Here is a 113,992-nt window from a genome sequence, read left to right as displayed (position 1 = left end):
CACCGGTCGAACGGAGCATCGCAAGGCTGAAGTCCTGGCGAATCCTCCGCAGAGCCCGCCGCAGTCCCAACCACATGACCGCCATCGCCGCAGCCGTCCTCACCCTGGAGCGGCAACGCTGACGAAGCTCATTGCCGTTCCAGGGCGAGGACGGCTGCGGCGATGGCCGTCATGCGGTTGAGAACAGTCTTACGACCAGACGAGTCGGCCTTCGGCGACCCCGCAGACCGGGTAGCTTCCATCGGCGATCTTCGTCAGCATCTCCGCTACGGAGTCGAAATACTGGGCCAGCGATTCGTACTCGCCCGTGATCGTGATGTCACCCACGAACCACCTGCCGACACGCCCGTCCCGCACATCGATGAACTTTCCCATCCAGCCGTCCTGGTCCGACAGGAACGGGATCCACTCATTACGCCAGAACGGATTGTCCGGCTGGTCCGGAGGGTCGAATCCACCGGACCTGGAGCGGTTCGCGTAGAGCTTCTCAATCGCACGGATGCCCAGAAAGAAGCTTCCCTCGTCCGGGAACCCGTCGAAGCCGCAACACGCCACTTCGTCGTCGACGTCTTCCTCAGGCAGATCCGGATTGTTCCGCAACAGCCACGTCCGCAGGTCCCCGGGGAGGGTGACACCCATCCGTTCCTCGGCGGCCGCGAGCATCTGCTCCGTAGCGGGCCCTGGCAGATCCGCGTGATCGGCCGGCGCGTGCTGCCGAAGAAGTGTCATCACGTGGGACCAACTCTCAGCCACACTCATTGCATTCCGCCCTCTCCACATGGATGCACATGTCCGACTGCGCCACGACGAAGGTTGCGAAGTGCCGACCGGAGACCTTGCGGGGATGCTACTCCGAGCATGCCTCCTGTCCCCTCCCCTCGCCCTTCCTCCGGCCCGAAGCACAGGGCCGGCTCCGCAGCGAGGTGACCGCCCGCCAACTCACACAGACAACCGCCGTGCCTGACCGGCCCAGCCGAGGAGTCTCCAAGGCGACAGCGAGCGCCATGGCGTCCAACACGAGATACTGCAACGGCCGCATGTCGAGGCCCTCGAATTGAAGCTTCCCCCCTGATGGGACAGTTCGAGCTGATCTCTCCCCTGTGCGTCGTGAGGCCGTGCGGACATAGGGTGAGGCTTTCGACGAGGCGGCAGGGGGAGGCGTCATGGAGGTCACCGTCCAATGGATACGGACGTCCTGGACGAAGCAGTCTCGCGGTGGAGAGGCTGCGGCTCGCAGGAACGCGGCCCCGGTCGGCTTTCGTGTCCCGCATATGTCGCCTTCGGCCGCGCATGTAGTCCGCATGCGTGAACGCGACGGCTTCGACCCCTATGACGGCCAAGAAGACCTGCGCAAGGTCGACGTCCAGCTCCGAAAAGACGACGATCGGTTGCGAGTCCTTCCCCGGGTCCAGCCCTTGTCTGCCCTACCACCTCGGCCGCGACGGCCCCCGGCGGTACGCCTTGCCGCCGGGCAGTGGGTCCGCTGGCAGCTCAACTACCGTTTCAGCAGCGCGGCGGGGGTGCGGGGCTGGTCGTACTGGCTTGACACCTTCAACATCGCATACGGCCCAGCGGGAGCTGATGTGTTCTTGTCGCCGCCCACGGTGCTCGTCGATGAGCGAGGACCGGTCCGGTAGCCCACCGGGGAGGGATCACGCACTGGATTTTTGGGCTTTCTCTTTGGAATGGGCGGGTTGCCCAAGGTCCGCCGGGAGCTTTTCGACGCGGTCTCCGGCGCAGCGGTGTCGTTCGACTTCGGGAGACGTACTCACGGAAGCCGGCTCTCCGAGCGAAGCGCACCGCGCGGCGCCGATACTCGACAAAGCCGAACTTTCGATACAAGTCCAGCGCGGCCGTGTCGGTGTCCTTGATCTCGCGCAGAACGAACTCGTCGTACCTATCCAGCTCGATGACGTGCCGCATCAACGACGTTGCGACACCGCGCCCCTGTTGAGCGGGGGCTGTTGTGACGAATCCGATCTCCGCCAGTCCGTCGCGCGCTTCGGGAGGCGCTCCGAGGAACTGCGAACGGGCCACGAGATAACTGATACGACCGTGTATCGGACCGAAATGTCGAAGAAATTCCGATCGTTGCGGGGCGAAGCGCCGGCGATGACTTCCGCCACCCGGTCAAGGAATCGCAGGGCAGCGAACTAGCCGAACAAACACCACAAGGCGTTGAACAAGGTGATCCGGGGCATCCACGGTGTTGCCGAGCGCGCGAACGCCCTGCTGAAGGTCCCTTCAAGGCCCTGCGCCGCGTCAGCCTCGACCTGGCGGCGATCACCCGGATCGCCCGCGCCGCACTGGTCCCGCTCCGGCTCGAACACGGCCGCACCGCCTGACCATGATCACGAAACGTCAGGAGACGTTACCGGGAAAGGCTGCTCAACCGTGCTTTGAAACGGCATCGCCTCCAAGCTGCCACATTTCATAGTTGCCACATTCTGCTGTGATCTCGGCCATCGCCTGAGCCGCGGTGAAGAAATCATCGACCATCGGCGAGGTGCGCGATGCCGCCACCGCGAGACACACCTGGTCGGGTGCCAGATCCGGGATGGGCACATAGCTGATGTCCGGATGGGAGTAGAACACGGTCGCCGAACGGGCCAGAAACGAGATGCCCCGGCCGGCCGCGACATGCTCGAGCGTCTCGTCCACCCCGCGCACCAGGTACCCGGCGTTAGGGTGCGGGCGCCTGGTGGGCTGCGTGCTCGGGTCGGCATGCCAGACCAGCGGTTCGCCGGCCAGGTCGGCCTCGGTGACCTCCTCCTTGCCGGCCAACCGGTGGCCGGCGGGCAGCACCGCGACCCGCGGCTCGGTGTACAGCGGGGCGACGCGCAGGCCGGCCTCGTCGATGGGCAACCGCACATAGCCGATGTCGATGCGGCCGTCGAGCAGCATCGTGGCCTGGTCGCCCCATTCGATCCGCTGCACGTCCACGACCACGTCCGGGTGGCGGGCCTCGAACGCCCGCGCCGCCGGGATGACCGCAATGCCTGCCCGGAAGCCGACCACCAGCCGCTGGCTGCCGCGCGCGGCCACGGTCACCCGGTGGCGGACCGCATGCGCGGAGGCGAGCAGCGGACCGGCGTCGGCCAGCAGCTGTCGGCCCGCGTCGGTCAGCGCTACGCCGTGGCGATCCCTGGTGAACAGCGAGGCGCCGAGATCCTGCTCGAGCGCGCGGATCTGCCGGCTGAGTGCCGGTTGCGCGATATGTAGCTCATCGGCGGCGCGGCTGAAGTGCAACTGGTCGGCCACGGCGACGAAGTAACGCAATTTGCGCAGGTCCAGATCCATGGCGCCTCCCGGTCCGGTGATGCCTCCAGGGTATCACCGGCGCTTAAAGAAGTCTTGGACACCCAGTCAGGCCAATGGCAGCCTGAAGAGGCACCTGACGAAGCCGAAGTGAATTCGGCATAAGAATTCGGCATCGGGACTTGATAGCAGGGCCCAGGCCCAGAATGAGCACATCGGGAATTGAGGGCCGTTCATCGCATCATTCGACGGAATCGGCGACACGACCGTTAACAACGAGGGGTAGGCGTGGCGTCCTGTCCAGCTCCAGAAAGCAGGCACACCAATGAGCGGCATCAGCATTATCGGCCTGGGGAACATGGCCAGCGCCCTGGCCGACCGGGCGCTCGCCGGCGGCAACGCCGTTGAGATCATCGGCCGTGACCCGGCCAAGGCCAGGGAATTGGCCGCCGCGCTCGGCGGCGCCACTGTCGGGACGGCCGGCGCGGCCCCGGCCGGGAACATCGTCATCCTCGCCGTGCCGTACGCCGGCGCGGCGGCGGTGGTGAGCGAGTACGGGGACGCACTGCACGGCAAGGTGATCATCGACGTCACCAACCCCGTCTCCCCCGATTCCCAGGGCCTTGTCACCCCCGACGGCAGTTCCGGCGCGCAGGAGATCGCCAAGGTCGCCCCCGCCGGCGCGCATGTGGTGAAGGCGTTCAACACCGTCTTCGGTCACATGCTGGCGCAGGGCAACCCGCTGGACGTGCTCATCGCCGGCGACGACGCCGAGGCCAAGGCGGCTGTGTCGGCGTTCATCAAGAGCCTCGGGCTGCGGCCGATGGACACCGGCCCCCTGGGAATGGCGCGCTGGCTGGAGGGGACGGGCCTGGTGATGATCGGCCTGGGCCGCTATGGCGTGGGGAGCTTCAACTTCACCCTCGGCGTCCACGCTTCTGCCTGAGCGCGCCCGTACCACCACTTCTCGGGCCATATCTATCAAAAGGATCAGTAGCATGCGCGTTTTCGTCACTGGCGGGACCGGCCATTCCGGTTCGTACATCGTCCCCGAGCTCATCGCCGCCGGGCACGAGGTCACCGGCCTGGCCCGATCGGACACGGCCGCGGCGGCGCTGTCCGCGCTCGGCGCGAAGGTGCGACGCGGCGACCTCCAGGATCTCGACGGGCTCAAGGAGGCGGCCGCGGACTCCGACGGCGTCATCCACGTCGCGCACAGGCAGGACCTGCTTCCGTCCGGCGGGATCGACGCCGTGGCCGCCGCGGAGCTCCCGATCATGCTCGCGTACGGCGAGGCACTGGCGGGAACCGGAAAGCCGCTGGTCGCAGCGGGGAGCATTGGCTCGCCCGGGCAGCACCTGGGCCGGCCGGCCACCGAGGAGGACCCGGCCCTTCCCGGCGGCGATGAGTACAAGGGCACCCTGCGGGTTCGTAACCTCGTGGAAACCGCCGTAGTCGGCCTCGCTGAGCGGGGAGTGCGGTCTTCGGTCGTGCGGATTGCCAACATCGCGCACAGCACGACCGACCGTGCCGGCTTCCTCCCGACGCTGATCGCGGTCGCGAAGGAGAAGGGCGTCGTCGGCTACCCCGGAGACGGCGCGAACCAGTGGAACGCCGTGCACATCCGTGATGTCGCCTCCTTGTTCCGCTTGGCGCTGGAGAAGGGGCCGGCTGGCAAATACTGGCACGCGGTCGGAGACGGGGCCATCCCGTTCCGTGAAATCGCCGAGGCCATTGGCAGCCGTCTGGGCCTGCCCGTCGTGAGCATTCCCGCGGACGTACTGATGGTGCCGGGATACTTTGGGTTCCTCGCGAACATAGTCACGCAGAACTACCCGGCGTCCAACCTCATCACCCGCCGGACCCTCGGCTGGGAACCCGCTCAGCCCAGCCTGCTCGCCGATTTGGACAACGGCCATTACTTCTCCGCCAGCTGACGGCAGGGACCCGAATCGCAACGACCCCGGCAAATGACAAGAGTTCGGCTCTTCTGGAGGGATGCTGAGAATATGACGACTGTGGGATTCATCGGAAGCGGATACATCGGCAGTACCATCGCGCGGCTCGCCGTCGAGGCCGGGCACCAGGTCGTGCTCAGCAACTCGCGCGGTCCCGAAACGCTCGCGGACACGGCCGCGGACCTGGGGCCGCGGGCGTCCGCGGCGACGAGCGGGGAGGCCGCGGCGGCCGGTGACATCGTCGTGGTCACGGTGCCGGTCAAGGCATTCCCCAACTTGCCCGCCGCGCCACTGGCCGGGAAGACGGTCATCGACACGTGCAACTACGGCCCCGAGCGTGACGGGCACATCCCCGAGCTCGACAGCCGGTCGCTCACCTCGAGCGAGTTGCTTCTGCGGTACATCCCGGACGCCATGCTCGTGAAAGCGTTCAACAACATCTTCTTCAAGCACCTGTTGTCACTCGCCCGCCCGGCGGGGGCGGCCGACCGTTCCTACCTGCCGATCGCCGGGGACTCCGCGTCGGCGAAGGCGGCGGTGACCGAATTCATCGAATCCATCGGGTACAGCGTGGTGGACGCGGGACCGCTGGCCGATAGTTGGCGGCAGGCGACGGACACGCCGGTGTGGGGGACCCCGTACGGGCCGACCTCGAACGAGCAGGGCCGGCCGGTCGGCGAGGACGCCATCCGCGCGGCACTGGCCAGCGCAACGCGGTAACCGTAAGTCGGCGCGGGCCCCGGTAGAGTCCGGCCGTGCCATGGCCCCGTCCGGCAGACGTCGGGCGGGGCCATAACGCGGAACTCGTTGCCGTCCGGATCCGCCAGGATGTGCTGTGTCCTGCCGTTCTCGCGGACCGGACGCCCGTGAGCACGGCCGCTCCCACGTCGGTGCCCCGGCGCACCTCGGCGGTTAGGTCCCGGGTACGCAAGTGCAGGTGAAGACGGTCTCCGCGACCCTTCATGTCAGCCGTGAGCGGCAGGAGGATCTCGATGCCCTGCCCGTCATGCGGGCGCAGCCTCCGGCGCGTGCCGCAGCTCGTCTTCCCCGCGGCCTCGCCTTTCACGGCCTCGCCCTCGGCGACGGAGCCGAGCGCGGCGGTCCAGAACCGTGCGGGACGGTCCAGGTCACGCGCGCACCTCACCAGCCCGCAGGTCGACCTGCCCGCGCACGTGACGGACGCCGCCAACACGTTCCTGTACGCGGACCTCAGCGACATCGTCCCGCTCGGCTACTCCTACGGCGGCATGGTGGTCACGGAGGCACTCGGGCACGTCGCGGACCACGTGACGCTCCTGGTGTACCTGGACGCATTCCTTCCTCGCGACGGAGACTCGCTGAACGACCTCGCCGGGGCCGGCTACTGCGGGGCCCGGCCGGCCCCGGCGCGGAGTGGCTCGCCCCGCCTCCGGGCCCGGCGCCACTCGATGCTTGATGGAGGCCGGTGCCGGTGATGTTGTGGCTTCATTCCGCGTAGTCGAGATCACCGCTGTCAGCCCCGTCTGCCACCATGCCCCGTATGACGCACAACGAGCCCCACCGCTCCATCGGCAAGGCCACCGCCACTGACCACGCCAGGCAGAACATGCGGGCCTTGGCCGCTGAACTCACCGCACGCGGCTGCGAGGTCCTGCTCTTCAACAAGGACGGCAGAGCGGGTTCGGAGGAGGGAAGCCTGGAGTTCGACATCGAGGCCCCCGACTCCTACGGCGACACGCTGGTGGTGCCGGGCATCCCCACCCCGACCCTGAAGTCCGCCACGGCGGAGGACGGTTGGAACCTGCGCTGGGGCCGTAAGTCCTACACCTGGAGCGCGTTCGTGGACGAACGGTCCTCCCTCGCCCAGGGATTGCACACCATCCACAGCAACGCCGACCTCCTTGTCGCGGAACTACGCGAGCGCGGACTCCCGTTGAATGCCGATGAGGTGGGGCCCGACTGGGACGCCGCGTCGGACACGTGGATCACCTACGATCTGCCGATCGGCGACGAGGTCGTGTACGTGTCCTTCCCGGACCAGCCCATCGGACCGGGACTCGACCAAGTCCTGTACGTCCAGGGCGAGGAGTACACCTGGGAGGCGGCCGTTACGGCGGTCTTCACCGAGGCGGGTGTTCCGATGCCGGACCGACCGTCATGAGACGGCCCTGTGCGCTTGACCACCTTGACCGGCAAGGCACCCCCACGCGGGCTGCTCTCGCTCCGGACGACCTGCGGAAGCCGTGTGATCCCGCTGACGCACTTCAGGCTGTCTCGTCGCAGGGCGGCGACCCCAGGAGGCATCCATCCCCCCCGGCCGGCTCGGCCGGGGGCCAGTGCCGACGAGGCCAGGAGCATCAGTTTGTCGGCGTCCACGGAGCCGGACCGGGCGTGAAGGACGACGAGATGAGGGCCGTCCGCCCCGCTGATTGCGAGCATCTCGCGGTTGAGCCACACTTCGTCGACTTTCGGGTGGTCGAATCGGATGGACGCACCGCGCTGCGCGCCCACGTCGTGGCGGTTCCACAGGGCGCGGAAGCGAGGGCTCGCCAGGGACAGCTCGCCGATCCCGGCTGCCCGGACCCAGTTTCGCAGCGTCTCCGGATTGATCCCCAGATCGGCGGCGACCGACCTGATCGTCGCGTCGGGCCGCGACTCTTACAGCGCGAACGCGTCCGCCTTGAACTCCGGCGGGTAGTTCTTCACGACCACGGGATGTCCGTCCTCAGATCCTCAGGATCCAGTGTCTCGTGTGTCCAACATCAGGGATCAAGGCCCGACCTCGCCCTGCCGGACAGGGTGGCTGGCCGCCTCGTCGTGCTCTACGGCCAGCCGGTGTCCCGCGTCGCCCAGCTCACTGAGACAAGATCCTGGCTGAAGCCGATGGCGTTCAGCTCCAGCTGGGATCCCGACCAGTAGAGATACCCGAGCCGCTGGGACCAGTGCTCCTCGAACCCGTCCGTAGCCGACAGGCTTTCGCTGTCCTGGGACAGAACGGCCAAGGCCCGTGGCTCTTCCCAGGCGGCCGCGCCGGACAAGCCATGACTCCAAGCCACCTGACGGTACGGCTCAACAGGCTCGGCATCCGTGCTCGCGCCAGCCGCAACACAGCCCCGCTGGACCTTGCAGCGCAGATTCCGGCGTCGGTATTGAGCGAGGTTTTGGGCCTCTCAATCACCTCCGCGGTGGCCTGGTCCCACGACGCCGGTAACACGAGGCTCGGCTACGCGGCAGACATAGCACGCAGGGGGTGCAAATGATCCCGCCCCGTTGAACAGTCTCGATGACGAAACGGTTGCGTATCTGAGTGCCACTGGGCCAAGGGCGGGGGCGCCGCGCTGCTGGCCCAGTGGCGCGGGGACGTTAAGCCGCGCAGCGTTACGTGTTCCCCGACGGGTAACCAGGCGACGAAGTCCTTGGCATACTGCTCCTAGGTGGTCACAACCGACCGGTGCGCGCGATCACCTGGCTGGCGAAGTCAAGCATCTGCTCAAGGTCGGAGAACAGTGCGAAGGCGTCCACGAACGCCTCGTCCGCACCGGACTCGGCCAAGCGCTTGAGCTTGTCGGCCAGCGAACCAACGGACGTGCCCGGTTCGAGGTTGATACGGATGGCCTTCTTCAGCGCGTCGGGATCGCGGCCGGCCCCCTGCGCCGCCTGGCGCGCGAGCAACCACAATTGGTCGGCGACCTCGTCCGGGAGGAAATCGATCCCGAGCCAGCCGGTGGCGCTGCGGCCGACCCGGCGCATCGCGGCCTCGCTGGTGCCGCCAATCCAGATGGGCGGCCCGCCTGTTTGCACCGGTCGCAGGTCGGCGTGGACCGGCGGCAGCGAGAAGAACTCGCTTTCCCAGGCAACCGGGTTGGCCGTCCACCACTCGTGCAGGAACGCCAGCAGGTCATCGAGCATCCGACCGCGCCGGTGCCAGTCCGCGCTGCGGGAGATGTCGTGCTCGTCTTTCATCCACCCGAGTCCCACGCCGACTTCGAGACGTCCGTTGCTGAGCACGTCGAGTGTGGTCAGCATCCGGGCCAGGTGCGGCGGCTCCCAGTAGAAGGTGCTGAGCGTGCTTGCATTCAGCCGCACCCGGCTGGTCGCCGTCGCGGCGACGGTCCACAGCAGCACCGGGTCAAGGTATCGCTTCATCTGCGGCGGGTACGGCTGCTCTCTGCCCGGATAGGTGCTGTGCATCTCGACCGGCTGGACCAGGCGATCGCCGACCCACAGCGTGTCGTAGCCAAGGTCCTCGATTCCGCGGCAGAACGCGCTCAGGCCAGCGGCGCTGCGGATAGCGGGCCCGATGATGGGAAGTGTGAAACCAAGCTTCATGACGAGCCCCTTCGGTATTCCGTCAACCGTCCCGTCAGACGGGAAGCTCGGTGATGCCGAGGGCGAAGTCCAGGTTCCCCACCCCGTGGTTGGCGAGGCCCACCGTGACCACGCCCGCTCCTTCCAGCCAGTGCGCCATTGTCAGGCCGCCGACGTCCAGCGGGCGCAGCCCGAGGCTCTCGATGAACGCCTCCACATGTGCCTTGGCCTGCGCATTGTCGCCGGCGAGGAAGACGTCGGGCCGGCCCTTTTCCAGGACATGGCGGAAGACGGTGTTGAACGCCTTCACCACGCTGGCGCTTGCGGGTGCCGTCCTGGCGACTTCCTGCGCGATCGAGGTCTGCTCGCGGTGGGCCAGCCCGTCGAACGTGGAGTTGAAGGGGTTGCTGATGTCGACGATGACCTTGCCCGCGAGAGCTTCCCCGTACTGGGCGACGGCCGGTACGACGCCGTCGTGCAGCAGGGCGACGATGACGATGTCCCCGGCCGGGGCGGTGCCCCATTCTCCCGTCGTGGCGGCGCCGCCGAGAGTCTTGGCGAGGTCGGTGGCCTTGGACTGATCGCGGCCCATGATCTCGACGGTGTTGCCGCCCGCTACCGCTCGCGCGCCGATGGTGCGGGCCATGTTCCCGGTGCCGATGATGCTGATGGTGCTCATGAGGTGTCCTGTCCTGGTGCGTGTCGTTGGGTTCAGATGGCGGTGGTGCCGCCGTCGGCGACGAGTTCCATACCGTTGACGTAGCTGGAGTCGTCGGAGGCGAGGAAGAGGGCGGCGGTGGCGATTTCGTCGGGGCGGCCCATCTGGCCGCGGGGGATGAGGGACTCGAACTGGCGCTTGGTGGCCTCGTCGAAGAGCTCTGCCTGCTTGGCGGTGGCGACCTGGCCGGGGGTCAGGACGTTGACGCGGATGCGGCGGTCCTTGAGCTCGTTGAGCCAGATTCGGGCCCATGCCTGCTGGACGGCCTTGCTGCCGGCGTAGACGCTCCAGCCGGGGAAGGCGCCGAGGGAGGCGTTGGAGCCGGTCATGAGGATGGAGCCGCCGTCGTTGAAGAGCGGGAGGGCCTTTTGGACGGTGAACAGGGTGCCGCGGGCGTTGAGCCCGAACCAGGTGTCGAACTGGGCCTCGGTGATCTCGCCGAGCGGAGCGGGCTCGCCCCCTCCGGCGCTGGCCCACAGCACGTCGAGGCTTCCCTTCTCCCGCTTGACGGTGTCGTACAGGCGGTCCAGGTCGTCCAGATTGGCGGCATCGCCCTGGATGCCGGTGACGTTGCGGCCGATCTGCGTCACGGCCTCGTCCAGGGCGTCCTGGCGGCGGCCGGTGATGAAGACGTGCGCTCCCTCGTCGACGAACAGCTTCGCGCCGGCCAGCGCCATGCCGGTCGTACCGCCGGTGATGACCGCGACCTTGCCATCGAGCTTTCCCATAGTCATTCCCTTGGATCGGTGGTGCCGTGCGCACCTGGGGTGACGGCGTTAAGTACACCGTCCTGTGTGCTTACGGTACGGGGCGGGTGGCCGGGACGCAAATTATGTACACCGGTCGTTACCTGGCTGCGGTACGCTGGACCCATGACGGAGTTGGAGAAGGGCCCCAAGGGCAGCCGCCGCGGCCGGGGCGCCCGCGAGCGCATCATCAGCGCGGCCCAGCAGCTGTTCCGCGAGCGGGGCATCAACCGCACCGGCATGAACGAGCTCTGCGCGGCGGCCGAGGTGTCCAAGCGCACGGCCTACCAGCACTTCACCGGCAAGGACGAACTCGTCGCCGAGTACCTGCGCCGGTTCGACCCCGCCGTTCTGTCCGGCGTGTTCGACCGCACCGACCTCACGCCCCGCGAACGGCTTCTCGCCGCCTTCGACATTCCCCCGGGCACGCCCCTGTGCCCGTACATCGCTGCCGCCGTGGAGCTCCACGACTCCCAGCACCCCGCATCCCAGTACGCACGCGACTACAAGAAGGCCGTTGCCGCGCGGCTCGCCGACACCGCCCGTGAAGCCGGCGCCGCCGACCCTGAACAGCTCGGCGAGCAGCTCGCGCTGCTCATCGACGGCGCCGCTGCCCGGACCCGGGTCCTCGACGCCGAGGCCTTCCCCACCGCCGCCGCGATCGCCGCCGTCCTCATCGACAACGCCATCCCCGCCACCGCCGGCGATGACCGGCGACGGGAGGAAGTGTCAAGTTGACTTGACACTCCGCGGCCGGGCTGGACGCGCTGTCGGCCGCCCGGCACCTGGCCCGGACCTGCCGGCTTTTACGGAACTGGACGCCGCCCGCCTGCTGAAGGCCGCAGCAGCGGCCGCCGGGGAGACCGGCGCCCCCCCAGGACCCGCCGACGTGGTCGGTGTCGGCCTGGCAGCTGTCGGCGCCGCACGCTGCCGTAGTGCTGAACAGCCTCAGCGCTCTGCCGGACAGCTCAACGGCACGGGAGCCCTGTCCGTTTACGTCCTCGGATCAGGCCGCGCCAGTGCGGTAGCCGGCCGGGAGCCCCGTGAGGGCGGCTACTGTACGGCGGCCCGGCGGCCCGGCGGGTCCGCTCGACCGCCGTGGCAGCGGTATCCCGCTGACGGCGATCGTTGCGGGCCACCTCGTCGAGCTTCCTGGCCGGTGCGCGGTCAGGCACCTATCGGCAACGGCTACAGCAGGCCGGCGGTCGGATCCTCCGGTTCAGAGGTGCAGCGCCCCGTCCTTGTGCGGCAGGGCTTCACCGCGTCGCCCGACGCGCGGTCCAGGCCGTCGTCGGCCGGCGGCGCCCCGAGCGCCGTCACCACGTCGCGCCCGTACTCCAGGAACTGACGTTCAGTCAGGCTACGGTGAAGTCCCATGTGGCCGGGATCGTCGCCAAGTTGACCCTGATATCGGGACGGTCGGCCATCCGCTCCCGGCCCGTACGCCGGCGGAATCTGAGCGCCCTGTCACCTTGACGGTGAAAATCGACCACCCTAACGGGCTAATGCCCGACAGATCACCGGACAGTACATTAGGAAGGGCAACGAAGAAGACAAGTGACTCAGCTTCAGGTATTCCCATGCCCGAGCGCCCAACGCGGTCTGCCCATTACCAGTAGCAGAACCGCGAAGAGGGGCCGACATGGCCGCTTCTGTTTCCCACTCCAAGGACATGACCGGCTGCGGGAACACGCAGCTGGATGACGATCGACGTCATGGCAGCCACGGCCCGGTGAGCGGCCCGCCAGACGGTCTTCTTCCGCTCCCCGATTGCGAGGCCGACTTCAGGTCCGCCGGACTTCCACAACGTGCCTGCCCAGCTCGATTTTCACCCGTTTCGGCCGACGAGCCGGCGCACCAACCCCTCGTGCCTCAACCGCGCCAACGTGGCACGGGGCACACCGTCACTGCCACCACCCCACCTCGCAAAAGGAGTTGACCCATGAGTGGATGCGGCTGCGGGCAGTCCCCCATCGCCATCGGCGGCTGTCAGCCCTCCAAGCCGGCCTGCCCCCCAGTTGCTTGTCCCGGCTCCAGGCCGTGCGAGCACTGCGAGACGACCCCACTGCGCGACTCCGCGCCGTACCGGGTCGCAGCGACCGCGAGCAGCACCGACCCGACGCCGTACTACACCATCGCCAACACCCATGCCGCACTGGACCCTGTCGTCGCCCAGACCATCCTGAACAGCGGCACGGGCACGTTCCCGGCCGACGACGGGACGCACAACGGCCAGCACACCTGGCTCGCCGGCGTCGTGCACATCGACTCCACGTCACTGCGCGGCAACCCCACCAGCGTCACGATCAGCGCCTCGGTCCATGTCCACAACGACGGCGGGAACACCGCCTGTCAGCTCTACGGCCGCTTCGCCCTGTGGAACGGCACGACCCCGATCCGCACCGATCTCCTGGGCCCGCCCGATCTGCCGGCGGGTGGTGACGACAACGGCGTCATCCCACCGACCACCGTGTCCCTCGCGGACGTCCTCGCGGGAAAGATCGTCGTCGAGCTCAACCTGGAAACAGGCAACGACGAGACCTGCCGGGTCGGCCCCAAGCAGTGGACCGTCGACAGCTTCGTCCTCACCGTCCAGGCGTCCGCCCCGGGCTGCGGGAGGCCGTTCCTCCGTACGACCTGCCGTAACTGTGACGGCACGGTCACCTGCACGACCGACACCCTCGACGGCTCGACTCCCTACGCCGCGGTCCCGCCGGTCATCCCGGTCGCCTCCTGCCAGGACGGATGTGCCACAGCCCGCCCTCCGTGCATCTCCACCGACCGGGGCAACGCCATCACTCGGGGCAGCGACGGGTGTCTGTACGCGCCCGACACACCTGCTCTGGACCCGTCCCCGTGCAATGCCGCACGGAACACGACCGGTGGGCTGCTCGTGCCGCGGATCGGCCTGACGGGTATCGCTCCTGGCGGCAACAGCAGCAACGAACGGTCGGTGGACATCGACGTCACCGGGACGCCCGGCTGCCCCGAAAGGTGGGAGATCGGCGCCCGCCTCACGCCGGTGAGCGCGTTCCGCAACGCCGAGAGGCAGCACGCCAACCTCCTGACCCAGGCCGGTACCGACGTGCCGATCCCCGAGTCCGACATCGTGCTCCCGGAAGCCGGGGTGTACCACATCGACAGCGATGTGCGGTACGCGCTCGGCTCCGCCACCGGCGGCAGCGGCTACATCATCGGCTGGCTCAGGGACGAGACCACGGACACCCTCCTGACGAGTTTCACCCAGATCGCGGCGATCAACGCGGCGAGGCAGGAGCAGCAAGGCGGAACCACACACATCATGACCGAGTACACGGTCGCCTCCGGCCCCCGGACGATCCGCCTGCACCTGATGTTCGTCCTCACCGGCGGCAAGATCTCCGACGCCGAGGCCGGCGGCACCGACAGCAATGGCGCAACCCGGATGCGCTTTCTCAAGGTCAGGGATTAGGACGTCGCTTCGTCCGGTGAGCGGGCGTCAGCCGAGTGACGGTGTCGCGCTCGTAGACGCAGTCGAGCGCGACGATGCCCCCGTGGCCGTCGCGGCGGTCCAGGCGGTAGAGGACGCACGCGTTCGTCACCACCTGCTCGCGCAGGGCTTGCGCCTGGGTGGCGAGGACGCGGCCCACTTTGTGACGAGCGGCCGGGCGGCGGTTCTGCGATCCTGGTGGTCTGCCGGGCCCGGGACGTGTTGGTCGCAGTGCACCAGCGGGAGAACCGGTTCTCGTGCGCATGCTCCCGAATCCCCTGCGAACCCGGGTGGGTGACGGGGACCGCCCGTCGGGGCTCGGCCCTCGACGTACACCCTGCGCGCGCCCCGGTCCTTGTCGAAGGCGAAGGCGAAGGCGAAGGCGTGGCCATGAGCTCACCCGTGCGGGCGATCTTGGATGTGATGCCTCGGGCACGCAGGAGGCGGCGGTGCTTGTCGTCGTCGTAGCCGCGGTCGGCGAAGACGCGCGAAAAGAGGGAGGGACGGATGGGGAGGCCGCTGAGCGGAGGGCGTGAGGCAGGCAGCCGCGGCCCCGGCTGCGGCTGCTCTACGGTGCGATAGGTCTGGGAGCCTCGTCTGGTGGGGGAGAGGCGGGTGAAGGTGACGTTCTGTTGCTCGGGCTAGCGGGTGGGGGAGTGTCGGCGGGGACTGATGGGTCGCCCTGAGAGAGGAGCCGGGGCAGCACGAGGAGGACCGCTGCCAAGGCTGCGACCAGAAGGACTGCCGCAGCCTTGCGCAGTCGGGGGCGGATGACAGTCCGTGCGCGGGGCGATGGTGGGAAAGCCGGTCGGAGGGCGGTGACTTGGTTGGCTCGGGCGTGCAGTGTGGCGCGAAGGCGGTCCTCGACGGCTGTCATGGCGTCTCCTTCAGTCTTCTGGCCAGAGCCGTGAGTGCTCGACTCGCTGTGGACTTCACTGCACCCCGAGACAGGTCCAAGGCTGCTGCGATGTCCGCTTCGGACATGTTCGACCAGTACCTGAGGACGAGGACCTCCCGCTGGCGCAGGGTGAGCAGTCTCAGCGCCCGCAGCACTTCCTGGTGTTCTTCCTTGAGAAGGATCTCTTCTTCCGGTGGTGGAGCGGGGAGGATGCGCGGGGGGATGTAGGCGCGCACGGTGCGCCTCCTGCGCAGCACGTCCCTGGAGGTGTTGACCACGCTGCGCCGTATGTACGCTTCGGGGTTGGCGATGTTGTCGAGGGTGTTGCCGTGTCGTCGGTAGAGGGCCGCGAAGGCTTCCTGGACGACGTCCTCGGCTGTGGGGATGTCGTCGACCAGGAGGACGGCCAGGCGCACGAGGTCGAGCCTGCGGTGGCGGTACAGTCTGTCGATTTCCTCCGACGCTGTGCCGGACAGCCGGCCTTCGAGGTCCGATCTGTTTCGGTCGTGGGAGAGGCGGGCCAGTAGCCATCGCCACCGGCTGCGCGGGAAAGCACCTTCACAGGCGGAAACGGCAGCCATCAGCGTCTTTTCCTCGCGGGCGGGGTGGTGACGTCCTGACGCTGTGTGTGTCGGCCGTCATCCGGTCTGGGGCGCCGTGGGGACGTCGGGCGGATGCTGCCACGGATGGTTTCCCGGCGGGATATTTCTGGCATATGCGTCAACCTAGTGCGTGAATCGAGCGGTTCAGGGATTTCAAGGGGGGCGCCCTCTACTGGGAAGGACGTGTGGGGCGCCGACAGGTTGCAGTTCACCGCGCGGTGCGGGCGTGCGGCCGTGGCGTGGCCTGTCCGTCTCCCGCTTCCGGAACATTGATCGTCGCGGCCTGCAACCTCGGGCAGGTCCGCACGTCTGTCAAGGCGTAAGGGATGTTCCGATCCGGTGCGGATGTGCGTGTCCGGCATGCGCGGGACACGTCGCCGTCGGATGCGAGACCTGAGGAAGACTGTGCTGAGAGTCAGAGCTGCTGCCGTCGCCGTGCTGGTGTGCCTGGGCCTGGTGTCGGGCTGTGCGAGCCCGGCCGGCGGGTCCGGGCGTGACCCGGAAGCGGAAGCTGCGACGTCCGCCGCTCCGGTGCCCTCCGGGGCACGGAGCAGTGCTCCCGCCGCACCGCCGGATCATGAGCCGGCCTCGTACGAGCCGAGCTCTCCCGACCGCACGGTGCGCACGGCGCGGGGGTATCTCGTCAACACGTGCGTGCCCGAGGACCTGAGGAGCAAAGCCACGACGCTGACGACCAGCGATGGGGTGCGTCTGTCGGCGCTGGTCCTGGGGGAGGGGCCCGACGGTGTTCTTCTGGATCACGAGCAGGGCTACAACGTCTGTTCGTTCGTCGACATCGGGCGGCAGTTGGCGAAGCGTGGCTATCACGTGGTGATCCCCGAGTACCGCAATCACGGTGCGTCCCAGAAAACGGCCGTCAACGAGCACATTGACCGAGATGCCCGTGCCGGACTGGCGGAACTGCGGCGCGTCGGCGCGAAGAGGGTGTTCCTGGCGGGAGCGTCGTGCGGGGGGACGACGGCAGCGGTCGCCGGGGTTGACACGCCCTTGCGGGTGGTGGGCCTGTTGATGATGTCCTCGCCTGCCCGTTGCCTCGGGGCGGACGGCGTGGCGGCGGTGAGGAAGCTGAGCGTTCCGACGCTTCTTGTGGTGTCGCCCGGTGACATGGAGGGGGCGGTGGAGAAGCAGGTCCGTGAGGTCTACGCGGCCTCCGTTGCCCGCAAGAAGGAACTGGTCATCGACAAGAGCGGATTCCACGGAACGGACATGATCGGGCGGGCAGGTGCTTCAGGAGCCGCGTTGCGGGACCGGGTCATCCAGTTCGTGACGGATTCCTACGCCGCCGCCCGCTGAGGACGGCCTTCACCTTCACCCCGGGCAACGGCCACGAGCGGGACCGGACGCTCCGGGCCGTCCCTGTACTCACCGAGGGAGACACGATGAGGCGACACAAACGCACGAGGGCTTCGGCTCGTCTGCTGGCCCTGTCGGCGGCGGTGCTGTCCGCCGCAGCAGCGGCCTTCACGTATACGGATGCAACCGGTGCCGCGGCACCGAACGAGGCGACGGGACGGAGCACGGTGCCTTCGTCCGTCTCCACCAGGACGGTCCGCTACGACTTGGGCAATGATGCCTGGCGCCTGCCACAGACCGGTCAACCGGTCGAGCTGACCGGGGTGGTGCACTATCCCGCCGACCTGGGCACGGGGCGGCATCCACTGATTGTGATGCTGCACGGCTTGCACGACACCTGCGCCGACCGGACGGCAGACACAGCGCGCACAGCTGCCGAGCACAATGGTGACGACGCCGGGTATGAAGCTGCCAATGCCAAGCTGTCCGCCTGGCCGTGTGCGTCGGGAACACCCGCCCTGCCCAGCGAGCGCGGATACGACTACCTGGGCCGCAGGTTGGCCGATCAGGGGTTTGTCGTCGTCTCGGTCGGCGCCAACGGCATCAACGCCTCCTCCGTGTGGGGGGATGACAACGCTGCCACGCGGGCGGATCTCATCAACCAGCATCTGCGCATGTGGCAGGAGCTCAGCTCCACGGGCAAGGGTGAGCTCGCCGGGAAGTTCGCCGACCCGGCGACCGGAGCGGCGCGACGCGTCGGCTTCGCCCACCACGTGGACATGGGCAACGTGGGGATCATGGGGCATTCCAGGGCGGGGGCCGGGGCCACCTGGCAGGCGGCTGACAGCCATCGAAGGCAGTGGCCCGAAGGCGTCGAGGTCAAGGCGGTGGCGGCTGTGGCGCCCGCCTACAACGTGATGACGGAGAACATGTCCGACTACACGATCACCAAGACCCCCTTCGCCACCTTTCGGGGAACATGCGACGGACAGGTCGGCGGTGAGGCACTCTGGTTCGCGGCCGACGCGGCCAAGGGGAACCGGAGCGGCTTCTACCGGTTCGCGATCCACGGGGCGAACCACAACTACTTCAACACGCAGTGGTCGCCTCAGAGCCGTCAGATCGCGGCCTCCGACGACGCCACACCGGTGGAAGGACACCCCGGGCAGTGCACTGACCGTGAGGGTGCGGCGCCCGCCAGGCAGCTGACCGAGCCGCAGCAGCGACATGTCGCCACCACGTACCTCGGTGTCTTCTTCCGCCGCTACCTCCTCGGCGACACCGGGCAGGACCAGGTACTGACGGGGGTGCGGCATCCCGACGCGGCCATCACCGATGTGGACGTCACCACCGCTGCTCCCTGAACGGCAGCCGTCCGCGTAAAGGGTTCTCCGTCGCGCATCGCCGGTCCACAGGACATTTCCTCGCCTCGTGTACGGGGGCAGCGACCACCTACGTGTGGGCCCCGGGTATCCGGCTCAGGCCGGGTCTTCCAGGGCTTGGATGAGGAGATGAGACAGCCGGCGGAACTCCTCGGTGTTGGCCCTGTCGAACTTCTCCAGTGCCGGAGCCAGCCGGGCCTCGATCTGGATGAAGGTCTCATCCATCACCTTGTGTCCCTTGGCCGTGAGATGGTTGTCCACCACCCGGCCCCGGGCCGGGGAGCGCTCCACCAGTCCCTCCTCCTGCAGGGTCCGGACGAGACGGCTGACGGCCTGCGGCGTGTGGACCGCGGCGCGCGCGAGCTCTGAAGCGGAGGCGCCGGGTGTCCGCTTCAGCTCCCGCAGCACCGTCCACTGCCCGAGGGTGAGCCCCAGAGGGTGGATGACCTGCTCGATCCGGTCGGCGAAGTGGTGCCGAATGATCCTGGACAGTGCACCGATTTCGATCCCCTGAGGCAGCGGGTCGCCCGAGTTCTTCATGGTTGACATGATACTCGTCGCGTTCTATATTGAACCAAAGTTCAATACGGTCCTGATTCCAGACCGGTCGGCTGCTCGCTCCAGCGATCGGGGTGTCAGTTTCAGGCCAGGGCACAGGTCCTGGGCCGGGCCGATCTGTGAAGTCGACTCGGCTTCCGCCTCTCCCCACGTCCGTATCCGGAGACAGAGCATGCCCGTGCCCGCAGCCGCCCGTGCCACACCGGAGTCAAACGCGCGACAGGAAGCCCTGCCCGGCTGGCTGGTCGTACTCCTGGCCACATCCTGCGGGCTGACCGTGGCCAACCTCTACTACGCCCAGCCGCTCCTGGAGATGCTGCGCCGGACCTTCCAGCTCCAGGACTCGACCGCCGGCCTGCTGATCACCCTGACCCAGCTCGGCTACGCCGCCGGTATGGCGTTTCTGGTCCCCCTCGGCGACCGCATCGAGAACTCCCGTCTGGTCTCCGTCCTGCTCACCGTCACGGCCCTGGCCATGGCCACCGGCGGCCTCGCCCCCACCTTCACCGTCCTGCTCATCGCCGCGCTCGTCGCGGGCGCCACCTCCGTCGTCGCACAGGTCCTCGTCCCCTACGCCGCCGGCCTCGCCCCCGCTCACCTGCGCGGCGCCGTGGTGGGCAAGGTCATGAGCGGACTGCTCGCCGGGATCCTGCTCTCCCGCACCGTCGGCAGCCTGCTCGCGGACGTCGCGGGCTGGCGCACCGTCTACCTGGTCTCCGCCGCCCTGATGGCGATCCTGGCCCTTGTCCTGCGCCGCGCGCTGCCCCACCGGGCCCCCACCAGCACCGATTCCTACACCGCGCTGCTGCGTTCCATGGCCCGCCTGATACGCGTGCACCCGCGGCTGCGCCGCCGGTCCTTCTATCACGCCTGCATGTTCGCCGCCTTCAGCGCGTTCTGGACGACCATCTCCTACGTCCTGACCGCCGCGCCGTACAACTACTCCCAGCTCCAGGTCGGCCTGTTCGCTTTCGTCGGCGCAGCCGGCGCGCTCGTCGCCCCTCTCGCGGGCCGCCTCGCCGACCGAGGGCTCGCCCACCGGCTCACCCCCGTGACCTGCCTGCTCGCCTTCGCCACCCTCATCTGGGCCGGCCTGGCCGCCCACCAGATCCTCGTCCTCGCCGCCGCCGCAGTCCTCCTGGACTGCGCCGTGCAGTGCTCCCTGATCTTCGGACAGCACACCATCTACCAACTCGACGCAGACGCCCGCGCCCGGATCACCAGCGTCTACATCGCCACCTTCTTCATCGGCGGCGCCATCGGCTCCCAACTCAGCACCCTTGCTTACCACTTGGGCAACTGGCATGCGGTCACCCTCACCGCGGCGGCCTTCCCCGTCATCGCCGCGCTCGCCTGGACCACCGACCGCACCCACACCAGCAGGAAGCGCCGGGCAGCAGGCACCACATGAAGCCTGCTCCGCCTGCCCTCGCCATCTTCGAGGCAAACTGCGCAGCCAGCAATCTCCCGGTCGACAGCCACCGTCAGCATCAACATGCTCACGAGAAGCCCATGACAGCTCCGACCCGGCCCAAGCTGGACGGCGTTGGTACGAGACCTGGCCCCATCTGGGTGTCTCTGCCTGTTCCTGGCCGCTACTGGTCACGCGCTGGTCACGTGTTGGCCGATGCGCTTCAACTCGTCAGGTCGGCCCCTGCGGGCTGCTGTGCCAGAGCTGATAGCTCACCGGTTTGGGCGGCTCGCGTGGAGGTCCATGAGTCCGTGACGCAGGGCGGTGGAGTTCCGCTTCAATGTCTAGCCCGCCCCCTCGTCACCCGGGCGGACAGGCGATGGCCCGGCAGCCGGCCATGCGCAACGGTGCCGTTCACGAGGTCCACTCACTGAAGCGACGGACGGCCAGGGCGACGAGACCCGTGCCCGTCCCGCCTGTGCTGGTGCGCATAGCGCGCGAGCACATAGAGAGTTTCGGTGTCGCACCCGATGGGCGCCTGTTCCGCAATGGTGCCGGAACTGCGTCGATCCTTCCGCGCACAACAACATCACATGGGGGTGTGCGTGCGAGGCGACATCGACTCTCGATGAACTCGCCCTTGGTCAGGGGTGGGGTAGCGGTGGGCCATGGCGGGAGTCACTGCGCACTCCACCCCGTGGCTCAAGATGCGCTCCAGAGAGGGCGCCTGAACAGGTGAAACACCTGTTCAGGCGCCCTTTCTCAGGCCCCTAGAAGAAGCCCAGCTTCTTCGGCGAGTACGACACCAGCAGATTCTTCGTCTGCTGGTAGTGATCCAGCATCATCCGGTGGTTCTCCCGCCCGATCCCCGACTGCTTGTAGCCCCCGAACGCCGCGTGGGCCGGGTAGGCGTGGTAGCAGTTGGTCCAGACGCGCCCCGCCCGGATGGCGCGGCCCGCGCGGTAGGCGGTGTTGGTGTCGCGGGTCCAGACGCCGGCGCCCAGGCCGTACGGGGTGTCGTTGGCCGTCTTGATGGCGTCGTCGAAGTCGTTGAAGGAGGTGACGGCGAGGACGGGGCCGAAGATCTCCTCCTGGAAGATGCGCATCCGGTTGTTGCCCTCGAAGATGGTCGGCTGGACGTAGTAGCCGCCCGCCAGTTCGCCGTCGTACTCGATGCGCTGACCGCCCGTCAGCAACTTGGCGCCTTCCTGCCGGCCGATGTCCAGATACGAGAGGATCTTCCGGAGCTGGTCGTCGGACGCCTGCGCGCCGATCATGGTGTCCGTGTCCAGCGGGTTGCCGGGGACGATGGCCTCCGTACGGGCCACGGCGGCCTTCAGGAAATCGCCGTAGTTGCCGCTCTGGACGAGGGCGCGCGAGGGACAGGTGCAGACCTCGCCCTGGTTGAGGGCGAACATGGTGAAGCCTTCGAGCGCCTTGTCACGGAAGTCGTCGTCGGCGGCCCATACGTCGTCGAAGAAGAGGTTCGGGCTCTTGCCGCCCAGCTCCAGGGTGACCGGTTTGAGGTTCTGCGAGGCGTACTGCATGATCAGCCGCCCCGTCGCCGTCTCCCCGGTGAAGGAGACCTTCGCCACGCGCGGGCTGGACGCCAGCGGCTTGCCCGCCTCGGGGCCGAAGCCGTTGATGATGTTGACGACGCCGGGCGGCAGCAGATCGGCGACCAGGCTCATCCAGATGTGGATCGACGCCGGGGTCTGCTCGGCCGGTTTGATGACGACGGCGTTGCCCGCCGCCAGGGCCGGCGCCAGCTTCCAGGCCGCCATCAGGATCGGGAAGTTCCACGGGATGATCTGCGCCACCACACCCAGCGGTTCGTGGAAGTGGTACGCGACGGTGTCGTCGTCGATCTCGCTGAGCGTCCCCTCCTGCGCCCGCAGCGCGCCGGCGAAGTAGCGGAAGTGGTCGATGGCCAGCGGGATGTCGGCGGCCAGGGTCTCCCGTACCGGCTTGCCGTTCTCCCAGCTCTCCGCGACCGCCAGTTCCTCCAGGTGCGCCTCCATCCGGTCGGCGATCCGGTTCAGCACCCCGGCCCGGTCCGTCGCGGACGTCCTCGCCCAGCCGGGGGCAGCGCCGTGCGCCGCGTCCAGGGCCCGTTCCACGTCCTCGGCGGTGCCGCGGGCGATCTCGGTGAAGGGGCGGCCGTGGACCGGGCTGGGGTTCTCGAAGTACTGGCCGCGGGCCGGCGGAACGTACTCCCCGCCGATCCAGTGGTCGTAGCGGGACTCGTACGAGACGATGGCGCCCTCGCTGCCGGGCGCTGTGTACCGGGTCATCTCCGTGGCCTCCCGAATTCCGCGCCGCCCGCCGTCGGACGACGCCCGCCCCGCACGCTAGGCACCCGTACGTTGCGAGCGGGTTGCCCGAGCGGCGGCGGGCCGGATCAGGCGGGGCCGTGCTTGATCAGATCGGCGCACTTCTCACCGATCATCATCGTGGTGATGCACGGATTGACCGCGGGCAGAAACGGCATCACCGACGCGTCCGCCACCCGCAGTCCGCCGACCCCCTTGACCCGCAGCGACGGATCCAGCGGTGAGTCCGGATCGCCCGGGGCCCCCATCCGCACCGTGCCCGCCGGGTGGTAGACCGTGTTGTGCGTGGCGCGGATGTACGAGAACAACTCCTCGTCGGAGCGCGCCGCCGGTCCCGGCGCCAGCTCCGCACCGGTCCACTCCGCCATCTCCTCCTGACCGGCGATCTCCCGGGCCAGCCGCAGCCCGTACGTCATCACCCGGATGTCGTGCTCGTGCGTGAAGTAGCGCGGATCGACCTCCGGCTTGTCCCGGAAGTCGCGGCTGCGCAGCCGTACCGTCCCCCTCGACCTGGCCCGGGTGACGTTCGGGGTGAGACAGAACGCGTTGTCGGTGGTCGGATAGCCGCGCCGGTAGGTGTTGAGGTCGAAGGGGACCGAACCGTAGTGGAACATCAAGTCCGGCCGGTCCAGGCCCGGTTCGGTACGGGCGAAGATCCCGATCTCCCACCACTGCGTGGAGGTGGTGACCATGGGCCGCTTCGCCTCCCACATGATCACGCCCTCCGGATGGTCCTGGAGGTGCGAGCCGACCCCGGGGGAGTCCACCCGTACGTCGATCCCGCTGTCGCGCAGATGCTCGCCGGGGCCGATGCCCGACAGCATCAACAGCTTCGGCGAGTCGATGGCCCCGCAGCAGACGATCACCTCGCGCCGCGCCGTGAGCGCGCCCGTGTGGATGGTGTCCGGCTCCAGATACTCGACACCCGTACACCGCCCGCCCGCACCGAACGTCAGCCGTTGGGCCTGGAGCCCGGTACGGATCTCCAGATTCGGCCGACTGCCCAGGACCGGGTGCAGATACGACACCGAAGCGGACGAACGGGTGCCGTCCTCCCGGGCGTTGATCTGGAACCAGTGCGCACCGCGCACCACCGTCGTACCGGTGTTGAACGGGGTGACGGGGATCCCCGTCGCGGCGCACGCGGCCAGCAGCGCCCGGCCGCACGGATCGTTCGGCGGTACGGTCCTGATGGTGACCGGTCCCGAGCGGCCGTGGTGGTCCCCGGGCGCGTCGTTGCTCTCCAGCCGCCGGTAGAGCGGGAAGCAGTCCGCCGCGCTCCAGCCCGTACAGCCCAGCGCGCCCCACTCGTCGAGGTCCTCGGCCGGTGCCCAGAAGGCGATGCAGGAGTTGTGCGACGAGCAGCCGCCGAGCACCTTCGCGCGGGCGTGCCGCAGGAAGCTGTTGCCGTTGACCTGCGGTTCCACGGGGTAGTCCCAGTCGTAGCCGGACTCCAGCAGGGCCATCCACCGGTCCAGCCGCAGAATGCTCTCGTCACCCACGTCCGAGGGCCCGGCCTCCAGCACGCACACACTGACGTCCGGGTCCTCGCTCAGCCGCGCCGCGACGACCGACCCGGCCGTACCGCCCCCGACCACCACATAGTCGAACGTGTCGAACGTGTGGACTGTGCTGTCCGTGTTGTCCGCCGGTGTCGGTGACATCGCCGCTCCAGTTCAGTGGGACCGAAGTTCAGTGGGACCGAAGTTCATCGGGGCCCGAAGTTCCTTGGGAACGGTGGGCTTCGAGCGTTCCGGTGCGCCCGCGCTGGACGAACCAGTAGTAGGCGAAGCCGCCGACCGCGACGATGCCCACGAAGAGGAACGCGCCCCAGCGCAGATACCAGTGGTGCGGACCGGTCGCGTTGTAGACCTCGGGGCGTGGCCAGGCGAGGTTGATCGACATGGCGAGCCCCCACAGCACGGCCAGGATATTGACGGGAAGGCCGAACCGGCCGAGCGAGAAGTGCCCCTCGGCCGGCTTCCAGTCGCCGCGCAGCCGGCGGATCAGCATGGGCGTCGTGACCAGCAGATAGGCCACATAGATCATGATGATCGCGATGCTGGTGATCACCGAGAAGATCTGCGGCTGATTGATGTTGATCACCAGAATGCAGATCCCCACGATCCCGATGAAGATCGCCGGCACCACCGGCGTACCGAAGCGCGGGCTGACCCTGGCGATCAGCGAGGACGCGGGCAGGCAGTTGTCCCTGGCCATCGCGAACGCCAGCCGGATGCCGGCCGCGTGCACCGCCAGCGCGCACACGGTGATGGCGACGACCACACACCACAGCACGATCTGGCCGATGGTCGATCCGAGGGTGGAGAGCACCACGTACTGGAGCCCGTCCGCCGACAGGCTCTTGGAGTGCAGATCCGGTACGGACAGCAGCGCGAAGAGCAGGATGAGCCCACCGATCAGGAACGACGCGATGAGCGCCCGCAGGATCGCGCGCGGCGCGTTGCGGCTCGGGTTGTGCGACTCCTCGCCGAGCGAGGACGCCGTGTCGAACCCGTACATCACATACGCGGAGGCGAGCGAAGCGGTCAGGAACGCCCCGAAGTAGCCTAGCGATTCGCCGGATCCGAATCCGTTCGTGCTGACGACCGCGGCCGGGCCCCGGGTGATGTGCGCGGCCAGCAGGCCGATCAGCACGACGGCGGCGATCAGCTCGATCATCACACCCGCGGAGTTGATCCGGGCCATCAGCTTCACCCCGAAGGCGTTGACCAGGGTGGTGAAGAGGATCAGGACGGTGCCCAGCAGTACGGCGTTCTTCGCCGCGTCCGTCGCTCCGCGTCCGTCGCCGACGAACTGGAAGGCGCTGGAGATCTGCGGCAGCGTGATCTGGTAGGCGAGGGCGACCGCGGCGAGGGAGACCATGGTCGCCGTCACCATCATCCAGCCGCCGAGCCAGCCCACATGCGGTCCGCCGAGCTTCTTGGACCAGTTGTAGATCGAACCGGCGACGGGATAGCGGGCGGCCAGCTCGCAGAAGCACAGGGCCACCATCAGCTGCCCCAGGAACACCATCGGCCACGACCACCAGTAGCCGGGCCCGGCGAACTTGACGCCGAAGTAGAACAGCTGGAACGTGCCGGTCAGGATCGAGATGTAGCTGATCCCGGCCGCGAAGGTGTGGAAGTTGCCGAGGGTGCGCTTCAGTTCGGGCTTGTAGCCGAACTCCTTGAGACCCTGGTCGTCGTCCTGGCTCTGGATCTCCTCGGCGGTACGGCGACCGGCCGCGGCATCACCGGCATCCCCGGCATCCGGCGGATCCGGCGGATCCGGCGGATCCGGCGGATCCGGGGGATCCGGGGGATCCGGAGAATCGGGCGGATCCGAGGGGCCGTCGCGGGCGCCGCTCACTCGAACCACCTCAACGGCTTCGGGGCGAGGTTGCGCCACACGTGTTTGGTCTCCTGGTACTCGGCCAGCCCCGCCGGGCCCAGCTCGCGCCCGAAGCCGGACTGCTTCATCCCGCCCCACTCCGCCTGCGGTACGTACGGCTGGAAGTCGTTGATCCATACGGTTCCGGCGCGCAGCCGCGAGGCCACCCGGTGCGCCCGGCCGACATCCCCCGACCAGACCGCGCCGGCCAGTCCGTACACGGTGTCGTTGGCCAGCGCGAGCGCCTCGCGCTCGTCGCGGAACCGTTCGACGGTGAGCACCGGGCCGAAGGACTCGTCGCGTACGACGGACATCCCGGGCGTGCACTCGTCCAGCACCGTCGGCAGGTAGTAGAAGCCGTCCCGCAGCGCCGGGTCCTTCGGCCGGGCGCCGCCGCACCGCAGCACCGCGCCCTCCGCGACCCCGGCCGCGACATACGCCTCGACCTTGGCGCGGTGCTCGGCGGAGATCAGCGGCCCGGTGCGGGCGTGCTCGTCGAACGGGCCGCCCAGCGGGATCGCCCGGGCCCGGGAGACCACGTCCTCGACGAACGCGTCGTGCAGATCGTCCTGGACCAGCAGCCGCGCCCCGGCCGAACAGACCTGTCCCGAGTGGAGGAAGACCGCCGTCAGGGCGTAGTCGACCGCGGCCTCGTAGTCGGCGTCGGCGAAGACGATGTTGGGATTCTTGCCGCCCAGCTCCAGTGCGATCCGCTTCACGGTCGGGGCGGCGGCGGCCATGATGCGCCGCCCGGTGACCAGACCGCCGGTGAACGACACCAGGTCGACCCGGGGATCCTCGGTGAGCGGCGCGCCCACGGCCGGGCCCGCGCCCAGGACGAGATTCGCGGCCCCGGCCGGCAGCCCGGCCTCGCTCAGCAGCCGCATCAGCAGGACGGCGGTGTGCGGGGTCAGCTCACTGGGCTTGAGGACGAAGGTGTTGCCCGCGCCGAGCGCGGGGGCGACCTTCCACGCGGTCTGAAGCAGCGGATAGTTCCACGGGGTGATCAGCGCGCACACACCGACCGGCTCGTGGACCACCCTGCTGTCCACCCCGGGATCTCCGGTGTCGACGACCCGGTCCGTGCCGCCCGCGGCCGTCAGGGCGCCGAAGTAGCGGAAGCAGTTCGCGATGTCGTCCATGTCGTACTCGCTCTCCACGAGCCGCTTCCCGGTGTCCAGGGACTCGGCTCTGGCGAGTGCCGCCTTGTCGCGTTCCAGCAGGTCGGCGACGCGCAGCAGCAGCCTGCCGCGCTCCGAAGCCGGGGTCGACGGCCAGGGGCCGTCGTCGTACGCCTCCCTGGCCGCGCCGATCGCCGCCGCCGCGTCCTCGGGCCCCGCCTCGTCCACGGTCGCGACCAGGGTGCCGTCGGCGGGGCAGCGGATCTCCCGGGTCCGCCCGCCCGCGGCCGAGGTCCAGGTGCCACCGATGAACAGCTCCGGCATGACGGCTCCTCCGGGTCGGCCACGGAATCGGGCGGAGCGTGCCGGGACGGCCCCGCGGGTATCCGGGCCGCGCCGCGATGCTCCATGCACCGACAGTAAGGAGATAAGTCCGGATCCGCCTGTGGGGCGGGGCCGGTGCGCCGGCCCGCCGGGACGTCGGAGGGCCACGCCGGCAGGGCCTCAGTGGCGCTGCCAGGCGTCCAGTTCGCGTACCCGCGCGAGCGCCGCGGGACGCTGCGGTACGGGGAGAGCCGAGGCGAGCGCCCGCCACACCGGCAGATCGTCCTCGCCCCACGGGCTGTACGCCCAGTCGGCCAGCAGCCCCGGGTCGCCCCGGGCGATCAGCGCCGCCCGCAACTGGTCCGCCAGGCGCCGTCGCAGCCGTACCACCGTCGGCGCCTGCGAGCCGGGCAGCAGCGGACCCGCGTACGCGCTCATCGCCGAGGTCAGCGCCCCGGACGCCAGATTGCGGGCCACGGCGGCGAAGTCCGCCTCGACCGGCCCGGCCAGCCGGTAGGGGCGCGAACGCAGCAGCCCGGGACCGAGCAGCGCGCGCAGCCGGGAGAGTTCGGCGCGCGGGGTGACGGGGGTGACCGATCCCTCCTCGTACAGCTCCATCAGCAGTTCGTCCCCGGTGATCCCCTCCGGGCGGTGCGCCAGCAGGGTGAGGATCTCGCTGTGCCGGGGGCTCAGCCCGATCTTCCGGCCGTCCGCCACGAGCAGCGCCTCGGGCCGGCCCAGCGCCGACAGCCGTACGGTTCCGGTCGCCGGCGCCGGGGCGGCCAGGGCGAGCTGTGACTCGGCGGCCCGCGCCACCGCGCCGACGAAGGCGAGGCTGTGCGGATGGGCGAGCCGGTCGCCGCCCGTGATATCGACCGCGCCCAGCAGCCGGCCGGTGCACGGATCGTGGACGGGTGCCGCCGCGCAGGTCCAGGGATGCGCCGGCCGCTGGAAGTGCTCGGCGGCGAAGACCTGTACGGGCCGGTCGACGGCGATCGCCGTGCCGGGCGCGTTCGTACCGGTCGCCGCCTCCGCCCAGCGCGCACCCGGCACGAAGTTCATCCGGCAGGCCAGCAGCCGGGTCGCCCGGTGCCCCTCGACCCAGAGCAGCCGGCCGTGCGCGTCGCACACCGCCATCAGATGCTCGCCGTCCATGGCGTAGCCGCCCATCAGCTCACGGAAGAGCGGCATCACCCGGGACAGCGGATGGGCGTCGCGGTACGCGGCGAGTTCGTCGTCCGGCAGCTCCACGTGCGCGGTGCCCTCGGGGCGCACCCGGGCCCGCGCCGAGCGTCGCCAGGAGTCCGCGACCACCGGCCGCACGGGCCGCTCGACCCGCCCCGCGCTCGCGTACGACTCGTAGGCCCGGCGCAGCGCACCCCGGCGCCGCGCCGGATCGGCGCCCGCCTCCAGTGCCACCCAGGTGTCCGTCAACGACGCCTCCCCGGTCGGACCTCGCGGGACGGGAACATCGTCGCCCGGCCGGCCGGGCGGGGCAAGCGTTCCGCACACCCCGGCGGACCCGGGCGGCCGGGGTGTGCCGGTGACAGAGGCCCGACGGACGCACGGGTCACTCGGCGGCCGGAGCCGCCAATACCGCCAGAGCCGCCGAAGGATCGTGGTCGCCCGGTCCCGCCGGGGACCACCGGCCGCCCTCCTCGCGGTAGGGCCACCAGCGCCCGTCGGGCCCGTAGCGCAGCTCCGCCGGAGCTTCGCGCTCCGCCTTTGTGCCGGTCACGCTCCAGCGGCTCGCGCCCGCGCCCGCGTGGCGCGGTGCCGGCCCGTCGCCGTCCTCCCGGGCCGCGTCGAGGGCGGCCTGCGCCCGGACGAGCGCCGCCGGGTCCGGAGTCCACTCCTCGTCCAGTACGGCCAGACCCTCGGCGCCGCCGTACCGCCACGCGCGCACCGCGAGGTCCAGCTCCTGCGGTGGCCGGCCCCCACCCGCCGCGAGCCGTCCCGCGACGGACGTACCGGTGTGCCCGGTGGGCCGCCCGGTGGGCGGGGGAGCGGTCGCGGCCAGCCGTATGCAGTCCTGACGGATCGTCAATTCAGTTTCGAGCGGCTGCTGTTCATGGTCCGGACGGAGTGCGTCGGAGAGCATCCGCAGAGCGCGTGCCGCCGTGGCCGAGGCCAGGAACTCCAGCGCCCCCGCGTCGACACCGGCCGGCGGCGCGCCCTCCGTGTCCAGGGACGGCGGCTGTCCCGGCTCCGGCGGCAAGGGCGCGGGAGCCGGCAGCGGCGGCACCACGTCCCGCGCGGCGAAGGCCGTCACGGCGTCCACCCCGGCCGGAGCCCCGCTGCCCGCCCCTGCCCCGCCGTCCGCCGGAGTTCCGTCCGCCGCCGGTGCGCCGCTCTCCGCCAGTGTGCCGCGCCGCTGGAGCGCGTCGAGAAACGCGCTCTCGCTCCGGCCGCGCAACAGCAGCAGCACGAACGGATCCTGGTCCAGCAGCCGCGCCAACTGGTAGCAGAGCGCGGCCGAATGCGGACAGTGGTCCCACGCCCCGCAACCGCACTCCGGCTCCAGATCGCCCATGCCCGGCAGCAGTTCCACCCCCGCGCCCGCCGCGTCCTCCACCAGGTGCGGCGGCATGTCCCGGTCGAGCAGCGCCGCGACATGGCCGGCCCGGTCCGCCGCCAGTGTCACGAACCGGTCCCACTCCTCGTCGGTCAGCCGCCGCAGCAGTACGTCGCTGCGGTGCGCCGAGCCGTCCCTGTCCCGTACGACGGCGGTGATCCGGCCCGGCCGTACCGAGACGGCGCCGACCGCCCCCTCCCTGGCCCGCGCACGTCCCTTCCGCAGCTGCGCGCCGTCCATCGCGGCGTCCTCCAGCGCCTTCAGCCATGCCCGGCCCCACCAGGTGACCGCGAAACCCCGGCCGGGGGCGGGCGGTGGCGCGGCGAAGGTGCGCGCCTCGTCGTCGGCCGTACGATCCGCAGCGTTCATCGCGCACTCCCTCGCAGCTCCACCAGATCCGCCAGCTCGGCGTCGGTCAGTTCGGTCAGGGCGGCCTCGCCGGAGCCCAGCACGGCGTCGGCCAGCCGCTGTTTGCGCGCCAGCATGTCGGCGATCCGGTCCTCGATCGTGCCCTCGGTGATCATCCGGTGCACCTGTACGGGCCGGTCCTGGCCGATCCGGTACGCGCGGTCCGTCGCCTGTGCCTCGACGGCGGGGTTCCACCAGCGGTCGAAGTGCACGACATGCTCGGCGCGGGTGAGGTTGAGCCCCGTGCCCGCCGCCTTCAACGACAGCAGGAAGACGGGGATCCCGCCGTTCTGGAAGCTGTCGACCATGGCCTCGCGCTCGGGAATCGGAGTGCCCCCGTGCAGGAACAGTGTCGGCACCCCGCGCGCCGCCAGATGCTCCTCCAGCAGCCGCGCCATCCGTACGTACTGGGTGAAGACCAGCACACTCGCCCCCTCCGCCAGGATGGTGCCGAGCAGCTCGTCCAGCAGCTCCAGCTTGCCGGAGCGGTCCGCGAGCCGCGGCTGTTCCTCCTTCAGATACTGCGCGGGGTGGTTGCAGATCTGCTTGAGCGAGGTCAGCAGCTTGACGATCAGCCCGCGCCGCTCGATGCCGGCCGCCCCGGCGATCGCCGCGAGGGTCTCCCGTACCACCGCCTCGTACAGCCCGGCCTGCTCCCCGGTGAGGGAGACGGCCCGGTCGGTCTCGGTCTTGGGCGGCAGCTCGGGCGCGATGCCCGGGTCGGACTTGCGGCGGCGCAGCAGGAACGGCCGGATCAGGGCGGCGAGCCGCTCGGCCGCCGCCGGGTCCTCGCCGCGCTCGACGGACCGGGCGTAGCGCGTACGGAACGTGCCGAGGCGGCCCAGCAGCCCGGGGGTCGTCCAGTCGAGGAGCGCCCACAGCTCGGAGAGGTTGTTCTCGACGGGCGTGCCGGAGAGCGCGACCCTGGCGCGGCCGCCGATGGTGCGCAGCTGCCGGGCGGTCGCCGAGTACGGGTTCTTGACGTGCTGCGCCTCGTCGGCGACGACCAGGCCCCAGTCGACGGCGGCGAGCCTCGCCGCGTCCAGCCGCATCGTGCCGTACGTGGTGAGCACGAACTCGCCGTCCACCAGGGCCTCCAGGGTGCGCGAGGCGCCGTGGAAGCGGCGTACGGGCGTGCCCGGGGCGAAGCGTTCGATCTCCCGCTGCCAGTTGCCCATCAGCGAGGCGGGGCAGACGACCAGGGTCGGACCCGCCGCCGCCGGATCGGTCCCGCGGTGCAGATGGAGCGCGATGAGGGTGATGGTCTTGCCCAGCCCCATGTCGTCCGCGAGACAGCCGCCGAGCCCGAGCGAGGTCATGCGGTGCAGCCAGTTCAGGCCGCGCAGCTGGTAGTCGCGCAGCGTAGCGGCGAGCGCCGGGGGCTGTCCGATCCGCTGCTCCGCCCGCTCGGGGTCGGCGAGCAGATCGCGCAGGGCCGCGAGGGCGCCCGTGGCCCGGACCTCCACGCGGCGGCCGTCGGCCTCGGTGGAGCCGGTCAGTACGGCTTCGAGCGCGTCGACCGGCGTCAGCGTGCGATCCCGGCTCTCCCGGGCGCGGCGGGCCTGCGCCGGATCGATCAGCACCCACTGGTCGCGCAGCCGGACGACGGGACGGCTCGCCTCGGCGAGCCGGTCCAGCTCGGCGCGGTCGAGCCGCAGGTCGCCCAGCGCGAACTGCCAGGAGAAGGAGAGCAGGGCGTCGGCGGAGAGGAAGGACGGCAGGTCGCTCCCGGCCCGGTCGCTCCCGGCCCGGTCGCTCCCGGCCCGGTCGGTCGCCGGCGTGCCGCTCGCGACGTCCGGGCCCTCCCCGGCGGCGGGGAGGCCGATGGTCGCGCTCGTGGTGAGCGTGCGCGCCAAGTCCCGGGGCCAGTGCACCTGGACCCCGGTCGCGGCGAGCGCGTCCGACGCCTCACCGAGCAGCTCAGTGACGTCCTCGTCGGCGAGTCCGATCCCGTCCGGCACGGTGGCGGAGAGCAGCGGGGCCAGCGGCGGCCACGCCCGGGCGGCCCGGCGCAGCGCCAGCAGGGCGTCCATCCGGGCGCGCGGGCCGAAGGCCGTCCCCGCCGAGCCGGACCAGACGTCGCGCGCGTCCGCGACGGCTGCCGGATCGCTGACGCCGTGTATCTGGAGCACGGCGCGGAAGGACGTCACGGGCACGGCCGCCTCACCGCCGGGCGGGTCCGCGTCCGTGAGGCCGGGCAGCTCGACGCGGAGCGAGAGCCGTACGCCCGCGTCGTGCCCGGCGGCCACATCACCGGCCCAGCCGCGCAGTTCGGGAAAACGGCGGGGCGGCACGGCGGTGAAGGCCGGGCCGCCGACGGCGGTCGGCGCGCCCGGGGTGCGCGGCAGCCCGTCGATCACCGCGTCGAGGAAATCCCGCAGCAGTCTTTCGGGCTCCGGAAGGAGAAACGGTCCGGGGCCCGAGGCGTCCACCGGTACGGCGTGCGCGGTGGGCGGCATCGAGGCCGCGAGCGTACGGATCCGGTCGAGGTCAGCCGCGTCCAGCGGCCCGGCCCGCCACGCGTCGTGACCCGAGGCGGTGATGCCGGGCAACATCTTTCCCCGGGCGGCCAGTTGCAGCGCCAGCAGCGCGGCCGAGCCCCAGAAGGCGGCCGACGGCGAGACGTTCGCCGCGGCGCGCCCCCTGGTGAGCAGGGGGAGGGCGTCCGGCACCGGCATCGACAGCGCCTCGACCGTGCGGAGGCTGCCCTCGGCGTCGACGACGACGAGATCCTCCGGATCCTCCGTGTCGTCCCCGGCCGGTGCGTGGGCGGGTTCCGGGGAGCCGGCGGGGGACGGCGGCCGCGTACCGTCGGGGTGCCAGTAGGCGATCCGGCCCGCGCGGGCCGGGTCCGCGGGAAGAAAGACGGCGGAGCCGCGGGCGAGTCCGGCGATCCCGGAGAGTGTTGCCACAGGGAACCTGCGCACGGGAAAGTTGCACTCCTCAAGTTTGACTACTGCGGGGCAAGGCGGCCGAGGGTACCCCATCAGCGCGGGCGCGCGGGCCCCGCGCCCCTGGTGACCCGGCTCACGACCCCGGTTGCCGGGGCCCCGCGCCGGTGCACTCAGCGACACCCGTGAGCCGCGTAAACCCCCCATGGGTTCCGGGGGATTGCCTCATGGTCCGCCGCGTCGCACCACCGTACGTTTCAAGAGGCCGAGCGCGGTCCGCGCGGCCCTTCCGCGCTTCTCTCCCCTTCCCGCTCTCCCGCCTCGCCCTGCCCTGCCGACAGACCGGAGACAGTCATGCCCCGAGCCGCCGCGGCCCCCGTCGTGGAGCCCGTACCCGGGTCCGTACCCGTACCCGCACCCGAGTCCGTACGCATGAGCGGCAGCGACTTCACGCCGCTCCTGAAGATGGTGAAGGAGCAGGGTCTCCTGGAGCGCCGGGCCGGCTGGTACCTCCGGGGCATCACCGTCAATCTGCTGCTGCTGGTCGCGATCGGCGCCGCGATGGCGCTGCTCGGCCCCTCCTGGTGGACGCTGCTGCTGGCCCCGCCCCTGGCGGTCCTGTCCGCACGGATGGCGTTCGTCGGGCATGACGCGGGACACGCGCAGATCACCGCCGACCGGAAGAAGGGGCGCCTCGTCCAGCTCGTCCACGCCAACCTGCTGCTCGGCATGAGCCAGGAGTGGTGGAACGACAAACACAACCGGCACCACGCCAACCCCAACCACATCGACAAGGACCCCGACGTGAAGGCCGACATCCTGGTCTTCGCCCAGCACCAGACCCGGGACCGGACCGGAGTGCGCCGCTGGCTCACCCGGCACCAGGCGTGGCTGTTCTTCCCGCTGACCACCCTGGAGGGGATCGCCCTCAAGGTGTACGGCTTCCAGGCCGTCTTCTCCCGCGAGAGCGACGGCGTGCCCCCGCGCCGCCGGGTGGTGGAGGGCGCGCTGCTCGTGGCGCACGTCGCCGGCTACGCGGCCCTGCTGCTCACCAACCTGACCGTCGGCCAGGCCGTCGTCTTCGCCCTGATCCACCAGATGCTGCTCGGCCTCCACCTCGGGATGGCGTTCGCACCCAACCACAAGGGCATGGAGATGCCCGGCCCCGAGAACAGCGACGTCTGGGGTCATCTGCGCCGGCAGGTCCTCACCTCGCGGAACATCCGCGGCGGAATCCTCACGGACTGGTTCCTCGGCGGGCTGAACTACCAGATCGAGCACCACCTCTTCCCCAGCATGCCCCGCCCCCACCTGCGGCTCGCCCAGCCGCTGGTACGGGCCCACTGCCGCGCCCTGGGGCTCCCGTACACCGAAACCGGACTCATCGACTCGTACCGTCAGGCACTCGGTCATCTGCACGAGGTCGGCGAACCGCTGCGCGCGGGCGCATAGTGGAACTGCCGGACGGCCGCGCACGTTCACTGGGCAAAGAGCGGCCGGGCCGCAAAGGAGGCGTGGGAGATGTCGACAAACGCGAAGATCGCCATCGGGGGAGTGGCCGTGGGCCTTCTCCTGTGGCCACTGATCGGTTTCTGGTTCGCGCTGCTGGTGGTGATCGGAGTGCCGACAGCCGCTTATCTGCTGCTGGACCCGTCGCAGCGCCGCAGACTGCGCCGGATCAACCGGAAGGAAATCGGCCGCTGAGCGGGTGAGCCGATGAGCGGCCCGGGCCGGAGAGCCGGCCCGGGTGCGTGTCGGTGCGTACGGGTGCGGGGCCCGGGCCAGTCGGTCCGGGCCCCGCGCGGCATGCCTCGCATCCGCGGTTGCGTAGGGTTGCGACCGTGAAAATCCAGACCGTCTCCTATGCCCACCCCGACGCCGTCGACCTCGGCGACCAGGCGCAGGCGGAGTACACCCGCAGGTACGGATCCGGCGATGTGACGCCCCTGCGGCCCGCGTACTTCGATCCGCCGAACGGGCTCTACCTCCTCGGGTACGACGCTGACGCGCCCGTCGCCTCCGGGGGATGGCGCGCCCAGGACGACGGGGACGAGGGGTACGCGCGCGGTGACGCCGAACTGAAGCGGATGTTCGTGGTCCCCGCGGCGCGCGGGCGGGGGCTGTCCCGCCGGATCCTGGCCGCGCTGGAGGAGGACGCGCGGGAGGCCGGGCGGGTGCGGATGGTCCTGGAGACCGGCGAACTGCTGACCGAGGCGGTCGCCCTGTACACCTCCAGTGGATATGTGCCGACGGACGGCTTCGGGACGTATCGCGGCGACCCGGACAGCAGGTTCTTCGAGAAGGCGCTGTAGTGAGGTGACCGGTCCGCGCGGAGGACCGGCGGGTACGGACGGGTACGGACGGGTACGGACGGTTCAGGCCGGGCGTACGGCCATCGCGTCGAGCGCCTTGAGCAGAGCCGGCAGCTCGCTGCCCCGGCCCACCGGCACCACCTCGCCCGGCTCCTCGTCCAGCAGGACGAACGCCATGTCGTCGGTCCTCGCGACGAAGGACCAGCCGGGACCGTCGGCGCGCAGCATCCTCGCTCCGTCCGGGGCGAAGCCGGAGCGGACCCGGCCGGGCGGGGGAGCCGTATCGCTGTGCAGGTAGGCGCGCAGCTCGCCGAGCACCCGCCGTACACCCTCGTGGGAGATCTCCGCGGGGGCGGGACGGCCGTCCCGGGAGGGCTCCTCGGCCTCCCCGGCGTCGGTACGGTCGCGCCACTGCGTCCAGTGGAGGGCGATCTCGTCCGCGCCGAGACGCCGTTGGGGCGGGCCCCAGGTTCCGGTGTCGGGCGGGGTGAGCGGCAGCCGCAGGGCCGTCCCGGGTGCCGTCCCGTCCTGTCCCGGGTCCGTATTCGGTTCCGGTTCCGGTTCCCGTTCCGGGGCAGGGTCGTGGGGAGCGGGCAGGCCGGGCGCGGCGACCGCGAGATCGAGCGGCCAGCCGGGCAGTACGGAGACGACCGTGCGTTCCGACGGCGACAGGTCGTACTCCATACCGCAGTCCCAGGACGCGATCGCGACCGCGACCAGTGAGACGTCGTCCACCACCACGGTCCAGCGGGCGCCCTCGCTGTCCTGGCCGATGACCAGCCCGTATCCCCCGGGGTAGGGATCGAGGCCGAGGGCGGCGCAGCTCTCCGGGTAGTCGTCGCCGAGCGCGGCGGGGAACCGCGCGGGGGTCAGCAGCGCGGCGGTCAGTACGTACAGCGCGTCCTCGTCCACGGAGTCGTCCGGCGCGGCCACGGCACCCACCTCGTCCCGATCGGTTGTCGGCGCACCCTAACCACCGGTCAACCCGGGCGTCGAGGGTCAGGAACGGCCTGGATCCGCTTGCGGGCGCTCAGCCAGCCTGTCCCTCAGCCCCCCCGGCCACTCACCCCGTCAGCTCCGGCGGACGGCCAGGGCCAGGAAGCGGGAGTCCTCGTCGGCGTACGACTCCAGCAGCCAGCCCGAGGCGGCCAGCAGGGGGCGCAGCCGGTGTTCGGCCCGCAGATCGTCCTCCGTGAGCCGCCGGCCCTGCCGTGCGGCGAGCGCGGCCCGCCCGAGCGGATGGAAGAGCGCCAGCCGGCCGCCGGGCCGTACCACCCTGGCCAGTTCGCGGAGATTCCGTTCGGGGTCCGGCAGATGGCCGATCAGTCCCGCGCCGAACACCGCGTCCAGCGCGTGGTCGCGCAGCGGCAGCAGCGTCACGTCCGTGAGCAGCAGCCGTCCCCTGTGCCCCCGGCCCGCCCGTACGGCCTCGTCCAGCATCTCCGGGGTCAGATCGGCGCCCAGCACCGTACCCCGCTCGCCCACCGCCTCCCGCAGGGGCGGCAGGGCGCGTCCCGTTCCGCACCCGGCGTCCAGCACGGTGTCGCCGGGACGCGGTCCGAGCGCGGCGACGGCGGCGGCGTAGGCGGGACCGTCGTCGGGGAAACGCCGGTCCCAGTCCGCCGCGCGGGCACCGAAGAACTCCTGTACACGGGTGTGGTCATGAGTCATGGGGACATGATGCTCCCGGCGGTCCGCCCGTTCGCCCGGCGGGTCCGGCGGGTCCGGCGGAGGTGAACCGGCCGGACCGCCCCGGTCCGCTCAGTCCGCCAGGGCCGCGTAGGCCGACACCTTCTCGATACGTACGCGCACCACCAGCTCGCCCGGTACGGCGTTGCGCTCGCCGAACTCCCGCGCCCGCTCCTCGCCCATGTAGCGCGAGGCGATCCTGGTGGACCACGTGAGGAGCTGTTCCGGGTCCTCGTCGGTCTCGGCCCGCCCCTGGAGCACGACGAAGGAGAACGGCGGACGCTCGTCGTCCACACACAGGGCCACCCGGCCGTCCCGCAGCAGGTTCCGGCCCTTCACGGTCGTTTTTCCGGTGTTGAAGACAAGATCGTCGCCGTCCAGTACGAACCAGACGGGCGCGATGTGCGGGCTTCCGTCGGCCCGTACGGTGGACACCTTTCCGGTGCGCGTCCCGGCGGAGACGAAGGTCTGCCACTCGTCCTTGCTCATGTTTGTCGCCATGGCCGTATTTTCCGCCGACACGGGATCCGGCGCGATATGAGGCTCAACAGCCACGCCGGACTCCGGCGCCGCTTGCGCAGGAGCGGCCGGTACGGAACGCTACGGGCGTTGCGGACACGGGAACATGTGAACGGGGAGGAACAGCAATGCCACTCGAAAAGGGTCTTGACTGGCTGCTGGATGACCTGACCGAGCGGGTCGAGCACATCAAGCACGCGCTGGTGCTGTCCAACGACGGCCTGGTGACGGGGGCCAGTTCGGCGCTGGCGCGCGAGGACGCCGAGCACCTCGCGGCGGTCTCCTCGGGGCTGCACAGCCTCGCGCGTGGATCGGGGCGCCACTTCAAGGCGGGACAGGCCCGGCAGACCATGGTGGAGTTCGACGAGGCACTTCTCTTCGTCACGGCGGCGGGGGAGGGCAGCTGCCTGTGCGTCCTCACCACGGCGGAGGCCGATGTCGGCCAGGTGGCCTACGAGATGACGCTGCTGGTCAACCGGGTCGGGGAGCACCTCGGTGTCGCGGCGCGGCAGCCGGGCGGCACGAGTCTGAGCGGTCTCTGATCCGCCTCCGGCCTGCCGCTCCGTGCCAGGAGAGGGGGCAGAGGGTCCAGAGGGCCCAGTGGGACCAGAGGGTCCGCCACCGCGCCGGGATCCGGCGCGGTCGATGAGTTATCCACAGGCCGGGCGAACGGGGCCCGTGTCGCGCTACGGTCGTCACCGAGAGTAATAACAACTCACGGGGGAGGACCATCATGTCCGTCGGTGACGCAGGGACCCGGAAGCCGGAGACGGTCGGGGTCGACCGGGCCGCGCAGGAACTGGAGCTGAGGCGCGGAGAGTTCGCCCTCGCCGCTCAGTTGGGGCACATCCGCACCATCGCCGGAGCGGCCGCCGGCCGCAGGCAGGTCGCCCGGCAGGAGATCGACCGCTTACGGGCCGCCGACGGGTTTCCCGGCGCGCTGCGCGAGCGGGTGCGGACCGTGGGCACCGCCGAGGCCGCCGAGCTGATGTCCGTCAGTCCCGCGCGCTTCACGCGGCTGGCGCGGGCGGGCTTCGTCGCGCCGGTGAAGTTCTACCTCAACAGGTACCGGGCGGTCGTATGGCTCTATCTGGCCGACGATCTGCGGGCGTTCGTCGCGACCGAGCCGGTCCTGCTGACCGGCCGTTTCCCGGAGACGCTGCGCGCCGGCCTCGACGCGGGGGAGGACCGCAGGCCGCGCAACTGGCGCGGCCGGCGCATCGGGCTTCTGCTGCACGAGAGCGAGGACGCCTGGGAGCGGGCGGCCATCGCCGGCTGTGTCCTCGATCCGGCGCATCTCGCGGAGCTGGTGCGCGATCCCTATGAACGTGCCTATCTGAACCGGCTGCGGCCCGATCTGGCCCAGGCCCCCTCCGCGTCGTAGGCGGCGCGAGAGGTGGTGCGGCGTCTGGTGGTGGCGGACGACCCGGACGAGATCCGGTGGCACCACGCAGGTCTGGAGAGCCTGTTGGCCGATGCCCGGTCCGTACGGCCTGCCCCGCGCCCCGACGGTCCCGCCCGCCTCGCGCCGTCGGAGGGGTGGGCGGCGTCCGCGTCGCGCCCGCCCGGTGCGCAGGTGCCGTCGCGGGCGGAGCGCAGGGGACGGCTGCTGGCCCGGCTGCGGATCGGACGGCACGCGCGGTCCGGCCGTCCCGGCCCCGGGCTCGTCGACGCCTCCGCGCGGGACGGTGAGCCGAGAGGCGGTGAGCCGAGAGGCGGCGGTGCGGGATGGTGACGGTGACGCGGCCGGTGACGGTGCCGGGTTCACGGGCGGTCCGCTCCGGTGACGAAGGTCCGCTCCGGGGAGAACGCGCCCCATTCGCCGTCGGGCAGCCGGGCCCTGAGCTTCACCCGGTAGGTCTCGCCGGCCCGCTTGCTCACGTACACGCTGTAGGTGGCCCGGCCCTCGGGGGCCCGCGCGCCCCAGACCAGCGTGGTCGCGAAGGTCCCGTCCAGATAGATCTGGTACTCCGGGACGTCGGAGCCGGTCTTCGGTGCCAGCCAGGACAGATCGGCGTAGTGCGCGCCGTCGGCGCTGTGCGTCGTGGCCCGGAAGCCGGTCGGGGCGGTGTCGGGGTCGTCTCCGGGACCGTGCGGGGTGGTGATCTCGACCGTCCGCCCGGCCGTTGAGGTGCGATCGGCAGCGTCGCGCGCGGTGACGGTGAAGCGGTAGTGGGTCCCCGGGCGCAGCCGGGTGATCCGTGCGGAGGTGGCGTCGCCCGCGACGCTGTGGATCCGCGCGCCGCCCTGGAGGATGTCGTACGAGACGACGCCCCGGTCGTCCTTGGCGCGGTCCCAGCGGAGCAGGGCGCCCCGGGGCCCGTCGCTCCTTCCCGTCACCCCGGCGGGCCGGGAAGGCGGACGGGTGTCCTCGGCGACGTCGGCGGGGGTGGTGACCGGCACGTCGCCGCTGTGCGGGGAGAGGGCGTCCTCGGCGCCGCGGGCGCGGACGGTGAAGGTGTAGGGGGTCGACGGCTTCAGCCCGGTGACGTCGGTCATGTTCCGCTCGGCCGGGACCTCCTTCACTTTCGCGCCGCCCCGGTACACCTCGTAGGCGCGCACCCCGGCACCGTCCGGGGCCCGCTCCCACATGACATGGACGGAGGTGGCGCTCCCGGCCTGGGCCGTGACCCCGGCGGGCGCAGGAGGCGCTCCGGCCGGTTCGTCGTTCGCGCCGCATCCGGTGAGCGCGAGGAGGAGCGCGGCCGGTACGAGCGCGGCAAGGGCGGTATTCCTCGGCATGGCCCGTGTCCTCCGTCTGCACTCCCGGGTGAATTGGTCTGGACATATATGACACAGCTGTCGGGTTCACATCAAGAGGGCGGAGGGATCGGGATGAGGGACGGTGGACGAAGCGCCGCCGCCCCGCTCCGGTGGGAGCGGGGCGGCGGGAAGGCGAGTGGCCGCGACGGCCGTGCGGGTGCCGTGAGCGGTGCGCGGTCAGCTGATGCGGTGGACGAGCTGGGTCGTGAGTTCGTAGCGCGCGCCGACGACGGCCAGCGTGCCCCGGGCGATCCTGGCGGCGAGGTCGGGCTCCGCGGCGAGACGTTCGCGTACCGCGTTGACCTGCGCGCTCACGGTGGAGTCGACGCGCTCGGCGCCTTCCTTGGTGTGGTCGATCGCGGGGCGGATCTCGTCGGCGAGGTACTGGATGTGTGCCGGAAGGTGCGCGCCGGTCTCGTCCGCCTCCACCGCCGCCGCGACGGCGCCGCACGACTGGTGCCCGAGGACCAGGATCAGCGGAATGTCCAGCTCCAGCGCGCCGTAGCAGATGCTGCCGAGGACGGCCTCGTCCAGGACCTCACCGGCGGAGCGCACGGTCATCAGGTCGCCGAGGCCCTGGTCGAAGGCCAGTTCCGGCGGTACGCGGGAATCGATGCAGCCGAGGACGACGGCGAAAGGGTGCTGGCCCGACACGAGAGCCTGGCGCACGGTCTTCGTCTCGTGCGGGTGCTGCTCGCGGAAGGTCCGCCAGCGGCGGTTGCCCTCCGTGAGTTCCCGGAGCGCCTCGTCCGGGGTGGCCGGCCGGGGGCGTTCCGGGCGGGCCTTGACGGCGGCGCCCGCGGAGGGGGCGGCCAGGGCCACTCCCGCCGTGGCGGCGGTTCCCGCGAGGGCCGCGCGGAGAAGGGAGCGACGGGGGGTGCCCGTGGGGGCGGAGGCGGTACGCGCCTGTCTGGTCGATATCACGGCCGGAGACTATCCGTGACATCTTTGGCCATTGATTTCTGTTGGCGAGAAATTGACCTGATCTTGAATCAACTGTCCCTCCTGCACCGGGGATTCGGCGTCCGGACACCCGTTGTCCACCTCCGGAGGCGGATCCGGCGCGGTCCGTCCGCTGTGATTGCATGGTCCGGTGAACCGACAGATCGCGCCAACAGCCGACAACCTCCCCGTGTGCCAGGTCAGGCAGCGCCGGCCGGACGACCTCGGCGCGTGCGTGCGGATGCTCGCCGAGGTGCGCAGCGGCGACGGCTATCCGGTGGACTGGCCCGAGCGGCCCGCCGACTGGCTGGCATCGCCCTCCCAACTCGCGGCCTGGGTGGTCGAACTGGACGGCCGGATCGTGGGGCACCTCGCGCTGTCCCCGGCGGGCGAGGACGATGTGGCACCCGGGCTGTGGAGCGGCCGTACCGGTGGCGCCGTCGACGGGGTCGCTGTGGTGAGCCGGCTGTTCGTCTCGCCGACGGCGCGCGGTCACGGTATCGGCGCGCTGCTGATGGCCCGGGCCACGCGGGAGGCGCGGGAGCGCGGTCTGCACCCCGTACTGGACGTCGTCTGCTCGGACATCGCGGCGGCGGCGCTCTACGAACGCCTGGGCTGGACCCTGCTGGCGGCCGTCGACCAGCGCTGGAGCCGGGACCGCACGGTCACGGTCCGCTGCTACGCGGCCCCCGCCTGAGCCAGCTCCGCGAGCGCCGCCTCCAGTTGGGGCGCGACATGGCGGTCGGCCCACTCCCGGTGGTCCTGCGGATACGCGCGGGGCACCGCCTCCACGAGCATGATCAGGTAGAGGTAGCACCGATAGAGCGCCATCCGGGTGCGGGCGGCCCTGTCCCACCGCGTCGTGCCGCCGGCCGCCGCGTATCCGGCGAGGAAGTCGCCGTCCTTCTCGATGTCGTCCAGCAGGGCGAGCGAGACGAAGTCCGCGAGGGGGTCACCCCAGAACATCCGCTCACCGTCGATGATCCCGCTGACCGTACGGGCGCCGGGGGCGCCGTCGAGCAGCACATTGCCCTGCCACAGGTCGAAGTGGACCGCGACGGGCACGGTCACCTCGTCCAGCGCCCCGGCCGCCCCGGAGGCCAGCGCGCGGATGGCGTCGGGAGCGCGCGGCAGCCGGGCGCCGTAGCGGACGGCGTCCTCCAGCAGCCGTTCCAGCATCAGCGTGAACGCCTCGCGCCAGGTCCCGGAGAGCGGCCCGAACGGCTGCGCCGGATAACCGAAGCCGTGGCCGGTCACCGTGTGCAGACGCGCGACGACACCGCCCAGCTCCCCGCGCAGCCGGGCGCGTTCGTCCGCCGCGAGCCGCCCGTCCAGCTCGTGCCACGAAGCCCCGGGACACGCGGACATGACCAGGAACGCCCCCGTCGGCGCGCCCGGATCCGCCTCGTACCGTACGACCCGGGGCACCGGCATCCGGGGGAGCGCGCCCGCCGCCGTGTAGAACTCGACCTCGCCACGCAGCAGCCCCCGCTCATGGCTGAGTCCGGGGACCGAGACGGGCGGCGGAAGCTTGACGACCCACTGCCCGCCGTCGCGCAGCAGGACCCGGTGGAGTGTGTTGTACGTGCCGCCCGGCAGCGGCTCGGACCTCATGACGTCCCCGGAAGCGGCGCCGGCGGCCCGCAGCGCCGTGTCGAGCGCTGCCGTCCCTTCGCCGTCCACGGGTCAGCGCTCCAGCCGGCGCGTCGAGCTGCGGACCACCAGCTCGGGACGGAGCACGACGGAACGGTGGGTGTGGTGCTCGGCCTCGGGGCCCGTCTCGTCCATCAGCATCTCCGCCGCCGTCCGTCCCATCGCGGCCGCCGGCTGCCGTACGGAGGTGAGCGGTACGACCGCGGCGGCGGCGAACTCGATGTCGTCGTACCCGACGATCGACACATCGCCCGGAACATCGACACCGGCCCCGTACATGGCCTGGAGAACACCCAGCGCCAGCAGGTCGTTCGCGCAGAAGACCGCCGTGGGCCGTTCGGCCAGCCCCAGCAGCCGGGCCCCGGCGTCGATGCCCGAGGCGACATCGAGCCGCGCCGACTCCACATGGAGCAGCGACTCCTCCGGCAGACCCGCCTCGCTCAGCGCGCTCAGCGCGCCCGAGTGCCGGTCGCGGCACTGGGGCAGCGACATGGGGCCGCTGATATACGTCACGGAGCGGTGCCCGGCCGCCAGCAGATGCCGTACCGCCAGCGCGCCACCCGCCACGTCGTCCACCGACACCGAGCAGCCCTCGGCGGCCGGTACGGCCCGGTCCACATGCACGAAGGGGATGCCCCGGCGCGCGAAGTCCCGCACATTGCGCCCGGTCGCGTCCGCCGGGGTGAGCAGCACCCCGCGCACCCGCTGCTCGGCGAAGAGCGAGAGGTACTCCGCTTCCTCCGCCGGGCTCCCCGCGCTGTTGCAGAGCATCACCCCGAGCCCGGTCTCGCGCGCCGCGCGCTCGGCGCCCTTCGCGACGGCGACGAAGAACGGATTGGCCATGTCGAGCACCAGAATCGCCAGAATGCGGCTGGTGCCGACCCTGAGCTGACGGGCGGTCTCGCTCCGGACGAAACCGAGCTGGTCTATCACCGCGCGCACGCGCACCCGGGTGTGCTCGGACACCTTCTCGGGGCGGTTCAGCACATTCGAGACGGTGCCGACCGAGACACCGGCCAGCCTGGCCACGTCCTTGATGCCGACCGTCTGCGCCACGCGTCCTGCCTGTTCTGTCACATCTCGTGGGTACCCCTGACCGAGTGGACCATCATATCGGGGTACGGCGGGCGGGAGCCGCCTCGGTGCGCGGGCGACGGCCCGGCGTCACCCTCGCGCCGCCGCGCGGTCCCACTCCCGCCGGGCGTCCCGGTCGCGGGTCGGCTCGTACCGCCGGGGAGCCAGCGTGGCACGCAGCAGCGCGCGCAGATCGGACAGGTCACCGCGGACGGCGCCCGCCGCGCGCGCCTGGACGAGTACGTTGCCGAGGGCAGCGGCCTCCGCGGGCCCCGCGACGACGGGCAGGCCGCAGGCGTCGGCGGTGAGTTGGCACAGCAGCTCGTTGTGGGCGCCGCCCCCGACGACGTGCACCGTGTCCACGGCCCGGCCGGACAACCGCTGCGCGTCCTCGATCGCGCGCCGGTGCGCGAGCGCCAGCGAGTCCAGGACGCAGCGCGTGATCTCCGCCGGGGTGCGCGGCGGCTTCCCGCCGGCGTCGCGGCAGGCGTCCACGACGCGGGCCGGCATATCGCCGGGCGCCAGGAACGCCGGGTCGTCGGCGTCCACGTACGAGCGCGGCCCCGGCACCTCGGCGGCCTCGGCCAGCAGCCGGTCCAGCGGCTGCGGCGCCCCCTCGGACTCCCAGGCGCGCAGACACTCCTGGAGCAGCCAGAGCCCCATGATGTTGCGCAGATAGCGGACGGTGCCGTCCACCCCCAGCTCATTGGTGAAGTTGGCCCGCCGGCTCTCCTCGGTCAGGACGGGGGCGTCCAGTTCGAGGCCCGCCAGCGACCAGGTGCCGGTGGCGATATAGGCGAAGCGGTTCCCTGACGCGGGCACCGCCGCGACGGCGGAGGCCGTGTCGTGCGAGCCGACGGCCGTCACCGGCACCGGGCCGCTCAGCCTCGTCTCGGCCAGCACCTCGGGAAGCAGCTCGCCGGCCGGATCGCCGGGGCCGCGCAGCGGCGCGAACAGCCCCGGATCGATGCCGAGCGCCCCCGCCACGACCGGGGACCAGTCCCGGGTGCGGGGGTCGATGAGCTGGGTGGTGGAGGCGTTGGTGAGCTCCGTACCGGCCTCGCCGGTGAGCCAGTAGGCGATCAGATCGGGGATCAGCAGCAGCCGGCTCGCGGCGTCGAGCGCGGCGGTGCCCTTAGCGGCGGTGAGCTGGTACACCGTGTTGAACGGCAGGTACTGGAGCCCGGTGGCCGCGTACAGCGCGGCCGGTCCGAGCAGCGCGCCGACCTTCTCGGCCTGCCCCTCGGTGCGGGTGTCCCGGTAGTGCACGGGGTTGCCGAGGAGCGCGCCCGACGCGTCCAGCAGACCGTAGTCGACGGCCCAGGTGTCGATCCCCACGCTCGCCGGAGCCCGCCCGGTCGCCGCGCCCGCCGCCCGCAGCCCGTCCAGCACACCCGCGTACAGGGACAGGATGTCCCAGTGCAGCGTGGCGCCGGTCCGCACCGGCCGGTTGGGGAAACGGTGGACCTCGTCGAGGCGCAGCGTTCCGGCGCCCCGGTCGGAGACATGGCCGACCATGACTCGGCCGCTGGAAGCGCCGAGGTCGACGGCGGCGAAGGGGAGCGGTTCGGAGTGTGACACGACTGACCTCGTGGGAGCTTGTCGAACGGCGGGGGAGAGCGGCGGCCGGGCCGGGACCGCGCCCGGCCCGCCCGGCGGCGGATCAGCGCAGGAACGCCGCCGCGACGCCCGCGTCCACCGGGATGTGCAGCCCCGTCGTATGGCTGAGGTCGCCGCCCGTGAGGGCGAACACCGCGTTGGCCACATGGTCGGGAAGCACTTCCCGCTTGAGGATCGTCCGCTGCGCGTAGAACTCGCCGAGCTTCTCCTCCTCCACCCCGTACACCGCCGCGCGCTCCGCGCCCCAGCCGCCAGCGAAGATCCCGGAACCGCGCACCACACCGTCGGGGTTGACGCCGTTGACCCGGATCCCCAGCCCGCCCAGCTCGGCCGCGAGCAGCCGTACCTGATGGGCCTGGTCGGCCTTGGTCGCCGAGTACGCGATGTTGTTGGGGCCGGCGAACACCGCGTTCTTGGAGGCGATGTAGACGATGTCGCCGCCCAGCTTCTGATCGCCCATCACCCTGGCCGCCTCGCGCGAGACCAGGAAGGAGCCCCGGGCCATGATGTTGTGCTGGAGGTCCCAGTCCCGCGCCGTCGTCTCCAGCAGCGGCTTGGAGATCGAGATACCGGCGTTGTTGACGACCAGGTCCACCCCGCCGAAGGCGAGGACCGCGGCGTCGAACGCCGCCCTGATCTGCTCCTCGTCCGTCACGTCGACACTCACCGCGACCGCCCGGTCCGGGCCGCCCAGTTCCTCGGCGACCGCCGCCGCTCCCTCGGCGTTCAGATCGGCCACCACCACACAGGCGCCTTCGGCGACCAGCCGGTGCGCGATCGCCCGCCCGATCCCCGAACCGGCGCCGGTCACCAGCGCCACCCGGGTGGCCAGCGCCTTCGGCGCCGGCATCCGGCGCAGCTTGGCCTCCTCCAGCTCCCAGTACTCGATGCGGAACTTCTCCGACTCCTCGATGGGCGCGTACGAGGACACGGCCTCGGCGCCGCGCATCACATTGACGGCGTTGACGTAGAACTCGCCCGCGACCCGGGCGGTCTGCTTGTCCTTGCCGAACGAGAACATCCCCACCCCGGGCACCAGCACGATCGCCGGGTCGGCGCCGCGCATCGCCGGTGACCCGGGCGTCGCGTGCCGCTCGTAGTACGCGCGGTACTCCTCGCGGTACGCGGTGTGCAGCGCGGTCAGCCGCTCGCGCACCTCCTCCAGCGGCGCGTCGGCCGGCAGATCGACGACCAGCGGACGGACCTTGGTGCGCAGGAAGTGGTCGGGGCAGGACGTGCCCAGCGCGGCCAGCCGGGGATGCTCCGCCCGCGCGAGGAAGTCGAGCACCGCCGCGTCGTCGGTGAAGTGGCCGACCTGCGGCCGGTCGGTGGAGGCGAGCCCCCGGACCAGCGGCGCGAGCGCGGCGGCCCGCGCGTGTCGCGGCGCCTCGGCCAGTGGCTCGTACCCCGGCAGCACGGGACCGAACGGCTCGGGCGCGCCGCGCTCGGCGAGGAACGCCTCGGCCGTCCGGATGATGTGCAGGGAGTTGGCCTCGCACTCCTCGGAGGTGGCGCCCCAGGCGGTGATGCCGTGGCCGCCCAGGACACAGCCGATCGCCCGCGGGTGGGCCTCCTTGACGGCGGCGATGTCCAGGCCGAGCTGGAAGCCGGGGCGTCGCCAGGGCACCCAGACGACCGTGTCGCCGAAGCACTCGGCCGTCAGCTTCTCGCCGTCCGCCGCGCAGGCCAGCGCGATGCCCGAGTCCGGGTGCAGATGGTCGACGTGCGGGGCGTCGACCAGGCCGTGCATCGCCGTGTCGATCGACGGCGCCGCCCCGCCCTTGCCGTGCAGGCAGTAGTCGAACGCGGCGACCATCTCGTCCTCGCGCTCCACCCCCGGATAGACCCCGGTCAGCGCGCGCAGCCGGTCCAGGCGCAGCGCGGCCAGTCCGGCCGCCCTGAGGGTGCCCAGATCGCCACCCGATCCCTTCACCCACATCAGCTCGACATCGTCGCCGGTGACCGGGTCGGTGGCGGATCCCTTGGCGGAGGTGTTGCCGCCCGCGTAATTGGTGTTGCGCGGGTCGGCGCCGAGCCGGTGGGAGCGGGCGAGCAGCTGCTCGGCCTCGGGGTGCAGGCGGGGCTGGTCGGTCATCATGTCCCTCTGTGAAGTGCGGTCTCTGCGGATGGACGGAGTACGGGCTCAGGCTCCCCAGCCGGCCTGGTTGCCGCCGACCCGCTCCGCGACGATCTTCTTGCCGTATCCGGAGGCGTGGTACGCGGCGACGGGGGCGGCGTCCGCACCCAGCTCCGCGCGGGCCTCGGCGACCAGCGGGCGCACGTCGGTGTTGAACGCGTCCATCAGCACGGCGTTCGCCGCCAGGACGTCCCCGGAGCGCTGCGCCGCGTCCAGCGCCGACCCGTCCACCAGCAGCGCCTTGGCCGTGGCCTCCTGGACGTTCATCACCGAGCGGATGATCGCGGGGATCTTCTCCTCGATGTTGTGGCACTGGTCGAGCATGAAGGCCGTCTCCGGCGTGTAACCGCCGCCCCTGATCACCTCGTACATGATCCGGAACAGCTGGAAGGGGTCCGCGGCCCCGGCCATCAGGTCGTCGTCCGCGTAGAAGCGCGAGTTGAAGTCGAACCCGCCGAGCTTCTTCTCCCGCAGCAGCAGCGCGACGATGAACTCGATGTTGGTGCCCGGCGCGTGGTGCCCGGTGTCCACGACGACCTGGGCCTTCTCGCCGAGCTTGAGGCAGTGCGCGTACGCCGTGCCCCAGTCCGGCACGTCCGTCGCGTAGAACGCCGGCTCGAACAGCTTGTACTCCAGCAGCATCCGCTGGTCGTCGCCGAGCCGCTCGTACACCGCCGCCAGGGCCTCTTCGAGCCGCCCCTGACGCGCGGAGATGTCGTCCTGGCCCGGGTAGTTGATGCCGTCGGAGAACCACAGCTTCAGATCGCGGGACCCGGTGGCGTCCATGACGTCCACGCACTCCAGCAGGTGCCCCAGCGCCTTGCGGCGCACGGCCGGGTCCGGGTGGGTGACCGATCCCAGCTTGTAGTCGTCGTCCTGGAACACGTTCGAGTTGATCGTCCCGACCCGCACTCCCAGCTCCCGCGCCCGCGAGGCCAGCGCCGCGTAGTCGTCCACCCGGTCCCACGGAATGTGCAGGGCGACCGTCGGGGCCACCCCCGTGTGCGCGTGCACCCGGGCGGCGTCCGCCAGCTTCTCGTCCGGCGTACGGGGCACACCCGGCTGCGTGAACACCTTGAACCGCGTACCGGAGTTGCCGAACGCCCACGACGGCGTCTCGACGGTCTGTGACTTCAGCGCCGCCTTCACAGCGGACACGGCGGATCGACCCGTCATCTCTCAGCGCTCCCGTGGTGCGGACTCGTCAGGCGAGTCGGTGCCGCGATTCCTTATGAATCGTTTCATCGCGGTGAAGTTATGGGAGTCGCAGGGGGAGTGTCAACCCTCCGCGCAGCACCCGCGAGCTTCGCCGCCACACCCATGGGGATCGCCCGGAAAATGTCGTGCGCAGCCCATTGACGCCGCCCGTTGTCGCCGTTTAGCTTCCGTGCAACTTCTTTGAAACCTTTCACGGCGGGTGGCGCCAACCGGCCATCGCTGCTGAGGAGCCCTCATGAACCAGCCCGCCACCGGCCCCGCCCCGGTCCTGGCCCTCAAGGACGTGAGCAAGTCCTTCGGCGCCGTCCGGGCCCTGCGGGACGTCTCCCTGCGTCTGTTCCCCGGCGAGGCCCACGCCCTCGCCGGGGAGAACGGCGCGGGCAAGTCCACACTGATCAAGACGCTCGCCGGGGTGCACAGGCCCGACGCCGGAGAGGTGCTGCTCGACGGGGCCCCCGTCGTCTTCCACGGCCCGGCCGACGCCCGCGACGCCGGTATCGCCGTCATCTACCAGGAGCCGACGCTCTTCCCCGACCTGTCGATCGCCGAGAACATCTTCATGGGACGCCAGCCCCGGCGGGCGCTCGGCCGGATCGACCACACGGCCGTAAGGGAGACCACCGAGGCGCTGATGAAGCGCCTCGGCGTGGAACTGGACCCCGACCGGCCCGCCCGCGGACTCTCCATCGCCGACCAGCAGATCGTCGAGATCGCCAAGGCGCTCTCCTTCGACGCGCGCGTCCTCATCATGGACGAGCCCACCGCGGCCCTGACGGGCAGTGAGACCGCCCGGCTGTTCTCCGTCGTACGGACCCTGCGGGCCGAAGGCGCCGCCGTCCTGTTCATCTCCCACCGGCTGGAGGAGATCTTCGCGCTCTGCCAGCGCGTCACCACCCTGCGGGACGGCCGGCTGATCTCCTCCCAGCCGCTGGCCGGACTCACCGAGGACGACCTCGTACGCTCCATGGTCGGCCGCGACCTCGGCGAGCTGTACCCCAAGCAGAGCACCACCGTGGGCGAGACCGCCCTCTCGGTGCGCAGGCTCACCCGCGAGGGCGTCTTCCACGACATCTCCTTCGAGGTGCGCAGGGGCGAGATCGTCGCCCTGGCCGGGCTGGTCGGCGCGGGACGCAGCGAGGTGGCGCAGGCCGTCTTCGGCGTCGACCGGGCCGACGCCGGCGAGGTGGTGGTCGACGGACGCGCGCTGCCCGCCGGTTCGCCGACCGCGGCCATGGACGCCGGACTCGCGCTCGTCCCCGAGGACCGCAGACAGCGCGGACTGGTGATGGACATGTCCATCGAACGGAATATCGCCCTCACCGGGCTCGACCGGCTGGGCCGGGGCGGTCTGGTACGCCGGGCCCTGGAGCGCGGCCGGGCCGCCGACTGGGCCGTACGCCTCCAGCTGAAGTACAACCGGCTCGCCGACCCCGTCGGCGTGCTCTCCGGCGGCAACCAGCAGAAGGTCGTCCTCGCCAAGTGGCTGGCCACGGAACCCGCCGTACTCATCGTCGACGAACCCACCCGGGGCATCGACGTCGGCACCAAGGCCGAGGTGCACCGGCTGCTCTCCTCCCTCGCCGCCGAGGGTCTCGCCGTCCTGATGATCTCCTCCGACCTGCCGGAGGTGCTGGGCATGGCCGACCGGGTGCTCGTGATGCACGAGGGGCGGCTCACCGCCGAGATCCCGCGCGCCGAGGCCACCGAGGAAACGGTGATGGCGGCGGCGACCGGACTGGCTGAAAGGGCCGCGGCATGACCACACTTCTCGACAAACCACCCACGGGCACCGAAGAGGGCCGCTCGGCCCGCTCGCTCGTGGACGCCGTCTTCCGGGCCAGGGAGATCAGCATCGCCGGAGCCCTGGCGCTGCTCATCCTCTTCACCTGGATCTCCAACCCGCGCTTCCTCGACGACCAGGGCGTCAAGGACCTGCTGCTGAACGCCTCGATCCTGGTCCTGCTCGCCGTCGGCCAGTCCGTGGTCGTCGTCACCCGCAACATCGACCTCTCGGTCGGCTCCGTCGTCGGGCTCTCCGCCTTCGCCTGCGGCAAGTTCGTCGCCGGGACCGACCACGGCGTGCTCACCGTCATGCTGCTGGGCATCGCCCTCGGCGTGGCCTGCGGACTGGTCAGCGGCGCGCTGGTCAGCTTCGGCCGGGTGCCCGCGCTCGTGGTCACCCTCGGCATGCTCTACATCATCCAGGGCCTGGACTACTGGTGGGCGCAGGGCGAGCAGATCAGCGCCAACGACGTGCCCGACGCGATCCTGAGCCTCGGCAGCGGCGGGATCCTCGGCATCCCCTGGCTGCCGCTCATCGCCCTGGCCCTGCTCGCCGCCACCGCGTACTTCCTGCGCTCCTACCGCTCGGGACGCGAGCTGTACGCCATCGGCTCCAACCCCGAGGCCGCCCGGCTGGCCGGCGTACCGATCCGCCGCCGGATCCTCGGCGCGTACGCCTTCTCCGGCGCCGTCGCCGGTTTCGCCGGCGCCCTGTGGCTCGCCCGCTTCGGCACGGTCGTCGCGGACAACGCGCACGGCTGGGAACTCACCGTCGTCAGCGCCGTGGTCGTCGGCGGCGTCGCCATCACCGGCGGCACCGGCACGGTCTGGGGCGCGGCCCTCGGCGCGCTGCTGCTCACCACCATCGGCAGCGCGCTGATCGTCCTGAAGGTCGACGCGTTCTGGCAGGGCGCCATCACCGGCGCGCTGCTCCTGGCGGCCATCAGCGTCGACCGGATCGTGTCCCTGCGCATGACAGCAGCACTGAGGAAGAGGAGCGCCCGACATGGGAATGGCGCCTGACACACAGACCGCGCCGCGGCCAGCGGCGAAGGCGCCGCACGAGCGCGGCGCGACACCCGGCGAACGCGTCAAGGCCGTCGGACTGCGCTGGGACTCGGCGGTCGGCGCCCTGCTGGTGGCGGTCTTCGTCGTCGGACTCTCCACCACCGACGGCTTCGCCTCCGGCGAGAACCTCGCCTTCGCCTTCAACGACATCGCCGAAGTCGCCCTCATCGCCCTGCCGATGACCCTGCTGGTGGTGGCCGGACAGGTCGACCTCTCCGTCGCCTCCATGCTGGGCCTGGGCAGCGCGCTGACCGGCGCCCTGTGGAACGCCGGCTGGGCCTTCGAGCTGATCGTCCCGGTGGTACTGCTCGTCGGGGTCGCGGGCGGGCTGCTCAACGGCTGGCTGGTCACCAGGGTGGGCCTGCCCTCGCTCGCCGTCACCATCGGCACGCTCGCCCTCTACCGGGGCCTCGCCTCGGTCGCGCTCGGCAGCGACGCCGTCACCGACTTCCCCCGTACGTACGCGGACTGGGCCGTGGACACCACCACCATCCCCGGCACCTTCATCACCTATCCCATCGCGCTGTTCATCGTCCTGGCCGCCGCCACGGCCGTCCTGCTGCACTCCACCTCCTTCGGCAGGTCCCTGTTCGCCATCGGCGCGCAGGAGGAGGCCGCCTACTTCGCCGGGATCAGGGTCAAGCGCTTCAAGCTGATCCTCTTCATGGTCACCGGGGTGTTCGCCGCCTTCGCCGGGATCGTCTTCACCCTCCGGTACGGCAGCGCCCGCGCCGACAACGGCCTCGGCTTCGAAATGCTCGTCATCGCCTCCGTCCTGCTCGGCGGCGTGGACTTCGACGGCGGCAAGGGCACACTCTTCGGCGCTGTCGCCGGTGTGCTGCTCATCGGAGTCCTCAAGAACCTGCTCACGCTCAACGACGTGCCCAACGAGGTCCAGGTCATCGTGACGGGACTGCTGCTGGTCGCCTCCGTACTCACTCCGCGGGTGATCGCCACCGTCGTCGAACGCCGGCACCGGCGCGCGGCCGACGCCACCGATGCCACGTCCTGAAGCCCCCAGCCCGCCGAGCCCCCCGAACCTCCAGAAAGGCACAACCGCCATGCTGATCCGTACCGCTGCCCGACGCCGTGCAGCCGCCACCGCCGCCACCGCCTGCGCGCTCGCCGTCGCCCTGACCGCGTGTTCCGGCACCACCAAGGACAGCGCCCAGAAGGACACCGGCGACACGGGCGCCGCCTCCGCCGAGGCGAACCCGGACGCGGCGCTGAAGAAGGGCCTCAAGCTCGCCTTCCTGCCCAAGCAGATCAACAACCCGTACGAGAAGATCGTCGACGAGGCCGGCATCAAGGCCGCCGCGGAGTACGGCGGCACCGGCAAGGAGGTCGGCCCCTCCGACGCCAGCGCCTCCTCGCAGGTCTCGTACATCAACACGCTCATCCAGCAGCGCCAGGACGCCATCCTGATCGCGGCCAATGACCCGAACGCGGTGTGCGGCCCGCTCAAGCAGGCCATGAAGAAGAACATCAAGGTCGTCGCGTACGACTCGGACACCGCCAAGGACTGCCGCCAGCTCTTCATCAACCAGGCCAGCTCCGAGCAGATCGGCCGCAGCCTGGTCCAGCACCTCGGCGAGCAGATCGGCTACAAGGGCAAGATCGCCATCCTCTCGGCCACCCAGAACGCCACGAACCAGAACACCTGGATCGAGTTCATGAAGGACGAGCTGAAGCTGCCCAAGTACAAGGACATGGAGCTGGTCAAGGTCGCGTACGGCGACGACGCGGACCAGAAGTCCTTCCAGCAGACCCAGGGCCTCATGCAGGCGTACCCCGACCTCAAGGGCATCATCTCGCCGACCACCGTCGGCATCGCCGCCGCCGCCCGCTACCTGGGCGACTCCTCGTACAAGGGCAAGGTCGTCCTCAACGGTCTGGGCACCCCCAACCAGATGCGCAAGTACGTCAAGAACGACACCGTGGAGCAGTTCTCCCTGTGGAACCCGGAGGAGCTGGGCTACCTCGGCTCGTACGCAGCCGCCGCCCTGGCCTCCGGACAGATCACCGGAGCCGAGGGCGAGAAGTTCAAGGCGGGCAAGCTCGGTGAGTACACCATCGGCAAGGACGGCGAGATCATCCTCGGCGAGCCGACCGTCTTCGACAAGAAGAACATCGACAAGTTCGACTTCTGAGCGGGGCGAGAACTCGTGCGACGCGTCTGTTTCCTGCTGAAGGTCCGTCAGGACCGCATCACCGAATACCGCGAGCGGCACGCCGCCGTCTGGCCGGACATGCTCCGGGCCCTGTCGGAGTGCGGCTGGCACAACTACTCGCTCTTCCTGCGCGACGACGGCCTGCTCGTCGGCTATCTGGAGACCGAGGACTTCACGGCGGCCCAGGAGGCCATGGCCGCCACCGAGGTGAACGCCCGGTGGCAGAAGGACATGGCGCCCTTCTTCGAAGCCCTCGACGGCGACCGGCCGGACGAGGCGATGAAACCGCTCACCGAGGTCTTCCACCTCGCCTGAGACCTGCCCGAACAGACCTGCCCGAACAGACCTCCACAACGGACCCGCCCGAACAGACCCGCCCGTGTGTCCAGCACTCAACGGAGAGATACGGACATGAGACTCAGGACCGCCGCGACCGCGGCCACCGTGCTCCTCACCGCCGCCTCGCTGCCCGGCGCGACGGGTACGGCGCTGGCCGCCGACCCCGCCCCGGCCGTCACCCGGGTGGCCGACACCCAGCTCGACGGCCAGGCCATCTACTTCGTCTCGTACGACGGCCTGGTCAACAACAACTCGTTCCAGAAGAACGGTCTGCTCACCTACAAGGGCTACCAGTACGCCGCCTGGTACACGGCCGACCGCACCGCCGTCATCGCCCGGCGCGCCCTCGGGGCCGACTCCTGGGGGACCGTACGGCTGCCGCACCAGCTCAGCACGGACGACTCCCACAACGTCATCTCCATGGGGCTCTCGCGCGTCGACGGCCGGCTCCACATCAACCTGGACTCGCACAGCGACGGCTTCTTCTATGTGAAGTCGGCCGCCGGGCTGCTCGACAACCCCGCGGGACGCGCCTGGACGGGCGACGCGTTCGGCCCCGTACAGACCACCCTGGACGGGCTCGCGCTCACCTCCGAGTTCACCTATCCGCAGTTCGTCGCCACCCCGGAGGGCCGGCTTCAGCTCAGCTACCGGGTGGGCGTCTCGGGCAACGGCCGCAACGCCCTCGCCGAGTACGACGGCACGAAGTGGACCGCCCTCGGCGAATGGTCCGGCTCCACCGGCACGTACACCAGCGAGCACGGCTCCAGCACCGCCCGCAACATGTACCTGCACGGCATCGACTACGGCGCCGACGGCCGGCTGAGCGCCTTCTACACCTGGCGCGAGCAGTCCAACGCCGTCATGTGCGGCGGCGGCGGCCTCACCAACCACGACACCGGCTACGTCTACAGCAGCGACCGCGGCCGCACCTGGCGCAACCAGGCGGGCACGGTCGTCGGCACCACCGGCGGCTCCGACAAGGTGACGGTCGACGACCCCGGCACCGTCGTCGACCCGCTCAACCCCGACCACTCGCTGATGAACCAGGAGAGCCAGGCCACCGACTCCGCCGGTCTGCCGCAGGCCGTCATCAGCTACGTCCCCGGCCGGTTCGGCCAGTGCACCACGAACTACGCCGCCGACCGGACGGCGAACGGCCGCGCCTTCCATCTCGTCAGGAACGCTTCCGGAGACTGGAAGAAGACGGAGATACCCGTACCGCTCAACTCCAGCCAGCGCACCCATCTCGTCCTCGACAAGTACGACAACGCCTACGCCGTCATGCCGTACGGCCGCATCGTCGCGGCGTCCAAGTCCTCCGGCTACACCGACTGGAAGACGCTGTTCGACGCCAGCGGACTGAACGCCTTCGGCGAGGTCGTGGTGGACGACACCCGTCTCGCGCAGGACGGTGTTCTGTCGTACATGTACCAGCAGAAGTCGAGCTGCACCACGCCCTCGGCGCTGCGCGTCGTCGACTTCCGGCTCCCGTCCTGACGTACGAAGGGTCCGCCATGAACGCACCAGAGGCCCCCGCCGCCACCCGTACCCCCGCCGTCGCCAGAAAGCCCAGGATCGGCCTGGTCGCGGGCGGTCTCGGGGCGTACTGGCCCCAGTTCCCCGACCTGCTCCCGCAGCTGCGCGGCTCGGCCGCCCGCGTCACCGAACGCATGCGCGCGTTCGACGCCGAGGTGATCGACGTCGGCTTCATCTCGGACGCCGAGGAGGGCGCGGCGGCGGCCGAGAAACTGCGCGCCGCCGGCTGCGATCTGATCGTCGGCTTCCTCACCACCTATATGACGGCCACGATGCTCGTCCCCATCGCCCAGCGCAGCGGCGCGCCCGTCCTGCTGATCAACCTCCAGCCCACCCCCACCATGGACCACGCGTCCTTCGACACCGGTCAGTGGCTGGCCTACTGCGGCGCCTGCCCGCTGCCCGAGATGGCCAACGCCTTCGAACGCGTCGGCGTGCCCTTCCGCTCGGTCTCCGGCCATCTGGAGGACGAGCGCGCCTGGCAGCGCATCGGCCGCTGGATCCGCGCCGCCGGGGTCCGCTCGGTGCTGCGCCACGGCCGGCACGGACTGATGGGCCATCTCTACCCCGGCATGTACGACGTCTCCACCGACCTCACCATGGTCCCCGGGCAGCTCGGCGGGCATGTGGAGGTCGTCGAGTTCGACGATCTGCGGGTGCGGGTGGAGGAGGCCAAGGACGACGACGTCGCCGCGAAGCTCGACGAGACCCGCCAGGTCTTCGAACTCGCCGACTCCGTGGTCGAGGAAGACCTGCGCTGGGCCGCGCGGGTGGCCGTCGGGCTCGACCGGCTCGTCGCCGACTTCGATCTGGACTCGCTCGCCTACTACCACCGCGGGCTGAAGGGCGAGGTCCACGAGCGGCTCGGCGCCGGGATGATCCTCGGCTCCTCCCTGCTCACCTCGCGCGGTGTCCCGACCTGCGGCGAGTACGAGCTGCGGACCTCGCTGGCCATGCTGATCGCCGACCGGCTCGGCGCCGGCGGCTCCTTCACCGAACTCCAGGCACTGGACTTCACCGCCGGAGTCGTCGAGATGGGCCACGACGGCCCCGGCCATCTCGCCATCAGCGCGCGCAAGCCGCTGCTGCGCGGGCTCGGCGTGTACCACGGCAAGCGCGGCTGGGGCGTCTCCGTCGAGTTCGACGTACGGCACGGCCCTGTCACCCTGGTCGGACTCGGCCAGACCCGCGATGGCCGCTACCGGCTGATCGCGGCGCAGGGCGAGGTGGCCGAGGGACCGCATCTGGAGATCGGCAACACCACCTCCCGCGTCGGCTTCGGCTGCGACCCGGGGGAGTGGACCGACGCGTGGAGCGCCAGCGGGGTCGGCCACCACTGGGCGCTGGCCACCGGCGCGCTCCTGCCGGAACTGCGCGCGCTGGCCGGGCTGACCGGACTCGACCTGGTGGAAGTCACGGCCTGATGCGGCGGCCGGTGGGAATCAAGGATGTGGCGGGAGCGGCCGGAGTCTCGGTGGGCACCGTCTCGAACGTGATCAACCGGCCCGACTCCGTCACCGAAGAGACCCGCCGGCGCGTCCTGGCCGCCATCGAACGGCTCGGCTATGTGCGCAGCGAGTCCGCGCGCCAACTGCGCGCGGGCCGCAGCCGCATTCTGGCCATGCTCGTGCTCGACATGGCCAACCCGTTCTTCGTGGAGGTGGCCTCCGGCGCGGAACGCTCCGCGCGCGCCGCCGGGCTCGGGGTGATGCTCTGCAACAGCGCGGAGAGCCCGGCGGAGGAGGCCACCTATCTCACGATGTTCTCCGAGCAGCAGGTACGGGGCGTGCTCGTCACCCCGGCCGACATGAGCGGCCGCAACCTCGACGCGTTCCGCCGGCACGGCATTCCGTTCGTCTTCGTCGACCGGATCGTGCCCAGCGGCGACGGCTGCTCGGTCTCCGTGGACGATGTGAACGGCGGCGCGCTGGCCGTACGCCATCTGCTGCGCCGGGGCTGTCGTGACATCGCGTACGTCAGCGGGCCGATGCACCTGGCGCAGTGCCAGAACCGCCGCGACGGCGCGCTGCTCGCCTTCGCCGAGGAGGGGCGGCCACCCGGCGCGCTCCGGCACGTCGAGGCCGCGCGGCTGGATGTCGTCGCCGGACGGGACGCCGGGGCGCGACTGCTCGGCATGGCGACCCGGCCGGACGCGGTGTTCTGCGCCAACGATCTGCTGGCCCTCGGCGTCCTCCAGACGCTGTACCACGCGGGGGTACGGGTCCCCGAGGACATCGCCCTCGTCGGTTACGACGACATCGAGTTCGCCTCGGCCGCCGCCGTACCGCTGACCTCGGTGCGCCAGCCTGCCTTCCAGCTCGGTGGCGCCGCGGCCGATCTGCTGATCGAGGAGACGGCGCAGGACGCCGCCGCGCACGAACACCGGCGCATCGTGCTCCAGCCCGAACTGGTGGTACGCGCCTCGACGCTGGCGGGGGCGCGCCACTGACGGCCGGGAAGCGACGGTCCTCCGTGGCGGGCTTTGGTCTAGACCTTGACAGGTGCACGCGCTTTCCGCTTTGGTTCCCTCACCCCCCATGGTGAGCGCCGGACTCCGGCTGCTCGCGCGAAGGAGTGAGTCGTTTGAGACAGCGTGTACTGGCCCTGTTCACCGCGATGGCCTCGGCCCTCGCTCTCCTGATGTTCCTGCCCGCCTCGTCCGCCTCCGCCGCGTCCTGCGCGGCCGGCTGGAACGCCTCGGCCGTCTACACCGGCGGCAACGTCGCCTCGTACAACGGCCGCAACTGGACGGCGAAGTGGTGGACGCAGGGAGAGGCCCCCGGCACCTCCGACGTCTGGGCCGACCAGGGCGGCTGTGACGGGTCCAGCCCCGGCGGCGGCTCCGGCGGCAGCTGTGACCATCCGGCCTGGGTCGCGGGCCGTTCGTACGTCACCGGCGACATCGTCAAGTACACCAACGGAAAGTTCTACCGCGCCGAACACGACAACCCCGGCTACGACCCGGTCATCAGCACCTGGTACTGGAGCCCCTACAGCTGCGACGGGCAGACCGAGCCCCCGGCCCCGGGCGGATTCGTCGTCAGCGAGGGCCAGTTCAACCAGATGTTCCCGGGCCGGAACTCCTTCTACTCCTACAGCGGACTGACCGCCGCGCTGAGCGCCTACCCGGGCTTCGCCAACACCGGCAGCGACACGGTCAAGCGCCAGGAGGCCGCCGCGTTCCTGGCCAATGTCAGCCACGAGACCGGCGGACTGGTCCACATCGTCGAGCAGAACACCGCCAACTACCCGCACTACTGCGACACGGGCCAGCCCTACGGCTGCCCGGCCGGCCAGGCCGCCTACTACGGCCGCGGCCCGATCCAGCTGAGCTGGAACTTCAACTACAAGGCGGCCGGTGACGCACTCGGCATCGACCTGCTGAACAACCCCAACCTCGTCCAGAACGACGCGGCCGTGGCCTGGAAGACCGCCCTCTGGTACTGGAACACGCAGACCGGGCCCGGCACGATGACCCCGCACAACGCCATGGTCAACGGTCGCGGCTTCGGCGAGACCATCCGCTCCATCAACGGCAGCATCGAGTGCAACGGAGGCAACCCCGGACAGGTGCAGAGCCGGATCAACCTCTACCAGAACTTCGTATCGATCCTGGGGACCACGCCCGGATCCAACCTGAGCTGCTGAACCGCTGAGCTGCTGAACCGCTCCGTGGCAGAGGGCCGGTCCGACGGGCACACCGCCGTCGGACCGGCCCTCGCGCGCGGGTCAGACCGCCCGCTGAGGCTGCGGCTCCGCCGCGGGCGCCGGCATGGAGGCGGGCGTCGGCGCGGGGGCGGCGGGGGGAGCGGACACGGGAGCCTCCTCCTTGTCCTGATCGGGCTCCGGCGCCGCGCCTCTGGCCAGCTCTGCGTTGAACTGCGCACCGGCCAGCAGGGAGAGATTGGTGACCCAGAGCCAGACGAGGAACACGATGACACCCGCCAGCGAGCCGTAGAGCCGGTTGTACGTCCCCGCGTGCGACGTGTAGACGGCGAACCCCGCCGACGTCAGCAGCCAGAGCGCCACCGCGAGAATCCCGCCCGGCAGCGACCGCCGCAGCCGCCGCGTCCCCACCGGCCCGGTACGGAACACCATCAGCACCAGAACCGCCGCCAGCGCCAGCAGCAGCGGCCACTTCATCATCCGCCACACCAGGGACACGGTGGTCCCCATCCCCAGCATCCGCCCCAGGGTGTCAGCGGCCTCACCGGTCAGGATCAGCGTGAGGGCGCTGGTCACCAGCAGCGTCAGCATGCCGAGCGCGGTCAGGGCGATCCGCGGCGCCGTGCGCCACGGCGGCCGGTGGTCGACGGCGCCGTGCATGGCGTGCAGCCCCCGGCGGAACACCCCCAGATAGCTGGAGGCGGACCACATCGCGCCCACGGTGCCGAACGACGCCAGCAGCCAGGCCGCCGAGCGCTGCTGCGTCATCTCCTCCAGCGAGCTGCGGACCAGCGACTGCGACTGCGCCGGAACGATGGCCGCCACCTGGTCGGCGAGCTGCGCGCTGGCGTCGGGGCCGGCCAGGCCGATGGAGCAGACGGTGACCAGCAGCGCCGGGAAGATCGCCAGCACCGCGTAGTACGTGAGCGCGGCGGCCCGGTCGGTGGCGTCGTCGTGCCACAGGGCGAGCGGTGTACGGCGCAGCGCCCCGGCCAGCCGGCCGCGCCGCGATGCGGCGGCCCTGCCGATCCGTGCCAAACCTCTGCGTCCGGGTTCCTCGGCGGACAACGGTGCCTCCTGCGTCCTCGAACATGCCGTCTCCCATGGACGGGCCAGGTCACAGCCTGCCCGATCACCGGGGCGGCCCCGACCGGCACCGCCGTGACCGGGGCCGGCCACGGCCCGTGCCGGCACGGGCCGTGGTGACCGTCTGCCCGGGATCGGCCGTCTCAGCCCGGCCCCGGACATCCGTCCCGCCGAGAGCCGGCGCGGAGATTATTCGACGCGTCCCTCGGAGGTGGCGCCCGACGCGTCGTCGTCCTCGGGAAGGTGGACGTCGTTGACCGTGACATTCACCTCGACGACTTCGAGACCGGTGATCCGCTCCACGGCGGCGATGACGTTCTCCCGTACATCACGGGCCACATCGGTGATCGCCACGCCGTACTCCACCACCAGATCGAGGTCGATGGCGGTCTGCCGCTCGCCGACCTCGACCTTGACGCCCCGGCCCACATTGGGACGGCCGCCGGGCACCCGGTCGCGCACGGCGCCGAGAGTACGGGACAGCCCGCCGCCCATGTCGTACACGCCGGGGATCTCGCGTGCGGCCATCCCGGAGATCTTGACGACCACGACATCCGCGATGGAGGTCCTGCCGCGCGTCGCGGCCGGCTCGTTCGCGCCCACGGCCCCGGCGCCCACGGTGGTGGAACCCGCGGCGCCGCCACCCTGCCCGGTCACGGTCTTCTTGATCGCGGGAGCTTCCTGGGTCGCTGTCATGGGACAGCCTCCTGACTTCTCGTCCGGTCCCCCGGCTCTCGGGGACTCTCACCACGTTGGACCCGCGACCCGGCAGATCGTCACGCGCGTGCGGCGAGATTTCTGAGAAGTTCTCCCGTGACGGTTCCCGCGTGACGATGTGCCGTCCCGGGTGTCCAACATCTCGGCCCCTCGAAAAGGGGCTCAACGGGGATGTCGAGAGGAGTCGGTGAGTGCCCGGCAACGGGAATCAACTGTCAGCACGCGCGCCGGACCGGGATCCGGGACGGGGCCGGGAGCATGATCCGGCCCAGGACCAGGACCCGTCCGACGACGGCCTGCTGGCCGTACGCGCGGGCGAAGGCGACGAGGAAGCGTTCGAAGTACTGGTGCGCCGGCACGGCCCGGTCATGCTCCAGCTGGCGACGCGCCTGCTCGGCAACCGCACCGAGGCGGAGGACGCCGTGCAGGACGCGTTCGTGAACGCCTGGCGGAAGCTGCCGGAGTTCCGCGGCGAATCGGCCTTCAGAACCTGGATGTACCGGATTGTCACCAACCGGTGCCTCAATCAACTACGCGCGCGCCGTCCGGCCACCGATCTTGACTCGGTACCGGAACCGGCCGCGCCCGAATACCAGTCCTCACCCGCTCGCGCGGCCGAATCCCATGCGGCCACCCGCGCCCTGGCGGTGGCCATGGCGGGGCTCTCGCCGGAGCAACGCGCCTGCTGGGTGCTGCGTGAGCTGCACGGACTGTCGTACGAGAACATCGCGGAGACGGTCGGAATCAGCCTTCAGGCGGTCCGTGGCAGGGTCTTCCGCGCACGCCGCTACCTGACGGAGGCGATGAGCGCATGGCGCTGAACGCGCATTCAGGCCGCCCCGGGGAGCCGGGGCAGACGCCTGCTGAGCACGCGACGACACACGACGAGGAGGCGCTGACGCCTACGGATCAGGAGGCGCTGACGGATCAGGAGGCGCCGGACGCCGAAGTGCCGGAGGACGAGGAACTCCTGCCCTGCGGCCGCGAACTGAGCGCCGTCTGGGAGGCGTGGGACGCCGGGGAGAGCGCGCTCGACCCCCATATGTCCGACTGCCCGCACTGCTCCGCCGCACTGGCCGATCTGGCCGCCCTGGACGACGCCGTGCGGGAGGCACGCGCGGACGACACACCCGACACCACCGGTCTCGCCGAGCTGACCGGTCGTGTCATGGACATCGTGCGGCTGGAGCTGCGCCCCGGCAGGCCCCTGCCCCTGGGAGACCCCGAGGACGACACCTGGATCGTGGAGGCCGCGGCCGCCCGCGCCTTCCGCGCCGCCGCCGAGTCCCTGCCGATGGTCCGGGCGGGCAGCTGCCGGATCGGTCCGCTGGACCCGGGCGCCGCAGGGCGCACCGGCACGTCAACCGGGGGACCGGGGGACCGGGGACCCGTCCAGGTCAGACTGGAGGTCGTGGCCGGGCTCCAGTGGCCGCTGCCCGAACTGGCCGAGTCGGTACGCGCACGGGTGGCCGAGGCGGCGCAGGACGCCATCGGCATCGAGGTGGCCCGTATCGACGTACTGATCGTCGACGTCCTCGACGACGAGGCCCCGGCGGGATCCGGGGAGCAAGAGGAAGGAGGACACCGGTGAACGCACAGCGGAAGATCCAGGACGAACTGGCCCTGGCGACGGCCGACGCCGCACGGCGGATCGCGGGGGTGGCGTTCCTGCGGCCCGGAATCGTCGACCGGCTCCGTGCCTCCGCCGCCTCCCGCGCCGGGCGCCCCGGCGGCGGGACGGCCGCCGGCAACTCGGGCGTACGGGTCAGACCGCTCGACGGCGGCCCGGAGGTCTGGCACATCGACATCCAGCTGGTCGCGCGCGCCTCGCACCGGGCCCTCGACGTCACCCGCGCCGTCCGCGCGGCGGCCGGGGCGGCGGCCGAGGACGTGCTGTCCGAGCCGGGCGACCGGGTGCGGATCACGGTGACGGTCGTCGGCATCGTCTGAACCCGCCCGCACCCCAGGGAGGCCGGTCACCACCCGGCCGCCCGATAACTGTTTGGCTCTCGTCTCGTTGTCCCGGTCGGGGCGGCGGCCGGGCTGCGCGCCTTCCTCGCGTACCCGGGCCGCCGCCCCGACCCAGTGGTGTGCGACGAGCGGAGATCTTCATGGCGGACGGAACGCCGGACAGAATGCCGGACGAGGTGCCGGACGGAATCCAGCAGCGGCCGGCGCCGCCACGGGCCGGGCGTCCCGGCCGTCCAGGCCATCCCGGCCCCGCGCGGTCCCGGCGCCATCTGCTGCGCGCGCTGTTCACCCTGGGCGTGGTCACGGGCACTTCGGCGGTGCTGGCGCCGATCCTGCGGGCCGGCCGGAGCGCCCCCGCCCCCGCACCCGCACCCGCCGCACCCGCCGCACCCGCCGCACCCGCCGCACCCGGCGCGTCCGCCGGGGAGCACGGACCGGGCGCGGCTCTCGACGAGATGTACCGGGGGCGCCGTATCCAGGTCGGCCCCGCGGACCCGGACGGGGTGAGCCCCGCCGTCCCCGCTGCCGCCGCCGTCCCGGCCGGGCCCGACGGCGCGCCGGCCGCGCCCGCCGTCCTGATCGACGGGCGCCCCCTGCACGTCATGCGGCGCGCGGACGGCAGCTATCTGAGCGCGGTCAACCACTACCAGTCGTTCCCCACCCCGATCGAGGCGGCCAGGGCGGCGGTGGACGACCTGCGGGGCGCCCGACTGCGGCCCGGGGGACCGCTCCACCACATCTGACATCCGACCTCGGGAAGGCCCCGACCGTGTACACCAGAAAGAACCAGCGCGATCTCACCGGCGCCGAGAAGCGCAGCTTCGTCAGCGCCGTTCTGGAGCTGAAGCGCACGGGCGAGTACGAGGACTTCGTCCGGCTGCACAGCCAGTACAACATCGCCGACGCGGACAGTGGCCCGCGCGCGGGGCACATGACCCCGTCCTTCTTCCCCTGGCACCGGCGGTTCCTGCTGGAGTTCGAGCGAGCCCTCCAGCGCGTGGACCCCGGGGTGACCGTCCCGTACTGGGACTGGACGACCGACAACACCCCCGCCGCCGGGCTGTGGGCCGAGGACTTCCTCGGCGGCACCGGCCGCTCGCGCGACCAGCAGGTCACGACCGGCCCCTTCGCCTACAAGGCGGGCAACTGGACCATCAGGAACGGGGTGACGAGCGGGAAGTTCCTGACCCGCGACCTCGGCCGTCCGGGCTCACCGATCAGCCTGCCCGGCAAGGACGAACTGGCCTCGGCGCTGAACGAGACGGTCTACGACGCCGACCCCTGGGACTCGACCGTCACCACGGGCTTCCGCAACGCCCTGGAGGGCTGGAGCGTCCGCACCGTCCCGCGCGAGCGCAACCACAACCGGGTCCACCGCTGGGTCGGCGGGGCCATGCTGAGCGCGGCCTCGCCCAACGACCCCGTCTTCTGGCTGCACCACTCCTTCGTCGATCTCGTCTGGGACCGCTGGCAGCGCAGGCACCCGGACTCGGGCTATCTGCCGAGGACGAAGCTGCGCTCCGGCGATCCGCAGGGCGGCCGGGTCATGAGCCTGGACGAACCCCTGCCGCCGTGGAACGTCAAGCCGTCCGAACTCCTGGACCACGGAAAGCTCTACCGCTACGCCGAGTGACACCCGGCCCCGCCCGGTCCCGTACCACGTGCGTCGGGCCGGGCCCCGCGTCCGTACACGCGACGGCCCCCGCGTCCGCACATTGCGACGGCCCCCCGCGTTCGCACGCGAGGGGCCGTCCTTCACCGGAATCGCGCGGCCCGGGGGCCGCGCACGGTCATTCCGCGATCAGACCGGTGGCCGTGGCTCACCGGTGCCGCGGCTCAGTAGCCGTAGCCGCCGTGGTGGCCGCCCGAGATGTTGGCGCACTGGTTGCCGAACGCCGGGTTGAGCAGACCGACCACGTCGATCGTGTTGCCGCAGACGTTGACCGGGATGTGCACCGGGACCTGGACGACATTGCCGGACAGGACACCGGGCGAGCCGACAGCGGCGGCGCCGGCGCCGGCGTCGGCAGCGGCCATACCGGCGCCACCGGCCAGCACGGCGCCCGTGCCGACGAGAACAGCGGTTGCCTTCGCGATACGCGACATCAAGATTCTCCTTGAACGTGTGGAGCACAGCCGCACGATGTGCGGCCTTCACGCACTTCAACGCCGGGACTCACACTCGGTAACGCCCATCGCGCCATCCGTTTTCGATCAGCCCGGTCTCCCACCTGATCGGCGGAGCCGGTTCGCTCACCCGACCGGCGCAACCGCGCCCGTCGCCGCACCGGCCCCGCTCGCCGGGGCGCTCAGCCCGAGCGGCGCGGCTGGAGCGTGGTGGCGTACGGGCCGTTCCCGGCCAGCAGTTCGTGGTGGCTGCCCACCTCGACGATGCGGCCGTGCTCCATCACGACGATCCGGTCCGCGCTCCGGATGGTGGACAGCCGGTGCGCGACGACGAACACCGTGCGGCCCCGCACCAGATGGGACAGCGCGTCCTGGATCAGCCCCTCCGACTTGTTGTCCAGCGCCGAGGTCGCCTCGTCCAGCACCAGGACGCGCGGGTCCCTGATCAGCGCCCGGGCGATCGCCAGCCGCTGCTTCTGGCCGCCCGACAGCCGCGCGCCGCGCTGTCCCACCACCGTGTCGAGACCGTCGGGCAGCCGCTCCACGAACTCCGTCGCGTTGGCGGCGAGCAGCGCCCGGCGCAGCGCCTCCTCGTCGGCGCCCTCCTCCAGCCCGTAGGTGACGTTCTCCCTGACCGTCCCCTCGAAGAGGATCGACTCCTGCGGTACGACGGACAGGAAACGCCGGTACGTCCGCAGATCCAGCTCCGCCATGTCCGCGCCGTCCAGCAGGATGCGGCCCTCCGTGGGCCTGATGAAGCCGATCAGCAGATTCAGGATGGTGGACTTGCCCGCGCCCGACGCCCCGACCAGGGCTATCGTCTCGCCGGGCCGTACGGACAGGCCGAAGCCGTGCACCGAGGGCTCCGTCGCCCCGGGATAGCTGAACCCCATCGCCTCGAAGTCGATCCGTCCCCCGACCCGCTCCACGGACGTCTTGCCCTCGTTGCTCTCCAGGTCGGGCGCCTGGAGGACCTCACCCATCGAGCGCACCGACTCCAGCCCCTTGGAGATGATCGGGGTCAGGCTCATCAGGGTGGTCAGCGAGGCGGTCAGCGCCGTGAAGAAGGCGCTGATCATGACGACATCGCCCGCCGACAGTCCCAGCAGGCCGTAGTACGCGACGACCGCGGAGCCCGAGAGGCAGCCGACGGCCATGGTGTTGAGCAGGATCCAGGAGAGCGATCCGAAGCGGCCGTTGAGCAGATCGAGCCGGAATCCGGCGGAGTGGACCCGCTCCAGGGTGTGGTCGACGCGGTGCAGCGCGGTCCGTTCCAGGCCGTGGGCGCGGGTGATGGGGATCAGGGTGGTCATCTCGCCGACGTGCGAGGACATCCGCTCGACCTCCACCCTGAACCGCTCGTTGTTGCTCCGGATGCGGGAGCGCAGCCGGAGCACCAGCAGCGCCGCCAGCGGGACGACGACCAGGAAGACCGGCAGCACCACCGGGGCCCGGTACCCGATCACCCCCACTCCGCCGATCAGCGTCATGATGGCGCCGAGCCCCATGTCGGCGCTCTGCTGGGTCATCTGCTCCACGCCCTCGACGTCCCGTACGACCTTGGTCTGGAGGACGCCGGCGCTGACCCGGGAGTGGTATCCGATGGACAGATGCTGCATCCGGCGGCAGAGCGCCGCGCGCAGCTCGCGGCCCATCCGGCGGATGCTGGCGCTCATCAGGCGTGCGTAGAGCAGCGCCAGCGGGAAGTTGAGGACCAGGACGAACACCAGGACGCCGGTGTTGTACCAGAGCTCGGCGATCGGCCGGCGCTCCACGACCACGTCGATGATGTTGGCCGTGATCAGCGGAAGCAGCCAGACCGGTATGTGTTTGACGGCGAAGACCAGGACGGCGAGCGAGAGCCTGCGGCGGTCCGGACGGAAGAGATAGGCGAGAGTGCGGAGCGGGTGCTCCCCGGAGTAGTGGTGGTCCAGCGGGCTCGTTCGCGGGACGGATTCGGGTTTCGGCATGGAGAGCGAAGTCCTCTTCGGGAGGGGCGGTGGCTCGTGGGTGCGGGGATGAAGTCTGCTCCGATCCGTACCCGATAGGAAGCGCTTTCTAGGCGCGGTTGGCGGCCTGCTTCCGAGCCGCCCCGGCAGCGGGCGGCGAACCGCTCCGGGAGTGGTTCGGGCCGATCGGTGAGAAGGTGGCTGCATGGCCGAACGGGGTGAACCTCCGGCCGGCACGGCGCCGCCGGACGACTGGCCCGCCCAGCCGGACCTGAGCCTCGCTCTGAACCGCATGGGCACTTTCGACTGGGATCTCGACACGGGAACCCTCCATCTGGACCGCGCCGCGCTCCGCCTCCTCGACGTGGCGCCGGACACCTACCGGGGCCGGCCGGAGAGCCTCACCCACCGGCTGCTGCCGCACGACGCCGCGCGGCTGAAGTCGCTGGTGGCCCGGGCGCTCAAGAGAGGGACGGCCGACTACGGCGCGTACTTCCGGATCCGCGGCCGGGACGGCGGCTCGCGCTGGGCCCACACCCAGGCGCACATCAGACACGACACCGACGGACGGCCGCGGCGGATCATCGGCATCGTCCGCGACGCCCAGCACGAGCTGACCGAGATCGCCGCGAGAAGCGATCTCGACGAGGACCGGCAGCGGCTGACCGGCGTGGTGGCCCGCACCACCGCCCTGCTGGCCTCCGCCGGCAGCGTCGAGGACGTCCTCGACGTACTGCGCGACAAAGAGGCGCTCGGGCATCTCACCGCGGTCAGCGTGATGCTGGGCGTGGTCGAGGGCGGCCGCATCCGGATGGTCGCCGAAGCCCGCTCCGGGTCATTCGTACCGGAGCTGCGCTACACCCGGATCGCCGACCCGTACCCGATGAGCGAGGTGGTACGCACCGAGCGGCCCCGCTTCATCGACTCCCGGGAGGAGTTCAGCTCCTCCTACCCGCTGCTCTGGCCGCACATCGAACCGCTCTCCGTGGCCTCCGGCGCCTACCTCCCGCTGATCGCCCAGGCCAGGCCGATCGGCGTGCTCGGGCTGCTCTCGCCCCGGCCCGGCGGCTTCCACGAGGAGGAGCGCAATCTGCTGGTCGCGCTCAGCAGCGGGATCGCGCAGAGCCTGCAACGGGCCATGCTCTACGAGCAGGAGCACGACCTCGCCGAGGACCTCCAGCAGGCGATGCTGCCCCGGCGCATCCCCGAGGTCCCCGGCGTGCGGACCGCCGTGCGCTACCGCTCGGCACGGATCGGCCGGAGCGTCGGCGGCGACTGGTACGACGTACTGCCGCTGCCCGGCGGCCGGGTGGGGCTGACGATCGGCGACGTCCAGGGCCACGACACGGACGCGGCGGTCGTGATGGGGCAGTTGCGCATGGCGCTGTGGGCCTACACCGCCGAGGGACACCCGCCGGACGCCGCGCTGGCCCGCGCCTCGGTCCTGCTGCGCCGGCTGGACACCGACCGCTTCGCGACCTGCACGTACGTGGAGGTACGGCCGGCGACCGGGGCGCTGCGGATCGTGCGCGCCGGCCACCTCGACCCGCTGGTGCGGCGCGCCGACGGAACCTGTTCCTGGCTCCCGGCCGCGGGCGGGCTGCCCCTCGGTCTCTCCGCCGAGTTCGCCGGACCCGGCGGGATCAGCTACCCGGTCACCACGGGGACGCTCGGGCCCGGCGACACGCTCCTGCTCTGCACCGACGGACTGGTGGAACAGCCCGGCATCGATCTGGGCGACAGCCTGGAAGCGCTCCGGCAGAGCGTCCGCACGGGCCCGGCCGGACTGCCCGAACTGGCCGACCGGCTCTTCGAAGCGGTCGTGGAGCGCAGCGGCGGGGACGACCGGGCGCTGCTGCTCCTGCGCAGGGACGGGCTGCGCGACACGCCCCGGGCGGACTGACGCGCCGGTGCGACACCGCGTGTTCTCCCCGGTGTCGCGCCGAACCCCTGGTTCATTGCTGTGTGCGCGGCCATGCTGGCGGCCTGCGTCGCGCGGGCGCACGGGCCCGCGCGAACCGACCGTATTCCGGGAGCAGTCGTGGGCACAGGGGGAGCCTCGGGCACGAGGCGGGTTCGGACAGCGGGGGTGCGCGGGCCCGGCCCGGCCGCGCGGACCGCCTTACTCCTCACGACCGTCATCGCGCTGGCGGCGGGGGCGGTGGCCCCCGCGGCGGCCGATGCCGGTCCCGATCCCCGACCGCGTACCGCCGCCGAGGCACTGCGGCCGGTCGCGCCGCCGCCCGCGAGTGCCGGTGCCGGTGCGTCGCGGTCCGTCGCCGACGCCGACGGGATCGAGACGGCGCGCGCCTCCCGGCCGGTCGCCCCCGGCATCCGGCTCACCTCGTACGACCGTCTCGAATCCGACAAGTGGCTGCGCGTGAACGCCCTTTCGGTGGATCTGGCCGCCGGTGCGGGCGCCGACCACCTCTCCTCCGGACGGGTCTCCGAACGCCGTACGGTCTCCGAACTCGCCGCCCACCACGACCCGGGACCCGGCCGCCGGACCGTCGCCGCGTTCAACGCGGACTTCTTCGACATCAACGAGACGGGCGCCCCGCAGGGTCCCGGGGTCGCCGACGGCCGGGTCGTGCACTCCGGCGAGAGCGGCGCGGAGCGGGCCGTCGGGATCGGCCCCGGGAGCGCCGGACGCATCTTGCGGCTGTACTTCGACGGTACGGTGACGCTCCCCTCGGGCCCGCGCGCGCTGGACGCGTACAACGCGGCGAATGTGCCCGCCGGTGGCGTCGGCGCCTATACGGCGGACTGGGGCGAAGCCGATCGCGTGCTCACCGTTGACCGGGCCGCCCCGGTCGCCGAGGCGGTCCTGCGGGGCGGCCGGGTCGTCTCCGTGACGGACCGGCCGGGCACCGGCCCGATCCCCGCCGGCACCACCGTCCTGGTCGGCAGGGAAGCGGGCGCCCAGGACCTCGCCGCGCTGCGGCCCGGCGACCCCGTCGCCCTGGAGTACCGGCCGCGCACCGACGGCGGTCCCGTACCGCGTACGGCGGTCGGCGGCCGGGAGCTGCTGGTCGTGGACGGCGTGGCGCTCGGCCACGAGGGCGAGGGCAACAACACGGCCGCACCGCGCACCGCCGTCGGCTTCTCCCGTGACGGCGCCACCATGCAGGTGATCACCGTGGACGGCCGGCAGCAGGACAGCGCCGGAGTCACCCTCACCGAACTGGGCCTGATGATGCGCCGGGCCGGCGCGTACAACGCGCTGAACCTCGACGGCGGTGGCTCCTCCACCCTCGTCGCCCGCGCCCCCGGCAGCGACACACTGAGCGTGGCGAACAGCCCCTCGGACGGCAGCGAGCGCGCGGTCGCCAACGGGCTCGCCCTCACCGCGCCGGCCGGCGGCGGACGGTTGACCGGGTTCTGGGTCCAGCCCCGCACCACGCCGGACGAGGCCCCGACCGTCGACCCGGTGAAGGGCGGCCATCCCGAGCGGGTCTTCCCCGGGCTGACCCGCGCTCTCACCGCCACCGGTTTCGACGAGACCTACGGACCGGCCACCGGCCGGCCCCGGTGGCGCACCGTACGCCCCTCGGTGGGCCGGGTCGACGACGGAGTGTTCACCGCGCGGACCGGCGGCACCACACGGGTACGGGCCGAACGCGCAGGCGCCGGGGGCAGCACCGAGCTGACCGTGCTCGACACGCTCGCCCGCATCCTGCCGACCACCGAACGCGTCGCGCTCGCGGACGCCGGGGCGACCGGCTCCTTCGGCATCGTCGGTCTCGACGCCCACGGCGCCAGTGCCCCGATCGAGCCCTCGGACGTACGCCTCGACTACGACCGCACGCTCTTCTCCGTCACCGACGACGGCCACGGCTCCTTCGCCGTCACCTCCCAGACGGGCGGCGGAGCCGGACGGATCACGGCGACGGCGGGCGGCGCCACGACCGTGCTCGCCGTCAGCGTCGGACTCGACGAACGGCTGGTGTCCGGCTTCGACGACGCGGCGGCCTGGACCTTCAGTCAGGCGCGCGCGAGCGGATCGGTCTCGGCCACCCCCGACGGCCGCGGCGGCACCGGCCTCACCCTCGCCTACGACTTCACCCGCTCCACCGCCACCCGGGCGGCCTACGCGAGCCCCCCGCAGCCCATCCCGGTCCCCGGCCAACCCCAGTCCTTCTCGCTCTGGATCAAGGGCGACGGCGGGGGCTCCTGGCCCACCCTGCATCTCAAGGACGCGGCCGGCTCCGATCAGCTGCTGCGCGGCCCGTACGTCACCTGGACCGGCTGGCGCCAGGTCACCTTCGCCGTCCCGGCCGGGGCCGCCACGCCGCTCACCGTCGAACGCTTCTACCTGGCCGAGACCGCCGCCGACCGCCAGTACACCGGCGAGATCACGGTGGACGAACTGACGGCGCGGGTGCCGCCCGGCGTCGAACTGCCCGCGCGATCACGCCCGGCCGATCCGCTGATCGGCACGGCGGCCGCAACGGCGGCCCGCGACTGGCGGTTCGCGGTGATGTCCGACGCCCAGTTCGTCGCCCGCGACCCCGACAGCGCGATCGTCGCGCAGGCCCGCCGTACGCTGCGCGAGATCCGGGCGGCCCGGCCGGACTTCCTGGTCATCAACGGCGACCTGGTCGACGAGGGGTCCCCGGCCGACCTCGACTTCGCCCGCACCCTGCTGACCGAGGAACTGGGGGAAGCCCTGCCCTGGTACTACGTGCCGGGCAACCACGAGGTGATGGGCGGCTCCATCGACGCCTTCGTGGAGCGGTTCGGGCCCGCCCAGCGGGTCTTCGACCACCGCGGGACCCGCTTCCTCACCCTCGACACCTCGCGTCTGACGCTGCGCGGCGGCGGCTTCGCGCAGATCAGGGCGGTACGCGAGCAACTGGACGCGGCGGCGCGGGACGACCGCGTGGGCTCGGTGCTGGTCGTCGCGCACGTACCGCCGCGCGATCCGACCGTGCAGCGGGCCAGTGAGCTGGGCGACCGCAAGGAGGCCGCCCTCCTGGAGCGGTGGCTCGCGGACTTCCGCCGTACGACGGGCAAGGGCGCCGCGTTCATCGGCGGCCATGTCGGGGTCTTCGACGCCTCGCGGGTGGACGGAGTGCCGTATCTGATCAACGGCAACTCCGGGAAGGCCCCGGCTGGCCCGGCGGGCGGGGGCGGCTTCACCGGCTGGTCGCTCGTCGGCGTGGACCGCGTGACGCCCGGACAGTGGAAGGACGCACGGCTGCGGCCGTGGCGGGGCGGGCCCGACTGGCTCTCCGTGCGGACACGGGCGCACACGGACGGGCTGACCCTGGACGCGCCGACGGTGCTGACGGCCGGCCGCGAAGCCCGGATCGCGGCGACGGTCACGCAGGGGACGGACGCGGACCGGGCGCGGGCGGTGCCGGTGGCCTTTCCGCTCAGCGCCGACTGGACCGGTTCGCTCAACCTCCGTATCGGCCCCCCGGCCGGGGCCCGCCCCCGGCACGCGGCGGCCTTCGACCCCACCACCGGCACCCTCACGGCCCTGCGCCCCGGCACGGTCACCCTGGCGGTGACGGTCAGCGGGGTGACCCGGACGGCGAAGATCCGGATCACGGGGACTCCGGGATGACGCGTCAGGTCGGCGCGACGTCACCGTTTGCCCTGGAGCGCGCTCCAGGGTGGAGGGTGGAGCCATGACTTCAGTGGCTCCCCGGCCCGCGCCGGATCCGGAGATCCCGCCGGGCGGTCTGACGATCGGCGAGGCCGCCCTCGCCTGCGGCCTCAGCATCGACACACTGCGCTACTACGAGCGCGAGGGCCTGACGGCCGAGCCCGCCGACCGCGCCCCCTCCGGACAGCGGCGCTACTTCGCGCGGGATCTGAACTGGCTCGACGGCATCGTGATGCTCCGCGGCACCGGCATGCCGATCCGCGCCATCCGCGCCTTCACCGAGATCTGCCGGCTGGAGGGCAACGAGGCCGAGCGCCTCGCCGTCCTGGAGCAGCACCGTGAGCGTGTGCTCGAACAGCTCAACGAGACGCGGAGCCATCTGGAAGCCATTGAACGAAAGATCAAGTTTTATCGCGAGCGAAAGGGCTACCCCTCCTCATGAAAACCGTGAAACTCGGATCACAGGGCCTCACCGTCTCCGCCGAGGGACTGGGCGCGATGGGCATGAGCGTCTGGTACGGCCCGCGCGACGAGCAGGAGGCCGTGGCCACGCTCAACCGGGCCGTGGACATCGGCGTCACCTTCATCGACACGGCCGAGGCGTACGGGCCGTTCGAGAACGAGAAGCTGATCGGCCGCGCCCTCGGCAAGCGGCGCGACCAGATCACCCTCGCCACGAAGTTCGCCACGGAGTTCGACGACGACGGCACGTCCCACGGGCCCAACGGCAGCGCCGCCTACGCACACCGGTCGGTGGACCGCTCGCTGCGCCACCTCGGTACGGACGTCATCGACCTCTACTATCTGCACCGCGTCGACCCCGACGTGCCGGTCGAGGAGAGCGTCGGGGCCATGAGCGAGATGGTCCAGGCCGGCAAGGTCCGCTACATCGGGCTCTCGGAGGCCACCCCCGACCAGATCCGCCGGGGCCACGCCGTCCATCCGCTGACCGCGCTCCAGTCGGAGTACTCCCTGTTCAGCCGGGACGTGGAACACAACACGGTGCTGGAGACGGTACGGGAGCTGGGCATCGGGTTCGTCGCGTTCTCCCCGCTGGGCCGCGGCTTCCTCTCCGGAAAGATCACCCACCGCGACGACCTCGCCCCTGACGACGCCCGCCGCCGTATGCCCCGGTTCAGCGAGGAGAACATCGCGGCGAACCTGGCGGTCGTCCACAAGGTCACCGAGCTGGCCGAGGCCAAGGGCACCACCCCGACCCAGCTCACGCTGGCCTGGCTGCTGGCCCAGGACGTCGTACCGATCCCCGGCACCAAGCGGCGCGCTTACCTCGAACACAACGCGGAGGCCGCCGGCATCCACCTCACCGCCGAGGACCTGGCGGCGATCGACGCGGCGGCGCCGCACGGCGTCGCGGCGGGCGACCGCAACGCCCCGCCCCGCGGCTGACACGCGGCACCCCGACCGGATTCCCCCCGCGCGTTCCGCGTGCGGTCCGGTGTGCGTTTCTGGCGCGTACGGACGTCCTCGACGAGGGGCGTACGGGTGGATCCGGGACCCCGAGCTGCTCACCGACCAGGAGTGCGCCAAGCGCTACGCGGTCGGGCTCGACGTCAACATGGCCTTCGCCGCCGCCGCCAACCGCCTGGTGGCCGGGCTCGGTCCCGCCGCACACGTACAGGCACCCGAGTTCGACAAGAAGCTGCCCGGTTCCTGGTACGTCGACCTCAGTGGCGTCGACATCGACCCGAGGCTGCCCAACCCCTTCACCCCGCGCGGTACCCGGCCGGCCGGGCCCGGCTGGTACGCCACCCGACGGCCGCGTCCGCCGCATCACCCAGCACCTGCCCCCGGCGTACGCGGCCCAGCTCTTCGAGGCCCGGCGCACGGGGGCGGACGAGCGGCGGCTGCGCCGCATCGTGGCCGAGGTACTTCAGGAGATCTACTTCAAGGACCAGGGCCGACGCGCCGACGACCTGCTGGTGGAGTTCACGGACATCGACTACGTGGAACTGGACTACTGAGGCTCGCCGGGCACCTGTGACTGAGCGACGTGTTGTGACTGAGCGTTTCAGCTGGCCCCTGAGCGTTGTACTTGGCCCGGCTGAGCGTGACGGTTGGCCCGGGCCGTTCGCGGGTGGCGCTCATCCGATCTGATCGGCTGCATGGGTTTTCTCGTTACTCCACAGCGCGGCCGATGAGTTTGTGGCTCCCGGCCGGTCCACGCTCGTGACATCCCAGGAAAGGACACCGCCATGTCGGAGCTTCTCGTCGACTTCATCACCTCCCTCGACGGCCACGCGTCGGGAGAAGGATGGCCCGGGTTCTGGGGCCTTGAGGGCCCGGAGTACCTCGCGTGGCTCGGCAGGCAGCCCGAGACCACCTACCTGATGGGAGCGAACACCTACCGTCAGATGTCCGGCTTCGCCGCAGGCGAGATCCCCGATGGCCAAGACGAGATCAGGCCCGAAGAACAGGCGTCCTTCGACGAGCTCACGCAGGCGTCCAAGGTGGTGTTCTCCTCCTCACTCAAGGAGCCACTGACGTGGGCCAACTCCACGCTCGTCCGCGACGACGCCGTCGAGGCGGTCCGCGCCATGAAGTCCAGCGGCTCGGGGCTCCTCCGCACAATCGGTAGCCTCAGTCTGTGCCGCTCCCTGCTACGAGCCGGACTCGTCGACCGCTTCCGGGTCGTCATGTTCCCGGTGATCACCGGGGCCACGGGCGCGGAACGCATCTACGAGGGCTATCCGGACGTCGCCCTCGAGATGATCGAGCACCGCACCTTCGACGGCCGCATCCAGCTGGTTGAGTACAAGCCCCGCGTGCTCGAGCACCCGCCGCTCAACGCCCCCGCGTGACGCCGCCCGTCCGCCGGTCTGGACGGCCGCCAGGCAGGCGCCCGGCGGGTGCGGAGCAAGACCTAATGGCGGCCGGCCAACGTCAGGGCGCCCGGTCCACCTGGCCCCGAACTGTCACAGGTCAGCCCCTGCGGGCCCTCCCGGGCCCGCAGTCTCCGCAAAGGTCCGCTTCCGGATACGGATGCGGCGCTGGACGCTTCCCCGGGCAAAGCCGAGCGAGCTGAGCGCTCCACATGACCGATGGGGCCAGCTGAAGCGCCCAGTCACACGTGTGCAGGGCCCGCGCCACGATTCGCCGCACCGGGTGCCCCGTCGCGGGCCCTCACACCCGCTACCTGTTCCGGCTCGCGCCGGGGTTCACCTCAGCGGTGGAACCGGGTCGTCTCCCGCAGTGGCTCGCGGCCGACGGTGACGGCGTTGACCGCGGCCGCCGGGTCGGCGTAGCCGAACACGATGCAGAACAGCAGCTCTCCGCCGGTGAGGCCGAGCGTCTCGCGAACCGTGTCGGAGTAGAAGCTCAGCAACGCCCGAGGACAACTGGCCACGCCGTGAGCGGCCAGGGACAGCAGCAGCGTCTGCGCGTACATGCCGACGTCGGCGGTCGACCGCGGATCGCCCGAGTCCGGCACGAACGGCAGCGCGACATGGGGCGCGTCGTAGTAGCCGAGACTCCTGACGTCGCAGGCGGCACGCGGTTCCTGAGCATCACGGTCGATACCGAGCGTGCCGTACATCTCGGCGCCGGCCAGGCCGAAGGCGGCCTCCATCGTCTCGTCCGGAACGGGATCGGGCAGGAACGCCCTGGTCCGCGCGCCGTCCCCGGATGAGCTGCTCGGCCACGCCGGGAAGCTCACTCGTCATGACGTCCACCGTCTCTCATCCGTGGCCGGACGGCGTCGTCCGGGGATGCCCGTTCATCCTCTCCGACGGTGCCACGAGCCGCGCGATGGTACTCGGCGATCCCGATTACGGCCGCCACGCCCGCGTCGCCGCCGAAACCCTCCTCGACCACGCGTCACGTCGCGCCCGCGCCTGACCGCCCGCGGGAGCGGCCCACGGATTCACGGCCCGTCAGGTGTTGAGCACCGGGGCGGCGTGCCGCGTTCCACCGTCCTCGGCCGACGTCGGCCGGTCCCGCGTTCTCATCCGCGCCGGCGGAGGTACGCCTCCAGCTCGGCGGCCCCGGTCAGCATCGCCCGCCCGCGGGCGGCGAGCCGGCCGTGCCAGTCGGACAGCGCGGCCTCCAGCGGCTCCAGCCCGCCGGCCGCCCGCACCTGCGCGATCAGCGGGGCGATCCGCTCCAGCGGGTAGCCGCCCCGCCTGAGCTGGTGGGCCAGCCGGGCGTCCCGTACGTCGGCCTCGTCGTAGACGCGGTACCCGGTCAGCGGATCGCGGCGCGGGCGCACCAGCCCGGCGCGCTCCCATGCGCGCAGGGTCGCGGGCCGGATTCCGAGCGTCCCTGCCAGCGGGCCGATGAACGTGGCGCCGGGCCCGGACCGCGCGGCCGGCTCCGAACCCGCAGCGGGCTCGGGCGGCGTGGCGGGTTCCAGGTCGCTGAGGGCGTGCTCGACGGCCTGGAGGGTGCGCCGGTCGTCGAGGAGCTGGGCGTGGCTCTCGTCGATGAGGCGCAACGCCTCATCGGCCGCGCCCTGGTTCACGGCCCGCATGATCGCCGTCGCCGTCGCGTGGCCATGGCCGGGCAGCAGGGCGAGGAACGCGCGCAGGGCCCCCGCGTGCAGCGAGGTGTAGGTGCGGTAGCCGTGGGGGGTGCGACCGGCGGCCGGAAGGATGCCGGTCTCCTCGTAGTTCCTGATCGCCTGCGTGGACAGACCGTGCTCGCGCGCCAGATCGACCGGCCTGAGCCGTACCCCGCTTTGAAGGTTTCGTCCCACAGAACCGACGCTTTCGCGTAAAAGTTTCAACCGAAAGTTCAACGATACCGTTGAAGGCATGGCTACGGACATCAAGGACACCACCCATGCCGTCGGGGCCGCCGCTGTCATGAGACTGCTTCCGGCCCGGCCCCGGCTGCTCGCCCTGGGCGAGCCCACCCACGGCGAGGACACTCTGCTCGATCTGCGCAACGGGCTCTTCCGGCAGTTCGTCGAGCAGGAGGGCTACCGGACGATCGCGCTCGAGAGCGACTGCGTGATGGGCCTGATCGTGGACGACTACGTCACCTCGGGCACGGGCACTCTCGACGAGGTCATGGAGCGCGGATTCAGCCACGACTGGGGCGCCTTCGCGGCCAACCGCGAGCTGGTGCGCTGGATGCGCGCCTACAACGTCCGCTCCGACGACGGGGGTCGGCCCGCATCCGAGCGGCTCCGCTTCGCCGGGTTCGACGGCCCGCTGGAGATCACCCACGCCGCGAGCCCCCGGCAGGCCCTCACCGCACTCCACGGCTACCTCTCGCCCCGGGTGGACGCGGACCTGCTTCCCTGCACCGCGGAAACCCTCGGCCAGCTGCTCGGCGCCGACGACCGGTGGACCGATCCCGCCGCGATGATGGACCCGGCCCGGTCCGTGGGGCGGTCGGCCGAGGCCGGCCGGCTGCGGCTGCTCGCCGACGATCTGGTGGCGCTGCTCGACGCGCGGGTGCCGGACCCGGCCACGGAGACCGCGCGGGAGGAGTGGCACCGGGCGCGGCTGTACGGGCGTACCGCCGTCGGCCTGCTGCGCTACCACTCAGCGATGGCCGACACCTCACCGGCGCGCATGACCCGGCTGGTCAGCCTCCGGGACGGGATGATGGCCCACAACCTCCTCGCCGTCGCCGCTCGGGGCCCGGTACTCGTCAACGCCCACAACTCCCATGTCCAGCGGGAGAAGAGCACGATGCGGATGGGCGGGATGCCGCTGGAGTGGTGGAGCGCCGGCGCGCTCGTGAGCGCCCGGCTCGGCGAGGAGTACGCCTTCGTGGCCACGGCCCTCGGCACGATCCGGCACCGGGGAGTGGGCACCCCGCCCCCGGACACCGTCGAAGGACTCCTGTACGCGCTCCCCGAGGACCGCCGCGTCATCGACGCCCGGCGGCTGGCCACCGTCCTCGGCGACACGCGGCCCGCGCCCCGCGTATCCCCCTGGTTCGGCTACGCCCCGCTCGACCCGGCCCACCTGGCGGACAGCGACGGCATCGTGTTCGTCAAGGATGTCGGTGTCCCCGTCGTGACGTCAGGCGATCCGGCCCGCTCGACGACGGCTGATCGGGAGTCAGCCACAGTCACAGGGCGTACGCCACGATCAGGATCAGGATCAGGATGACGGGCGGAGCGAGCATCGTGACCAGGTGGCTGAACAAGGACCGGAACATTCCCATCAGGGAGAAGAGCATGAGCCCGCCCGCGAGCCAGCAGCCGAAGATCTGGCCCGCGAGAGTCCGGGCGGCGGTCTCCTGCTCCCGGGTGGTGGCCTCGAAGAGGCCGAGCGCTCCTCCGATCATCATCAGGAAGAGCCCACCGCACAGCAGCACGTTTCCCGTTCCGACGGTGACCGCGACCGGCTTGTCCGCCTGACGTACTCGTCTCCAGAGTTGTATGGCGCCCATGGGGACGAGAGCGTATCCCGAGACCGGCGAGGACTGACGAGGACTGACGAGGGCTCATGTGGGAGGCCGGGGGGAGCGGCACCGTCAGGGAGCGGGAGCGCGCGTCAGGTGGTCGCGCAGCGTGGCGGCGAACTCCTCGGCCCGCGCCAGTTGCGTCCGCAGATCGGCCATCCGCTGCTGCACGGCCTGCTCGAAACCGCGCACCCGCTCCACCAACTCCTCGCGTTCCGCCGCTGACAGCGGTTCGCCCGCGTCGAGACGGTCGGTCGCGGTGAGCAGTTCACGCATCTGCTCCAGGCTGAAGCCCAGCGGCTTCATCCGGCGGATCACCATCAGGCGGCCGACGTCGGCCTCGGTGTAGAGGCGGAACCCGCCCTGCGAGCGGGCGGACGGGATGACCAGTCCGGCGTCCTCGTAGTGCCGGATCGTGCGCAGCGACAGTTCGGTGCGTGCGGCGACCTCGCCGATCTGCATGTGCTCGCTGCTCACGCTGTGCTTCCTCGTCTTCTGCCGGGGGTCCGGACGGCCTGTCTTCATCTCTACCGTAACGTTAGGGTAGAGTTCGCGGACGGTGGGGCCGCACGGTGTGCGGCGATCCCTGTCCCGTACGGCGGGACCCGCTCCCGCCCCTCAGCCGTGTCGGGGCCGATGACGCTCCCGCCGAGGAACGAAGCCGGTAGGAGAGAGCGTACGCATGACCATGATGCTCCGCGCCGCCGCCTGCCCGCCGTGATCCCTCGTCCCTGAACAACCCCCGCGGTTCTCCCGCGCCGGGCCGCTGTCCCGACCTTCCCGGCCCGCCCCTCGCGGGCTCCGCCGATGGCCGCCCCGGCCGTCCGCGACACCATGCGCGCCCACGGCGAGGCCGGACGGCGTGCCCGAGCACGACAGGTTCTTCTCTTGCCCACCTCCGTACTGTCCCCGGCCTCGCGGCTGCGCGGACTTCGCCCCGACTGGCTGTCCGACCCGAAGGTCTGGCGGACCGAGGTGCTGGCCGGCCTCGTCGTCGCCCTGGCGCTGATTCCCGAGGCGATCTCGTTCTCGATCATCGCCGGAGTCGACCCGGCGATCGGGCTGTTCGCCTCCTTCACGATGGCCGTGACGATCTCCCTCGTCGGCGGTCGCCGCGCCATGATCTCGGCGGCGACCGGCGCCGTCGCCCTGGTCATCGCGCCGCTCAACCGCGAGCACGGATTCGGGTATCTGGTGGCCGCGGTCATCCTGGCCGGTGTCTTCCAGATCGTGCTCGGCGCGCTGGGGGTGGCGAAGCTGATGCGGTTCGTGCCGCGCTCCGTGATGGTCGGCTTCGTCAACGCGCTCGCCGTGCTGATCTTTCTGGCACAGGTGCCCGAGATGCACGACGTGCCCTGGGCCGTCTACCCGCTGATCATCGGCGGCCTCGCCCTGATGGTGTTCTTCCCGAAGGTCACCAGGGTGATCCCGGCGCCGCTGGTCTCCATCGTGATCCTCACCGTCATCACCGTCGCCGCCGGGATAGCGGTGCCGACCGTGGGCGACAAGGGCGCGCTGCCCTCCTCGCTGCCCGTGCCCGGCCTGCCGGACGTGCCGTTCACGACCGAGACCCTGACCATCGTCGCCCCCTACGCGCTCGCGATGGCGCTGGTCGGGCTGATGGAGTCGCTGATGACGGCCAAGCTGGTCGACGAGATCACCGACACCCACTCCTCCAAGACCCGCGAGTCCATCGGCCAGGGCATCGCCAACATCGTCACCGGCTTCCTCGGCGGCATGGGCGGCTGCGCCATGATCGGCCAGACGATGATCAATGTGAAGGTCTCCGGCGCCCGTACGCGGCTCTCCACCTTCCTGGCCGGAGCCTTCCTGATGGTGCTCTGTGTCGTCTTCGGGCCGATCGTCTCCGACATCCCCATGGCCGCCCTCGTCGCCGTCATGGTCATGGTGTGCTTCGCGACCTTCGACTGGCACTCCATCGCTCCCCGGACCCTCAAGCGGATGCCCGCCGGGGAGATCGCCGTCATGGTGATCACCGTCGCCTGTGTCGTGGCCACCGGGAACCTCGCGATCGGTGTCGTCGTCGGCTCGGTCACCGCGATGGTCATCTTCGCCAAGCGCGTCGCCCAGCTGACCGACGTCACCTCGGTGACCGACCCCGACGGCCGCCGCGTCGTCCACTCCGTGACCGGCCAGCTCTTCTTCGCCTCCTCCCACGACCTGGTCCGTCGGTTCGACTACACCGGCGACCCGGACACGGTCGTCATCGACCTCAGCCACGCCCATGTCTGGGACGCCTCCTCCGTCGCCGTCCTGGACGCCGTCGAGACCAGATACGTCCAGCGTGGAAAGAGCGTCGAGATCATCGGCCTGAACCGGCCGAGCGCCCGGATCCACGAGAAGCTCAGCGGCGAACTCACCGGCGGCCACTGACTCCGTCGGAGATCGCTACGAGGCCGGTCCGGGCACCGCTCGGACCTCGTCCGGCAGCCCCGCGCTGAAGGCGAAGCCCGCGGAGGTGGTGGCGAGGGCGCGGAATCCCAGATGCCTCAGATACACCGCCGACCCCACGGACCAGGGGTTCGGCACGACGAAACACCCCGACTCGTGCAGCGCGTGGAACTCGGTGACGAGCGCGGACGGGGCCGGACTGTTTTCTTCCACGGTCCCAACCTAACCGGCGGTCCCAACCTAACCGGCGGTCCTGTCCGCGCACCCCGGGTGGCGTCATTCTCAGTGGTGAGGTGAAGGTGACCCCGCCCCGTACCTGGGCGCGGCTCAGGCGCCCGTTCAGCCGTGGCGGAACGCCCGCGCGTGGTCCGCGGCCCAGCCGCGGTAGGGGGTGGCCGGGCGGCCCAGGAGCCGCTCCATCGTCGGCTCCACCCGGGCCTTCGCACCGGAGCCCCGTCGTACGGCGCTCTCCATCAGGGCCTCGGCGACCGGTGACGGATAGCGGGCGAGCAGGCCACGCAGTGCCTGGTCCCGGGTCAGCTCCATCAGCCGCAGGGGGCGTTGGAGCACGTCGGACAGGACCGCGAGCTGGTCGGCGGCGCTGATCGCGACGGGGCCGGTGAGGGTGTGGACACGGCCCTCGTGGCCGGTCCCGGTGAGGCAGAGCGCCGCGGTGTCGGCGATGTCGCGGGGGTCCACCACGGCGTGCGGCGAGGCGCCGCCGAAGACCCGTACCACCGCCTCCTCGCGGATCGAACGGGCCCAGCCCAGGGTGTTGGACATGAAGGCACGCGGGCGCAGAAAGGTCCACGCGAGCCCCGACGCCCGCAACAGCGCCTCGTTGTCCCGCTGCCAGCGGGTGATCAGATCGGTCGCGTCCGGTTCCGCCACCGCCCGCGCGGACAGCTTCACCACATGCCGTACGCCCGCGCGCCGCGCCGCCGCGACGAAGTGCTCGTCGTGCGCAGGGGCGAGTGGGTCGCACGTCACCAGGAGCGCGGCCCTGACCCCGGTCAGCGCGGTGGCCAGCGTCGTGGGATCCGCGAAGTCACCACTCACGACCTCGGTCCCTGACCCGGCGGGAGCGGTGATACGGCCGGGGTCACGGGCGAGCAGCCGTACGGGCTCGTCGGTCCGCAGGCGCTCCGCCACCAGCCCTCCGACGGTGCCGGTGACTCCGGTCAGCAGGATCATCGCCCAGCCCTTCCGCCGCCACGCTCGCGGCCGCACCCACGGATCACGCCCCCGTGCACCATCGTGCACGCGAAGCGCCACCCCGGCAGCGTCCGCACCGCCGCGTCGACGCGGCCGGCGCTCTCCCCGCCCGGTGTGACACACCGTCCGCCACCCCCTGAACGGGCGAGGCGCCCCGGCCCTTCCCTACGTTGCGTAGTCGGCACCCTTACCCCTGACGGTCCTTCGGATACCGCGCCTCCTCCCCGCCCGAGCCGCCGGGGAGCCCGCCCGCACCCCTTCCACCAGTCCCTCCCCGGTTGCGGGGTGGTGGGCCATCCGTGAGTGTGGGCCGCAGTTCACAGCGAACACAAATGAAGGAGAGCGTGTCGTGGCGACTCTGTGTAAACCCGCGGTCTCGGTTCCCGAACATGTGATCACCATGGAGGACACACTCGCTCTCGCCCGCTCGCTGCACGCCGACCACCCGCAACTCCCGCTCGCGCTACGGCTGATCGAGAACACCGGCGTGGCGAAGCGTCATATCGTCCAGCCCATCGAGGAGACGCTGAGACATCCCGGTTTCGAGGACCGGAACGTGCTCTACGAGGCGGAGGCGAAGGCGCGGGTGCCCGCCGTGGTGCACAGCGCCCTCGACCACGCCGGGCTGCGCCCCGCGGACATCGACATGATCGTGTACGTCTCGTGCACCGGCTTCATGATGCCGTCCCTGACGGCCTGGATGATCAACACCATGGGGTTCCCCGGTCACACCCGGCAGCTTCCGATCGCCCAGCTCGGCTGCGCGGCGGGCGGCGCGGCCATCAACCGGGCCCATGACTTCTGCCGGGCCTACCCCGGATCGAACGTCCTGATCGTGGCGTGCGAGTTCTGCTCGCTGTGCTACCAGCCCACCGACCTGGGCGTCGGGTCGCTGCTGTCCAACGGGCTGTTCGGCGACGCGGTCGCCGCCGCCGTCGTACGGGGGGAGGGCGGTACCGGTATCACCCTGGAGCGCAACGGCTCCCACCTCGTGCCCGACACCACCGACTGGATCGCCTACAGCGTCCGGGCCACCGGATTCCACTTCCTGCTCGACAAGCGGGTGCCCACCACCATGGAGCCGCTGGCCCCCGCCCTGCGCACCATGGCCGACCAGCACGGCTGGGACGCCACGGGGCTCGACTTCTACATCATCCACGCCGGCGGGCCGCGCATCCTCGACGACCTCAGTCACTTCCTCGAAGTGCCGCCCGAGGCATTCCGGTTCAGCCGCGGCACGCTCACCGAGTACGGCAACATCGCCAGCGCCGTCGTCCTCGACGCCGTACGCAGACTCTTCGACGAGGGCGCTGTGAACGACGGCGCGCGTGGCATCGTCGCCGGCTTCGGGCCCGGTATCACCGCCGAGATGGCGCTGGGGCGCTGGAGCACGGCCGGCGGTGCCAACGGGGCCGCGGTACGGGACCGTCAGATGCTCGCGGGCGCGGGCCGCCGAACGGAACCCGTGGGCTGAGCGGGCGGCCGGGCCGCCGGACCGGCGGCGGACGGGGCGCACCGCCGAGGGCCGCGTGTGCCCCGGTCGTGCGCCCCCCGGTGCGGGCCCCAAGGATCCGATGACACGCGATGGCGGTCTTTCGCGCCCGCACCGGTCGGCGGGATCATGGGCGCCCGACCGTACGGTCACCCACTCACCGTTCTGGAGCACCGCATGACCGAGCTGGCGCGGCCCGAGGGCCTGATCGTCCCCCCGGGCGGGGGCAACACCATCCACACGGCTGCCCAGCAGGTGACCTTCAAGGTCACCGGCGAACACTCCCGGGTGTCCTCCAGCTTCGAGGTCGTCGTACCGCCGGGCTTCGACGTCGGTGCCCACCGGCACACCCACAGCGAGGAACTGTTCTACGTCCTCGACGGCGAACTCGACGTGCTGGCCTTCGAGCCGCGCGTGCTCAGCGAGGACTGGCGCCACTGGGAGTCCGCGTCGGGTCTGAAGTCGGTACGGGCCACCCCGGGCACGGTCATCGTCGTACCGCCGGGCTGTCCGCACGCCTTCGCCAACCGGAGCGGGGAGCCCGCGCGGATGTTCTTCCAGGCGTCGCCGCCGTCCGACCACGAGCGTTACTTCGAGGAGCTGCTCGACATCCTCAAGGACGGCGGGACCCCCGACCCGCAGGCGATCGCCGAACTGCGGGTGCGCTACGACATCGAGCAGCTCACACCGCTGCGGCACGATGCCTAGGCCGTGCCGTCCCAGGCTCTGCCCCGGCCGGGCACGGGCCGCCCGGACAGGGCCCAGAGGCGCCGGATGACCCCGGCGCGGGCGCTCGGCGGGCATCCGCCCCGGCGGGTGCTGCCGCTGGTGGTCGGCGTCCTGTTCGTCATGGCCGCCCTGACGGCGGGCTGGCCGCTGATCGACCGGGCGCTGAGCGACCGCGAACGGCTGCCGGGCGGCGCCCTGCTGGAGCTGGGACCGTCCTCCGGCACGGCCGTCCTGCGGGTGGTGGGCGAGGGGTGGTCCCTGAGCAAGTCGCAGAGCGATCCCAACTCCTCGTACGCGCTCTCGCGCGACGGGGTCGACGTGGTCGCCGGGTATGTCGATCTGACCACCACCGAGGCCGGGGCCGAGCGGCTGTGGACCGGGCTGCGGCGGGTCCAGTCCGTCGCGGACGCGGGCAGCCGCCTGGGCGAGCCGCATCCGGTGACCAGCGCGGAGGGCGCGCGGGGCAGCACCGGAACGCTGACCCGGAGCGGCCGTACGGGCACGGCGACCGTCTGGCTGCCGCCGGGGGAGGCGTACGCGGTGGAGATCACCGTCCTGGCGAAGCCGCGCGCCGGCGCCGGGGTGGTGGAGGAGGCCATGGCTCTGGTCCACAGCGTGTCCTTCCCCCAGGAGGCGGGGTGACACCGCCCACCGCGGACGTCCCGCGACGCGTCCATCCGCGCCGGAGGTCGGTCGGCTGGCTCACCGCCCTGCTGTGCGGACTCGGCGCGGCCCTGATCGGCTACGAGTTCTCGGCCGTGGTCCTGGTCTTTCCACACCTCGCGCTGCTGGCCTTCCTGCTGCTCGTGCTCACCGTCGCCGTCGGTACGTCCCTTCTGGCGCGGGTGCGGCCGTTCCGGTCGCCGCCGCGCGGATGGGCGTGGAGCGGGGTGATCTGGGGAGCCACCGCGGCGACCGGCTGCGCGGTCGTGGCCAACAGCGGCCTCCAGGGCATCTGGGCCAAGGGCGCCGGAATCGACTTCGGCTCCCGCTGGGGCGCCGCGCTCACCGCGCCGCTCAACGAGGAACTCCTCAAACTCTCCGGCGTCGTACTGATCGCCCTCAGCGCCCGCGCGCTGGTCCGGGGCCCGCTGGACGGGTTCTTCCTCGGCGCGTTCACCGGGCTCGGCTTCCAGGTCGTGGAGAACTGGACGTACGCGATGAACGCGATCCTGATCGGCGGGGGAGTGAACGGCACCACCGACGTCACCCAGTCCTTCACCACCCGGGTCCTGGTGACCGGCCTCGGCTCGCACTGGACGATGACCGCCGTCGCCGGGACCGGGGTGGGCATCCTGCTCGCCCACGACGACCGGCCGGTACGCCGCCGCCTCGTACCGGCCGCGGCCTGCGTACTGACCGCCATGGCCATGCACTGGCAGTTCAACGCGCCCCTGCTGAACTCCGTCGCCGGCCTCGGCGTCAAAGTGGGGGTCAACTTCCTGGTCGCGACGTGCTTCTATCTGTTCCTGCGGCACCGGGCCCGCAAGCGCGCCCGTGCCTTTCTGCGCTCGCCGAGCACACCGTTCTCGCCCGACCTGCTCACCCGCCGCTCCCGCCGCCGCGTCCTGGAACGGATTCCGCCCGCCGGACGTCCGGCGGCGGCGGCCCGTGCGTCGGGGTATCTCGACCTGGTCGAGGAGCACGCGGCGCAGGGCGCGGATCTCTCGTAGAGGCGCGTCGTTACGAAACGGTCGATGACGTCAGATAACGGGCGCGACGGGCATGAACATCATGACCAAATGATCGTCACACTCGAATGCCGTACGGAGGGTGACGCGGGCGGCCGTCCGTCGTTACGGAGGCGAAATCAGGCCAGGGGCGCCCGGTGTGACCGGGCGTCCCCACCTGCCCGAGGAATCCGCCCGAGGACGACCGGAGAGAGCCATGACGACCGCACACGCACCCCACCCGAACCACGAACACCGGCACGGCGCGGGCTGCGGCCATGTCGCCGTACCGCACGACGACCACATCGACTACGTACACGACGGCCATCTGCACCAGGTCCACGACGGCCACGCCGACGAGTGCGAGCCCGCCGGCCACACGCAGCACAGCGGCCACGCGCACCAGCACGGCGACGGCTGCGGCCATGTCGCGGTGCCGCACGGCGGCCACATCGACTACGTGCACGACGGTCACCGGCACGCCGAGCACGACGGCCACTGGGACGACCACTGACCTGAGCGCGCCCGGCCCCGGCAGCCCCCGCGTGGGGAGCGGCCGGGGCCGGGGTGTTCGGAACGCTGCCTATCCCACCGGGGCGGACGTGGCGTCGAGGCCCTTCTCCGGCTCCGTGTTGCTCTCCTCGGCGAGCCGCTCCATGCCGCTCGTCGTCTTGAGCGGCTTCTCCTTGAGGAAGGCCACCACGACGACGGTGAGCGCGGCGACCGGGGCGGCGACGAGGAAGAGTTCCGCCGTCGCCACACCGTAGGCGTGCTGCACGATCTTCAGCATCGGCTCGGGCAGCGTGGACAGGTCGGGCACGGCGTGACCGCCCGAGCCGCCGCCGGCCGCCTGCCCGTTCTCGCCCAGGCTCTTGGTCATCTCGGACGCCACCCGGTTCGCCAGGATCGCGCCCAGGGCGCTCGTGCCGATCGTGCCGCCCATGCTGCGGAAGAACGACAGCACGGAGGTGGCGGCGCCCAGTTCCGCGGCCGGAACGTCGTTCTGCGCCACCAGGACCAGGTTCTGCATCAGCAGGCCGACGCCGATGCCGAGGATGGCCATGTAGAGGCTGAGCAGGCCGAAGCCGGTGTTGGCGTCGATGGTGGACAGCAGGCCCAGACCGGCCGTCATGGTGACGGAGCCGATGATCAGATAGATCTTCCACTTGCCGGTGGAGCTGATGAGCTGCCCCGCGACGGTGGAGGAGACCAGCAGACCGAGGATCAGTGGCAGGCTCATCATCCCGGCGGCTGTCGGGGACTTGCCCAGCGCGATCTGGAAGTACTGCGAGAGGAAGACGGTGCCGCCGAACATGGCCACGCCGACCAGCAGACTGGCGACGGTGGTCAGCGAGACGGTGCGGTTGCGGAAGATGTCCAGCGGAATGATCGGCTCGGGGACCCGGGCCTCCACGAACACCGCGGCGACCAGGAGCACGAGGCCCGTGCCGGTCAGCGCGAAGGTCTGCCAGGACAGCCAGTCGAAGCTGTTGCCCGCCAGGGACACCCAGATGAGCACCGAGCAGACGCCGGCGACGATCAGGAAGGCGCCCAGGTAGTCGATCTTGACATCGCGGCGGACCGTGGGCAGCCGCAGCGTGCGCTGGAGCAGCAGGATCGCGGCCAGCGCGAAGGGGACACCGATGAAGAAGCACCAGCGCCAGCCCAGCCACGAGGTGTCCACCATGACACCGCCGACCAGCGGCCCGGCGACCGTGCCGACGGCGAAGACGGCGCCGAAGATGCCGGCGTACTTCCCCAGCCGCCGCGGCGGGATGATCGCGGCCATGATGATCTGGGCGAGGGCGGTCAGACCGCCGGCCCCGATGCCCTGGACGACCCGGCTGAAGATGAGCAGGCCCACACCCTGCGAGAAACCGGCCAGCAGCGAGCCGATGACGAACATCCCGAGCGACAGCTGAAGCAGCAGCTTCTTGTTGTAGAGGTCGGACAGCTTGCCCCACAGGGGCACGGTCGCCGTCATGGCCAGCAGCTCGGACGTGACGACCCAGGTGTACGAGGACTGGCTGCCGTTGAGGTCGGCGATGATGCGGGGCAGGGCGTTGGCCACCACTGTGCCGGCGAGGATCGCGACGAACATCCCGGCCATCAGCCCCGACATCGCCTGAAGTATCTGGCGATTGGTCATGGAGGTCGGCGCCTGGTCGGGCGCCTCTAGTGAACTCAAGGTGTCCTTCTTTTCTGGAAGTTCAGGTCAAGATCAGGGAAATGGTGAAGCGGGAAGAAGCGGCGGGCGACGGGTCAGTCGTCGGCCGGCGGCTGCGGAAGGCCGGCGGCCAGCCGGTCGAAGACATCTCCGAAGACCTCCGCGAACGCGACGGTCTGCGCGCGGGCGAACCAGTGCTCGGCGGAGACGCGTACGGCGGTCGTGGCGACGGCGGCGAGCAGTCTCGGGTAGAGGTCGAGGCCCGAGGTGTCCGGCAGCGCGACGCAGGCGGCCCCGGACCGGCCGGAGTCCCGCGGGGCGCGCTCCGGCGCGTCGCCGGGCCGGGTCCCGTCGATCCGTTGGGCGATGGCCTCGGCCAGCTGGATCTCCTCGGCCGTGTGCACCCCCAGGCCGCGCACCAGCAGATGCGGGGAGCGCTGGAGGACCTTCGCCCGCAGATCCCAGATCTCCTGCCGGTCCTCTATGTCGCCGAGCTCGCCGGCGAGCGCCCGGCGCACCGCGTCGAGCGGCGTCACACCGGCCGGTGCCTCGCGCACGGCGCGCCGGATCCGCTCCCCGGTCGCGCTGTCGGTCATGACGAACACGTCGTCGTGGCAGTCGAAGTAGTTGAAGAACGTACGCGGCGAGACGCCGGCGGCCTCGCTGATCGCCTCGACCGTCACGTTCTCCGCGCCGTGCTCGGCGGCCAGCCTGATGGCCGCTTCGGAGAGCGCCGCTCGGGTCGCCTGCTTCTTGCGCTCCCGGAGTCCGAGGGCCGCACCTTCATTCCTCACATCTTGCAGAGTATGCAAAAGTGCAGGATCCGCAAAATTATTTGAGCGGCCGAAGCCGCTCGGGCCGGGGCCGCGGACGGGCCGGGGCGGGCGCCGGGGTGGCCGTAGCATGATCCGTATGGAGCAGCGAGTATTGGGCAGGACAGGGCGCGAGGTATCCGTCGTCGGACTGGGGACGTGGCAGCTCGGCGCCGACTGGGGAGACGTGGCCGAAACGGACGCCTTGGCGGTCCTGGACGCGGCGGTCGAGTCCGGGGTCACCTTCTTCGACACGGCGGACGTGTACGGCGACGGCCGCAGCGAGCGGCTGATCGGCCGGTATCTGAAAGACCGGCCGGACGCCGGGGTGTTCGTCGCGACGAAGATGGGCCGGCGCGCCGAACAGCTCCCGGAGAACTACGTCCTGGACAACTTCCGTGCCTGGAACGACCGCTCGCGCGCCAACCTCGGGGTGGACACCCTCGACCTCGTACAACTGCACTGCCCGCCCTCGCCGGTCTACTCGTCCGACGAGGTCTTCGACGCGCTCGACACCCTGGTGGCCGAGGAGCGGATCGCGGCGTACGCGGTGAGCGTGGAGACCTGCGCCGAGGCGCTCACGGCCATCGCGCGGCCCGGGGTGGCGAGCGTGCAGATCATCCTCAACCCCTTCCGGACCAAGCCGCTGGAGGAGGTGCTGCCCGCCGCGCGGGCGGCGGGGGTCGGGATCGTCGCGCGGGTTCCGCTCGCCTCCGGTCTGCTGTCGGGCAAGTACACGAAGGACACCGTCTTCGCTGCGGACGACCATCGCGCGTACAACCGCCACGGCGAGGCGTTCGACCAGGGCGAGACCTTCTCGGGCATCGACTACGGGACGGGGCTCGCGGCCGCCGCCGAATTCGCCGCGCTGGCGCCCGCCGGTGCCACGCCTGCCGCGACCGCGCTGCGCTGGATCATCCAGCAGCCGGGCGTCAGCAGCGTCATTCCCGGCGCGCGCTCCGTCGAGCAGGCCCGCGCCAACAGCGGGGCCGCCGCGCTCGCGCCGCTGCCGGAGCCGGTGCTGGACGCCGTGCGGGCGCTGTACGAGCGGCGGCTGCGGGATTCGATCCACGCGCGCTGGTAGGCGCGGCGCACGGGGGTGCGGACATGGACGAGGGGCGGGGCGAACGGGTGAAGGTGGCCCGTTCGCACGCCGATCGGGCGGCATGAGCGCAAGAGTTGCTCGTTTCTGTGGCTGTATCGCTTCGGGCCATGTAGCGTCTTGATCAGCTGTCGTGGTTCCGAAGTACCGCTCGCCCGTGACGTGCCGTTACGGGCGTTTGTGCTGTTCAGCGTCTCTGCGGACCAGGGCGATCACCTCCGGTTTCCCGCACCGTGCGGGAAGCCTTTGCGTCCCTTGAAACGGAGACTCGGCATGGCCAGTGGAACAGTGAAGTGGTTCAACTCGGAAAAGGGCTTCGGCTTCATCGCCCAGGACGGCGGCGGTCCCGACGTGTTCGCGCACTACTCGAACATCGCCACCCAGGGCTTCCGTGAGCTGACGGAGGGCCAGCTGGTGACCTTCGACGTCACGCAGGGCCAGAAGGGCCCGCAGGCGGAGAACATCGTCCCCTCCTGACCTCGCGTCAGCACGGGCACGGACGTCCGGGGCGCCGGTCCGGCGGATTCTTCCGCCGGGGCCGGCGCCCCGGTGCGTCTCAGACCACGTCCTGCCGGGTACGCGCGGTGTGGTCGCGGGCGCTCTCGGGCAGGGCGAGGTTCCAGGCGGTGATCACGGGACGGCTGTGTTCGGTGCCGAGCCGGGACAGGGTGCCCGTCGTGAGCTGGAACAGGGCCCCGGCGGCCGGTGCCAGTCCGAGATAACGGGCGGTGAGCACGCGCAGGAAGTGGCCGTGCGAGACGAGCGCGACATCGTCCTCGCCGGAGCGCAGGGCTTCCAGGGCCTCGGCCAGGACCCGGTCGGCGCGGTGGCCGACCTCCCCCGGGCTCTCGCCCGGCCCGTCGGCGGGGCCGGGAGTGACGCCGTCGGTCCACAGGTCCCAGTCCGGGCGCGTGCGCTGGATCTCCGCGGTCGTGATGCCTTCGTACCCGCCGTAGTCCCACTCGCGCAGCTCGGGCGTGATCCGGAGCCGGTCGAGACCGGCCAGCTCGGCCGTGCGCCGCGCGCGGGCCAGCGGGCTGACGAGCGTGAGCCCGATACGGCGCTCCGCCAGCAGCGGCGCCAGCGAGCGGGCCTCGCTCTCGCCGCGCCCGGTCATCGGCAGATCCGTCCTGCTGGTGTGCTGTCCGGACAGGGACCAGGCGGTCTCTCCGTGCCGTACCAAGATCAACTCACCCATGTGGGCAGCTCACTCTCCTGTCGCCCGCGCCCCGCTCCCGGAGCCCGTCGTTCCAGTGTCCCCCGTCGCGTCGGCCCCGCCCGCCGGGAATGTCGCTGGTCGCCCACGTGTTGCAACAGATGTACCCACTGGATGGAGAAGACCTCCATCGTATGGAGGGAGCGCCCTATGAAGCCTCGTATCCACCCCGTCTCCCGTCCCGTCGTCTACCGCGACCGCGCGGCGGGCACCGCGTTCCTGACGCGTTCGACCGCCGATTCGGCGCGGCGCGTGGAGTGGGAGGACGGCAACACGTACCCCGTCATTGACGTCGAGATCTCTTCCGCGAGTCACCCGTTCTACACGGGTAAGGGGCGTGTGGTGGACACCGCGGGCCGGGTGGAGCGTTTCGAGCGCCGGTACGGAAAGCGCGAAGGCTGACCGCACCGCTCGTACGCCTCCCCGAACCGCGGAGGAACGCAAACGGAAAAGAAGGAACCGTACACAGGACACAAGCGAGATGATGTGTACGGACGCGGAGCCGGACAGAAGCCCGAAGAGGGTCTCTGTCCGGCTCTTCCGTGTGTCCGGGCTCCCGCAACCGCGTGCCGGACGCGCCGGAGCGGTCAGGCGGACGTGCCGCGCGCCTCGACCGTCCTGACCAGGGGGGCGAGTTCGGGGAGCTTCGCCGCCTCGTCGAGTGCTTCCCGGAGCGCCCCGTCATTGGTCGGCCGCGCTCGGGCAAGCAGCTCCAGGCCCTCCTCGCTGACATTGGTGTAGATCCCGCGACGGTCGGTCGGGCACAGATAGCGGACGAGCAGGCCGCGGTCCTCCAGGCGGGTGACCAGGCGGGTGGTGGCGCTCTGGCTGAGCACGACGGCGTCGGCGACCTGCTTCATCTGGAGATGACCGCCCTCGCCGTCGTGCTGCCGGCTGAGGACGTCGAGCAGGGAGTACTCGCGGACGCTGAGGTCGTGTCCGGACTGAAGGGCGCGCTCGATGTGCCCCTCGATCCTGCTGTGCAGCAGGGAGAGGGCGCACCAGCCCTGCGCGAGTCCGGTCAGCGCGGTGTCCGTGGCGGTCATGGCGTCCTCCTGGGAGCGGGCTGCTGCGGGTCCGCCTACCAGGATAGGACACTGCTGCAATATAGCGCCCTTGCGGATAGTCGGCGTCTGCAAGTATTGTGTTCGCTTGTAAGGCGCTCGCGCAATCAGTTGGAAGGCCATACCCATGCCCCTCGCGCTTCTCGCCCTCGCCATCGGGGCGTTCGGCATCGGCACCACGGAGTTCGTCATCATGGGGCTGCTTCCCCAGGTGGCCACCGAGTACGGCGTCACGATCCCCACCGCTGGCCTGCTCGTCACCGGCTACGCCCTCGGAGTCGTCGTCGGCGCCCCGCTGATGACCGCCCTCGGGACCCGGATCCCCCGCAAGCGGATGCTGATGCTGCTGATGGGGCTCTTCGTGGTGGGCAACGCGCTCTCCGCGCTTGCGCCCGGCTTCGGGCTGATGCTGGCCGGCCGGGTCGTCGCCTCGCTCGCCCACGGCGCCTTCTTCGGCATCGGATCCGTCGTGGCGGCCTCGATGGTCGCCCCGCGGAAGAAGGCGGGCGCCATCGCCATGATATTCACCGGGCTGACCGTCGCCAATGTCGTGGGCGTACCGCTGGGCACGTTCATCGGGCAGAGCGCCGGCTGGCGGGCGACCTTCCTGCTCGTCGCCGGCCTCGGTGTGCTCGGTCTGCTCGGGATCGCCCGACTGGTGCCGGAGCAGCCCGTGGCCGAGGGCGTACGGCTGCGCCACGAGCTCGCCGCCTTCCGCGATACGCAGGTGCTCCTCGCCATGGCGATGACCGTGCTCGGCTTCGGCGGGGTCTTCGCGGCGATCACCTACATCAGTCCGATGATGACCGGGACCGCCGGCTTCGCGGAGTCCTCGGTGACCTGGCTGCTGGTCCTCTTCGGACTGGGCATGGTCGGCGGCAACCTCCTGGGCGGCGTATTCGCCGACCGGCGGCTGATGCCGCTGCTCTACGTCACCCTGGGCGGGCTCACCCTGGTGCTGGCGCTGTTCACGCTCACCGCCCACAACAAGATCGCGGCGGCCGTCACGATCGTGCTGATCGGCGGGCTGGGCTTCGCGACCGTGCCGCCGCTCCAGAAGAGGGTCCTCGACCGGGCGTCCGCCGCGCCCACGCTGGCCTCCGCGGTCAATATCGGCGCCTTCAACCTCGGCAACGCGCTGGCGGCCTGGCTCGGCGGCCTGGTCATAGCCGCGGGACACGGATACACCGCGCCCAACTGGGTCGGCGCCGCACTCGCCGGATCCGCGCTCGTCCTCGCCTTCGTCTCCAGCGCTCTGGAGCGCCGTACGCCCGCCCCCGCCGGGCCCGCCACCGCACCGGCGGAGGCTGTACGGGAGGCCGGCGCCGCCACCGTCCGGTGAGCCGCCGAGGCGCGCGTCACGAAGGACGTGGATGAATCCCGGATCCCTGGATCCCCCACGATGTCACCAAGAGAAGGAGCACCATGATCACCGTCCCCCGCGTCACGCTGAACAACGGCGTCACCATGCCGCAGCTCGGCTGCCCGTCTTCCAGGTCGACGACGGGCAGACCACCGACGCGGTCCTGACCGCCCTGGAGGCGGGCTACCGCAGCATCGACACAGCCGCCGCCTACCGCAACGAGACCGGGGTCGGCCGCGCCGTCGCCTCCTCGGGAGTTCCCCGGGACGAGCTGTTCGTCACCACCAAGCTGTGGAACGACGACCAGGGATACGACGCGACCCTCACCGCGTTCGACGCCGGACTGGCGAAGCTCGGCCTCGACCACGTGGACCTGTACCTCATCCACTGGCCCACCCCCGCCGGCGACCGCTACCTCGACACCTGGCGTGCGAGGGAGAAGCTGCTGGCAGACGGCCGGACCCGCGCCATCGGCGTGTCCAACTTCCGGCCCGCCCACCTCCGGCGCCCGCTGGACGAGACCGGGGTGGTCCCGGTCCTCAACCAGATCGAGCTGCGTCCCGCCCTCCAGCAGCGCGAACCGCGCGACTTCCACGCCCGGCACGGCATCGCGACCGAGGTATGGAGCCCGCTGGCCCAGGGCGCGCTGCTCAAGGACGAGGCGATCACCACGATCGCCGCCCGGCACGGGAAGTCGCCCGCCCAGGTGGTGCTGCGCTGGCATATCCAGCTCGGCAACATAGTGGTCCCCAAGTCCGTCACCCCCGCCCGGATCCGCGAGAACATCGACGTCTTCGACTTCGAGCTGCCGCCCGGCGACATGGACGCGCTGGCCGCACCGGACCGGGGGGAGCGGACGGGCCCGACCCCGACACCTTCAACTGACGAGCCGGTACCCCTGCTGTGCGGGCGGCGCCGAAGATGCCAGGCTTTCGGTCGACCGGTCTCGTCGACAGCAAGGAGAACGCCGCGTGCCCCCTCTCTTCCCGGCCCTCGCCGCACGTTCGCAGCGCCCCGCTCTGCGGTTCGGGGACCGTACCCTCAGCCACGCCGAACTGGCCGAAGCGGCGGGCTCCGTGGCCGTCGCGATCGCCGGAGCGCGCCGGGTCGCGGTCTGGGCCACGCCCACCCTCGGCACGGCGGTGGGCGTGGTGGGCGCGCTGCTCGCCGGGGTCCCCGTCGTCCCCGTCAACCCCAGGAGCGGCGCACGGGAGCTGGCCCACATCGTCGCGGACAGCGCCCCCACGCATGTCCTCGCCGAACCGGACGACGAACTGCCGCCCGCCCTGGCCGCGCTGGTACGCGTCACCCCGTCGGCCGGGAGCCGAGCGGGAAGCGGCGAGGAAGCCGCCGACGGCGAAGGCGCCGGCGAGGGGCCGCCGGTCCCCGGGACCTTCGCCGAGCCCTCCCCGGAGTCTCCCGCGCTCATCGTCTACACCTCCGGCACCACCGGACCGCCCAAGGGCGCCGTGCTGCCCCACCGCGCCGTCACCGCCACGCTGGACGCGCTGGCCGACGCCTGGCAGTGGACGGCCGACGACGTACTCGTCCACGCGCTGCCCCTCTTCCATGTCCACGGCCTGATCCTCGGCGTCCTCGGCCCGCTGCGCCGGGGTGGCGCGGTGCGCCACCTGGGCCGGTTCGAGACCGAGGGCGTCGCCCGTGAACTCCTCTCGGGCGCCACGATGCTCTTCGGCGTGCCCACCATGTACCACCGCATCGCCGAGGCGCTTCCCGGAGATCCCGCCCTGGTGAAGGCGCTGGCCGGGGCGCGGCTGCTGGTGTCGGGGTCGGCGGCGCTGCCCGTGCACGACCACCGCAGGATCACCGCGGCGACCGGCCGCCGGGTCGTCGAGCGGTACGGAATGACCGAGACCCTGATGAACACCAGCGTGCGCGCCGACGGCGAGGCCCGCGCCGGAACGGTCGGCGTGCCGCTGCCCGGCGTGGAACTCCGCCTCGTCGACGAGGCGGGCGCCGCGATCGAGGCGTACGACGGGGAGAGCGTGGGCGAGATCCAGGTGCGCGGACCGAACCTGTTCACGGAGTATCTGAACCGGCCCGACGCCACGGCTGACGCCTTCACCGACGGCTGGTTCCGCACCGGCGACATGGCGATCCGGGACCCCGACGGCTACGTCCGGATCGTCGGCCGCAAGGCCACCGACCTGATCAAGAGCGGCGGTTACAAGATCGGCGCGGGCGAGATCGAGAACGTGCTCCTGGAGCACCCCGGGGTACGGGAGGCCGCCGTGACCGGCGAGCCCGACGCGGACCTCGGCGAGCGGATCGTCGCCTGGATCGTCCCGGAACACGCCGAAACCCGGCCGTCCGCCGAGGAGTTGGCGGACCACGTGGCGGCCCAGCTCGCCGCGCACAAGAGGCCCCGCGTCGTGCGCTATCTCGACGCCCTGCCCCGCAACGACATGGGCAAGATCATGAAGCGGGCGCTGCCCGGCTGACCGGGTGGCGGCCGGTCAGCTCCGGTCGCGGCCCGGGGAATCGGCGCCGCCGGGCGCGCCGGGCGTCCCGTACGCGAGGGACGGCACCGGGAAAAACAGCCGGGGCGACGGGGATTCTCATGACCCTCTCACCAGCTTTTCAGACAGTGTGCTTAAGGTGAGCGTTGTGACCTACACGACTCCGCCCGGCTGGCATCCCGATCCCGGACACACAGGTGACGGCCCCCGTCAGGAACGATGGTGGGACGGTTCCGCCTGGACCGACGAACTCCGCGCGGCCCCGCCCGGCGCGTGGGGACCGCCGGGCGCGCCGCCGTATCCCGCCGCGCCGCCGGCCGTGCCGCGCGGCAACGGCCGGCGCCTGATCGTCGGTGTCACCGCCGCGGTGGTGGCGCTCGCCCTGGCGGGTGGCTTCTACCTGCTCGGCCGTGACAACGGCGGTGGCGCTGTCGGCGCCGCCGGAAACGGATCCGCTCCGTCCGCCGCGCCCTCGGGCCCCGGGGACCGGAGCCCGGCGCCCGAGGGCCGCCGGGGCGAGGGCGGCTCCGGCGGTGGCGGCGAGAGCGGCGCGCCGGGTCAGCCGCAGACCGAGGACGGGTACGCCACCGACGCGGCCAGCGGGATCAGCATTCCGGTACCGGACGGCTGGAGCGGTGAGTCCGGGATGATCGGCGCCGGCGTGACGACCGGGAAGTACACCTGCCCCGGCGACTCCTCGGCGGACTGTGTGCGCGGCGGAGTGTTCTCCGCGCCCGCCGCCGCGCTGAAGAACACCGCCAAGACGGCCAAGGAGTCCGCCGAGAAGGATATCGCGGCCAACGCCGAGGAGTCCTACGGCGGCGACATCTACGGGGTCTCCTCGCACGAGCAGCTCAAGTCCGAGGCGGTCACCGTGGCCGGGCAGAAGGGCTATCTGGTCCGCTGGAAGGTGGTCACCAGCAAGGGTGACGACGGCTACGTGCAGTCACTCGTCTTCCCCTCGCCCGCCACCCCGAGCCTGCTGGTCGTCGTCCGCTCCGGCTTCGACATCAACGACAAGGCCCCCGAGCTGTCGGTCATGGACGACATCACGAAGGGCATCAAGGCCGCGCCGAGTACCGGCGGCGGCAGCGGGCAGGGCGTCTGATCCACCGCTCCACCTCCGTGTGACTTTCCCCGGGCGGGCCGCCGTGTGCGGCCCGCCCTTCGTCGACGGCGCGCGGCCGAAGGACCCGGGCGCACGGCGCCCGTCGGCCTGAGCGGCGCGGGAGCGGGGGTCGCGGCCGTACACTCCGAGCATGGGTTGTACACGTGCCGTGCGGGAGTGCCCGCCGCGGGCCGCCCGCGCGCCGCGCCGGGCCGCCTCCGGCGCGCTCGCCACGGGCCACGGCCCGCTGCCGGCGACCGAGGCCGGCTGCCTCGCCGTGCACGGTCACGGCTAGCAACCCTTCACCACAGCACACCGCTCATCGCACCGGTCGGGCCCGCTCGCGCGGCCGGCCCGGCCCCGGCCGCCCGTGGAGTTCCCTTCCCCCGGCCCGCTTCCTCCCGTAACACCGCGTCACCACGGACTCGTGGACCGCCGCGCCCACTTCCGCGACCCCGCGGCGTGCCACGGGGTCGCGTCGACGAGAGGACCCCCTGTGAAGTTGAGCGAACTGCTCGCCGGGCACGACCACGAGATCCTGCGCGGCGATCCCGACACGGCGATCACCGCGGGCGTCGGCATCGACGCGCACCGCATCTCGCCCGGTGCGCTGTTCATCGCGGTGCCCGGACACCCGGAGGGCGGTCCCGAGGCCATCGGCCCGGCGCTCGCCCGGGGCGCGGTCGCGGTGCTGGTCGAAGCCACGATCCCGCGCGAGGCGGCGCCGGGGGCCCCGGGAGCGGTGCCCGCGGACACGGAGGCGTGTGTGGTCCGGGTGCGGGACGCCCGCAAGGCCGCCTCCGCCGTCGCCGCCCGCTACCACGGCGAGCCGGGGCGCGCGATGGACATGGTGGCCGTGACGGGCACCAACGGCAAGACATCGGTCTCGTACATGGTGGAGTCCGTGCTGCGGCTCGCCGAGAACGCAGGCGTCGGGGTCATCGGGACGGCGGGCAGCCGGATCGGTGACGAGCTGATCCCCATGCCGAGGTCGGTGCTGACCACACCCGAGGCACCGGACTTCCAGTACCTGCTGGGGCACATGCGCGACCGCGGGGTCACCACCGTGGTCCTGGAGGCCACGTCCATGGGGCTGTTGCAGCACCGGGTGGACCACGCCCACGTCGACGTCGGTGTCTTCACCAATCTGACGCAGGATCACCTGGACGACCACGGCACCATGGAGAACTACCGCGACGCCAAACTCCGGCTGTTCCAGGGGCTGTGCGAACGTGCCGTGGTCAACGCGGACGACCCGGTGGGCGCGTCGATCGGCGCGCTGATGCCGGGCGCCGTGACGACGTACGCGCTCGACGCCGAGGCGGACTACCGGGCGACCGACCTCACCATGGACGCGTACGGCACCCGGTTCACCCTGCACCACGCCGGACGCAAGTATCCGGCTGCCATCCCGGTACCCGGCCGGTTCTCCGTGGCGAACGCCCTCGCCACCGTGGCCGCCTGCCATCTGCTGGGGCACGCCCTGCCCGGACTGATCGGCGCGCTCGACCGGATGCCCCCGGTCCCGGGGCGGTTCGAGCGCTTCGAGACCCCGGCGGGTGTCTCGGTGATCGTCGACTACGCGCACTCCCCGGACTCGCTGGAGAAGGTGCTCACGGCCATCCGCGACTTCGCGCGCGGCCGGGTCATCACCGTCTTCGGCTGCGGCGGCGACCGCGACATCACCAAGCGCGCGCGGATGGGGGAGATCGCCGGAACACACTCGGACCTGTGCGTGCTCACCTCCGACAACCCGCGCAACGAGGACCCCGGCCGGATCATGGACCAGATCGCCCCGGGGATCGACGCCACAGCGACCCCCTACGAGCGGCTCGGGGACCGCCGCGAGGCCATCGCGTTCGCCCTGGCCGAAGCGGGCCGGGACGACCTCGTGCTGATCGCCGGCCGGGGCAGCGAGCCGTACCAGATCGTCGGCGAGCGGCTCATTCCGTTCAGCGACATGGCGACGGTGCGCGAACTCGCCCGGTAGGAAAGGGAGACGGGCCGGCGCACGGCGGGGGTCAGGCGCTCTCGCCGCTGTCGCCGGTCCCGCCGAGGACGTACAGCTCCGGCAGATTGACCACGATCGCCTCCTGCGTGCTGCGGGCGATGACCACCACGGCCTCCTCGGCCGCGTCGGGATTCTCCTCGCGGTGCGGGACGTACGGCGGAACGAAGATGTAGTCGCCCGGCGAGGTGCGGATACGGATCTCCTCGGGCGCGCCACCCGAGTCGTCGAGGAACACGAACTCCGGATGTCCCTTCACCACATGGATGGCGGTCTCCGACGCGCCGTGGTGGTGGTTGGAGGACGCCGTCTCGGGCGAGACATGGGTCTGCCCCATCCAGATGCGCTCCGATCCGACGCTCGCGCCGCTGATGGCGGCGAAGCGCCGCATCCCGCCGGTCTGCGCGGTGTCGCCGTCGAGGGCGTCGGCGCGGATGTGGTGCAGCCGGGCGAGCGGCGGCAGCCCGCCCGTCGCCGTACCGTGGTCGTGATCATGGTCCGGGAGGTCGGGGTGGAACGCGTCGTGCGAGGCCATGGCGCCGACCGTAGAGAGCGCGGCGAATGGATGTCAAGATGTGTCCATTACCGCCGAGCAGGCCGTTCCCGGTTCGCGGGCGGCAGGCCGGCCGGCAGGGAACCCCGGGGAGACGGTACAGATGCAGATCTCGGCGAAGGCGGACTACGCGGTGAGGGCGCTCGTCGAACTCGCCGCCGACAGCGGACGGCCACTGACGTGTGAGTCCATCGCGTCCTCCCAGGACATCCCGTTCCGCTTCCTCAAATCGGTCTTCCGCGCACTGCGGCAGGCCGGTCTGGTGCGCAGTCAGCGCGGGTGCGAGGGCGGGTACTGGATCGGCCGCGACCCGGCGACGATCAGTGTGGCCGAGGTGATGACGGCGGTCGACGGGGAGTTCCTCACCCTGCGCGGGGAGCGGCCCGAGGCCCTCGGATACCCGGGCGCGGCCGGGCGGCTGCCGGATCTGTGGCGGGAGGTCGAGGCCGCCGCGCGGTCGGTGCTCGGCGCGGCGAACATCGCCGAACTCGCCGCCGCTGAAGGCCGGCCGGGCGCCCCGTCCGAGGGGCCGGCGCCGGACGCGCCGGCGTCGCTCGGGATCACCCGGGCGCTCTCGGTATGACCGCCGGAGCGCCCGGGCCGCTGGTCACGGTCACCGAATTCACCGATCCCGCCTGCCCCTGGGCGTGGGGCTCCCAGCCGGTCTTCCGGCTGCTCGGCCGCACGCTCGGGGAGCGCGCCCGGTGGCGGACGGTCTTCGCCATCCTCTTCGACGAGGACGAGGACCCGGCCCCCGATCCGGACGCGGAGGCCCGCTGGTACGAGGGGTTCATCCGCGAGGTGACCGTCCACACGCGGGCCCCGTACGCGCGGCGGCTGAACTGGCTGACGCGCAGCAGCTGGCCCGCCTCCCGCGCCGCCAAGGCGGCCGAGGCGCAGGGGCCCGAGGTGGCGCGGCGAGTGCTGCGGCGGCTGCGGGAGAGCACCTTCGCGCACGGCGTCCCCGCCGACACGCCCGACGGCATCCGGGCCGCCGTACAGGGAGTTCCCGGTCTGGACGAGGACCGGCTGCTGCGTGAACTGGCCGCCCCGGAGAGCCGGGACGCGGTACGGGCCGACTGGGCCGAGGCCCGCCGGCCGCTGCCCGAGGTGCTGGACCTCCAGGGCCCCGGGCCGCATCCGGGGCGGGCGAAGGAGACCGGCGACCACTGCCGCTACGCCCTGCCGACGCTGTTGTTCGACGGTCCAGGCGGCCGGGTGTGCGTGCCGGGATGGCGGCCCCTGGAGACGTATCTCGACGCTGTGCGCACGGCCGCCGGGGAGCGCCTGGCCCTCGACCCCGTACAGGAGCCTCCGGCGGTGGCGCTGGAGCGGTGGAGGAGCCTGACCGGGCCCGAACTCGCCCTGCTGTGCGGAGAGTCGACGCCGCCGCCAGGAGCAGTACGGGTCGAGACCGGCCACGGGCCGCTCTGGCTGCACCCGGACGAACCGCTGCGCGCCCTCGTTCCCGGGGGAGGTCCCCAGTGATGTCCCGAGGCGATGTCCCGGGCCGCGCGGTGGTGAAAGCGCAGGTCGTCGGGGTCTCGGACAATGAGACACCAAGAGGTGTCCATTGACACCGCCGTGCGTGGCCGTGAGGATACGGGACATGCATTCGATGCACCCCGCCGTGGTCTGCCGCTACGTGGATTACCTGCGCACCTCCAGCGCCCTCTGTCGCTGACCCGACCGCCGAGGCGGCGCCACCGCGCCCTCGGCACTCCGGCGCACCCGCGGCGGTAGCGACCGCCCCCGGTGGTCCGGGGCTCCGCCCGGGGCCGCCGCACTCTCCCTCACCGGCCCCGCGCCCGTAGCCGGAGCCGCACCAACGGTCCTGGGAAGCAGCCCCGTTGGGCAGTTCTCGCCTCGTCACCGGACCGCTCGCCCGCGCGCACCGCTGTCTTCCGCATGCCCTCATCCCGTACGCCCGGGTCGCCCGACCGGGCGCCCCACGGCCCGCCCGCGTACCCCTGATGCCCCGCGCGGCACCAGCGCACCGGCACGGCCCAGAAAGGTGGCGCACCCATGCCGTTCTTCCGTACCCCTTCGCCGACCGCCGGCGCGGACCGCCCCGGCGCGGCCGTTCCGTCCGGCGCGTCCCGGCGCACCTTCCTCGGGCTCTCGCTCGGTGCGGGCGCCGCCCTCGCGCTGACGGCCTGCGGCGGGCAGTCCACCTCGGCGGCCGGCGGCCGGGGCTCCACGCTCAAGTGGGGCTGGAACCTGACCACTTCGTGGGACCCGGTCACCTCGTCGGCGGGCTGGGACGTGCACACTCTGTCCCTCGTCTACTCGGGGCTCACCACCCTCGACGAGTCCGGCGGCGCCGTTCCCGCTCTCGCCACGTCGTGGAAGTACAACGACGCGGGCACGGTCGTCACCTTCACCCTCCGGAGCGGTCAGAAGTTCAGCGACGGGACGCCGGTCGACGCCACCGCCGTGAAGAAGAGCATCGAGCGCGGCCGTGACGACGAGAAGTCACTCGTCGCCTCGCAGCTCGTCGGCGTCCAGGAGATCACGGCGGTCGACGCCCACACCGTCCGACTGCGGCTCGCGGCACCCGACTTCCAGATCCCGCTGCTGCTGGCGGGCAAGACCGGAATGATCGTCAACCCGAAGGTCTTCGAGAGCGACGCCGCGAGCCTCGCCACCAGGCCGGCGGGCCACGGCCCCTACACCCTGGTGTCGTACGTCCAGAACGCGAAGGCCGTCCTGCGCCGCAACCCGGACTACTGGGACGCGGGACGCGTCAAGATCGAGAACTTCGAGCTGTATCCGCTCCCCGAGCCCTCGACGGTGGTCGCGGCGCTCACCTCCGGGCAGTACGACGTCGCGCAGATACCCGGCAGCCAGGTCGAGGCGGCCAAGGCGGCCGGACTGGAGGTGCAGGTCATCCCCTCGATGGTGGTGGCCGTCCTCGATGTCCACAACGGCAAGGAGCCCTTCACCGACCCGGATGTGGCCCTCGCCCTCAAATACGCCGTCGACCGCGAGGAGCTGCTGAAGACCGCGTCCTTCGGCCACGGCGAAGTCACCCGGCAGCCCTTCCCCAAGGGGTACGCGGGCCACGACGACGCCTTGGACAAGCTCTTCCCGTACGACCCCGAGAAGGCCAGGCAGCTCCTCGCCAAGGCGGGCCACGCCGACGGGCTGAAGATCACGCTGTCCGCCCAGAAGGCCGAGGGCGTACCGGAACTGATCCAGGCTCAGCTGCAGAAGGTCGGGATCACGGCCACCATCGAGACCGTCCCGTCGGCCCGCGCCACCCAGCTCGTCTACGTCCAGCGCAGCAAGGCGCTGTACGTCGACCAGTTCGCCGGACGCGAGTCCGCCACCCAGGGCTTCCAGGTGCTCTTCGGCAAGGAGGGGCTGATGAACCCGGGCCGCACCACCTCGCCCGAGCTGGAGAAGGCACTCGACGCGGTCCGTCGAACCCCGCTGGACTCGCCCCAGTACCCGTCCGTCCTCCAGAAGGCGACCGGGATCGCCGTACGCACCATGCCGAACGTCTTCCTCTACACCACCCCGCGCATCCTGGCCCGCAACCGCAAGGTCTCCGAGATCCCCCCGTACACCGTGGTCCAACGGTTCGAAGGGGTCACCGTCTCATGACCGCACCCGCACTGACGCGGCCGCCGCGCGCTGCCCGGCTCGCCCCCGTACGGCGGCGGCTGGCCGCGGCGCCCCGGCCGGTGGGCCGCACGCTGGTGATCACCGCGACGGTCTTCGTGCTGGCCTCGCTCCTCACCTTCTCGCTGGGCGCCCTCTCCGACGCCAACCCGGCGGCGGCCGTCCTCGGCGATCAGGCGACACCGGCCGACATCGCGCGGATGGAGGCGCAGTTCGGTCTTGACCGGCCGCTGCACGCGCAGTATCTGAGCTGGCTCGGCCAGGCGCTGACGGGCGATCTCGGAGTGTCGTGGTTCACCGGAGTGCCGGTGGCCGACAGCGTCGCTCAGGCGCTGCCGGTGGATCTGTCGATCGCGGGACTGGCCCTGCTGCTCGCGGTGGTGATCGGCGGCGGCACCGGGATCGTGGCCGCCCTGAACAACGGCGGCCGGATCGACCGGGCCGTCACCCTCGTCTGCTCCGTACTGAGCACCCTGCCGCCGTTCCTCATCGGCATCGTCCTGATCGTCGTCCTCGCGGTGCAGCTCGGCGCGCTGCCCACCGGCGGATACGTGCCGTTCGGCGAGAGCCCGGGGCAGTGGCTGCGGTACGCGATCCTGCCGGCGTTCGCGCTGAGCCTCGACGCCGCCGCCTCCATGGCCAGGCAGCTGCGCACCTCGCTCGTGGGCGCGTTGCGCGAGAACTATGTGACGGGCGCGCAGATGCGCGGCTTCTCCGCGCGGCGGGTGCTGTTCGGACATGTCCTGCGCAACGCGGCCGGGCCCGCGCTCTCCGTGCTCGGTGTGAGTGTGCCGGTGATCCTCGGCGGTGCGGTCGTCACCGAGAAGATCTTCAACCTGCCGGGGATCGCCCAGCTGTCGCTCCAGTCCGCCGAACAGCACGACATCCCCGTCATCCAGGGAACGCTGCTGGTCACCGTCGCCGTGGTGCTCGTCGCCAACATCGGTGTCAACGCGGCGCTCGCCGCGCTCAACCCGGCGGCCCGCGGGCAGCCGGGCGGCGGCGGGCGCGGCGCCGCCGGGGACGGGGGTACGGCATGAGGACCCTGCGCCGTACCTGGCGGCTCCCGTCGGCCCGGATCGCCCTGGCGGTCCTCGCCGTGATCGCGCTGCTGGCGGTCGCGGGCGGCGCCCTCGCGCCGCACGATCCGCTCGGCCAGCATCCGCAGGACATGCTGCGCGGACCGAGCGCCGCGCATCCGCTGGGCACTGACTACCTGGGGCGCGACGTCCTGAGCAGACTGCTGGCGGGTACGGGAAGCTCGATCGCCGGCGCCCTGGAGGCCGTCGGCACGGCGATGCTGCTCGGTATCGTGCCGGGAATCGCCTCGGTCTGGCTCGGCCGTACCGTCGAATGGACCGCCCAGCGGGCCGCCGACACGCTGATGATCATGCCGTTCACCATCTTCGCCATCGCCGTGGTCGGTGCGCTGGGCAACGGGCTGCACCAGGCGATGATCGCGCTGGGGGTGCTCTTCGCGCCGCTGTACTTCCGGGTGACACGGGCCGCGGCGCTGGGGCTCAAGCAGGCACCGTACGTGGAGGCCGCCGAGCTGATGGGCGCGTCCCGGTGGTGGATTCTGCGCACCCACGTCTGGGGCAAGATCCTTCCCACGGTCGCCGTCACCACCGCGCAGGCCGTCGGCCAGGCGCTGCTGGTGGTCGCCTCGCTGACCTTCCTGGGGCTCGGCGTCCAGCCGCCCGCGCCCACCTGGGGCGGCATGCTCGCCTCCGATCTGGGCTATCTGGCGCAGCAGCCCTGGGCGCCGCTCATCCCCGGTGTCGCGATCATGATCACGGTCGGCGCCCTGAACGTCCTGGCGGACGCGGTACGCGACAGCGGCGCGGCGGCCGGCGACGTGCGGGCGGACGTCTCCGTACCGGGTTCCGTACCGGGTTCCGTACCGGCGGATTCGGGAGTCGCCGGCAACTCGCCCGACCCGGTGAAGAGTTCGGACCGTGACGCCGGTCCGGGCGGCCAAGCCCATGCCCGTCCCGGTGCCGGAACCGGTACCGCCCCCTCGGAGGAGGTCGAGCAGCGTGTCACGACCGGCTGATCCCGTACTGACCGTCGACGGACTCGATGTCACCGTCTCCGGCGGCGCGCACGCCGTCCGGGGGGTGTCCTTCACCCTCGGCCGCGGCGAGTCCGTCGGCCTGGTGGGGGAGTCGGGCAGCGGCAAGAGCCTGACCTGCCGGTCCGCGCTCGGCGTACTGCCCGCCGGGTGCGAGGTGTCGGGCGGGCGGATCACCCTCGCCGCCGGTGACACGGACAGGGCCGCCGAACTCACCTCGTACACCCGCAAACAGTGGGACGCGGTACGCGGACGCCGGATCGGCGCCGTGTTCCAGGACCCCGCCTCGTATCTCAACCCGTCGCTCACCGTGGGCCGTCAGCTCGTCGAGCAACTGCGGGTGGGGCGCGGGCTGGGCCGGGCCGAGGCACACGCCCGGAGCGTCGAGTTGTTCACCGCCGTCGGACTGCGCCGTCCCGAGGAGGTCTTCCACCAGTACCCCCACGAGCTGTCCGGCGGGATGCTGCAGCGGGTGCTCATCGCCATCGCGGTGTCCTGCGCGCCCGAACTGCTCATCGCCGACGAGGCCACCACCGCCCTCGACGTCGTCATCCAGGCCGAGATCCTGGAACTGCTCCAGCGGTTGCGGGCCGAACAGGGGCTCGCCCTGCTCCTCGTCACCCACGATCTCGCCGTGGTCGCCGAGAGCTGCGACCGCGTCCTCGTGATGTACGCGGGGGAGATCGTCGAGGACGGTCCCACCGCCGATGTGCTCGCGGCTCCCGCGCACCCGTACACCGAGGCGCTGCTGCGGGTGGCGTCGATCGGGGAGTGGGGGCGCCGCACCCTCGACATCATCCCGGGCCGGCCTCCGGAGACCGGCGCCGAACTGCCCGGCTGCCGGTTCGCCGACCGCTGCGCCCACGCCGCCGCCCGGTGCCTGGAGGCGCCCGTCGCCCTGCACCCCCTGGACGACGGACACCGGGCACGCTGCCTGCGCCCGGCGGGGCTGCTCGACGCCTCGCCGAAGCCCGTGACCGTACCCGCCGCGCCCGTGTCCCAAGGAGCCACCGCATGACCACCGCCCCCGGCCAGGACCTCGCGCGGCCGCGGGAGGCGCGGACCGCGCTGCTGGAGATCAGCGGACTGTCCGTGTCGTACGGCCGCCGCGCCACCGCGCTGCGCCGGGCGGGGCGTACCCGGGTGCTCTCCGGGATCGATCTGACCGTGCGGCCGGGGGAGATCCTCGGGATCATCGGTGAGACGGGCTCCGGCAAGACCACACTGGCGCGCGCGGCGGTCGGGCTGGTACAGCCCGACGCGGGCGGTATCGGCTTCGAGGGCCGGGACCTCACCGGGCTGCGCCGCCGTGAGCTGAGGGAGTTCCGGCGCTCGGGCCGGGTGCAGTTCATGTTCCAGGACCCGCTGCGCTCGCAGGACCCGGAATTGACGGTACGTCAGATGGTGGCGGAACCGCTCGCCGCCGTGGGCGCGTCGACCCGGCGGGAGCGCGCCGCGCGGGCGGACGAGGCGCTCGCGCTGGTGGGGCTGGACGCGGGGGCGCTCGGACCGCGCACGCCCGGGCAGCTCTCCGGCGGCCAGCGACAGCGCGTCTCACTGGCCCGCGCCATCGTCACCCGGCCCCGGCTGCTGCTCAGCGACGAGCCCGTCAGCGCGCTGGACGCGTCCAACCGCAATCTCGTCCTGGGCCTGCTCGACCGGCTCCGCAGGGAACTGGACCTCGCCGTCGTCGTCATCTCCCACGACCTCAGCTCGCTGGCCGGCATCGCCGACCGGGTCGCCGTCCTCTACCGGGGGAGACTCGTCGAACACGGCCCCATCGGTGAGGTGCTGGAGCGGCCCCGGCACCCGTACACCGCGCTGCTCACCGCCTCGGCACCGAGCGTCCGCCGGGAACACCGCCTGCTGCCCGCCCAGTTGCGGGCCGAGCCGGGCAGGGAGCCCTGGCCGGACTCGCAGGGCTGTGTCTTCGCGCCACGCTGCCGCTTCGCGGAGGCGCCCTGCCGCGAGGAGCCGCGCCCCGCCCCCGTCTCCAATGCCCCTTCCGGCCCCGACTCCCATTCCGTCGCCTGCCACTCCGTCGCCACCTGGCGCGAGCGCCTCAGCTGAACGAAGGAGAACCACCACCATGGCCATCGAGTTCATCGGCGGCGCGACCACCCGGCGGACCACCGGCGTCCCCGCGCTGCCGCCGCCCGACCTCGCGGGGCTGCCCGCCGTCACCCAGGCCCTCGCCGCCCGCGCCGCCGCACACGACCGTGACGCCACCTTCCCCACCGAGGGCTTCGCCCTGGTCCACCGCGCCGGACTGCTCACCGCGACCGTCGCCGCCCGGCACGGCGGGCCCGGGGCCGGGCTCGGCGACACCGTCCGGATCCTGCGCGCGCTCGGCGCCGGAGACCCGGCCGTCGCGCTCGTCACGGCCATGACCCTCTTCACCCACGCCGCCGAGGCCCGTAACCCCGGCTGGCCGCCCGCCGCGTACGCCGAACTCCTCGACGCCTCGGCCGCGGGACCGGCCCTGGTCAACTCCCTGCGCGTGGAGCCGGAACTCGGCAGCCCGGTACGCGGCGGACTGCCCGCCACCACCGCCCGGCGCGACGGCGACGACTGGCTGCTGACCGGCCGGAAGATCTATTCCACCGGCGCCGTCGGCCTCAGCCGGATGCTGGTCTTCGCACGGACCGACGAGGACCCCGTCCGTGTCGGCACCTTCGTCGTCCGCGCGCAGAGCCCCGGACTCACCGTCGAACGCACCTGGGACCATGTCGGACTGCGCGCCAGCGGCAGCGACGACGTCGTCCTCGACTCCGTACCCGTTCCCGGGGGCGATGTCATCGGGCTCGCCGAGCCCGGCGACATCCCGGGGGCGCGCCCCGACCCGTGGACCGCCGCCTGGAACGCGCTGGGGCTGACCGCCCTCTATCTGGGGGTCGCCGGCGCCGCCCGCGACTGGCTCACCGGCTTTCTGCACGACCGTGTACCGACCGCGCTCGGAGCCCCGCTGGCCACCCTGGAGCGCTTCCGGACCGCCGTCGGAGAGATCGACGCGGCGCTCTTCGGCGCGGACACACTCGTCGAGACCCTGGCCGCCCGCGTCGACGACGGCGACCGGGGAGCGGCGGAACGGGCCGGGACGGTCAAGGTCCTCGCCACCCGCGCCGCCATCGGGGCCGTCGAACAGGCCGTCGCCCTCACCGGCAACCACGGTCTCACCCGGGCCAATCCGCTCCAACGCCACTACCGCGACATGCTCTGCGCCCGCGTACACACGCCCCAGGACGACTCCGTACTCGCCGCCACCGGCCGTACGGCCCTCGCCCACGCCCTCGACCGCCGCTCCACACCGAAAGGCGACTGACCCATGACCGAGCCGGCCACTCCACCCGCCGCCACCTCCGTCGAGTTCATCGGCATGATCGCCACCCAGGACTCCTCCGAGACCAGGCCCCCCAGCGGGCCCGCCATCGACCGCGACTACACGGCGCGCTTCGCCCGCGCCCACGAGGACGCCGGCTTCGACCGGGTCCTCATCGGCTACAGCTCCGGCCGCCCGGACGGGACCCAGGTCGCCGCGTACGTCGCCGCGCACACCGAGCGGCTCGGGCTCCTCGTCGCCCACCGCCCCGGCTTCATCGCGCCCACGCTCGCCGCCCGCTCCTTCGCCACGCTCGACCACTTCAGCGGCGGACGCCTCGCCGTACACATCATCACCGGCGGCAACGACACCGAACAGCGCAGGGACGGCGACCATCTGAACAAGGACGAGCGCTACGACCGCACCGACGAGTACCTCTCGATCGTGCGCCGGGCCTGGGCCTCGGGGGAGCCCTTCAGCCACGAGGGCACCCACTACCGCTTCGAGGAGTACGGCTCCCAGGTCCTGCCCGTCCACGCCTCCGGCATCCCGCTCTACTTCGGCGGCTCCTCCGAGGCCGCGTACCGGGTGGGCGGCAAGCACGCCGACACCTTCGCCCTCTGGGGCGAGCCGCTCGCCGAGACGGCCGAGCAGATCGCCTCCGTACGCGCGGCGGCGGCCGCCGCCGGCCGGGCGCGTCCGCCCGGTATCAGCGTGTCCTTCCGGCCGATCCTCGGCGCCACCGAGGAACTCGCCTGGGAACGCGCCCACCGCATCCTGGACACCATCAAGTCCGGTGCGGGACAGCCCTTCTTCGACCAGGCACGCCACCACCGGGGCGAGCGGGGCACACCGGGCCCCGGCCCGCAGAACGCCGGTTCGCGGCGGCTGCTCGCCGCCGCCGCGAAGGGCGACCTCCACGACCGCGCGCTGTGGACCCCGACCGCCACCGCCACCGGAGCCGGCGGCAACACCACAGCGCTCGTCGGCACCCCGGAGACCGTCGCGCAGGCGCTGCTCGACTACGTCGACATCGGCGTGACCACCCTGCTCATCCGCGGCTACGACCCGCTCGACGACGCCGTCGCGTACGGCCAGGGCCCGATCGCCCTCGTCCACCAGGAACTGGCCCACCGCAGGGCGACCGCGGCCACCACTCCCGTACTCAACTCCTTCGGAGGCCGACGATGACCGATCTGCTCAGCTGGCTGCCGCCCGCCCCGGTCGCCCCGCGCGGCACCCTGCTCCTGCTGCCGGGACGCGGCGAACACCCCTTCGTCTACGAGCGGTTCGGGCGGCGGCTGGCGGCCGACGGCTATGTCGTCCACGCGCTCGGGACGACCCCTGAGGACGACGCCGAAGCCGTACTGGCCCGCGCGGCGGACGCGGCGGGAGCCGATCCCGCGGTGCCCGTCGTCCTGGTCGGCAGCGACACGGGAGCGCTCCAGGCCCTGCACACCGCCGCCGCGGCCGACCCAGGGCTGCCGGTCGAGGGCATCGTCGTCGCCGGGGCCGCCCCGACCGGTGCCGGGCCGCTGTCCGGCAGCGGCTCCGGTCCTGTCACCGACACCGATGCCGACACCGACAACGCCACGGACGCGGACCTCGGCTGGGACGGAGAGCTGGCGGCGCGCACCGCCTGCCCGACCCATCGCGCACGGCTCACCGAGGACGCCCGTTTCGTACGGGGCCGGCTCACCGCGCCCGTACCCGGGCATCTGCTCACCGACGTACGGCCCGCTGCGCCCGCCCTGATCCTGCACGGCGAGGCCGACCCGGTCACCCCGCCGGAGCAGGCCCGCGAACTGGCGGCCCGGCTGCCGCGCGCCACGCTCGGCGTGGTGCACGACGGACTGCACGACGTCCTCAACGACGCGTCGCACCGTACCGCCGCCGCGGTGCTCGTGCTGTGGCTCGAACGGCTGCGTGCCGACCCCGGGCTCAGCCCGATCCTCACGATCGAACAGGGAGCGGCGCTGTGAGCGCCCGGACGAGGGGAAACGTGATGACCGTGTCCACCGAGGGCGCCGTGCCCACCGCACCCGCGGCCGCCTCCGCCGCCGAGGCACTCCGCCGTACCCTGCGCCGTCACGCGGCCGGGGTCACCGTGATCACCGTGCCGGGGCCGGCCGGATTCACCGCCACCTCGTTCACCTCGGTCTCGCTCGAACCCGCGCTGGTCTCCTTCTGCCTCGGCCTCACGGCGTCGACCAGCGCTGCCGTCCACGCCGCCGACCGCTTCGCCGTGCATGTGCTGGGCACCGGGAACACCACGCTCGCCCGGCAGTTCGCGCGCAGCGGCATCGACCGCTTCGACGGGGTCGCGTGGAGCGAGGGCGACGACGGGGTGCCCCTGCTGGACGACGTACCGGCCTGGCTCACCGCACGGGTGACGCTGCGGCAGCGCGTCGGTGACCACCTCCTGGTGGTCGGTGAGGTCGACGCGGGCGGCGGGCACGGCCAGGGGCCCGGTCTGGTCCACCACGACGGCGCGTTCGCCACATCCGTACCGCTGCCACCGCACCACCGGGACTGACGCGCGGGGGCGTGGCCCGGACCTGCCTCGTGGACTCGCGGCCGATGGTCGAGGGCCGGCGGTCGAGGGGCGGCGATCACGGGCGGCGGTCGGTCGGTCAACGGCCGGTCGTCGGGCGGCCGGAGTTCCGGCCGTCCGGTACGGACCCGGGCGGCCCGGTCCGCCGAGCACGGCCGCGCCGTGCTCAGGGGGCCGTGCCGTCGCAGCGGTCGGCGGCGATCGCGGTGCCCAGCGTCTCGGGCCTGCTGCTGTAGGCCAGTTCGTCCAGCGACTGGTCGGTGCAGAAGCGCGCCATCAGGTCCGAGAAGTCCGCGATCCGCTCCACCGGGGCGAGGTGGTCGGTCTCGTCGATGGTCAGGAACCGTGCCTCGGGCAGGGTCGCGGCCACGTCGCGCCCCATCTCCGGGGTGCACAGGGTGTCGTGCTCCCCGGTCACCACCAGACTCGGGACGGCCGGTACCGGCTCCGGCCGGTACCACTCGTGCCGCATCAGCCGGGTGTTGTGCTCCGCCGACTTGCTCAGCTCCTCCGGGGTCTGGCCCGCGATCTGCTGGTAGACGAGCCGGGACACGGCGGCGTGCTTGCGGACCCGGCCCGTGCCGGGGGGCGACATGAAGTGGTCGGCCAGCTCGCGGGCGATGGTCTCCGTCTCGCCCCGGTCGATCATGACGGCCCAGCGCTCCATGGCCACCGCGTAGTCGGCGGGGATCCGGGTGGTCATGCCGACGAGCATCAGCCGGGCGACCAGGTCCGGGTAGTGCTGCGCGAAGCGCACCCCCACCGCGCCGCCGTAGCAGGCCGCGATCAGGTTGACGCGCGGTACGCCGAGTTCGGTGAGCAGATGGCGGACGGTGGCGGCGAGGAAGTCGATGCCGTAGTGCGCGGGCAGGAAGTCGGCCGTCCCGTACCCGGGCAGGTCGACCGTGATCACCTGCCCCAGCGGACTCAGCCACTTCTCGTGCCGCACCCAGGAGTTGCGGTCCTGCGAGGAGCCGCCGAGCAGGAGCATCGGCTCGGTCAGCGGTTCCCCGTGGTGCACGATCCGGCAGGTGTAGCGGAAGCCGT

The 113,992-nt window shown here is 71.5% G+C and carries 106 protein-coding genes and 7 pseudogenes (2 of these 113 cut by a window edge); 67 read left to right on the top strand and 46 right to left on the bottom strand.

Annotated features, from left to right (window positions below; all coding sequences use genetic code 11):
* Positions 1-122, top strand: a pseudogene (locus OG627_RS01585) (transposase family protein); its annotated part reaches 70 nt to the left of the window's first position; the annotation flags it as partial.
* Between the two features lie 67 nt (positions 123-189).
* Here the strand turns inward: OG627_RS01585 and OG627_RS01580 are convergent.
* Positions 190-729 carry an SMI1/KNR4 family protein gene (locus tag OG627_RS01580; protein WP_329072271.1) on the bottom strand — a complete coding sequence of 180 codons (540 nt, stop codon included), beginning with the start codon at positions 727-729 and terminating at the stop codon, positions 190-192.
* Between the two features lie 434 nt (positions 730-1,163).
* On the opposite strand from OG627_RS01580, the gene OG627_RS01575 reads away from it, so the two are divergent.
* Positions 1,164-1,637 (top strand): hypothetical protein, encoded by a 474-nt coding sequence (locus OG627_RS01575; protein WP_329060622.1) that lies wholly within the window; start codon positions 1,164-1,166, stop codon positions 1,635-1,637.
* Here the strand turns inward: OG627_RS01575 and OG627_RS35410 are convergent.
* Complete coding sequence (locus OG627_RS35410) at positions 1,552-2,037, bottom strand: GNAT family N-acetyltransferase (RefSeq protein WP_443073405.1); 486 nt, start codon at positions 2,035-2,037, stop codon at positions 1,552-1,554. The genes OG627_RS01575 and OG627_RS35410 overlap by 86 nt on opposite strands.
* 65 nt (positions 2,038-2,102) lie before the next feature.
* Between OG627_RS35410 and OG627_RS01570 the strand changes: the two are divergent.
* Positions 2,103-2,345, top strand: a pseudogene (locus tag OG627_RS01570) (IS5/IS1182 family transposase); the annotation flags it as partial.
* A gap of 43 nt (positions 2,346-2,388) precedes the next feature.
* On the opposite strand, the gene OG627_RS01565 reads toward OG627_RS01570, so the two are convergent.
* On the bottom strand, positions 2,389-3,300 hold the full coding sequence (locus tag OG627_RS01565) for a LysR family transcriptional regulator (protein WP_329060620.1): 912 nt from the start codon (positions 3,298-3,300) through the stop codon (positions 2,389-2,391).
* A 283-nt stretch (positions 3,301-3,583) separates the two neighbouring features.
* Between OG627_RS01565 and OG627_RS01560 the strand changes: the two genes are divergently transcribed.
* The 3 genes from OG627_RS01560 (at position 3,584) to OG627_RS01550 (ending at position 5,936) form a co-directional block, all read left to right on the top strand.
* On the top strand, positions 3,584-4,204 hold the full coding sequence (locus OG627_RS01560; protein WP_329060618.1) for an NADPH-dependent F420 reductase: 621 nt from the start codon (positions 3,584-3,586) through the stop codon (positions 4,202-4,204).
* 52 nt (positions 4,205-4,256) lie between these two features.
* Positions 4,257-5,195: an SDR family oxidoreductase gene (locus OG627_RS01555; RefSeq protein WP_329060616.1), complete on the top strand. Its 939-nt coding sequence runs from the start codon at positions 4,257-4,259 to the stop codon at positions 5,193-5,195.
* A gap of 81 nt (positions 5,196-5,276) precedes the next feature.
* Positions 5,277-5,936 carry an NADPH-dependent F420 reductase gene (locus tag OG627_RS01550; protein ID WP_329072269.1) on the top strand — a complete coding sequence of 220 codons (660 nt, stop codon included), beginning with the start codon at positions 5,277-5,279 and terminating at the stop codon, positions 5,934-5,936.
* Between the two features lie 193 nt (positions 5,937-6,129).
* Here OG627_RS01550 and OG627_RS35405 read toward each other — a convergent pair.
* Positions 6,130-6,342, bottom strand: a pseudogene (locus OG627_RS35405) (hypothetical protein); the annotation flags it as partial.
* On the opposite strand from OG627_RS35405, the gene OG627_RS01545 reads away from it, so the two are divergent.
* Both OG627_RS01545 and OG627_RS01540 read left to right on the top strand, forming a co-directional pair.
* Positions 6,245-6,670, top strand: coding sequence for a hypothetical protein (locus tag OG627_RS01545; protein WP_329060614.1), 426 nt, complete (start codon positions 6,245-6,247; stop codon positions 6,668-6,670). The pseudogene OG627_RS35405 and the gene OG627_RS01545 overlap by 98 nt on opposite strands.
* 65 nt (positions 6,671-6,735) lie before the next feature.
* On the top strand, positions 6,736-7,356 hold the full coding sequence (locus OG627_RS01540) for a hypothetical protein (protein WP_329060612.1): 621 nt from the start codon (positions 6,736-6,738) through the stop codon (positions 7,354-7,356).
* 200 nt (positions 7,357-7,556) lie between these two features.
* Here OG627_RS01540 and OG627_RS35400 read toward each other — a convergent pair.
* The 5 genes and pseudogenes from OG627_RS35400 to OG627_RS01520 form a co-directional block, all read right to left on the bottom strand.
* Positions 7,557-7,835 (bottom strand): annotated as a pseudogene (locus OG627_RS35400) (MmyB family transcriptional regulator); the annotation flags it as partial.
* 182 nt (positions 7,836-8,017) lie between these two features.
* A complete protein-coding gene (locus tag OG627_RS01535) occupies positions 8,018-8,197 on the bottom strand; it encodes a hypothetical protein (RefSeq protein ID WP_329060610.1) in 180 nt (59 codons plus the stop codon).
* Positions 8,198-8,633: 436 nt separating this feature from the next.
* On the bottom strand, positions 8,634-9,524 hold the full coding sequence (locus OG627_RS01530) for a TIGR03619 family F420-dependent LLM class oxidoreductase (protein WP_329060608.1): 891 nt from the start codon (positions 9,522-9,524) through the stop codon (positions 8,634-8,636).
* 34 nt (positions 9,525-9,558) lie between these two features.
* Positions 9,559-10,182 carry an NADPH-dependent F420 reductase gene (locus tag OG627_RS01525; protein WP_329060606.1) on the bottom strand — a complete coding sequence of 208 codons (624 nt, stop codon included), beginning with the start codon at positions 10,180-10,182 and terminating at the stop codon, positions 9,559-9,561.
* A gap of 32 nt (positions 10,183-10,214) precedes the next feature.
* Positions 10,215-10,949, bottom strand: a complete 735-nt coding sequence (locus OG627_RS01520; RefSeq protein ID WP_329060604.1) for an SDR family NAD(P)-dependent oxidoreductase — start codon at positions 10,947-10,949, stop codon at positions 10,215-10,217.
* Between the two features lie 144 nt (positions 10,950-11,093).
* On the opposite strand from OG627_RS01520, the gene OG627_RS01515 reads away from it, so the two are divergent.
* A complete protein-coding gene (locus OG627_RS01515; protein WP_329060602.1) occupies positions 11,094-11,705 on the top strand; it encodes a TetR/AcrR family transcriptional regulator in 612 nt (203 codons plus the stop codon).
* Between the two features lie 450 nt (positions 11,706-12,155).
* Here OG627_RS01515 and OG627_RS01510 read toward each other — a convergent pair whose 3' ends face one another.
* On the bottom strand, positions 12,156-12,344 hold the full coding sequence (locus OG627_RS01510) for a hypothetical protein (protein WP_329060600.1): 189 nt from the start codon (positions 12,342-12,344) through the stop codon (positions 12,156-12,158).
* Between the two features lie 565 nt (positions 12,345-12,909).
* Between OG627_RS01510 and OG627_RS01505 the strand changes: the two genes are divergently transcribed.
* Positions 12,910-14,418: a hypothetical protein gene (locus OG627_RS01505; RefSeq protein ID WP_329060598.1), complete on the top strand. Its 1,509-nt coding sequence runs from the start codon at positions 12,910-12,912 to the stop codon at positions 14,416-14,418.
* An 891-nt stretch (positions 14,419-15,309) separates the two neighbouring features.
* On the opposite strand, the gene OG627_RS01495 is transcribed toward OG627_RS01505, so the two are convergent.
* Positions 15,310-15,915 (bottom strand): SigE family RNA polymerase sigma factor, encoded by a 606-nt coding sequence (locus OG627_RS01495; protein WP_329060596.1) that lies wholly within the window; start codon positions 15,913-15,915, stop codon positions 15,310-15,312.
* Positions 15,916-16,590: 675 nt separating this feature from the next.
* On the opposite strand from OG627_RS01495, the gene OG627_RS01490 reads away from it, so the two are divergent.
* Both OG627_RS01490 and OG627_RS01485 read left to right on the top strand, forming a co-directional pair.
* Positions 16,591-17,250 (top strand): alpha/beta hydrolase, encoded by a 660-nt coding sequence (locus tag OG627_RS01490; protein ID WP_329060594.1) that lies wholly within the window; start codon positions 16,591-16,593, stop codon positions 17,248-17,250.
* Between the two features lie 143 nt (positions 17,251-17,393).
* On the top strand, positions 17,394-18,614 hold the full coding sequence (locus OG627_RS01485) for an alpha/beta hydrolase (protein WP_329060592.1): 1,221 nt from the start codon (positions 17,394-17,396) through the stop codon (positions 18,612-18,614).
* 114 nt (positions 18,615-18,728) lie between these two features.
* On the opposite strand, the gene OG627_RS01480 is transcribed toward OG627_RS01485, so the two are convergent.
* Positions 18,729-19,172 carry a MarR family winged helix-turn-helix transcriptional regulator gene (locus OG627_RS01480; RefSeq protein WP_329060590.1) on the bottom strand — a complete coding sequence of 148 codons (444 nt, stop codon included), beginning with the start codon at positions 19,170-19,172 and terminating at the stop codon, positions 18,729-18,731.
* Between the two features lie 190 nt (positions 19,173-19,362).
* Between OG627_RS01480 and OG627_RS01475 the strand changes: the two genes are divergently transcribed.
* On the top strand, positions 19,363-20,601 hold the full coding sequence (locus OG627_RS01475; protein ID WP_329060588.1) for an MFS transporter: 1,239 nt from the start codon (positions 19,363-19,365) through the stop codon (positions 20,599-20,601).
* 770 nt (positions 20,602-21,371) lie between these two features.
* Here the strand turns inward: OG627_RS01475 and exaC are convergent.
* The 7 genes from exaC to OG627_RS01440 form a co-directional block, all read right to left on the bottom strand.
* Positions 21,372-22,895 carry an acetaldehyde dehydrogenase ExaC gene (gene exaC / locus OG627_RS01470; RefSeq protein WP_329060586.1) on the bottom strand — a complete coding sequence of 508 codons (1,524 nt, stop codon included), beginning with the start codon at positions 22,893-22,895 and terminating at the stop codon, positions 21,372-21,374.
* Between the two features lie 107 nt (positions 22,896-23,002).
* Positions 23,003-24,598 carry a GMC family oxidoreductase gene (locus OG627_RS01465; RefSeq protein ID WP_329060585.1) on the bottom strand — a complete coding sequence of 532 codons (1,596 nt, stop codon included), beginning with the start codon at positions 24,596-24,598 and terminating at the stop codon, positions 23,003-23,005.
* Positions 24,599-24,626: 28 nt separating this feature from the next.
* Entirely contained in the window at positions 24,627-26,156 is a 1,530-nt protein-coding gene (locus tag OG627_RS01460) for an APC family permease (protein ID WP_329072267.1), read from the bottom strand.
* Positions 26,157-26,302: 146 nt separating this feature from the next.
* The gene (locus OG627_RS01455; RefSeq protein ID WP_329060583.1) at positions 26,303-27,772 is read right to left on the bottom strand and encodes an aldehyde dehydrogenase family protein; all 1,470 of its coding nucleotides are present in this window, start codon (positions 27,770-27,772) and stop codon (positions 26,303-26,305) included.
* A gap of 180 nt (positions 27,773-27,952) precedes the next feature.
* Positions 27,953-29,206, bottom strand: coding sequence for a GAF domain-containing protein (locus tag OG627_RS01450; protein WP_329060581.1), 1,254 nt, complete (start codon positions 29,204-29,206; stop codon positions 27,953-27,955).
* 136 nt (positions 29,207-29,342) lie between these two features.
* Positions 29,343-30,716, bottom strand: a complete 1,374-nt coding sequence (locus tag OG627_RS01445) for an SWF or SNF family helicase (protein ID WP_329060580.1) — start codon at positions 30,714-30,716, stop codon at positions 29,343-29,345.
* On the bottom strand, positions 30,713-33,682 hold the full coding sequence (locus OG627_RS01440; protein ID WP_329060578.1) for an SNF2-related protein: 2,970 nt from the start codon (positions 33,680-33,682) through the stop codon (positions 30,713-30,715). Before OG627_RS01440 ends, OG627_RS01445 begins: the two co-directional genes overlap by 4 nt.
* Before the next feature lie 318 nt (positions 33,683-34,000).
* On the opposite strand from OG627_RS01440, the gene OG627_RS01435 reads away from it, so the two are divergent.
* From OG627_RS01435 to OG627_RS01425, 3 genes are all read left to right on the top strand, one after another.
* Positions 34,001-35,098 (top strand): fatty acid desaturase family protein, encoded by a 1,098-nt coding sequence (locus OG627_RS01435; protein ID WP_443073404.1) that lies wholly within the window; start codon positions 34,001-34,003, stop codon positions 35,096-35,098.
* Positions 35,099-35,167: 69 nt separating this feature from the next.
* A complete protein-coding gene (locus tag OG627_RS01430) occupies positions 35,168-35,350 on the top strand; it encodes a hypothetical protein (protein ID WP_329060576.1) in 183 nt (60 codons plus the stop codon).
* Between the two features lie 137 nt (positions 35,351-35,487).
* Positions 35,488-35,958, top strand: a complete 471-nt coding sequence (locus OG627_RS01425; RefSeq protein WP_329060574.1) for a GNAT family N-acetyltransferase — start codon at positions 35,488-35,490, stop codon at positions 35,956-35,958.
* A 63-nt stretch (positions 35,959-36,021) separates the two neighbouring features.
* On the opposite strand, the gene OG627_RS01420 is transcribed toward OG627_RS01425, so the two are convergent.
* From OG627_RS01420 to OG627_RS01410, 3 genes are all read right to left on the bottom strand, one after another.
* Positions 36,022-36,891, bottom strand: coding sequence for a hypothetical protein (locus tag OG627_RS01420; protein WP_329060572.1), 870 nt, complete (start codon positions 36,889-36,891; stop codon positions 36,022-36,024).
* Between the two features lie 138 nt (positions 36,892-37,029).
* A complete protein-coding gene (locus tag OG627_RS01415; RefSeq protein ID WP_329060570.1) occupies positions 37,030-37,629 on the bottom strand; it encodes a class I SAM-dependent methyltransferase in 600 nt (199 codons plus the stop codon).
* Positions 37,630-37,719: 90 nt separating this feature from the next.
* A complete protein-coding gene (locus OG627_RS01410) occupies positions 37,720-38,148 on the bottom strand; it encodes a PPOX class F420-dependent oxidoreductase (RefSeq protein WP_329060568.1) in 429 nt (142 codons plus the stop codon).
* 146 nt (positions 38,149-38,294) lie between these two features.
* On the opposite strand from OG627_RS01410, the gene OG627_RS01405 reads away from it, so the two are divergent.
* Both OG627_RS01405 and OG627_RS01400 read left to right on the top strand, forming a co-directional pair.
* Entirely contained in the window at positions 38,295-38,708 is a 414-nt protein-coding gene (locus tag OG627_RS01405; protein WP_329060566.1) for a roadblock/LC7 domain-containing protein, read from the top strand.
* 191 nt (positions 38,709-38,899) lie between these two features.
* Positions 38,900-39,901, top strand: a pseudogene (locus OG627_RS01400) (DUF6397 family protein).
* A gap of 29 nt (positions 39,902-39,930) precedes the next feature.
* On the opposite strand, the gene OG627_RS01395 reads toward OG627_RS01400, so the two are convergent.
* Both OG627_RS01395 and OG627_RS01390 read right to left on the bottom strand, forming a co-directional pair.
* Positions 39,931-40,908: a fibronectin type III domain-containing protein gene (locus OG627_RS01395; protein ID WP_329060564.1), complete on the bottom strand. Its 978-nt coding sequence runs from the start codon at positions 40,906-40,908 to the stop codon at positions 39,931-39,933.
* Between the two features lie 198 nt (positions 40,909-41,106).
* Positions 41,107-41,853, bottom strand: a complete 747-nt coding sequence (locus OG627_RS01390) for a carbonic anhydrase (RefSeq protein ID WP_329060563.1) — start codon at positions 41,851-41,853, stop codon at positions 41,107-41,109.
* Positions 41,854-42,112: 259 nt separating this feature from the next.
* On the opposite strand from OG627_RS01390, the gene OG627_RS01385 reads away from it, so the two are divergent.
* The gene (locus OG627_RS01385; protein WP_329072263.1) at positions 42,113-42,568 is read left to right on the top strand and encodes a GNAT family N-acetyltransferase; all 456 of its coding nucleotides are present in this window, start codon (positions 42,113-42,115) and stop codon (positions 42,566-42,568) included.
* Here the strand turns inward: OG627_RS01385 and OG627_RS01380 are convergent.
* The 5 genes from OG627_RS01380 to rhaI form a co-directional block, all read right to left on the bottom strand.
* On the bottom strand, positions 42,550-43,554 hold the full coding sequence (locus tag OG627_RS01380; protein WP_329060562.1) for a phosphotransferase family protein: 1,005 nt from the start codon (positions 43,552-43,554) through the stop codon (positions 42,550-42,552). The genes OG627_RS01385 and OG627_RS01380 overlap by 19 nt on opposite strands.
* 3 nt (positions 43,555-43,557) lie before the next feature.
* Positions 43,558-44,580, bottom strand: a complete 1,023-nt coding sequence (locus OG627_RS01375) for a LacI family DNA-binding transcriptional regulator (protein WP_329072260.1) — start codon at positions 44,578-44,580, stop codon at positions 43,558-43,560.
* A gap of 108 nt (positions 44,581-44,688) precedes the next feature.
* Complete coding sequence (locus OG627_RS01370) at positions 44,689-46,179, bottom strand: rhamnulokinase (protein WP_329060560.1); 1,491 nt, start codon at positions 46,177-46,179, stop codon at positions 44,689-44,691.
* Between the two features lie 82 nt (positions 46,180-46,261).
* A complete protein-coding gene (locus OG627_RS01365; protein WP_329072258.1) occupies positions 46,262-48,313 on the bottom strand; it encodes a bifunctional aldolase/short-chain dehydrogenase in 2,052 nt (683 codons plus the stop codon).
* A 48-nt stretch (positions 48,314-48,361) separates the two neighbouring features.
* Positions 48,362-49,531, bottom strand: a complete 1,170-nt coding sequence (rhaI, locus tag OG627_RS01360) for an L-rhamnose isomerase (RefSeq protein WP_329060558.1) — start codon at positions 49,529-49,531, stop codon at positions 48,362-48,364.
* A gap of 277 nt (positions 49,532-49,808) precedes the next feature.
* Between rhaI and OG627_RS01355 the strand changes: the two genes are divergently transcribed.
* From OG627_RS01355 to OG627_RS01315, 9 genes are all read left to right on the top strand, one after another.
* A complete protein-coding gene (locus tag OG627_RS01355; RefSeq protein ID WP_329060556.1) occupies positions 49,809-51,332 on the top strand; it encodes a sugar ABC transporter ATP-binding protein in 1,524 nt (507 codons plus the stop codon).
* Positions 51,329-52,378: an ABC transporter permease gene (locus OG627_RS01350; protein WP_329060554.1), complete on the top strand. Its 1,050-nt coding sequence runs from the start codon at positions 51,329-51,331 to the stop codon at positions 52,376-52,378. Before OG627_RS01355 ends, OG627_RS01350 begins: the two co-directional genes overlap by 4 nt.
* Positions 52,362-53,435 carry an ABC transporter permease gene (locus OG627_RS01345; RefSeq protein ID WP_329060552.1) on the top strand — a complete coding sequence of 358 codons (1,074 nt, stop codon included), beginning with the start codon at positions 52,362-52,364 and terminating at the stop codon, positions 53,433-53,435. The genes OG627_RS01350 and OG627_RS01345 overlap by 17 nt, the downstream gene beginning before the upstream one ends.
* Before the next feature lie 49 nt (positions 53,436-53,484).
* Positions 53,485-54,573 carry a rhamnose ABC transporter substrate-binding protein gene (rhaS, locus tag OG627_RS01340; RefSeq protein WP_329060550.1) on the top strand — a complete coding sequence of 363 codons (1,089 nt, stop codon included), beginning with the start codon at positions 53,485-53,487 and terminating at the stop codon, positions 54,571-54,573.
* Between the two features lie 15 nt (positions 54,574-54,588).
* Complete coding sequence (locus OG627_RS01335) at positions 54,589-54,909, top strand: L-rhamnose mutarotase (RefSeq protein WP_329060548.1); 321 nt, start codon at positions 54,589-54,591, stop codon at positions 54,907-54,909.
* Between the two features lie 96 nt (positions 54,910-55,005).
* On the top strand, positions 55,006-56,433 hold the full coding sequence (locus OG627_RS01330; RefSeq protein ID WP_329060546.1) for a BNR repeat-containing protein: 1,428 nt from the start codon (positions 55,006-55,008) through the stop codon (positions 56,431-56,433).
* A 17-nt stretch (positions 56,434-56,450) separates the two neighbouring features.
* Positions 56,451-57,896, top strand: a complete 1,446-nt coding sequence (locus tag OG627_RS01325) for an L-fucose/L-arabinose isomerase family protein (RefSeq protein WP_329060545.1) — start codon at positions 56,451-56,453, stop codon at positions 57,894-57,896.
* Positions 57,896-58,921, top strand: coding sequence for a LacI family DNA-binding transcriptional regulator (locus OG627_RS01320; protein ID WP_329060543.1), 1,026 nt, complete (start codon positions 57,896-57,898; stop codon positions 58,919-58,921). Before OG627_RS01325 ends, OG627_RS01320 begins: the two co-directional genes overlap by 1 nt.
* A gap of 134 nt (positions 58,922-59,055) precedes the next feature.
* A complete protein-coding gene (locus tag OG627_RS01315) occupies positions 59,056-60,120 on the top strand; it encodes a glycoside hydrolase family 19 protein (RefSeq protein WP_329060541.1) in 1,065 nt (354 codons plus the stop codon).
* 81 nt (positions 60,121-60,201) lie between these two features.
* Here OG627_RS01315 and OG627_RS01310 read toward each other — a convergent pair whose 3' ends face one another.
* The 3 genes from OG627_RS01310 to OG627_RS01300 form a co-directional block, all read right to left on the bottom strand.
* Entirely contained in the window at positions 60,202-61,206 is a 1,005-nt protein-coding gene (locus tag OG627_RS01310) for a YihY/virulence factor BrkB family protein (protein WP_329060539.1), read from the bottom strand.
* A 207-nt stretch (positions 61,207-61,413) separates the two neighbouring features.
* A complete protein-coding gene (locus OG627_RS01305; RefSeq protein ID WP_329060536.1) occupies positions 61,414-61,920 on the bottom strand; it encodes an Asp23/Gls24 family envelope stress response protein in 507 nt (168 codons plus the stop codon).
* A 236-nt stretch (positions 61,921-62,156) separates the two neighbouring features.
* Positions 62,157-62,300, bottom strand: a complete 144-nt coding sequence (locus tag OG627_RS01300; RefSeq protein WP_329073208.1) for a hypothetical protein — start codon at positions 62,298-62,300, stop codon at positions 62,157-62,159.
* Here OG627_RS01300 and OG627_RS01295 point away from each other — a divergent pair.
* From OG627_RS01295 to OG627_RS01275, 5 genes are all read left to right on the top strand, one after another.
* Positions 62,238-62,762, top strand: a complete 525-nt coding sequence (locus OG627_RS01295) for an RNA polymerase sigma factor (protein WP_329072256.1) — start codon at positions 62,238-62,240, stop codon at positions 62,760-62,762. The genes OG627_RS01300 and OG627_RS01295 overlap by 63 nt on opposite strands.
* The gene (locus OG627_RS01290; RefSeq protein WP_329060534.1) at positions 62,753-63,532 is read left to right on the top strand and encodes a hypothetical protein; all 780 of its coding nucleotides are present in this window, start codon (positions 62,753-62,755) and stop codon (positions 63,530-63,532) included. The genes OG627_RS01295 and OG627_RS01290 overlap by 10 nt, the downstream gene beginning before the upstream one ends.
* Positions 63,529-63,891 carry an Asp23/Gls24 family envelope stress response protein gene (locus OG627_RS01285; protein ID WP_329060532.1) on the top strand — a complete coding sequence of 121 codons (363 nt, stop codon included), beginning with the start codon at positions 63,529-63,531 and terminating at the stop codon, positions 63,889-63,891. Before OG627_RS01290 ends, OG627_RS01285 begins: the two co-directional genes overlap by 4 nt.
* Before the next feature lie 161 nt (positions 63,892-64,052).
* Positions 64,053-64,655, top strand: a complete 603-nt coding sequence (locus OG627_RS01280) for a tyrosinase family oxidase copper chaperone (protein ID WP_329060530.1) — start codon at positions 64,053-64,055, stop codon at positions 64,653-64,655.
* Positions 64,656-64,681: 26 nt separating this feature from the next.
* Positions 64,682-65,545: a tyrosinase family protein gene (locus OG627_RS01275; RefSeq protein ID WP_329060528.1), complete on the top strand. Its 864-nt coding sequence runs from the start codon at positions 64,682-64,684 to the stop codon at positions 65,543-65,545.
* A 203-nt stretch (positions 65,546-65,748) separates the two neighbouring features.
* Here OG627_RS01275 and OG627_RS01270 read toward each other — a convergent pair whose 3' ends face one another.
* Positions 65,749-66,018, bottom strand: a complete 270-nt coding sequence (locus OG627_RS01270; RefSeq protein WP_329060526.1) for a chaplin — start codon at positions 66,016-66,018, stop codon at positions 65,749-65,751.
* 203 nt (positions 66,019-66,221) lie between these two features.
* On the bottom strand, positions 66,222-68,009 hold the full coding sequence (locus tag OG627_RS01265; protein WP_329060524.1) for an ABC transporter ATP-binding protein: 1,788 nt from the start codon (positions 68,007-68,009) through the stop codon (positions 66,222-66,224).
* A gap of 184 nt (positions 68,010-68,193) precedes the next feature.
* Here OG627_RS01265 and OG627_RS01260 point away from each other — a divergent pair.
* The 6 genes and pseudogenes from OG627_RS01260 to OG627_RS01230 form a co-directional block, all read left to right on the top strand.
* Positions 68,194-69,858, top strand: a pseudogene (locus OG627_RS01260) (SpoIIE family protein phosphatase); the annotation flags it as partial.
* A gap of 219 nt (positions 69,859-70,077) precedes the next feature.
* Positions 70,078-73,560, top strand: coding sequence for a phosphodiester glycosidase family protein (locus tag OG627_RS01255; RefSeq protein ID WP_329060521.1), 3,483 nt, complete (start codon positions 70,078-70,080; stop codon positions 73,558-73,560).
* 64 nt (positions 73,561-73,624) lie between these two features.
* A complete protein-coding gene (locus OG627_RS01250; protein ID WP_329060519.1) occupies positions 73,625-74,044 on the top strand; it encodes a MerR family transcriptional regulator in 420 nt (139 codons plus the stop codon).
* Positions 74,041-75,009 (top strand): aldo/keto reductase, encoded by a 969-nt coding sequence (locus tag OG627_RS01245; RefSeq protein ID WP_329060517.1) that lies wholly within the window; start codon positions 74,041-74,043, stop codon positions 75,007-75,009. The genes OG627_RS01250 and OG627_RS01245 overlap by 4 nt, the downstream gene beginning before the upstream one ends.
* 281 nt (positions 75,010-75,290) lie before the next feature.
* Positions 75,291-75,584, top strand: a complete 294-nt coding sequence (gene tpg, locus OG627_RS01235) for a telomere-protecting terminal protein Tpg (RefSeq protein WP_443073403.1) — start codon at positions 75,291-75,293, stop codon at positions 75,582-75,584.
* A gap of 231 nt (positions 75,585-75,815) precedes the next feature.
* On the top strand, positions 75,816-76,421 hold the full coding sequence (locus OG627_RS01230) for a dihydrofolate reductase family protein (protein ID WP_329060515.1): 606 nt from the start codon (positions 75,816-75,818) through the stop codon (positions 76,419-76,421).
* A gap of 362 nt (positions 76,422-76,783) precedes the next feature.
* On the opposite strand, the gene OG627_RS01225 is transcribed toward OG627_RS01230, so the two are convergent.
* A complete protein-coding gene (locus tag OG627_RS01225) occupies positions 76,784-77,275 on the bottom strand; it encodes a nitroreductase family protein (RefSeq protein WP_329060513.1) in 492 nt (163 codons plus the stop codon).
* A gap of 5 nt (positions 77,276-77,280) precedes the next feature.
* On the opposite strand from OG627_RS01225, the gene OG627_RS01220 reads away from it, so the two are divergent.
* Positions 77,281-77,457 (top strand): hypothetical protein, encoded by a 177-nt coding sequence (locus OG627_RS01220; RefSeq protein WP_329060511.1) that lies wholly within the window; start codon positions 77,281-77,283, stop codon positions 77,455-77,457.
* A 106-nt stretch (positions 77,458-77,563) separates the two neighbouring features.
* Here the strand turns inward: OG627_RS01220 and OG627_RS01215 are convergent, their stop codons facing one another.
* Positions 77,564-78,313 (bottom strand): TioE family transcriptional regulator, encoded by a 750-nt coding sequence (locus OG627_RS01215; RefSeq protein WP_329060509.1) that lies wholly within the window; start codon positions 78,311-78,313, stop codon positions 77,564-77,566.
* Positions 78,314-78,371: 58 nt separating this feature from the next.
* On the opposite strand from OG627_RS01215, the gene OG627_RS01210 reads away from it, so the two are divergent.
* Positions 78,372-79,685, top strand: a complete 1,314-nt coding sequence (locus OG627_RS01210) for an erythromycin esterase family protein (protein ID WP_329060507.1) — start codon at positions 78,372-78,374, stop codon at positions 79,683-79,685.
* On the opposite strand, the gene OG627_RS01205 is transcribed toward OG627_RS01210, so the two are convergent.
* Both OG627_RS01205 and OG627_RS01200 read right to left on the bottom strand, forming a co-directional pair.
* A complete protein-coding gene (locus tag OG627_RS01205) occupies positions 79,645-79,968 on the bottom strand; it encodes a hypothetical protein (RefSeq protein ID WP_329060505.1) in 324 nt (107 codons plus the stop codon). The two genes, OG627_RS01210 and OG627_RS01205, sit on opposite strands and share 41 nt — an antisense overlap.
* Before the next feature lie 84 nt (positions 79,969-80,052).
* The gene (locus OG627_RS01200; protein ID WP_329060502.1) at positions 80,053-80,457 is read right to left on the bottom strand and encodes a MerR family transcriptional regulator; all 405 of its coding nucleotides are present in this window, start codon (positions 80,455-80,457) and stop codon (positions 80,053-80,055) included.
* Between the two features lie 411 nt (positions 80,458-80,868).
* Between OG627_RS01200 and OG627_RS01195 the strand changes: the two genes are divergently transcribed.
* On the top strand, positions 80,869-82,374 hold the full coding sequence (locus OG627_RS01195; RefSeq protein WP_329060500.1) for a SulP family inorganic anion transporter: 1,506 nt from the start codon (positions 80,869-80,871) through the stop codon (positions 82,372-82,374).
* Between the two features lie 15 nt (positions 82,375-82,389).
* On the opposite strand, the gene OG627_RS01190 is transcribed toward OG627_RS01195, so the two are convergent.
* Together OG627_RS01190 and OG627_RS01185 are read right to left on the bottom strand one after the other, a co-directional pair.
* The gene (locus OG627_RS01190) at positions 82,390-82,605 is read right to left on the bottom strand and encodes an isocitrate lyase/phosphoenolpyruvate mutase family protein (protein WP_329060498.1); all 216 of its coding nucleotides are present in this window, start codon (positions 82,603-82,605) and stop codon (positions 82,390-82,392) included.
* Positions 82,606-82,731: 126 nt separating this feature from the next.
* Entirely contained in the window at positions 82,732-83,586 is an 855-nt protein-coding gene (locus tag OG627_RS01185; RefSeq protein WP_329060496.1) for an NAD(P)H-binding protein, read from the bottom strand.
* A 370-nt stretch (positions 83,587-83,956) separates the two neighbouring features.
* Between OG627_RS01185 and OG627_RS01180 the strand changes: the two genes are divergently transcribed.
* The 5 genes from OG627_RS01180 to OG627_RS01160 all read left to right on the top strand — a co-directional run bounded on the left by OG627_RS01180 (position 83,957) and on the right by OG627_RS01160 (position 88,012).
* Positions 83,957-85,081 (top strand): type III polyketide synthase, encoded by a 1,125-nt coding sequence (locus OG627_RS01180; RefSeq protein WP_329060493.1) that lies wholly within the window; start codon positions 83,957-83,959, stop codon positions 85,079-85,081.
* Positions 85,082-85,276: 195 nt separating this feature from the next.
* The gene (locus OG627_RS01175; protein WP_329060492.1) at positions 85,277-85,807 is read left to right on the top strand and encodes a cupin domain-containing protein; all 531 of its coding nucleotides are present in this window, start codon (positions 85,277-85,279) and stop codon (positions 85,805-85,807) included.
* Positions 85,808-85,873: 66 nt separating this feature from the next.
* Complete coding sequence (locus OG627_RS01170) at positions 85,874-86,470, top strand: hypothetical protein (RefSeq protein WP_329060490.1); 597 nt, start codon at positions 85,874-85,876, stop codon at positions 86,468-86,470.
* Positions 86,467-87,501, top strand: coding sequence for a PrsW family intramembrane metalloprotease (locus tag OG627_RS01165; RefSeq protein WP_329060488.1), 1,035 nt, complete (start codon positions 86,467-86,469; stop codon positions 87,499-87,501). Before OG627_RS01170 ends, OG627_RS01165 begins: the two co-directional genes overlap by 4 nt.
* A 214-nt stretch (positions 87,502-87,715) precedes the next feature.
* On the top strand, positions 87,716-88,012 hold the full coding sequence (locus OG627_RS01160; RefSeq protein ID WP_329060486.1) for a hypothetical protein: 297 nt from the start codon (positions 87,716-87,718) through the stop codon (positions 88,010-88,012).
* 69 nt (positions 88,013-88,081) lie between these two features.
* On the opposite strand, the gene OG627_RS01155 is transcribed toward OG627_RS01160, so the two are convergent.
* Both OG627_RS01155 and OG627_RS01150 read right to left on the bottom strand, forming a co-directional pair.
* Positions 88,082-89,647 (bottom strand): MDR family MFS transporter, encoded by a 1,566-nt coding sequence (locus OG627_RS01155; protein WP_443073599.1) that lies wholly within the window; start codon positions 89,645-89,647, stop codon positions 88,082-88,084.
* A gap of 113 nt (positions 89,648-89,760) precedes the next feature.
* Complete coding sequence (locus OG627_RS01150; protein ID WP_329072254.1) at positions 89,761-90,468, bottom strand: TetR family transcriptional regulator; 708 nt, start codon at positions 90,466-90,468, stop codon at positions 89,761-89,763.
* A 100-nt stretch (positions 90,469-90,568) separates the two neighbouring features.
* On the opposite strand from OG627_RS01150, the gene OG627_RS01145 reads away from it, so the two are divergent.
* Together OG627_RS01145 and OG627_RS01140 are read left to right on the top strand one after the other, a co-directional pair.
* The gene (locus tag OG627_RS01145; protein ID WP_329060481.1) at positions 90,569-91,561 is read left to right on the top strand and encodes an aldo/keto reductase; all 993 of its coding nucleotides are present in this window, start codon (positions 90,569-90,571) and stop codon (positions 91,559-91,561) included.
* 291 nt (positions 91,562-91,852) lie between these two features.
* Positions 91,853-92,056, top strand: a complete 204-nt coding sequence (locus tag OG627_RS01140; protein ID WP_329060479.1) for a cold-shock protein — start codon at positions 91,853-91,855, stop codon at positions 92,054-92,056.
* 79 nt (positions 92,057-92,135) lie between these two features.
* Here the strand turns inward: OG627_RS01140 and OG627_RS01135 are convergent, their stop codons facing one another.
* Positions 92,136-92,777, bottom strand: coding sequence for a histidine phosphatase family protein (locus tag OG627_RS01135; protein ID WP_329060477.1), 642 nt, complete (start codon positions 92,775-92,777; stop codon positions 92,136-92,138).
* A 168-nt stretch (positions 92,778-92,945) separates the two neighbouring features.
* Between OG627_RS01135 and OG627_RS01130 the strand changes: the two genes are divergently transcribed.
* Complete coding sequence (locus tag OG627_RS01130) at positions 92,946-93,197, top strand: type B 50S ribosomal protein L31 (RefSeq protein WP_329060475.1); 252 nt, start codon at positions 92,946-92,948, stop codon at positions 93,195-93,197.
* Positions 93,198-93,382: 185 nt separating this feature from the next.
* Here the strand turns inward: OG627_RS01130 and OG627_RS01125 are convergent, their stop codons facing one another.
* Positions 93,383-93,841, bottom strand: coding sequence for a MarR family winged helix-turn-helix transcriptional regulator (locus tag OG627_RS01125; RefSeq protein WP_329060473.1), 459 nt, complete (start codon positions 93,839-93,841; stop codon positions 93,383-93,385).
* A 145-nt stretch (positions 93,842-93,986) separates the two neighbouring features.
* Here OG627_RS01125 and OG627_RS01120 point away from each other — a divergent pair, with 145 nt between their 5' ends.
* The 6 genes and pseudogenes from OG627_RS01120 (at position 93,987) to OG627_RS01095 (ending at position 100,800) form a co-directional block, all read left to right on the top strand.
* On the top strand, positions 93,987-95,201 hold the full coding sequence (locus OG627_RS01120) for an MFS transporter (RefSeq protein WP_329060471.1): 1,215 nt from the start codon (positions 93,987-93,989) through the stop codon (positions 95,199-95,201).
* A gap of 83 nt (positions 95,202-95,284) precedes the next feature.
* Positions 95,285-96,107, top strand: a pseudogene (locus OG627_RS01115) (aldo/keto reductase).
* A gap of 86 nt (positions 96,108-96,193) precedes the next feature.
* Positions 96,194-97,684, top strand: a complete 1,491-nt coding sequence (locus OG627_RS01110) for an acyl-CoA synthetase (RefSeq protein WP_329060469.1) — start codon at positions 96,194-96,196, stop codon at positions 97,682-97,684.
* Between the two features lie 166 nt (positions 97,685-97,850).
* Positions 97,851-98,810, top strand: coding sequence for a DUF2510 domain-containing protein (locus tag OG627_RS01105; RefSeq protein ID WP_329060467.1), 960 nt, complete (start codon positions 97,851-97,853; stop codon positions 98,808-98,810).
* A gap of 151 nt (positions 98,811-98,961) precedes the next feature.
* Positions 98,962-99,105, top strand: coding sequence for a hypothetical protein (locus OG627_RS01100; RefSeq protein ID WP_329060465.1), 144 nt, complete (start codon positions 98,962-98,964; stop codon positions 99,103-99,105).
* Between the two features lie 201 nt (positions 99,106-99,306).
* Positions 99,307-100,800 carry a UDP-N-acetylmuramoyl-L-alanyl-D-glutamate--2,6-diaminopimelate ligase gene (locus tag OG627_RS01095; RefSeq protein ID WP_329060463.1) on the top strand — a complete coding sequence of 498 codons (1,494 nt, stop codon included), beginning with the start codon at positions 99,307-99,309 and terminating at the stop codon, positions 100,798-100,800.
* A gap of 31 nt (positions 100,801-100,831) precedes the next feature.
* Here OG627_RS01095 and OG627_RS01090 read toward each other — a convergent pair whose 3' ends face one another.
* Positions 100,832-101,353, bottom strand: coding sequence for a cupin domain-containing protein (locus OG627_RS01090; protein WP_443073402.1), 522 nt, complete (start codon positions 101,351-101,353; stop codon positions 100,832-100,834).
* Between the two features lie 121 nt (positions 101,354-101,474).
* Here OG627_RS01090 and OG627_RS01085 point away from each other — a divergent pair, with 121 nt between their 5' ends.
* The 11 genes from OG627_RS01085 to OG627_RS01035 all read left to right on the top strand — a co-directional run bounded on the left by OG627_RS01085 (position 101,475) and on the right by OG627_RS01035 (position 112,927).
* Positions 101,475-101,954, top strand: coding sequence for an RrF2 family transcriptional regulator (locus OG627_RS01085; RefSeq protein ID WP_329060462.1), 480 nt, complete (start codon positions 101,475-101,477; stop codon positions 101,952-101,954).
* On the top strand, positions 101,951-102,859 hold the full coding sequence (locus OG627_RS01080) for a DsbA family protein (RefSeq protein ID WP_329060460.1): 909 nt from the start codon (positions 101,951-101,953) through the stop codon (positions 102,857-102,859). Before OG627_RS01085 ends, OG627_RS01080 begins: the two co-directional genes overlap by 4 nt.
* A gap of 537 nt (positions 102,860-103,396) precedes the next feature.
* Complete coding sequence (locus OG627_RS01075; protein ID WP_329060458.1) at positions 103,397-104,980, top strand: ABC transporter substrate-binding protein; 1,584 nt, start codon at positions 103,397-103,399, stop codon at positions 104,978-104,980.
* A complete protein-coding gene (locus OG627_RS01070) occupies positions 104,977-106,038 on the top strand; it encodes an ABC transporter permease (RefSeq protein ID WP_329060457.1) in 1,062 nt (353 codons plus the stop codon). The genes OG627_RS01075 and OG627_RS01070 overlap by 4 nt, the downstream gene beginning before the upstream one ends.
* Positions 106,035-107,054: an ABC transporter permease gene (locus OG627_RS01065; RefSeq protein ID WP_329060455.1), complete on the top strand. Its 1,020-nt coding sequence runs from the start codon at positions 106,035-106,037 to the stop codon at positions 107,052-107,054. The genes OG627_RS01070 and OG627_RS01065 overlap by 4 nt, the downstream gene beginning before the upstream one ends.
* On the top strand, positions 107,038-108,090 hold the full coding sequence (locus OG627_RS01060) for an ABC transporter ATP-binding protein (RefSeq protein WP_443073401.1): 1,053 nt from the start codon (positions 107,038-107,040) through the stop codon (positions 108,088-108,090). Before OG627_RS01065 ends, OG627_RS01060 begins: the two co-directional genes overlap by 17 nt.
* Positions 108,087-109,142: an ABC transporter ATP-binding protein gene (locus OG627_RS01055; protein WP_329060453.1), complete on the top strand. Its 1,056-nt coding sequence runs from the start codon at positions 108,087-108,089 to the stop codon at positions 109,140-109,142. Before OG627_RS01060 ends, OG627_RS01055 begins: the two co-directional genes overlap by 4 nt.
* 19 nt (positions 109,143-109,161) lie before the next feature.
* Entirely contained in the window at positions 109,162-110,394 is a 1,233-nt protein-coding gene (locus tag OG627_RS01050) for an acyl-CoA dehydrogenase family protein (protein WP_329060451.1), read from the top strand.
* A 3-nt stretch (positions 110,395-110,397) separates the two neighbouring features.
* A complete protein-coding gene (locus OG627_RS01045; protein ID WP_329060449.1) occupies positions 110,398-111,582 on the top strand; it encodes an LLM class flavin-dependent oxidoreductase in 1,185 nt (394 codons plus the stop codon).
* On the top strand, positions 111,579-112,373 hold the full coding sequence (locus OG627_RS01040; RefSeq protein WP_329060447.1) for an alpha/beta hydrolase: 795 nt from the start codon (positions 111,579-111,581) through the stop codon (positions 112,371-112,373). The genes OG627_RS01045 and OG627_RS01040 overlap by 4 nt, the downstream gene beginning before the upstream one ends.
* A gap of 23 nt (positions 112,374-112,396) precedes the next feature.
* Positions 112,397-112,927 carry a flavin reductase family protein gene (locus tag OG627_RS01035; RefSeq protein WP_329060445.1) on the top strand — a complete coding sequence of 177 codons (531 nt, stop codon included), beginning with the start codon at positions 112,397-112,399 and terminating at the stop codon, positions 112,925-112,927.
* A gap of 184 nt (positions 112,928-113,111) precedes the next feature.
* Here OG627_RS01035 and OG627_RS01030 read toward each other — a convergent pair whose 3' ends face one another.
* Positions 113,112-113,992: the 3' portion of an alpha/beta fold hydrolase gene (locus tag OG627_RS01030; RefSeq protein WP_329060443.1), read on the bottom strand. Its footprint extends 130 nt past the window's final position; the window shows 881 of its 1,011 coding nt (coding positions 131-1,011); its start codon lies off the right edge, out of view — the gene reads right to left on this strand; the stop codon is at positions 113,112-113,114.

Origin of the sequence: Streptomyces sp. NBC_01429 (assembly GCF_036231945.1) — a bacterium.
GTDB lineage: Bacteria > Actinomycetota > Actinomycetes > Streptomycetales > Streptomycetaceae > Streptomyces.
The sequence above is the reverse complement of the archived record's forward strand: the minus strand, read 5'-3'. Positions and strand labels throughout refer to the sequence as shown.

Bases quoted from the DNA above. Each gene is read 5' to 3' on its own strand.
- exaC (WP_329060586.1), bottom strand. From the start codon at position 22,895: ATGACCCGGTACACAGCGCCCGGCAGCGAGGGCGCCATCGTCTCGTAC.
- OG627_RS01305 (WP_329060536.1), bottom strand. From the start codon at position 61,920: ATGACAGCGACCCAGGAAGCTCCCGCGATCAAGAAGACCGTGACCGGG.
- OG627_RS01435 (WP_443073404.1), top strand. From the start codon at position 34,001: ATGCCCCGAGCCGCCGCGGCCCCCGTCGTGGAGCCCGTACCCGGGTCC.
- OG627_RS01155 (WP_443073599.1), bottom strand. From the start codon at position 89,647: ATGACCAATCGCCAGATACTTCAGGCGATGTCGGGGCTGATGGCCGGG.
- OG627_RS01160 (WP_329060486.1), top strand. From the start codon at position 87,716: ATGACGACCGCACACGCACCCCACCCGAACCACGAACACCGGCACGGC.
- OG627_RS01120 (WP_329060471.1), top strand. From the start codon at position 93,987: ATGCCCCTCGCGCTTCTCGCCCTCGCCATCGGGGCGTTCGGCATCGGC.
- OG627_RS01350 (WP_329060554.1), top strand. From the start codon at position 51,329: ATGACCACACTTCTCGACAAACCACCCACGGGCACCGAAGAGGGCCGC.
- OG627_RS01530 (WP_329060608.1), bottom strand. From the start codon at position 9,524: ATGAAGCTTGGTTTCACACTTCCCATCATCGGGCCCGCTATCCGCAGC.
- OG627_RS01245 (WP_329060517.1), top strand. From the start codon at position 74,041: ATGAAAACCGTGAAACTCGGATCACAGGGCCTCACCGTCTCCGCCGAG.
- OG627_RS01140 (WP_329060479.1), top strand. From the start codon at position 91,853: ATGGCCAGTGGAACAGTGAAGTGGTTCAACTCGGAAAAGGGCTTCGGC.
- OG627_RS01455 (WP_329060583.1), bottom strand. From the start codon at position 27,772: ATGCCGGAGCTGTTCATCGGTGGCACCTGGACCTCGGCCGCGGGCGGG.
- OG627_RS01540 (WP_329060612.1), top strand. From the start codon at position 6,736: ATGACGCACAACGAGCCCCACCGCTCCATCGGCAAGGCCACCGCCACT.
- OG627_RS01205 (WP_329060505.1), bottom strand. From the start codon at position 79,968: ATGGGCGCCATACAACTCTGGAGACGAGTACGTCAGGCGGACAAGCCG.
- OG627_RS01290 (WP_329060534.1), top strand. From the start codon at position 62,753: ATGGCGCTGAACGCGCATTCAGGCCGCCCCGGGGAGCCGGGGCAGACG.
- OG627_RS01075 (WP_329060458.1), top strand. From the start codon at position 103,397: ATGCCGTTCTTCCGTACCCCTTCGCCGACCGCCGGCGCGGACCGCCCC.
- OG627_RS01480 (WP_329060590.1), bottom strand. From the start codon at position 19,172: ATGAAGAACTCGGGCGACCCGCTGCCTCAGGGGATCGAAATCGGTGCA.
- OG627_RS01280 (WP_329060530.1), top strand. From the start codon at position 64,053: ATGGCGGACGGAACGCCGGACAGAATGCCGGACGAGGTGCCGGACGGA.
- OG627_RS01250 (WP_329060519.1), top strand. From the start codon at position 73,625: ATGACTTCAGTGGCTCCCCGGCCCGCGCCGGATCCGGAGATCCCGCCG.
- OG627_RS01580 (WP_329072271.1), bottom strand. From the start codon at position 729: ATGACACTTCTTCGGCAGCACGCGCCGGCCGATCACGCGGATCTGCCA.
- OG627_RS01525 (WP_329060606.1), bottom strand. From the start codon at position 10,182: ATGAGCACCATCAGCATCATCGGCACCGGGAACATGGCCCGCACCATC.
- OG627_RS01475 (WP_329060588.1), top strand. From the start codon at position 19,363: ATGCCCGTGCCCGCAGCCGCCCGTGCCACACCGGAGTCAAACGCGCGA.
- OG627_RS01355 (WP_329060556.1), top strand. From the start codon at position 49,809: ATGAACCAGCCCGCCACCGGCCCCGCCCCGGTCCTGGCCCTCAAGGAC.
- OG627_RS01560 (WP_329060618.1), top strand. From the start codon at position 3,584: ATGAGCGGCATCAGCATTATCGGCCTGGGGAACATGGCCAGCGCCCTG.
- OG627_RS01070 (WP_329060457.1), top strand. From the start codon at position 104,977: ATGACCGCACCCGCACTGACGCGGCCGCCGCGCGCTGCCCGGCTCGCC.
- OG627_RS01515 (WP_329060602.1), top strand. From the start codon at position 11,094: ATGACGGAGTTGGAGAAGGGCCCCAAGGGCAGCCGCCGCGGCCGGGGC.
- OG627_RS01050 (WP_329060451.1), top strand. From the start codon at position 109,162: ATGGCCATCGAGTTCATCGGCGGCGCGACCACCCGGCGGACCACCGGC.
- OG627_RS01410 (WP_329060568.1), bottom strand. From the start codon at position 38,148: ATGGCGACAAACATGAGCAAGGACGAGTGGCAGACCTTCGTCTCCGCC.
- OG627_RS01040 (WP_329060447.1), top strand. From the start codon at position 111,579: ATGACCGATCTGCTCAGCTGGCTGCCGCCCGCCCCGGTCGCCCCGCGC.
- OG627_RS01220 (WP_329060511.1), top strand. From the start codon at position 77,281: ATGACGTCCACCGTCTCTCATCCGTGGCCGGACGGCGTCGTCCGGGGA.
- OG627_RS01175 (WP_329060492.1), top strand. From the start codon at position 85,277: ATGACCGAGCTGGCGCGGCCCGAGGGCCTGATCGTCCCCCCGGGCGGG.
- OG627_RS01170 (WP_329060490.1), top strand. From the start codon at position 85,874: ATGACCCCGGCGCGGGCGCTCGGCGGGCATCCGCCCCGGCGGGTGCTG.
- rhaS (WP_329060550.1), top strand. From the start codon at position 53,485: ATGCTGATCCGTACCGCTGCCCGACGCCGTGCAGCCGCCACCGCCGCC.
- OG627_RS01330 (WP_329060546.1), top strand. From the start codon at position 55,006: ATGAGACTCAGGACCGCCGCGACCGCGGCCACCGTGCTCCTCACCGCC.
- OG627_RS01230 (WP_329060515.1), top strand. From the start codon at position 75,816: ATGTCGGAGCTTCTCGTCGACTTCATCACCTCCCTCGACGGCCACGCG.
- OG627_RS01185 (WP_329060496.1), bottom strand. From the start codon at position 83,586: ATGATCCTGCTGACCGGAGTCACCGGCACCGTCGGAGGGCTGGTGGCG.
- OG627_RS01045 (WP_329060449.1), top strand. From the start codon at position 110,398: ATGACCGAGCCGGCCACTCCACCCGCCGCCACCTCCGTCGAGTTCATC.
- OG627_RS01065 (WP_329060455.1), top strand. From the start codon at position 106,035: ATGAGGACCCTGCGCCGTACCTGGCGGCTCCCGTCGGCCCGGATCGCC.
- OG627_RS01430 (WP_329060576.1), top strand. From the start codon at position 35,168: ATGTCGACAAACGCGAAGATCGCCATCGGGGGAGTGGCCGTGGGCCTT.
- OG627_RS01100 (WP_329060465.1), top strand. From the start codon at position 98,962: ATGGGTTGTACACGTGCCGTGCGGGAGTGCCCGCCGCGGGCCGCCCGC.
- OG627_RS01055 (WP_329060453.1), top strand. From the start codon at position 108,087: ATGACCACCGCCCCCGGCCAGGACCTCGCGCGGCCGCGGGAGGCGCGG.
- OG627_RS01465 (WP_329060585.1), bottom strand. From the start codon at position 24,598: ATGTCACCGACACCGGCGGACAACACGGACAGCACAGTCCACACGTTC.
- OG627_RS01415 (WP_329060570.1), bottom strand. From the start codon at position 37,629: ATGACTCATGACCACACCCGTGTACAGGAGTTCTTCGGTGCCCGCGCG.
- OG627_RS01270 (WP_329060526.1), bottom strand. From the start codon at position 66,018: ATGTCGCGTATCGCGAAGGCAACCGCTGTTCTCGTCGGCACGGGCGCC.
- OG627_RS01130 (WP_329060475.1), top strand. From the start codon at position 92,946: ATGAAGCCTCGTATCCACCCCGTCTCCCGTCCCGTCGTCTACCGCGAC.
- OG627_RS01395 (WP_329060564.1), bottom strand. From the start codon at position 40,908: ATGCCGAGGAATACCGCCCTTGCCGCGCTCGTACCGGCCGCGCTCCTC.
- OG627_RS01145 (WP_329060481.1), top strand. From the start codon at position 90,569: ATGATCCGTATGGAGCAGCGAGTATTGGGCAGGACAGGGCGCGAGGTA.
- OG627_RS01565 (WP_329060620.1), bottom strand. From the start codon at position 3,300: ATGGATCTGGACCTGCGCAAATTGCGTTACTTCGTCGCCGTGGCCGAC.
- OG627_RS01385 (WP_329072263.1), top strand. From the start codon at position 42,113: ATGCTCGCCGAGGTGCGCAGCGGCGACGGCTATCCGGTGGACTGGCCC.
- OG627_RS01090 (WP_443073402.1), bottom strand. From the start codon at position 101,353: ATGGCCTCGCACGACGCGTTCCACCCCGACCTCCCGGACCATGATCAC.
- OG627_RS01085 (WP_329060462.1), top strand. From the start codon at position 101,475: ATGCAGATCTCGGCGAAGGCGGACTACGCGGTGAGGGCGCTCGTCGAA.
- OG627_RS01135 (WP_329060477.1), bottom strand. From the start codon at position 92,777: ATGGGTGAGTTGATCTTGGTACGGCACGGAGAGACCGCCTGGTCCCTG.
- OG627_RS01035 (WP_329060445.1), top strand. From the start codon at position 112,397: ATGACCGTGTCCACCGAGGGCGCCGTGCCCACCGCACCCGCGGCCGCC.
- OG627_RS01495 (WP_329060596.1), bottom strand. From the start codon at position 15,915: ATGGCTGCCGTTTCCGCCTGTGAAGGTGCTTTCCCGCGCAGCCGGTGG.
- OG627_RS01575 (WP_329060622.1), top strand. From the start codon at position 1,164: ATGGAGGTCACCGTCCAATGGATACGGACGTCCTGGACGAAGCAGTCT.
- OG627_RS01080 (WP_329060460.1), top strand. From the start codon at position 101,951: ATGACCGCCGGAGCGCCCGGGCCGCTGGTCACGGTCACCGAATTCACC.
- OG627_RS01345 (WP_329060552.1), top strand. From the start codon at position 52,362: ATGGGAATGGCGCCTGACACACAGACCGCGCCGCGGCCAGCGGCGAAG.
- OG627_RS01325 (WP_329060545.1), top strand. From the start codon at position 56,451: ATGAACGCACCAGAGGCCCCCGCCGCCACCCGTACCCCCGCCGTCGCC.
- OG627_RS01320 (WP_329060543.1), top strand. From the start codon at position 57,896: ATGCGGCGGCCGGTGGGAATCAAGGATGTGGCGGGAGCGGCCGGAGTC.
- OG627_RS01510 (WP_329060600.1), bottom strand. From the start codon at position 12,344: ATGGGACTTCACCGTAGCCTGACTGAACGTCAGTTCCTGGAGTACGGG.
- rhaI (WP_329060558.1), bottom strand. From the start codon at position 49,531: ATGACGGGTCGATCCGCCGTGTCCGCTGTGAAGGCGGCGCTGAAGTCA.
- OG627_RS01365 (WP_329072258.1), bottom strand. From the start codon at position 48,313: ATGACCGACCAGCCCCGCCTGCACCCCGAGGCCGAGCAGCTGCTCGCC.
- OG627_RS01265 (WP_329060524.1), bottom strand. From the start codon at position 68,009: ATGCCGAAACCCGAATCCGTCCCGCGAACGAGCCCGCTGGACCACCAC.
- OG627_RS01445 (WP_329060580.1), bottom strand. From the start codon at position 30,716: ATGAACGCTGCGGATCGTACGGCCGACGACGAGGCGCGCACCTTCGCC.
- OG627_RS01520 (WP_329060604.1), bottom strand. From the start codon at position 10,949: ATGGGAAAGCTCGATGGCAAGGTCGCGGTCATCACCGGCGGTACGACC.
- OG627_RS01125 (WP_329060473.1), bottom strand. From the start codon at position 93,841: ATGACCGCCACGGACACCGCGCTGACCGGACTCGCGCAGGGCTGGTGC.
- OG627_RS01555 (WP_329060616.1), top strand. From the start codon at position 4,257: ATGCGCGTTTTCGTCACTGGCGGGACCGGCCATTCCGGTTCGTACATC.
- OG627_RS01405 (WP_329060566.1), top strand. From the start codon at position 38,295: ATGCCACTCGAAAAGGGTCTTGACTGGCTGCTGGATGACCTGACCGAG.
- OG627_RS01210 (WP_329060507.1), top strand. From the start codon at position 78,372: ATGGCTACGGACATCAAGGACACCACCCATGCCGTCGGGGCCGCCGCT.
- OG627_RS01505 (WP_329060598.1), top strand. From the start codon at position 12,910: ATGAGTGGATGCGGCTGCGGGCAGTCCCCCATCGCCATCGGCGGCTGT.